Annotated in this window: 82 protein-coding genes and 1 riboswitch (1 of these 83 cut by a window edge); of the genes, 27 read left to right on the top strand and 55 right to left on the bottom strand. The window is 45.9% G+C overall.

What is annotated here, in order from left to right:
• The 4 genes from T494_RS0106005 to T494_RS0105990 all read left to right on the top strand — a co-directional run.
• On the top strand, positions 1 to 252 hold a 252-nt coding region (locus T494_RS0106005), incomplete at its 5' end, for an IS3 family transposase (protein WP_037344113.1).
• 161 nt (positions 253 to 413) lie between these two features.
• Positions 414 to 1,592, top strand: coding sequence for an iron-containing alcohol dehydrogenase (locus T494_RS0106000; protein WP_028505516.1), 1,179 nt, complete (start codon positions 414 to 416; stop codon positions 1,590 to 1,592).
• A gap of 16 nt (positions 1,593 to 1,608) precedes the next feature.
• Complete coding sequence (locus T494_RS0105995; protein ID WP_028505515.1) at positions 1,609 to 2,352, top strand: SDR family oxidoreductase; 744 nt, start codon at positions 1,609 to 1,611, stop codon at positions 2,350 to 2,352.
• 247 nt (positions 2,353 to 2,599) lie between these two features.
• The gene (locus T494_RS0105990) at positions 2,600 to 2,956 is read left to right on the top strand and encodes a type II toxin-antitoxin system PemK/MazF family toxin (RefSeq protein WP_028505514.1); all 357 of its coding nucleotides are present in this window, start codon (positions 2,600 to 2,602) and stop codon (positions 2,954 to 2,956) included.
• A 46-nt stretch (positions 2,957 to 3,002) separates the two neighbouring features.
• Here T494_RS0105990 and T494_RS12480 read toward each other — a convergent pair whose 3' ends face one another.
• The 6 genes from T494_RS12480 to T494_RS0105960 form a co-directional block, all read right to left on the bottom strand.
• A complete protein-coding gene (locus tag T494_RS12480; protein WP_051540140.1) occupies positions 3,003 to 3,623 on the bottom strand; it encodes a hypothetical protein in 621 nt (206 codons plus the stop codon).
• Entirely contained in the window at positions 3,624 to 4,487 is an 864-nt protein-coding gene (locus T494_RS0105980; protein WP_028505513.1) for a stage 0 sporulation family protein, read from the bottom strand. It abuts the gene before it with no gap.
• Between the two features lie 42 nt (positions 4,488 to 4,529).
• Positions 4,530 to 5,531 (bottom strand): ATP-binding protein, encoded by a 1,002-nt coding sequence (locus tag T494_RS0105975; RefSeq protein WP_028505512.1) that lies wholly within the window; start codon positions 5,529 to 5,531, stop codon positions 4,530 to 4,532.
• 9 nt (positions 5,532 to 5,540) lie between these two features.
• Positions 5,541 to 5,864 carry a cyclic-di-AMP receptor gene (locus tag T494_RS0105970; protein WP_028505511.1) on the bottom strand — a complete coding sequence of 108 codons (324 nt, stop codon included), beginning with the start codon at positions 5,862 to 5,864 and terminating at the stop codon, positions 5,541 to 5,543.
• A gap of 82 nt (positions 5,865 to 5,946) precedes the next feature.
• The gene (locus tag T494_RS0105965) at positions 5,947 to 7,281 is read right to left on the bottom strand and encodes a PLP-dependent transferase (RefSeq protein WP_028505510.1); all 1,335 of its coding nucleotides are present in this window, start codon (positions 7,279 to 7,281) and stop codon (positions 5,947 to 5,949) included.
• Between the two features lie 3 nt (positions 7,282 to 7,284).
• Positions 7,285 to 7,623, bottom strand: a complete 339-nt coding sequence (locus tag T494_RS0105960; RefSeq protein ID WP_028505509.1) for a sigma factor-like helix-turn-helix DNA-binding protein — start codon at positions 7,621 to 7,623, stop codon at positions 7,285 to 7,287.
• 375 nt (positions 7,624 to 7,998) lie between these two features.
• Between T494_RS0105960 and T494_RS0105955 the strand changes: the two genes are divergently transcribed.
• The 4 genes from T494_RS0105955 (at position 7,999) to T494_RS0105940 (ending at position 13,249) form a co-directional block, all read left to right on the top strand.
• A complete protein-coding gene (locus T494_RS0105955; RefSeq protein ID WP_028505508.1) occupies positions 7,999 to 8,220 on the top strand; it encodes a DUF896 domain-containing protein in 222 nt (73 codons plus the stop codon).
• Between the two features lie 2 nt (positions 8,221 to 8,222).
• Complete coding sequence (locus tag T494_RS0105950; protein ID WP_028505507.1) at positions 8,223 to 9,212, top strand: WYL domain-containing protein; 990 nt, start codon at positions 8,223 to 8,225, stop codon at positions 9,210 to 9,212.
• A gap of 200 nt (positions 9,213 to 9,412) precedes the next feature.
• On the top strand, positions 9,413 to 12,205 hold the full coding sequence (locus T494_RS0105945) for an ATP-binding cassette domain-containing protein (protein WP_028505506.1): 2,793 nt from the start codon (positions 9,413 to 9,415) through the stop codon (positions 12,203 to 12,205).
• 204 nt (positions 12,206 to 12,409) lie between these two features.
• On the top strand, positions 12,410 to 13,249 hold the full coding sequence (locus T494_RS0105940) for an MIP/aquaporin family protein (RefSeq protein ID WP_028505505.1): 840 nt from the start codon (positions 12,410 to 12,412) through the stop codon (positions 13,247 to 13,249).
• 110 nt (positions 13,250 to 13,359) lie between these two features.
• Here the strand turns inward: T494_RS0105940 and T494_RS0105935 are convergent, their stop codons facing one another.
• The 5 genes from T494_RS0105935 to rlmD form a co-directional block, all read right to left on the bottom strand.
• Positions 13,360 to 13,920: a hypothetical protein gene (locus T494_RS0105935; protein WP_028505504.1), complete on the bottom strand. Its 561-nt coding sequence runs from the start codon at positions 13,918 to 13,920 to the stop codon at positions 13,360 to 13,362.
• A gap of 104 nt (positions 13,921 to 14,024) precedes the next feature.
• Positions 14,025 to 16,274, bottom strand: a complete 2,250-nt coding sequence (locus tag T494_RS12475) for a transglutaminase domain-containing protein (protein WP_051540138.1) — start codon at positions 16,272 to 16,274, stop codon at positions 14,025 to 14,027.
• Positions 16,275 to 16,304: 30 nt separating this feature from the next.
• A complete protein-coding gene (locus T494_RS0105925; protein WP_037344084.1) occupies positions 16,305 to 17,468 on the bottom strand; it encodes a DUF58 domain-containing protein in 1,164 nt (387 codons plus the stop codon).
• A 3-nt stretch (positions 17,469 to 17,471) separates the two neighbouring features.
• On the bottom strand, positions 17,472 to 18,410 hold the full coding sequence (locus tag T494_RS0105920) for a MoxR family ATPase (RefSeq protein ID WP_028505502.1): 939 nt from the start codon (positions 18,408 to 18,410) through the stop codon (positions 17,472 to 17,474).
• A 3-nt stretch (positions 18,411 to 18,413) separates the two neighbouring features.
• Entirely contained in the window at positions 18,414 to 19,586 is a 1,173-nt protein-coding gene (gene rlmD / locus T494_RS12470; protein ID WP_051540136.1) for a 23S rRNA (uracil(1939)-C(5))-methyltransferase RlmD, read from the bottom strand.
• 175 nt (positions 19,587 to 19,761) lie between these two features.
• Here rlmD and T494_RS0105910 point away from each other — a divergent pair, with 175 nt between their 5' ends.
• Complete coding sequence (locus tag T494_RS0105910; RefSeq protein WP_028505501.1) at positions 19,762 to 21,066, top strand: CapA family protein; 1,305 nt, start codon at positions 19,762 to 19,764, stop codon at positions 21,064 to 21,066.
• 199 nt (positions 21,067 to 21,265) lie between these two features.
• Here T494_RS0105910 and T494_RS0105905 read toward each other — a convergent pair whose 3' ends face one another.
• Positions 21,266 to 22,939 carry a GGDEF domain-containing phosphodiesterase gene (locus T494_RS0105905; protein WP_028505500.1) on the bottom strand — a complete coding sequence of 558 codons (1,674 nt, stop codon included), beginning with the start codon at positions 22,937 to 22,939 and terminating at the stop codon, positions 21,266 to 21,268.
• A 227-nt stretch (positions 22,940 to 23,166) separates the two neighbouring features.
• On the opposite strand from T494_RS0105905, the gene T494_RS12465 reads away from it, so the two are divergent.
• Together T494_RS12465 and T494_RS0105895 are read left to right on the top strand one after the other, a co-directional pair.
• On the top strand, positions 23,167 to 23,535 hold the full coding sequence (locus T494_RS12465) for a DUF3783 domain-containing protein (protein ID WP_197021130.1): 369 nt from the start codon (positions 23,167 to 23,169) through the stop codon (positions 23,533 to 23,535).
• Positions 23,528 to 24,433: an EamA family transporter gene (locus tag T494_RS0105895; protein WP_028505499.1), complete on the top strand. Its 906-nt coding sequence runs from the start codon at positions 23,528 to 23,530 to the stop codon at positions 24,431 to 24,433. The genes T494_RS12465 and T494_RS0105895 overlap by 8 nt, the downstream gene beginning before the upstream one ends.
• 36 nt (positions 24,434 to 24,469) lie before the next feature.
• Here the strand turns inward: T494_RS0105895 and T494_RS0105890 are convergent, their stop codons facing one another.
• The gene (locus T494_RS0105890) at positions 24,470 to 25,543 is read right to left on the bottom strand and encodes a type IV pilus twitching motility protein PilT (RefSeq protein ID WP_081777239.1); all 1,074 of its coding nucleotides are present in this window, start codon (positions 25,541 to 25,543) and stop codon (positions 24,470 to 24,472) included.
• Between the two features lie 38 nt (positions 25,544 to 25,581).
• Positions 25,582 to 27,255, bottom strand: a complete 1,674-nt coding sequence (locus T494_RS0105885; RefSeq protein ID WP_028505497.1) for a GspE/PulE family protein — start codon at positions 27,253 to 27,255, stop codon at positions 25,582 to 25,584.
• 113 nt (positions 27,256 to 27,368) lie between these two features.
• Between T494_RS0105885 and T494_RS0105880 the strand changes: the two genes are divergently transcribed.
• A complete protein-coding gene (locus tag T494_RS0105880; RefSeq protein ID WP_028505496.1) occupies positions 27,369 to 28,181 on the top strand; it encodes an A24 family peptidase in 813 nt (270 codons plus the stop codon).
• 136 nt (positions 28,182 to 28,317) lie between these two features.
• Here the strand turns inward: T494_RS0105880 and T494_RS0105875 are convergent, their stop codons facing one another.
• The 15 genes from T494_RS0105875 to rsmA all read right to left on the bottom strand — a co-directional run bounded on the left by T494_RS0105875 (position 28,318) and on the right by rsmA (position 51,652).
• Positions 28,318 to 30,357 carry a type II secretion system protein gene (locus tag T494_RS0105875; RefSeq protein ID WP_028505495.1) on the bottom strand — a complete coding sequence of 680 codons (2,040 nt, stop codon included), beginning with the start codon at positions 30,355 to 30,357 and terminating at the stop codon, positions 28,318 to 28,320.
• A 17-nt stretch (positions 30,358 to 30,374) separates the two neighbouring features.
• Positions 30,375 to 31,247 carry a type II secretion system protein gene (locus T494_RS0105870; RefSeq protein ID WP_028505494.1) on the bottom strand — a complete coding sequence of 291 codons (873 nt, stop codon included), beginning with the start codon at positions 31,245 to 31,247 and terminating at the stop codon, positions 30,375 to 30,377.
• Positions 31,248 to 31,264: 17 nt separating this feature from the next.
• Entirely contained in the window at positions 31,265 to 33,613 is a 2,349-nt protein-coding gene (locus T494_RS0105865; RefSeq protein ID WP_028505493.1) for a hypothetical protein, read from the bottom strand.
• Between the two features lie 102 nt (positions 33,614 to 33,715).
• Positions 33,716 to 34,522 carry a hypothetical protein gene (locus T494_RS0105860; protein WP_028505492.1) on the bottom strand — a complete coding sequence of 269 codons (807 nt, stop codon included), beginning with the start codon at positions 34,520 to 34,522 and terminating at the stop codon, positions 33,716 to 33,718.
• A 38-nt stretch (positions 34,523 to 34,560) separates the two neighbouring features.
• A complete protein-coding gene (pilM, locus tag T494_RS12460) occupies positions 34,561 to 36,114 on the bottom strand; it encodes a pilus assembly protein PilM (protein ID WP_051540134.1) in 1,554 nt (517 codons plus the stop codon).
• 50 nt (positions 36,115 to 36,164) lie between these two features.
• Positions 36,165 to 37,361, bottom strand: coding sequence for a type II secretion system F family protein (locus tag T494_RS0105850; RefSeq protein WP_028505491.1), 1,197 nt, complete (start codon positions 37,359 to 37,361; stop codon positions 36,165 to 36,167).
• 289 nt (positions 37,362 to 37,650) lie between these two features.
• Positions 37,651 to 38,319 carry a lactate utilization protein gene (locus tag T494_RS0105845; RefSeq protein WP_028505490.1) on the bottom strand — a complete coding sequence of 223 codons (669 nt, stop codon included), beginning with the start codon at positions 38,317 to 38,319 and terminating at the stop codon, positions 37,651 to 37,653.
• A gap of 15 nt (positions 38,320 to 38,334) precedes the next feature.
• Complete coding sequence (gene recG, locus T494_RS0105840) at positions 38,335 to 40,374, bottom strand: ATP-dependent DNA helicase RecG (protein WP_028505489.1); 2,040 nt, start codon at positions 40,372 to 40,374, stop codon at positions 38,335 to 38,337.
• Positions 40,375 to 40,508: 134 nt separating this feature from the next.
• Complete coding sequence (locus T494_RS0105835; protein ID WP_242836396.1) at positions 40,509 to 41,996, bottom strand: DUF1846 domain-containing protein; 1,488 nt, start codon at positions 41,994 to 41,996, stop codon at positions 40,509 to 40,511.
• A 164-nt stretch (positions 41,997 to 42,160) separates the two neighbouring features.
• A complete protein-coding gene (locus tag T494_RS0105830) occupies positions 42,161 to 43,573 on the bottom strand; it encodes a glycogen/starch synthase (protein ID WP_028505487.1) in 1,413 nt (470 codons plus the stop codon).
• A 78-nt stretch (positions 43,574 to 43,651) separates the two neighbouring features.
• The gene (gene glgD / locus T494_RS0105825) at positions 43,652 to 44,767 is read right to left on the bottom strand and encodes a glucose-1-phosphate adenylyltransferase subunit GlgD (protein WP_242836395.1); all 1,116 of its coding nucleotides are present in this window, start codon (positions 44,765 to 44,767) and stop codon (positions 43,652 to 43,654) included.
• Between the two features lie 30 nt (positions 44,768 to 44,797).
• Positions 44,798 to 46,000 (bottom strand): glucose-1-phosphate adenylyltransferase, encoded by a 1,203-nt coding sequence (locus T494_RS0105820; protein ID WP_028505485.1) that lies wholly within the window; start codon positions 45,998 to 46,000, stop codon positions 44,798 to 44,800.
• 33 nt (positions 46,001 to 46,033) lie between these two features.
• Positions 46,034 to 48,133 (bottom strand): 1,4-alpha-glucan branching protein GlgB, encoded by a 2,100-nt coding sequence (gene glgB, locus T494_RS0105815; protein WP_028505484.1) that lies wholly within the window; start codon positions 48,131 to 48,133, stop codon positions 46,034 to 46,036.
• A 219-nt stretch (positions 48,134 to 48,352) separates the two neighbouring features.
• Positions 48,353 to 50,656, bottom strand: a complete 2,304-nt coding sequence (locus T494_RS12455; protein ID WP_051540132.1) for a SpoIIE family protein phosphatase — start codon at positions 50,654 to 50,656, stop codon at positions 48,353 to 48,355.
• A gap of 135 nt (positions 50,657 to 50,791) precedes the next feature.
• Positions 50,792 to 51,652: a 16S rRNA (adenine(1518)-N(6)/adenine(1519)-N(6))-dimethyltransferase RsmA gene (gene rsmA, locus T494_RS0105805; protein WP_028505483.1), complete on the bottom strand. Its 861-nt coding sequence runs from the start codon at positions 51,650 to 51,652 to the stop codon at positions 50,792 to 50,794.
• Between the two features lie 160 nt (positions 51,653 to 51,812).
• On the opposite strand from rsmA, the gene T494_RS0105800 reads away from it, so the two are divergent.
• From T494_RS0105800 to purD, 10 genes are all read left to right on the top strand, one after another.
• The gene (locus tag T494_RS0105800; protein ID WP_028505482.1) at positions 51,813 to 52,049 is read left to right on the top strand and encodes a hypothetical protein; all 237 of its coding nucleotides are present in this window, start codon (positions 51,813 to 51,815) and stop codon (positions 52,047 to 52,049) included.
• A gap of 418 nt (positions 52,050 to 52,467) precedes the next feature.
• Positions 52,468 to 52,965, top strand: coding sequence for a 5-(carboxyamino)imidazole ribonucleotide mutase (gene purE, locus T494_RS0105795; protein WP_028505481.1), 498 nt, complete (start codon positions 52,468 to 52,470; stop codon positions 52,963 to 52,965).
• Positions 52,966 to 53,016: 51 nt separating this feature from the next.
• The gene (locus T494_RS0105790) at positions 53,017 to 54,450 is read left to right on the top strand and encodes an amidophosphoribosyltransferase (protein ID WP_028505480.1); all 1,434 of its coding nucleotides are present in this window, start codon (positions 53,017 to 53,019) and stop codon (positions 54,448 to 54,450) included.
• A 36-nt stretch (positions 54,451 to 54,486) separates the two neighbouring features.
• Entirely contained in the window at positions 54,487 to 55,533 is a 1,047-nt protein-coding gene (gene purM / locus T494_RS0105785) for a phosphoribosylformylglycinamidine cyclo-ligase (protein WP_028505479.1), read from the top strand.
• Positions 55,534 to 55,552: 19 nt separating this feature from the next.
• Positions 55,553 to 56,182, top strand: coding sequence for a phosphoribosylglycinamide formyltransferase (gene purN, locus T494_RS0105780; protein WP_028505478.1), 630 nt, complete (start codon positions 55,553 to 55,555; stop codon positions 56,180 to 56,182).
• A 75-nt stretch (positions 56,183 to 56,257) separates the two neighbouring features.
• Entirely contained in the window at positions 56,258 to 56,461 is a 204-nt protein-coding gene (locus tag T494_RS0105775; RefSeq protein ID WP_028505477.1) for a hypothetical protein, read from the top strand.
• A 19-nt stretch (positions 56,462 to 56,480) separates the two neighbouring features.
• Positions 56,481 to 57,197, top strand: a complete 717-nt coding sequence (locus tag T494_RS0105770; RefSeq protein WP_028505476.1) for an IMP cyclohydrolase — start codon at positions 56,481 to 56,483, stop codon at positions 57,195 to 57,197.
• Positions 57,198 to 57,226: 29 nt separating this feature from the next.
• Positions 57,227 to 57,652, top strand: coding sequence for a hypothetical protein (locus T494_RS0105765; protein ID WP_028505475.1), 426 nt, complete (start codon positions 57,227 to 57,229; stop codon positions 57,650 to 57,652).
• 38 nt (positions 57,653 to 57,690) lie between these two features.
• Positions 57,691 to 58,872: a phosphoribosylaminoimidazolecarboxamide formyltransferase gene (locus tag T494_RS0105760; RefSeq protein WP_028505474.1), complete on the top strand. Its 1,182-nt coding sequence runs from the start codon at positions 57,691 to 57,693 to the stop codon at positions 58,870 to 58,872.
• Positions 58,873 to 58,890: 18 nt separating this feature from the next.
• Entirely contained in the window at positions 58,891 to 60,249 is a 1,359-nt protein-coding gene (gene purD / locus T494_RS0105755) for a phosphoribosylamine--glycine ligase (RefSeq protein WP_028505473.1), read from the top strand.
• Between the two features lie 42 nt (positions 60,250 to 60,291).
• Here the strand turns inward: purD and T494_RS0105750 are convergent, their stop codons facing one another.
• A complete protein-coding gene (locus T494_RS0105750) occupies positions 60,292 to 60,897 on the bottom strand; it encodes a TetR/AcrR family transcriptional regulator (RefSeq protein ID WP_028505472.1) in 606 nt (201 codons plus the stop codon).
• 294 nt (positions 60,898 to 61,191) lie between these two features.
• Between T494_RS0105750 and T494_RS0105745 the strand changes: the two genes are divergently transcribed.
• Positions 61,192 to 63,306, top strand: coding sequence for an MMPL family transporter (locus tag T494_RS0105745; protein WP_028505471.1), 2,115 nt, complete (start codon positions 61,192 to 61,194; stop codon positions 63,304 to 63,306).
• A gap of 22 nt (positions 63,307 to 63,328) precedes the next feature.
• Complete coding sequence (locus T494_RS0105740; protein WP_028505470.1) at positions 63,329 to 65,959, top strand: hypothetical protein; 2,631 nt, start codon at positions 63,329 to 63,331, stop codon at positions 65,957 to 65,959.
• A 124-nt stretch (positions 65,960 to 66,083) separates the two neighbouring features.
• On the opposite strand, the gene ychF is transcribed toward T494_RS0105740, so the two are convergent.
• The 24 genes from ychF to queA form a co-directional block, all read right to left on the bottom strand.
• Positions 66,084 to 67,178 (bottom strand): redox-regulated ATPase YchF, encoded by a 1,095-nt coding sequence (gene ychF / locus T494_RS0105735; RefSeq protein ID WP_028505469.1) that lies wholly within the window; start codon positions 67,176 to 67,178, stop codon positions 66,084 to 66,086.
• Between the two features lie 3 nt (positions 67,179 to 67,181).
• Positions 67,182 to 67,400, bottom strand: coding sequence for a hypothetical protein (locus T494_RS12450; protein WP_037344076.1), 219 nt, complete (start codon positions 67,398 to 67,400; stop codon positions 67,182 to 67,184).
• Between the two features lie 35 nt (positions 67,401 to 67,435).
• On the bottom strand, positions 67,436 to 67,732 hold the full coding sequence (locus T494_RS0105725; protein WP_197021128.1) for a hypothetical protein: 297 nt from the start codon (positions 67,730 to 67,732) through the stop codon (positions 67,436 to 67,438).
• Positions 67,733 to 67,856: 124 nt separating this feature from the next.
• Complete coding sequence (locus T494_RS0105720; protein ID WP_028505467.1) at positions 67,857 to 70,631, bottom strand: ABC transporter permease; 2,775 nt, start codon at positions 70,629 to 70,631, stop codon at positions 67,857 to 67,859.
• Positions 70,632 to 70,654: 23 nt separating this feature from the next.
• Positions 70,655 to 71,257, bottom strand: a complete 603-nt coding sequence (locus tag T494_RS0105715) for a class I SAM-dependent methyltransferase (protein WP_028505466.1) — start codon at positions 71,255 to 71,257, stop codon at positions 70,655 to 70,657.
• Positions 71,258 to 71,270: 13 nt separating this feature from the next.
• Complete coding sequence (locus tag T494_RS0105710; RefSeq protein WP_028505465.1) at positions 71,271 to 72,464, bottom strand: PLP-dependent aminotransferase family protein; 1,194 nt, start codon at positions 72,462 to 72,464, stop codon at positions 71,271 to 71,273.
• Between the two features lie 141 nt (positions 72,465 to 72,605).
• Entirely contained in the window at positions 72,606 to 73,940 is a 1,335-nt protein-coding gene (locus T494_RS0105705) for a GDSL-type esterase/lipase family protein (protein ID WP_028505464.1), read from the bottom strand.
• Positions 73,941 to 73,978: 38 nt separating this feature from the next.
• Positions 73,979 to 74,839 carry a GDSL-type esterase/lipase family protein gene (locus T494_RS0105700; protein WP_028505463.1) on the bottom strand — a complete coding sequence of 287 codons (861 nt, stop codon included), beginning with the start codon at positions 74,837 to 74,839 and terminating at the stop codon, positions 73,979 to 73,981.
• 119 nt (positions 74,840 to 74,958) lie between these two features.
• Positions 74,959 to 76,332: a GDSL-type esterase/lipase family protein gene (locus tag T494_RS14280; protein WP_028505462.1), complete on the bottom strand. Its 1,374-nt coding sequence runs from the start codon at positions 76,330 to 76,332 to the stop codon at positions 74,959 to 74,961.
• 149 nt (positions 76,333 to 76,481) lie between these two features.
• Positions 76,482 to 77,438 carry an SGNH/GDSL hydrolase family protein gene (locus tag T494_RS0105690; protein ID WP_081777237.1) on the bottom strand — a complete coding sequence of 319 codons (957 nt, stop codon included), beginning with the start codon at positions 77,436 to 77,438 and terminating at the stop codon, positions 76,482 to 76,484.
• A gap of 14 nt (positions 77,439 to 77,452) precedes the next feature.
• On the bottom strand, positions 77,453 to 77,695 hold the full coding sequence (locus T494_RS0105685) for an RNA-binding S4 domain-containing protein (protein ID WP_028505460.1): 243 nt from the start codon (positions 77,693 to 77,695) through the stop codon (positions 77,453 to 77,455).
• A gap of 54 nt (positions 77,696 to 77,749) precedes the next feature.
• The gene (locus T494_RS0105680; protein ID WP_028505459.1) at positions 77,750 to 78,034 is read right to left on the bottom strand and encodes an HU family DNA-binding protein; all 285 of its coding nucleotides are present in this window, start codon (positions 78,032 to 78,034) and stop codon (positions 77,750 to 77,752) included.
• Positions 78,035 to 78,085: 51 nt separating this feature from the next.
• Complete coding sequence (gene mazG / locus T494_RS0105675) at positions 78,086 to 78,886, bottom strand: nucleoside triphosphate pyrophosphohydrolase (RefSeq protein ID WP_037344074.1); 801 nt, start codon at positions 78,884 to 78,886, stop codon at positions 78,086 to 78,088.
• A 97-nt stretch (positions 78,887 to 78,983) separates the two neighbouring features.
• On the bottom strand, positions 78,984 to 80,684 hold the full coding sequence (locus tag T494_RS12445) for an oligosaccharide flippase family protein (protein ID WP_051540130.1): 1,701 nt from the start codon (positions 80,682 to 80,684) through the stop codon (positions 78,984 to 78,986).
• A 109-nt stretch (positions 80,685 to 80,793) separates the two neighbouring features.
• Positions 80,794 to 82,473 carry a hypothetical protein gene (locus T494_RS0105665; RefSeq protein ID WP_028505457.1) on the bottom strand — a complete coding sequence of 560 codons (1,680 nt, stop codon included), beginning with the start codon at positions 82,471 to 82,473 and terminating at the stop codon, positions 80,794 to 80,796.
• Positions 82,474 to 82,630: 157 nt separating this feature from the next.
• A complete protein-coding gene (locus T494_RS0105660) occupies positions 82,631 to 83,437 on the bottom strand; it encodes a polysaccharide deacetylase family protein (RefSeq protein WP_028505456.1) in 807 nt (268 codons plus the stop codon).
• 121 nt (positions 83,438 to 83,558) lie between these two features.
• On the bottom strand, positions 83,559 to 83,807 hold the full coding sequence (locus T494_RS0105655) for an IreB family regulatory phosphoprotein (RefSeq protein ID WP_028505455.1): 249 nt from the start codon (positions 83,805 to 83,807) through the stop codon (positions 83,559 to 83,561).
• 152 nt (positions 83,808 to 83,959) lie between these two features.
• Positions 83,960 to 86,374: a phenylalanine--tRNA ligase subunit beta gene (gene pheT, locus T494_RS0105650; protein ID WP_028505454.1), complete on the bottom strand. Its 2,415-nt coding sequence runs from the start codon at positions 86,372 to 86,374 to the stop codon at positions 83,960 to 83,962.
• Between the two features lie 19 nt (positions 86,375 to 86,393).
• Positions 86,394 to 87,413, bottom strand: coding sequence for a phenylalanine--tRNA ligase subunit alpha (gene pheS / locus T494_RS0105645; RefSeq protein ID WP_028505453.1), 1,020 nt, complete (start codon positions 87,411 to 87,413; stop codon positions 86,394 to 86,396).
• 346 nt (positions 87,414 to 87,759) lie between these two features.
• Positions 87,760 to 88,401 carry a hypothetical protein gene (locus tag T494_RS0105640; RefSeq protein WP_028505452.1) on the bottom strand — a complete coding sequence of 214 codons (642 nt, stop codon included), beginning with the start codon at positions 88,399 to 88,401 and terminating at the stop codon, positions 87,760 to 87,762.
• Positions 88,402 to 88,422: 21 nt separating this feature from the next.
• Positions 88,423 to 90,102 carry an AMP-binding protein gene (locus tag T494_RS0105635; RefSeq protein ID WP_028505451.1) on the bottom strand — a complete coding sequence of 560 codons (1,680 nt, stop codon included), beginning with the start codon at positions 90,100 to 90,102 and terminating at the stop codon, positions 88,423 to 88,425.
• 105 nt (positions 90,103 to 90,207) lie between these two features.
• Positions 90,208 to 90,756 (bottom strand): manganese efflux pump, encoded by a 549-nt coding sequence (locus T494_RS0105630; RefSeq protein ID WP_028505450.1) that lies wholly within the window; start codon positions 90,754 to 90,756, stop codon positions 90,208 to 90,210.
• Positions 90,757 to 90,820: 64 nt separating this feature from the next.
• Positions 90,821 to 91,957: a tRNA guanosine(34) transglycosylase Tgt gene (tgt, locus tag T494_RS0105625; RefSeq protein WP_028505449.1), complete on the bottom strand. Its 1,137-nt coding sequence runs from the start codon at positions 91,955 to 91,957 to the stop codon at positions 90,821 to 90,823.
• Positions 91,958 to 91,971: 14 nt separating this feature from the next.
• Positions 91,972 to 93,018, bottom strand: a complete 1,047-nt coding sequence (gene queA / locus T494_RS0105620) for a tRNA preQ1(34) S-adenosylmethionine ribosyltransferase-isomerase QueA (protein ID WP_081777236.1) — start codon at positions 93,016 to 93,018, stop codon at positions 91,972 to 91,974.
• A 111-nt stretch (positions 93,019 to 93,129) separates the two neighbouring features.
• Positions 93,130 to 93,346, top strand: a riboswitch (Lysine riboswitch).
• Between the two features lie 167 nt (positions 93,347 to 93,513).
• On the opposite strand from queA, the gene asd reads away from it, so the two are divergent.
• From asd to dapB, 3 genes are all read left to right on the top strand, one after another.
• Positions 93,514 to 94,596 carry an aspartate-semialdehyde dehydrogenase gene (asd, locus tag T494_RS0105615; RefSeq protein ID WP_028505447.1) on the top strand — a complete coding sequence of 361 codons (1,083 nt, stop codon included), beginning with the start codon at positions 93,514 to 93,516 and terminating at the stop codon, positions 94,594 to 94,596.
• A 27-nt stretch (positions 94,597 to 94,623) separates the two neighbouring features.
• Positions 94,624 to 95,514, top strand: a complete 891-nt coding sequence (dapA, locus tag T494_RS0105610) for a 4-hydroxy-tetrahydrodipicolinate synthase (protein ID WP_028505446.1) — start codon at positions 94,624 to 94,626, stop codon at positions 95,512 to 95,514.
• A gap of 71 nt (positions 95,515 to 95,585) precedes the next feature.
• Positions 95,586 to 96,344, top strand: coding sequence for a 4-hydroxy-tetrahydrodipicolinate reductase (gene dapB, locus T494_RS0105605; protein ID WP_028505445.1), 759 nt, complete (start codon positions 95,586 to 95,588; stop codon positions 96,342 to 96,344).
• Between the two features lie 47 nt (positions 96,345 to 96,391).
• Here the strand turns inward: dapB and T494_RS0105600 are convergent, their stop codons facing one another.
• On the bottom strand, positions 96,392 to 96,447 hold the final stretch of the coding sequence (locus tag T494_RS0105600) for a flavin reductase (RefSeq protein ID WP_028505444.1). The gene runs 1,735 nt beyond the window's last position; only the last 56 of its 1,791 coding nucleotides appear in the window; its start codon lies beyond the right edge, outside the window — the gene reads right to left on this strand; it ends in the stop codon at positions 96,392 to 96,394.

Below are 96,447 nucleotides of genomic sequence, written 5' to 3'. Positions count from 1 at the left end.
CATTACCAGAAAATGCTCAAAGATAAAGGCATAAGACAGAGTATGTCACGAAAAGGCAACTGTCTTGATAATGCCTGTGCAGAAAACTTCTTCGGATTACTCAAGACAGAATTGCTGTATTTACAAGAATTCACATCAATAGAACACTTCATATCCGAGCTTCACGCTTACATAGAGTGGTACAACACAAAGCGCATCAAGCTTAAGCTTGATGGTATGTCACCTATTGAATACAAATTCGCTGCCGCATGACAAAAGCGACCAAGATCTCTCTTAGTCGCTTTGCATATTTTTTCTTTAAAAAGTTTGTCTAACTTTTTGGGGTCAGTTCAATCTCGGAATGGTCCGGTCTGTTTTTATAACCAAACGAAAAGGCGAACATTATTTTACATCTTGTTTAAGGAGGCGTATTTATGGAGAATTTTGATTTTTACAGTCCCACTCATTTTGTTTTCGGACAGGACAGGGAGAACGAATGCGGCGAGCTTGCTAAAAAGTACGGTGCAACTAAGGTCATGGTGCATTACGGCTCAGGCTCGGCAGTCAGATCCGGTCTTGTGGGCAAGGTGACAGAGTCCCTGGACAAGGCAGGCATTCCTCACACAGAGCTTGGCGGCGTTCAGCCTAACCCAAGGGATACCCTGGTTTACAAGGGAATTGAAATATGCAAAAAAGAAGGCGTTGATCTTATAATCGCTGTTGGCGGAGGTTCGGTGATCGACAGCTCAAAAGCCATTGCAGCAGGTGTTTGCTACGACGGAGATTTCTGGGATTTTTACTGCGGTAAGGCTGCAATAACCAAAGCTCTTCCCGTTGCGACCGTTCTGACCATTTCCGCAGCAGGCAGCGAAGGCTCCCCTTCTTCGGTAATCACAAAAGAGGACGGCATGGTGAAAAGAGGTACTACAAGCGATCTTATAAGACCTAAATTCTCCATTCTCGATCCAAAGCTCACCTGTACTCTGCCCGCATACCAGACTGCCTGCGGAGCAACAGACATTATGGCTCACGTTTTTGAAAGATACTTTACAAACACCCCTGAGGTGGAGATAACCGACAGACTTTGCGAAGCAGTTTTGCTCACCATGATAAAGGAAGTACCGAGAGTTATCGCTGAGCCGGACAATTATCAGGCAAGGGCTAACATCATGTGGGCAGGCACCGTTGCTCACAATGACATAGTTGGTGTGGGCAGAAGTCAGGACTGGAACAGCCATGGCATCGAACACGAGCTTTCCGGACTTTACGACTGTGCTCACGGCGCAGGTCTTGCAGTTGTAATGCCTGCGTGGATGGAATTTGTATACAAGCACAATGTTATGAGATTTGCACAGATGTCAACCAGAGTTTTCGGATGTTCAATGGATTTTGAAGATCCTGAAAGCACCGCCGTTGCAGGCATCAAGGCGTTCAGAAGCTTCCTTCACCGCATCGGTATGCCGATAAACTTTAAAGAACTGGGTGCAAAGCAGGAGGATATTCCCACGCTGGCTGACAACATGAAGATAAATGGCGTAAGAAAAGGATTTGTGGATCTGTCAAGGGATGATGTATGCAAGATCCTGACCATTGCGGCAAACGCTGAATTATAAGATCGGGAGGTATATCATGCTTAACGTTAAAAACAAATGGGTATTTATAACCGGTGCCAGCAGAGGGCTTGGCAGACTTGCAGCTGCGGAAATGGCTAAGCTCGGCTGCAACATTATCGTTCACAGCAGGACAATGCAAAGCTCACAAAAGGTATGCGATGAGCTGGCACAGTTTGGCATTCAGACAAAGACTGTTGCCTGCGAGCTTTCGGACATAGACACTGTCAAGGCTATGCTGAAAGAGATTGACTCCTTCGGTGTCGATGTGGACATAGTTCTCAACAATGCAGGACTTCAGATAGGCTACCGCACCGAGTATTTCTCCACTCCTGTTGATGATTTCATCATCAGCTTCAACATCAACACCATTGCGCCTGCGGTTATTTGCTATCACTTTATGCCCAAGATGATAGAAAAAGGCTTCGGAAGAATCGTGAACACCACAAGCGGTATCGCTCTGGAGCCTGAACAGGCAGGATATTCCGCAAGCAAGGCTGCGCTTGACAAGATAACTATTGACCTGGGACACAGGGTAAACGGTACCGACGTTTGTATCAATCTGGTGGATCCGGGTTGGTGCAGGACGGATCTCGGGGGCGAAAAAGCACCGAATTCACCTGAAAGCGCTCTCCCCGGAATCATAGTCGGTGTGCTGACCCAAGATAAGTTGTCAGGCAGGCTTTTCAGAGCTCAGGAGTTTTCCGGCATGGATCTGCAGACTGCCGTAAATGCCGCCGAACAAATACCTGCGCCATATTAAATCCGGTATATCATATGCTTGATGAATGAACGGGCAGAAACTTTTTAAAACAAGTTTTGCTGCCGTTGGCATCAGTAAGCTGAGAATATAAAGTGTAATGCTTGAGGATTAACAAGGGGGATACATCTCACATACTATAATAACAGCAAGGCAAAAAACTGTCCCGCTGTGTTTAAAACAATTACAGACGGGAATAATCATAGTGTGAAGATACTTCACAGACCACTTTAGAATGGAGTGTTTTGTTTTGACTGTTCACAGAGGTGAGATATATTATGCAGACCTGAGTCCTGTGGTCGGCTCCGAGCAGGGAGGGTTGAGACCCGTACTTATCGTTCAGAACGATGTGGGTAACCGTCACTCCCCCACGGTCATAGCCGCAGCCATAACCAGTCAGCAGGAAAAGGCAAGGCTCCCCACCCACATAAAGCTTGACAGCAAAAAATGCGGACTTGCCAAGGATTCTGTGGTTCTGCTGGAACAGATACGTACCCTTGACAAAAGGCGTTTGCGTGAAAAAATGGGGTCGCTGGACAATGGCTCCATGAGTGCGGTGGACTCTGCATTGTCCGTAAGTTTCGGGCTTGGCGGTGCAAATATATAAAACAAAAAAGCTTTGGCTGCCTTTTAAGGCGACCAAAGCTTATTTATTATTTTATCAGTTCCCGGAAAAGCTCCTGTGTTCTTTGTGTGCAGGCGGTGATATGAGCCATGCACAAAAAACCGGGTGGCTGGGTGCTTATCTTATCCTTATAGTCGTTGACCACATAATCACGATACTGCTGCACCTGCTGTACGCTGACTGTGGCAATATCCATAGGCTCTGCCTTTTCAAGCAGGCACACAGAGTTTTTAAAGCTGTCCAGCCCGATGACCATACTGTTGAACCGGAAAAGCTCCTCCCACTTCAGCTTGGTTATCTGTTCACGGCTGAGTTTGCCGTCCTTCTGAAGATATGCAAACAGGTGCGGCTGCACCGCTTCATCCCATGCGATATCGGTGGCGCAATGAAAAACATATCCCTTAAGATAGTCGGGATGTTCTTTGAACCTGTCAAGGTTTTGTTTATAAAACTCTGCCAGCTGCTTTTTCCAGATATCATAATCAACGCTTCGGATATGTGCACCGTAGCGTATCTCCTGACTTGCAAAGCCTGTGAGATTAACGCTGTCGGGAGCTATACAGCCCAGGAAAAAATCCGGCTTTGAGACTATTTCAAGCTCATCGCTCAACATATCCGCAACTACAAGATGTATGGGAAAAGACGGCATTTACTGATCCTCCAATGATTTTAAAGCTTTCATTTCGTTTCTGTCAACACGAATGACACTGTCCTTTATTACCTCCACCTCGGACTTATCAAAGGTGGTCACGGTATCGTTGTTGTCAAGCTTGACTTTAAGCTTTCCTGTAAGCAAATTGACCTCCTCGACTACTCCCCTGCCGCTGGTGGTCTTTACGATAGCACCCTGCTTGGGTGTGGTCTTCAAAAGGTCGTCGTAAGCATTCTGCTCGTATTTCAGGCAGCACATAAGTCTTCCGCAGGTGCCTGAGATCTTTGTCGGGTTAAGGGACAGACCCTGCTCCTTAGCCATTTTTATTGACACAGGCTGGAAGTCTCCGAGAAATCTTGAACAGCAGAAGGGCTGTCCGCATATGCCCAGTCCGCCCAGCATTTTCGCTTCATCTCTGACACCGATCTGGCGAAGCTCTATCCTGGTTTTGAACACGGCGGCAAGGTCCTTTACAAGTTCACGGAAATCCACTCTGTTTTCAGCGGTAAAATAAAACAGCATCTTATTGTTGTCAAAGGTACACTCAACGTCGATAAGATTCATTTTCAAGCCGTGCACAGCTATCTTATCCTGACATATCTTAAAAGCATCCTTTTCCTTTTGCTTATTATTCTCGATACGTTTCAGATCGTCCTCTGTGGCAGCTCGGATTATTGGCTTGATGGGAGATGAAAATGCAGATTCATTTATCTCCTTGTCCACCATTGCCACCTCTCCGCACTCCACTCCCCGTGCGGTTTCAACGATAACCTTATCGCCAATGGCGAGCTTATAATTCTTAGGGTCAAAGTAATATACCTTGCCCACACTTTTAAATCGTACTCCGATTATTTTAAGCATAAACTATTCCTTTCTGTTTATATATAGACCAGCCTTCAGCTGTTATTTGACGATATCCGAAAGTCTTACGGCAAAACTGTTGAGGGTAAGGGAAAGATTACAGTTGGCATCTATCCTGCCGATACAGTCAAGCACGGCATCATAAAGCTCTGCCCCCCCTGCTGCCGAGAGGATATTTCCAAGCTGCTGGGCACCTTGCTCATAGCAGCTTACATAAGCTGTAGCAGACGAAGTCCCGACATGGTACAAACAAGCATCTGCCCCTATTTCTCCAAACAGTTCAAGAGTCTGCCTTGCAGCCTGTTTCTTTCCGTCAACGGCAAAAAGCGCTTTGAGTATCTTATACTCATCAGCCGATATAACAGTATCGCAAAGCTCTCTTGCTGCATTTACGCAGCCGGCAAAGTCCTCGCTTTCGATATAGGCTTTGCACCTGCCGATATTGCCTCTGCCTGCTGCCACTGCCAGAAGTATATCTTTAACAGACAGCTGAGGATAGGCACTTTTCAGATACTCCTCGCTTTCCGCCTCGCTGACACTGCTGACTGCAAGAGGCAGTGTTCTTGAAATGATCGTGGGCAGAAATATCTCTTTACTCCTTGCTGTGAGTATGACCACAACGTGCTCGGGGGGCTCTTCGATAAGCTTCAGCAGGATATTCTGCACAGCGGTAAGAGTGTTCACCGATTTATCAAGGTCGGGTATGATATAGACCTTATATCTGCTTTCATTAGGCATTACTGCGCTGTCGGAAACGATAGGTCTTATTGACTCGTCGATTATGTAGTTCCCGTTGGCATTTGCGCTCACCTTGATAATATCCGGGTGTGTGCCGTGCATTATCATGCGGCAGGACTTACACTCTCCGCAGGGCACGCCGTCATGCCTTTGGCAAAGATAGGCGGCAGCAATATAGTTTGCAAGATGCTTTTTTCCCAGTCCCTTTTCGCCATGGATAAGGATAGACCGCTGTTCTCTGTTTTTGCAGACCATTCTCCTTATCAGTTCAAGCGGCTCACGGTTGCCGTAAAATCTAAGTTCCATTTTCCCTTATCAGACCTGCTCGAAGCGCTGTATGTCGGTAACGAAAATAGTGGCTCCTCCGACGGTAACTTCCACGGGTTCTGCAAAGGCATAGTCCCTTTCAAGGACAGCAGATGCAGGTACGGTCTGCTTTCTTTTTTTAGAAAAGCTCTTGCATATCTCCACCACATCGTCCACCTGTTCATCCTGGCAGCATATCATAAAGGTGGTATTACCCTTTGAAAGAAAGCCTCCTGTGCTGGCAAGCTTTGTAGCTCTTATACCTGCTTTGGAAAGTCCTTTGCTGACAGCATATGAATCGTCGCTGTTTACAATAGCATAAACAAGTTTCATATTATCCTCCTTAACTTATGTAAAACACTGTGATCATTGTACCACAAAAGGCGGCAAAAGTAAAGTTTTTGACGCAAAAATCTTAAAGCACATTTATCTTTTCAACTCCGCAGGCTTCAAGGAGCTTTACGGCGTTTTCGCTGACCACCTCACCGCTGACTGTTACGGGGACAGAGGGCTGGCAGCCTGTAACGGTCAATGCACAGATCCTGCCCACGGCACTATGGATATCAACGCTTTGTGAATGCGAAAAGGCTGCACGGCGCATTGAAAGTCTGCTTTCGGCAGGCAGCAACCCGGGAATCTGCTCATCAATGGGAGGTTTAACAGGTAGCGTCTTAAAGGCTGCGGCAAGCTTATCAAAATCATTTTGTGTATTGGATATACCAGCCATAAAGACTACATACTCACCGTCGCAGTATTCCGGCTCGATCCCCGTTTCACGCAGTTTATCCCCAAGCTCACAGCCGTTATATCCGCACTTTGCTGCACAGACTGTTATCTTCATTTTTTCCTGACCGCAAAGGACCCAGCCGTACCCTTCTATTTTTTCCTTACAGCTTCGGACCATAGCGGTGCTGTGCGCCAGCTTTTTGGCAAACTCCCCCGACGCAAGCATTTCACCGCACAGGTCAAGGCTTTGCAGTATAAGATACGAGGGGCTTGTTGAGCCGAACATGGACATTATACTTTTTGCATTATTCAAAAAACTATCCGGTGATTTATTAGAGAAATGCAGATACGCTCCCCCTGTATAGCATGGCAGTGTTTTATGTGCCGAATCGCAGCACATATCTGCACCCAGGGCGATGGGGTGGGTATTATCATCAAGAAAAGCCATATATGATCCGTGTGCGTTGTCAACCGCAAGAGGCACGCCTGCCCTGTGGCTTATATCAGCTATCGCTTTTATATCCGCAAGATTTCCCAGGTAATCCGGGCTTGTGATATAAAGACAGTCTATATCCTTGTCCTGTGAGAGCAGATTTTCTATTTGTACGGGTGTAATATCGCAGCAGCAAATTCCCGGTGTTGGCTCAGAGGGATACAGCCATACCACGTCCGCATCAAGAAGGATACATCCGTCGATAAAAGCCTTATGCACGTTCCTCGGAGCAGCTATCTTCAGTCTTTTATCACCGATCACGCTTTTTATTATCCCCAGCATGGTTTTTATACACTGGCTGGAGCCTTCGGTGGAAAACAGAGTCTTTGCCGTTTTGAATGAGGCAGCAGTGCGCCTTTCGCTTTCGGCAATAATACCCTGCGCCTGATAGAGATAATCCGCTCCTTTTATCTCGGTTATATCATAGGCTTCACAGCCGTGAAAAGTACAGCCTTTATGCCCCGGCATATGAAAACGCACAGTATCGCTTTGAATGTATTTTTTCACAAAATCATTTATTGGTGCAGACAACCATCATACCTCCCTGTTTCTGTCCCGGTCAAGCAGCTTTGCAAGCTCATCCGCCCTCATGGCACGCAGTATATTGTTCCTGCCTCGGGCAATAGTTCGTGAAACGGTGGACTTAGCCACACCGCAGCGATCTGCTATCTGCTCCATGGTCATGTTTTTCATATAGTACATTATTATGTATCTTCGCTGCTTTGCCGTGGCACTTTCAAATATCGCCCTGTGAAGCTCTCTGACCTTATCGGGGTATGCTCCCCTGTCCGTATCACGATCCGCAAATATATTATCACGCACATAGCGGTCTATATCTGAATAGCCTGCTGTTCTTCCCTTCATTTTAAGCATTTCCACGTCCTTAATAAAAAATTTACAATTTAAATTTCCATTTATTTTTATTATATTATACCACATCTTGTGCTTTTTTCAAGTGAAAACACAAGATAATTACGATAAGGGCGTATTAAGGGAATTTTATCGGACAGTTTGTACAAAATGCACTTGAATTTTGAGAAATTGTGTGATATAATGTCACTTGTAACCGAAAGAGGTCAATTTGTTGTACACCAAGATAAAGAGATATATATAATAAAAACGCTGTGGGGACAAAGTGATATTTTTCGGACACGTGGGTGATATTGTGTAAGTCACCCTTTTACTTTCTGTGGTGGGGATCATGGTGTGTCGTTGTGCTCACCCATTAAGAGGAGAAGTGTAAAAATTATGGAGAAGATGAAGCTTGACAGATTGTCTGAGCTTACGGCGATTTCCCGTTCAAGAGAGCTGACCGATGCCGAACAGGCTGAACGTAAAGTTCTCAGGGACGAGTATCGTCAGGGTGTGGTGGCTAATCTCACCGCACAGCTTGATAACACCGTGATACTCCGTGCCGACGGCACAAGGATCATGGTAAAGGATCTTAAGCACAGTGGGGAGGGATCATAAAGGTGGCAGGTTTATCAAGGCAGAAGCAGAAACTTCTGACCATGAAGCAGTATTTTGAACAAAAAACCGACGATGAACACTCCATTACCGGAAACAGACTTATAGAAATACTGGGACAATATGGCATCAAGGCAGAGAGAAAAACTATTTACGATGACATAAAGACCCTTTGCGACAGCGGTATGGACATCGAGATCACTAAGGACGGTCACTCCAACGCTTACTACCTTGGAGCTAGGACTTTCCAGGATGAGGAGCTTTTTGTTCTTGTAGATGCAATAGCTTCCTGCAGATTCCTGACAAAGAAAAAGTCACAGGAGCTTATCGCAAAGATCCAGGGGCTGACCAGCGAATACAAAGCTAAACAGCTCAAGCGTGATGTTTTTGTAAACAACCGTTCAAAAGCTATGAATGAGGCTGTATATTACAATCTCAACAAGGTCCAGGAAGGAATATTTGAGAAAAAGACTATCTCCTTCCAGTATTACGATTACAACTTCAACAAGAAAAAGATCCTCAAGCACGACGGCGAGGTATACACCGTATCACCTTTCGTTACCGTCTGGGAGGAGGATAATTACTACCTTGTTTGCTACTGCAACAAGCACGAAAAGATCTGCCGTTACAGAATAGACAGAATGACCAATGTCAGGGTCAACGAAGGTGAGAAGCGCCGTGAGCTTACACCGGAGGAAAAGACCGAGGTAAACAATTATCAGTCTGTTTACAGTATGTACGGCGGGAAAACCGAAAAAGTTACCCTTGAGTTTGAAAACGGACTTCTTTCCACTGTTATCGACAGATTCGGCGAAAAGATAATCTGTACTCAGAACTCAGACCACACCTTCTACATAAACGTTGAAGTTCAGATCTCCCCCACATTCTGGGGCTGGCTTTTCAAATTCGGTAAAAGAGCCAGGGTGCTTGCTCCCGAAAACGTGGTGGAACAAGCCAAACAGACCCTTGATGAGATAAGAAAGCATTATGAATAACACTTTTGAACGTTGTTATAGCTTGTGTAAAAAACAGAAAACGAGCAAAAGATAAAAAGCTTATAGGGAAAAGTCCGGTTTTGTGCCGGACTTTTTGTTTGAAGTAAAATATAAAAAATATTAAAAAGCACTTGATAAATGATACCCGAATATGTTATACTTAGTAGGCAGTTTATAATGTCAAGGAAAGGAGCGGCTTAATGCTTAGTTTAAGAAAGATATGCAAAAACTATAAGACCGGTGATACCACGGTAGAAGCACTCAAGGGCGTCAGCATGGACTTCCGTGACAGCGAGTTCGTGTCGATTCTTGGACCCTCGGGCTGCGGTAAGACCACACTTCTGAATATTATCGGCGGTCTTGACCAGTATTCATCGGGCGATCTTGTTATCAATCAGAAGTCAACAAAAGACTTTAAGGATGCTGATTGGGACTCATACAGAAATCACAGGGTGGGATTTGTTTTCCAAAGCTACAACCTTATCCCTCATCAGACGGTTCTATCCAATGTTGAGCTTGCTTTGACGCTTTCGGGTGTTTCAAAGTCCGAGCGCAGAAAAAGAGCGACCGAAGCTTTGGAGCAAGTTGGACTCGGTGACCAGCTTAACAAAAAGCCAAACCAGATGTCCGGTGGACAGATGCAGCGTGTGGCTATCGCAAGAGCTCTGGTAAATGACCCTGATATCCTTCTTGCCGACGAACCCACAGGTGCTCTTGACACACAAACCAGCCTGCAGATCATGGAGATACTGAAGAACATCTCCAAGGATAAGCTTATTATAATGGTGACCCACAACCCGGAGCTGGCAGAGACATACTCGTCAAGGATCATCAAGCTGCTGGACGGTGAGATCGTTGACGACAGCGACCCGTTCACCTGTCCTGAGCCTGAGGAGAAGGAAAAGCTGGACAAGAGGGCTGCAAAGAAAGCTGCTAAGGCTGAACGAAAGAAGCTCAAAACTTCGATGAGTTTTTTTACCGCCCTTTCCCTTTCAAAAAACAATCTTCTTACCAAAAAGGCAAGAACTTTCCTTACCTCATTTGCAGGAAGCATAGGTATTATCGGTATCGCTCTCATACTCTCTCTTTCAAACGGTGTACAGGTCTATATCGACCAGGTGCAGAGCGACACGCTTTCAAGCTATCCTCTGACTATCACAAAGACTACCACCAGCACCGAGAGCATGATGAAGCTTATGGCTGACCAGCGAAAGTCAAATGAAGTCGATCACGACAAGGATAAGGTCTATTCCCAGAACCGTATGGGCAAGCTCATAAGCACATATATGCAGGAAACAAAGGTAAACAACCTTGAAAAGTTCAAGGATTTTCTTGACAATAACAAGGAGATCGAAAAGTACATTACAAGCATTCAGTACTCCTACTCCACCAAGCCTTACATCTACAACAAGGATACATCAAAAGGCATTGAACAGGTCCACCCTTCAACCGTAGGTGAATATATGGGTCTGGGTCAGATGTTCAGTATGAGCTCGGATATGGAAGGTATGTCCGGAATGAGCAGCTCTATGTTCGGCGGACAGAACACGGATATCTTCGGTGAGATGATAGACAACAAGGAGCTTATCAAGAAACAGTATGATGTGCTGGCAGGAAAATTCCCCGAGAAATACGACGAGGTTGTGCTGGTAGTTGACAAGAACAACGAGCTGCATGACTATGTGCTGTACACCCTTGGCTGGCTGGACAAAAAGCCCTTGGAAAATATCGTTGTAAAGGTCATGTCCGGCGAAAAGGTGGATATTGACGAAGGTCAGAAGAGCTATACTTATGACGAAATGCTGGCTTTGCGCTTCAAGCTTCTTGCACCGACCGACAGATACGAAAAGCAAGGCAGCATATGGGTGGACAGATCCTCGGATGAAGAGTTTATGAAAAAAGCTCTTGATGCTGCCCCGGAGATAAAGGTCGTTGGTGTAATCAGACCTAACGAAGATGCAGCGGCGGCTTCTATAAACGGAAATATCGGATATACACACGAGCTTGCTACTTATCTTGTGGACAGAGTTCAAAACAGCCAGATCGTCAAGGAACAGCTGGCAAACAAGGATGTTGACGTTTTCACAGGACTGAAATTCGGTGACGGTACAAACAGCAAGAACAAGATCACTGAGGCGCAAAAACAGATGCTTGCACAGCAGCAGTCCGGAGCTCAGGGTGGTATGGGATTTGATATGTCGTCAATGAGCGGCGATCAGCAGTCGGGATCTCTTATGACAGAGTCTGAAAAGAAATATATGCAATCCCTTACCCAGGAGCAGATGAAGCTCTTGCAGGACATTACCAAAGAGCGTATGGAAATGTATCAGAAGGCTCAGAAAGAAGGCAATGACAACAAGTTTTCCGACTCCACATACGACAAGAATATGTCGGTACTCGGGTACGCAGAGCTGGAAAAACCAAGCTTTATCAATATCTATCCAAAGGACTTTGAATCAAAGGAAAAGATAGTTGATATCATCAAAAAATACAACGAGGATGCCAAGAGCGACGGCAGCGAAAAGGACGCTATCGAGTACACAGACTATGTGGGACTTATGATGTCGTCCATAACAGATATTATCAGCGCAATAAGCTATATTCTTATTGCATTCGTAGCCATCTCCCTGGTAGTATCTTCAATAATGATAGGTATCATAACCTACATTTCTGTTCTTGAAAGGACAAAGGAAATCGGTATCCTGCGAGCCATCGGTGCTTCAAAGAAGGATATCTCCCATGTGTTCAACGCAGAGACGGTCATTGTGGGACTGTCCGCAGGTCTGCTGGGAATAGGTATCTCCTACCTGCTGACCATACCGATAAATATGGTGATCGCAAGCGTTACGGACGTAAACATGAGGGCTTCCATACCTGTGCTTGGTGCGGTGATACTTGTGGGAATAAGTATTATACTTACCCTTATTGCAGGACTTATGCCATCCAGAGTGGCAGCTAAGAAAGACCCTGTTATCGCTTTGCGGACAGAATAGATCGACAGTTGATAGGCTCATGCAGACGGCGTGAGCCTATTGTTTTTTTACATAAACAGTGGTAGTATATTTATATACTATTCACAAAATAGTTTCAGTCCCCAAATATTTATTATAATTTATTGACAATCTGTAAAGAACGTGTTATACTTATTTTCGGGATATTTTGTCCTAAAAATGCTATATGCGGAAAGAAGAGAAAATATGAGAAAGTTCATTTCAGAATTTATTGGCACATTGGTTTTGACGACCTTCGGCTGCGGAACTGCTATGCTGGTTGGTTGTAACTCGGATAACGGCGGCGGTTATATCCTTACTGCTCTCGCTTTCGGTCTGTCCATTGTGGCAATGGCTTACTGCATCGGAAATGTTTCCGGCTGTCATATCAATCCGGCTGTTTCCATGGCATTCCTCGCAAGAGGCGAAATGAAGATCGGTGAATTCTTCGGATATGTTATCTCTCAGTGCCTTGGCGCATTCGCAGGTGCAGGCATACTTTGCGGCATCTTTGAGTTCGGTCAGGTAACAGACAGAACAGGTGCATACGGCTCTAACGGGCTTGCAGGTGTTCACGGACACGTTGTTTCCGGTCTTATAGTTGAATTCCTGCTTACATTCGTTTTTGTTCTTACGATCCTGGGCGTTACATCCAAGAGAGCTAAGCACGGTTCCTTCGGAGGACTGGTGATCGGTCTTTCCCTTACCTTCGTTCACATCTTCGGCATCGGACTTACAGGCACATCTGTAAACCCTGCAAGAAGCTTTGGTCCGGCAGTTGTTGCAGCTATCACAGGAACTTCAGGTCCTATCGGTGATTTGTGGATCTTTATAGTTGCTCCGTTCCTGGGCGCTATCTTTGCAGCTATCGTTTACACTGCAATAGAGGGAAAACAAGAGTCTGAAACTGCGGATGATGATGCTCCCGTAAAGAAGGCTGTGGCTGCTGCAAGCGCAGAGACAACAGTTGAAAAGGCTGCACCAAAGACCAATAACAATCAGAACAAGAACCGCAGCAATAACAACAAAAATAAAAAGCGCAGATGATCTGTAAAAAAACACAAAGCTCGCAGGGTAATTTCCTGCGAGTTTTTTTTGTGTCATCTCCCCGAAAGCAAGGCATAAAAAAGCCCCCGGAAAACGGGGGCTGAAATAATTTAATCTCTCTTTATTCTTCCGAAGGTGACCTCACCGGGCTTATAGTAATTTGTGATATCTGTAAAGTTAGGCATATCAGAGGAAAACTGTCCCACAGCCTCATCGTCAAATCTGCGGAACTGGGCATAAACTCTTAGTCTTCCGGAATGGTTTTTCTCTACAAAGATATATGCCTCTCCATAAGCCTCATCAACCAGATAGCGGACTATGTCACGGTAGTCCTTACTGTTAGCTATCTCATCAACGTCACTGTCAGAATAGTATCTGTCCCTTGCTTTGAAGTATTCCTTAAAAGGCTCTATTTTTGCGTTCCCATTGAGGAGCTTAAAAACGCACCTTTCAATATTTCTTGAGACATTCATCGCATAGTGCATCCTGGTATCGATTATGATAGCTGTGCTTTCTGTATACTGCGGCTCACTGACGGTAGTAGTCTGACTGATATCAGGCTCTTTTCCCTGACGAGGGTGTCTTACAAGCGAGATGCGCTTTGATCCACGTGATCTGCTGTGATCGTTATTAAGCGCAAGCAGCGATGATACAAGCTGCGTGAGTCCCATAAAAGGTTCCTCCTTCCAACAAGGGTGATAAGTAAACATAGATTACATCTTTTTTTCCTTGTTGTCAAGAGCTTTTATATTTTATTTACAATTCCGGGCTTATTTTAGGAGATTTGCACAGCTTTTACGCCCTTTTCTTTAGCAACTCGCTTACCTTTGGCAAGCAATTTCCAGTTGTGTTTATACTGCTCATACGCCATTTTAAACTCCTCTTCCGTGGGTTCTATTCCGCCGAAACAGGTCTTTTCAAACAGCTCAACTATCAAACCGATATCTCCCTTCAGCTCGGTTCTTACATATTCCTCAAGTCTGTGTGGGGTGTAGCCTTCAAAATGCCTGCTGCTTCTTACTCTGTTCATAAGCTTAATAATATGCTGATAAACAAGTATCGGCTTTTCGCTGCTGTTTTTGAAATGCAGTCTTACACGGAATACCCGTTCCTCTATACGGTCAAGCAGGATAATAAACACGATAACAAACAGCACACCTGCAAAAAGAGCTATTCTGCCAAGTATCTTTGCAACGTCGCTTATTATCCCCGCTGCGTTGCCGGAAGCAGAGGATACACGCATATATTCCGGCACAGTTGGGTCAAATGACATCCAGCCCACCGCCGGGATATAACATTCTACAAACGCATGGGCGTTGGTATCCTTGACCACAAAGACGGAATCATCGTTTGTGTCCTTTTCAAATGCGGCAAAACCCTCAACGTATCTTGCAGGCACTCCCACATATCTTGCCATAAGCACCATTGCTGTGGCGTAGCTTGTACAGGAACCTGTTTTGCTTTCAAACATAAAATAGTCTATTGATTCATCTGGTGGGATATAATCCATGTCATAGGTAAAGCCGTTGGTGGCAAAATAATTTACTATCGCCTGGGCTTTCTCATAATCGTTTTTGCAGTCCTTGGTGATATCCAGTGCGAGCTGTGCCATTCTTTCGGATATTTTATAATAATCCTTATTTGTAAAGGTATCTATTGTGCTTGTGATGGCAGCATAGTTCTGGGGGCGGATAGCTCCCTGCTTCAGCGCACGGTCAAGTATCTTGACAAATCCCTGTGTATCATATGGCTGGCTTTTTGCAAAATCCACCACAGACTGCTTCTGTGGATAATATAAATATGTCACAGAGGAATAAGTGCCGCCGGAATTATAATAGGTCTCCGAATGGGTGGTCTTATAAACCTGAGGAGAATTATTCCTGTTTGCGTCATCAATATTCAGCTCGGCGCAGACATACCTTGGGGAGAAGTTTTCCTCGTAGGAAAGGTTAATATACCGCAAATCGTTCTGAGTGTATAGATCTGCAGTGTTAAAGAAATCAAGACTTGCCTTTTGCTGAGCATCGGTCAGATCAAGCTTTGACGCAGTATCTTTCATTATATCAAAATAGGATTTTGCAGATCCGATGGGGTTTGCAGACGCACTTCCGTATGACTCCATTTCTCCGGAGATATTCCGGTCTGTGACCCACCTTTCCTTATCGTTGAAAACATCAAAGGACTGTCTGCGCAGAAGCAGCAGATCATCGGATGAATTGGTCCTGACCTTGAACAGCACCTCGCCAACGGCATTGGAGCCAAATCGGTCGGAGGACTCGTCATTAAGGCTTGAAAATGCACTGAGGTTGCTGTTTATACGCAGGTCAAAAAAGTTCCTGTTATTTTCAAGATAGGAAGTCACCTGAGGCTTTGGGACAAACATTGTGACCATGCCAACAAACGTGACGAACACCAGGCTTGCGATAACATAGGAGTAGTTGAAGACCGTGTCCTTTTTAACATCGTCCGCAGACAGCTTTCCGTGGATAACCAAAGCAAGGTACACTGTTATCATAAACACCAGGTCGATCCCGTCAATGCTCTGGGCACGCTTTCCGTAAATTATAAACGGAAGCAGAACAGCCAGCATCAGACCTGAGGCTCTGAAGCGGATAACGGAAAAGTAGTAGACGATGGAAACCAGGAAAAAGCTGAAGAATATCAGCACTGTGGCAGAGTACTCTCCTACCTGTCCTGCTTCTGCGCTGGAAACGTAAAACCAGTTCATAAACCAGACTCCGCTGCGGTCAAATCCTCTTGTCAGAAGCAGCCGGCAGACAAGTATCAGCGCACCGCCTATCACAAGGAATATAATACCTCTGACAAGCTTTATTCTTTTTATCTTCTCATAGGTAAACAACAGCAAAGACATAAACGCCAGGCTTATAAGGCTGTACATACGCACATCGGTTGTGAAATACTGTACGATTATCAGCCTCATTACCGAATAGCAAAGAGCCATGGCAAGAAAATACTTGGTGAAAAATATTTCTATCGTCTTTTTATGTTTCTTTAAAAACTGCATTTTTTCCTCCCTCGGAAAAAGGTATAAGGGTTAAATACGGATAAACTCAAACTCGTCGTTTATCTTCCAGACATTGGGACATATCTTGCCTATGCCGCTTTTTTCTGTAACTGCAAGGGAGCATCCTTTGGACAGCGAATAAGTTGAGATCTCCCCGTGCATATTTGAAAGGCAGGTACAAAAGCATATTACACGGTCATCGGCATTTTCTATTATTTCATTGCGGCTCATGACAGGGGCAGGTCTGATTGCGGCAAGTGCTTCCTGCAAGCTGACCAGTCCGCTTTCGTCTGCAACCTCAACGGTCTGCCATGTTCCGTTTTCAAAGTAGGTATAGTTGCTTTCATAGCCCATTATAAGAAGCATTGAAAGCATGGCAAGGCTTGCCTCGATTATCTTATCTGCGTTTTCATAATACGCTCTGTCGGCAGTGGGATTAACGGGATAGTCAAGGATAAAGTCCTGAGTAGCGGTAACCACCTTATCGTCAAGGCGCACCATAAGCTCGTCCTTTTTGGAGGAAAGCTTCCAGTTTACCCTTTTTAGCGGGTCGCCCACTTCATATTTTCTATGCTCATAGCCTGCGACTCCGGTAAGTCCGATCGCAGATTCGTTGGACTCCTCTTCCTCGTCGTCATTATAGGAAAAATTCTCGGAGGTTGCCTTTATGACCTCCGCCTGCATACCTGTATCACGCAGCTCAGGCATTATTCTTACCACATCCGAAAGCTTGTCCTTATCCTTAACATCGACCTCCGAAGTGACTATACCCATATAATCAAGCAGCTTTATCTCGCTTATGCCTATTGTTGCTGCGCCGCAAAGCTCAGTGGTAATAGGTATTGTTATAACGTCACCGAATCGGCGTGCGGATATGAACTTGAACTGTTTTATATGCCGGGTGGAAACGTTAGGAGTCATCACAAGGGTAAGCTGGATAAAGGAAGTTGGAAGTATTGTGGTCTTGGAAATATGTATCTCCATTTCCATCTGTTCGCCCTTGCTTGAAATGCTTGTAGATAGTGTTACCTCAACGTTTACCGTCTTTTTTGATACTATCACCAGAATAACCGAGAATATAAACGCAAGACAAAGAAGGATTATTATGAACAGTCCTCCTATGCCGCTGACATAAACACTCAACAGCACACCCAGCGCAAGGCAGACAATAAAATTAACAAGATTTTTAAACACTATTTACTCCGCCTCCACGGGACTTGTTACAGTCATGGAGATGCCCTCCAAAGCCTGCTCGTTGCTTTCAAAGGCACTCTTGCCCTTTGGTGAAAGAATTATCCTGTGGGAAAGTGTCTCGCTCATTACAGCCTTAACATCGTCGGGGACAACATAGCTTCTGCCGTTTACGTAGGCATACGCCTTTGAGGTCCTCAGAAGAGCGATACTTCCACGAGGGGAAACGCCAAGTCTTACGTACTGGCTATCTCTTGTTGCGGTAACTATATCAAGGATATATTTTCTCACAGAAGCAGCGACCTTGACTTGCTTCACTTCGTCGATAAGCTTTGAGATGTCCTGAGTGGTCATCACAGGCTCTATCTCCTTGGATCTGTTTGAGCTGTGCTCGCCGTTTTCCATTATGCGAAGCTCGTCCTCATAAGCGGGATAACCCATTGATATTTTCATGATAAATCTGTCCATCTGCGCTTCGGGCAAATGGTAGGTACCATAGGTCTCTACAGGATTCTGGGTAGCCAGTGTCATAAACGGAGTCGGAAGCACATGGGTATTACCGTCTATGGATATCTGATGCTCCTCCATGACCTCCAGCAGACTTGACTGGGATTTCGGCGAGGCTCTGTTTATCTCGTCGGCAAGCAGAAAGTTACACATTGCTGCGCCCTGCTTATACTCCAGCTCTCTTGTGACCTGGTTCACCATGGAAAAGCCAACGATGTCCGAGGGCATTACATCAGGAGTGAGCTGAATACGGTTGAATATTCCGTCAACACTTTTTGCAAGGGCAGATACAAGCTGAGTCTTACCCACGCCGGGCACGTCCTCGATAAGCACATGACCTTCGCACAGCATTGCGGTAATTATTTTGGTTATAGGCTCGGTCTTGCCCACAATTACCTTCTCGATATTTTCAATAAGCTTTGCTATCCTCTCGTCCATATATTAACTCTCCTTTGCTTTTTTTAGTAAAACAACTGTCTCTATCCCTGTAGTATGGGGGAACATATCCACGGGCTGTATAAGCTGAGCTTTATAACCAAGTTTGCGAAAAAGCTTCAGGTCCCGTTCAAGGCTTTCTATCCTGCACGAAACATACACCACCCTTTTGGGTGAAACAGCTGCCACGGCACTTATAAACTCCTGTGTGGAGCCTGCTCTTGGCGGGTCCATTATAATAACATCAAAGCTTTCGCCTCTATAGGCAAGCTCGCCCATCATCTGCGTTGCGTCGGCGCATACAAAGCTTATGTTATCCAACTTGTTAAGCCTTGCATTGGTGACGGCATCTTTCACTGCACTTTTATTGCTCTCAACGCCCACAACGCTTGCTCCCTGCTTTGCGCAGATGATACCGATAGTTCCCACTCCGCAATAGGCATCAAGCACCCTGGTACCCTGTTTTATGTCTGCGGCTGTGACCACGGTATCGTAAAGCACACGGGTCTGCACCGGGTTGACCTGGTAAAATGATGCGGGAGATATTATAAATCTGCATCCGCACAACTCGTCCGTTATCTTTCCGCTGCCGTAAAGGACGATATTTCTTTCTCCAAGTGTCAGAGGCATTCTGTCCGGGTTGATATTATGCACCACTGTGGTTATATCGGGACAAGCTTTTAAAAGTGCCCTGACAAAATTGCGCTTTGCAGGAAGTATTGGTCCCTTTGTCACCAGCACGACCATTATTTCCCCTGTGCCGTCAGCTATCCTTATAAGCGTATGGCGCAGCAAGCCTTTTCCTGTGCGTTCGTCATAGGGATTTATCCTGAAACTTGTAAAAAGCTTTTTCAAAGCACCGATTATCTCCCATGCCCGCTTATCTTCAAGGCTGCATTTATCCACAAATGTCACGCTTCTGCTTGAGGACTGGAACACTCCCGAGGCTACCCTGCCGCCGGAAAGCTTATACACAGTCTGGACCTTGTTGCGGTAATTGTAGGGTGGATCCATAGCCGCTATGCTGTGCACCTTACAAAATCCCGAAAGCATCCTGATCGCCTTATCCTGTTTCCACTGTATCTGCTTTTCGTAGGGCATATCCAGCTGGCACCCTCCGCAGCGTTTGAAACAAGGACATCTGCGGTACTGTTTTCTATTATTGTTATTATCTGTCATTTCAACCTCTGTAACACTTTATTTATCGTTTTATTATAACATTTAGTGCATAATATGTCAACAAAAAGGCGTAAATATGGTGTTTATGTTTAAAGCGTAAAAATGTGATTGATTTTTCTTCCCATATGTGGTAGAATGATTAAGGTTTTGATTATGTGAAAGGAGAAAAAGTAAAATGAAAAACATAAAGACAAAGCTTACTGCTGCGGTATGTGTTATAATTATGACTCTTTCGGCATCAGGCTGCGGGACAGACATTAATCCCGATCCGATACAGAAAAACGACACCGTTTCAAGCTCTTCCTCTGTTGCGGATTCAAAGGCAGATCCCCCGGAAAGCAAGCCGGACAGCAGCGATGCTTCAGGTCAGGACAAGGACAGCTCAGTTTCCACAGAGGAAAGCTCCTCGCAAGCTGACCCCAACAAGCCCGAACCAAGCTACAAGGTATCCTTGACCTGCGTTGGCGACAACCTTATCCACGATAATATTTATCTTGAAGCGGAAAGAAATTCGGGACAAAAGGGCAAGTATAATTTCGACCACGCTTACAAGCCTATCGAGAGCTATGTAAACGGTGACATCAACATTATCAACCAGGAAACCATTGTCACAGACGTTGTTCCTGCAAGGACTTACCCTTGCTTTGCAACACCAAAGGACAATGCCGACAAGATAAAGAGTCTTGGCTTCAACGTTGTGTCCATGTGCAACAACCACGTTTTTGACCAGGGTGAGGCTGCTCTTCAGGATTCCCTTTCCTACTGGTCAAAGCTTGGCATACTCCACTACGGTGCTTACGCAGACCAGGCTGACTGTGACAACATAAAGACCATGGAGGTCAACGGTATCAAGTTCGCATTTGTTGGTTATATGGAGCACACAAACGGAATTGACCTTCCCGACGACGCAAAGGCTGTGGTCATCAGACTAAAGGAAGAGGAAAAGGTAAAGGCTCAGGTACAAAAGGCTGATAAAATGGCTGATGTGGTGGTGGTATCCTGCCATTACGGCACAGAGATCTCAAACGAGCTTAACGACCAGCAGAAATATATCACACCCAAGCTTGTGCAGTGGGGAGCAGACCTTATCATCGGCACTCAGGCTCATGCGCTGAGCACCTGTGAATATCTGGACAAGCCCGACGGTACAAAGGCATTTGTTTACTACGGACTTGGAAACTTCCTTAACACCATGTACGATAAAAACTCGGTCATTGGTCTTATGGGCAAGCTTGATGTGGTAAAGGATAAAAACAGCGGAAAGATATCCTTTGAAAACGTCAAGGCTATCCCCCTTATCTCACACTTTGAGGCGACTGTATTCAACAGCGACTGGACAAACTGCCAGATAATCCCCTATGCAAAATACACCGACGAGATGTTTGCTAAGAACTTTGTACGTAACGACGGATTCAACCGTAACTATGTAAACTACATTCTCAACACCTATGTGCCAAAGGAATTTCTCAGCATTGAGTAACGCTGTTTAACAAGGCGTATTTAATCAAACTAACTTAGGGAGCTTCGGAAACGGAGCTCCTTTTTATTATCATCATTATAGCACAGGCAAATAAAAATTACAAATACTTATAGCAAATAGTCTGCAATACGTTTTGAGCATATCAAGGCGTAACAAAAAAACCACGGTACTATTGAAAAATACCGTGGTCTGTATTATTCTAACTGTGCAAATCTTGCTTGCATATTTCCATTGCTTTTTCAAAGCTCGAGGGTACACCAAGGAGAAATCCTTGGATAATGTCGCACCCGTATTCCTTCAGCTTGCGGTACTGCACCTGGGTCTCAACGCCCTCTGCAACTATGCTGCATTTGAGCATATGACCCATTGAGATTATCGCCGTTATAAATCCATCGTCGTTTTCATCGTTAAGGCAATCCACAAAGCTCTTGTCTATCTTTAAAATGTCTATAGGCAGAGAATGCAGATAGCTCAAAGAGGCAAAGCCTGTACCGAAGTCGTCAAGGGCAATTTTTATTCCCAGCTCTTTGAGCTTGAAAAGTACTTCGGTAGCAACCTCAAGAGATGAGATAAACAAATTCTCCGTTACCTCAACTACAAGGTTCTTTGCAGGAAATCCTGTGGCTTTAATGGCACTTTTTACTGTGCTGACAAAATTGCTGCTCAAGAGGAAGGCAACCGAAACATTCACCGAAACCAGTATATCAGGGTTTACTTCCACAGCTTCCTTCATCATCTGCATGGAACGCTCCATGACCCACTTGTCGATATAACTTATATAGTTCAGCTTTTCGGCTATGCGGATATATTCATAGGGCTGGATAAGCTCGTCATTTACGCCCTTGAAACGTATAAGTGTTTCATAGCCCTTGAGTTTTCCGCTTTTTGCATCAAACAGAGGCTGGAAAACTGTCTGGAAACGCTGTGAATTAACAGCATTCTTAACAAAATTCTCACCCTCAACATCGGCATTCATCATTTCCATCTGTGCCTGTGAGAACAGACATATCTGGTGCTTGCCTTCGCTTTTCGCTCTATACATTGCTGTGTCGGCATACCTCAGAAGCAATGAGGAATCGGTTGCGTGATCCGGGAAAAAGGAAACGCCGATACTTGCGGTTATGTAAAAATCCTTGCCGTTTATCAAAAACTTTTCCCGCAGGCAATACTGATAGCGTTCCACAAGTGCCTTGACCTCGCTGCTGTCGCTGTATCCGCTGACGATAAGGGAAAACTCATCGCCGCCAAGACGGGCAAGAAAATGCTTGTCCCCAAGGATACTGTTCCAGCGTTTAGATATCTCAACAAGCACGTTATTACCGTAGTCGTGACCCATTGTGTCGTTGATATTCTTGAAATTGTCTATATCAATAAAGGCAACGGCGAATTTCTCGCCTTTTTCAATAAATTTCTGGATAGCAAGGTTAAAAGCTCTTCGGTTTGGAAGAGATGTGAGTGAATCGGAATGAGCCATTCTGTCCAGGGCAAGCTCGTTGTCCTTTATCTTTGTAAGACCTTTATACAGGATATAGACCACAGCGATATTGACCAGCAGTATCGGCAGCGAGGGCAGCGCAGTTCCGTCCTGCTTGAGCCCCACGATAAAGAACATCCATATAAAATTTATAGTTATGGTCACTGCGGCGGCACGCCAGCCTTTTTTCCCTGCCATTACCACCATTATTATATTCACAGCCATCTGCACAATGGAAAACATACCACAAAAGCTCTGTGCAGGTATATGTAATCCTCCAAACACCACAGGCTCTTTCATTTTATTAAAAATGATGACACAGACCTGAAGAAGGATATAGATAATTACACCAATGGCTACTACTGCACTCTCATATTTTTTATTCTGGTTTTTCCCCACGCCGGATCACCACCTTAACAACAAACTGTTTTTCAATTTAATTATACCATATCGGCTTTTTGATTGCAAGTGTTTTTGATTGACAGATATGACGTAATATGATATAATCACAAGGTAAGGAAAAGGATTGGAAAAACCTGCAAATCCCTATTTAAAGGGCTTTGCAAAGTGAAGGAGAACTTAGTTTCACAATTATGAAATCAATAATTAGAACAAAACCCCAAAAGATGTTACTTACTGTTAACATACCACAGAAGCAGCAAGAACAGCTTAGCGAGATAATGTCCCGTCATGGCGGCAAAGCTTTAAGTATATCAGCGGACATGGGCGCACAAAAGCTGGGGTATCTTTTAGGATCCGGCGGATTTGAAAAAACCGATCAGCCGCCTCAGAGCATCGAAAACCCCATGGCTGTATTTTCAGGCATTGACGGCACGGAGCTTAATGCACTGCTTGGAGAAATGAGAGCCTGCGAAATACGCATCGATCTTAAAGCTATATGCACTCCCCACAACCGGAGCTGGAGCATGAAGGCACTTGAACAGGAGCTTTTGAGCGAACACCGATACATGAATGGGGGCAAAGGCAGTGAGTAAACGCAACAAGGGTATCATTCTGATCATCCTTTCAGCATTCAGCTTCTCGTTCATGTTTGCATTTGTACGGCTTGCCGGCGAGCTCCCAACCATGCAGAAAGTGTTTTTCAGAAACTTTGTGGCATTATTTTTTGCAGTTGGAGTAATGATAAAAAACAAGATCCCCTTCAGATGTCAAAACAGAAAAAACTCCGCAGTTCTGTTTGTCCGGGCATTTGCAGGATCACTTGGAATGATAGCGAATTTTTATGCAATAGATGTCCTTGTTCTTTCCGATGCGTCGATATTAAACAAGATGTCACCGTTTTTCTGTGTGATCTTCTCGTTTATCTTCCTGAAAGAAAAGCTCAAGCTTTTCAATATACTCACCATAAGCGGTGCATTCATCGGAGCTCTTTTTGTAATAAAGCCCACCTTTGCCAACGCCGAGCTTTTTGCCTCTGTTGTGGGATTTCTCGGGGGAATGGGTGCGGGACTTGCCTACACCTGCGTAAGATACCTGGGTGAAAATGGCGAAAAGGGACCGATGATAGTAGCCTATTTTTCTGGGTTTTCCTGCCTTATCACACTCCCCTGGCTTATCTTTGGCTATCACCATATGCAATGGTGGCAGGTGCTTTGTCTTATCGGTGCAGGATTTGGTGCGGCAGGGGGACAGTTTGCCATTACAGCGGCTTACTCCAACGCCCCTGCAAAGGAAATATCGGTTTTCGATTACACACAGATCATTTTCACATCTGCCCTGGGACTTTTAATGTTCGGACAGATACCTGACATATGGAGCATACTCGGTTACGGAATAATCATCTCAATGGCACTTGTTGTTTTCCTGAGAAACAACAAAAAAGAACGAAACGTTAACACTGAAGCCGAAGTTCCGGATACATTACAACAGTAAAAAAAAGCCCCGAAAACTCGGGGCTTTGATTTTTTATTAACCTCTGGTGTCTGCGATAAATCTCTTGAGATCCTGTGCGTTTGCACACTTTTCAAGGGCAACATCCATAGAGATCGTTCTGGATTTAACGAGCTTAGCAAGCTCCTGGTCCATAGTCTGCATTCCCTGTGCTTTACCTGTCTGCATAGCGGAACCGATAAGGTGGACCTTATCGTCACGGATCATAGCCTTGATAGAGTCAGTTGCATTAAGGATCTCACAGCAAGCTACACGGCTTGTGCCGTCGAACGTACGGCAAAGGGTCTGTGTACAGATACCAACGAGAACAGATGCCAGCTGAGTTCTGATCTGGTGCTGCTGGTGAGCCGGGAATACGTCGATGATACGGTCGATGGTGGACGCTGCGTCCGTTGTATGAAGGGTACTCATTACAAGGTGACCTGTTTCAGCGGCGGTAACTGCGGCTTCGATAGTTTCAAAGTCTCTCATTTCTCCTACGAGGATGATATCCGGGTCCTCACGGAGTGCTGCACGAAGGGAGAGGGAGAAGCTTGGTACGTCAGGTCCGACCTCTCTCTGGTTTACCATACATCTCTTATGAGCGTGCATATACTCGATAGGATCCTCGACTGTGATTATGTGAGCTGACTTGTGGATATTAACGTAGTCGATCATTGCTGCCAGTGTTGTTGACTTACCGGAACCGGTAGGACCTGTTACAAGCACCAGTCCTCTTGGTCTCATAACGAACTCGGCAAGTACCGGCGGCAGATTAAGGTCTGTCAGTGTAGGGATATCGTTTCTCAGCAGACGGATAGCGATAGCCGTTGAACCTCTCTGACGGTATACGTTTACACGGTGACGGAAGCCTCTGGTGGAAACGTATGTAAAGTCGGTATCAATATGGTCCTTGATCTGCTGTCTTTGTTTATCGTTACACATATCCTTGGTGATGTTCTGAATTTCGATCTCAGTCATGTCAGGGTATGAAGAAAGCTTTCTCAAGTTACCGCCCTGTCTTACGATAGGGGGGATACCCACTGTGAAGTGAAGGTCAGAGCATCCGAGAGCTCTCGCCTCATCAAGAATTTTGTTAATGTCCACTGCCATTGTCTTTTACCTCCAATTTATGTTTATTATAATTATAATTAAACAGCGTATGTTACACGGATAAGCTCCTCCATTGAGGTCCTGCCCTCCTGAACCAGCTTAGAAACGTTATCTCTAAGAAGGAGTGTTCCCTCTTCCTTGGCAAGCTCTGCGATCTCATCGGCTTTTGCTCCGCCTGTGATAAGGATCTGCATTCTTGAAGTCGCAAGAAGGATCTCATGGATAGCGGTACGTCCGTTATAACCGGTGTTATTACACTTAGGACATCCGCCTGCGTCATAAACCATAACAGAATGATCTATACCCATAAGCTTATCCTCTTCAGGGGTCGACATTCTTGGTTTTTTACATTCCGGACACAGGGTCTTGGTAAGACGCTGTGCAACGATACCGATAAGGGAAGTTGCAACCATGTAAGGCTCAACACCCATATCCACAAGTCTTGTTACAGTTGATGCTGCATCGTTTGTATGAAGTGTGGAAAGCACAAGGTGTCCTGTGATAGCCGCTCTGATAGCGATCTCGGCTGTCTCGGTATCACGCATTTCTCCGACCATTATAATATCAGGGTCCTGACGAAGGATAGAACGCAGGGCTGCACCGAAGGTCATACCCGCTTTTTCGTTTATCTGACACTGATTTATATTGGCGATCTTCTTCTCGACAGGGTCTTCGACGGTGATAACGTTAAGATTTGGCTTAGCGATCTCACCCAAAGCTGCATAAAGGGTGGTAGATTTACCGGAACCTGTAGGTCCTGTTACGAGCACCACGCCCTGCGGCACTTTAAGGCAGGATACGAATCTTTCGTAGTTATAGTCTGTCATACCAAGATCCTGGATCTTTCTGACTGAACTATCGCTGGCAAGAATACGGATAACGACCTTTTCGCCGTAAACCATAGGAAGGTTAGATACACGAAGGTCAACTACCGCTCCGTCTATGGTCTGGGACATACGTCCGTCCTGAGGGACACGCTTCTCGGCAATATTCATTCCGGAAAGGATCTTATATCTTGTTACAAGTGAAACATGAAGCGCAGGTGAAAGGGTCATAAGCTCAACAAGGTCACCGTTGATTCTTATTCTTATCTTAGTGATATCCTTGAAAGGCTCGATATGAATATCGGTTGCGTTCTGTCGGAAAGCGTTTTCAACAATAGCTGTGGCAAGCTTAACGATAGGCGCATTTTCAATTCTGTCTGCACTGAGGTCGATATCCTCAAGGTTAAGCTCCTCTTCCTTCTCCTTGGTAGCCTCATCGACCACGCTGTCAACCTGTCCTTGTGAATAAAGCCTACCGATAGCTCTGTTAAGAGCAGCCTTAGTTGCCATAACAGGTCTTACGTTACAGCCTGTGATAACTCTCAGATCTTCAAGGACATAGAAGTTACTCGGATCATTTGTTGCGACCGTAAGACGCTTGCCCATTTTTTCTACGGCAATAACGCTGTATTTTCTTGCAGATGCCTCAGGTATCTTTTTGACCACATCAGGAAGCAGCTCAACGTTATCAAGGTCAACGAACGGGATACTCAATCTTTCAGCCAGCACCTCGGCAAACTGAACGTCGGTAATAAAGCCCATTTCGACGATAACGTCACCGAACATCTTACCCTTGGATTCCTTCTGTTTGGTCAGCACTTCCTGAAGCTGAGCTTCGGTAATAAGCTTCTTTTCAACAAGATACTGTCCGACTGGTCCGTTTCTCATATTTTCTCTCCTAACTCCTCACTAATGTGTGGTAAAATATTTATAATATCTATTGTATTTTTCACATTGATGTGCTAAAATATGTTTAGTATCCTGAAAGGGGGATAAAAAACTTGGATAAACTTTCATTCTACTACATCATAATCTACATTTTCATGTTTATTTTCGGTGTATGCGTAGGCAGTTTTCTCAACGTCTGCATTTACAGACTGCCAAAAAACGAAAGCCTTATTAAGCGCAACTCACACTGTATGACCTGCGGGGAGGAGATCAAGCGCAGAGATCTTATCCCAATTATAAGCTGGTGCTTGCTTCGAGGAAAATGCCGCAGCTGCGGTGCAAAGATCTCGCCCAGGTACACAGTTGTTGAACTTCTCAACGGCGTCTTATGGCTGGTATGTGCTTTGTTCTTTGACATTGTATCCTATCCCATGTACATAGTGCTCACCTGCCTTGTACTTTCGGCACTTGTTGTAGTTTTCTTTATGGACTGGGACACACAGCTTATAAACATCTGGGTGGTAGTATTCATAGCAGTAATGGCTGTTCTTGAAATGATCCTTTGCAACGGGATCTTCGGCATCGACACAAAGTCTCATATCATCGGTACTTTTGCTGCAAGCATACCACTGCTTATTGTAGTTCTTGTTTCCCGTGAAAGAGCAATGGGCTGGGGTGACTTTTATCTTATGGCTGCCGCAGGACTTTACCTTGGAACACAAGGCATACTGGTTGCACTTGGTATTGCGCTGGTCACCGGTTCTATCGGCGGACTTGCTCAAAAGAAATTCAGCGGAAGCTCAAAATTTGCTTTTGGTCCATACCTATCTCTTGGCGTTGCAGTGTCAATATTCTTTGGTGATGTCATAGGCGACTGGTACATGAGGATCACCGGTCTGTATGAAATACTTGAGATAACCCCATAAAAAAATCGCAAACATCATCCGCTCGTCCGAAAAGGTCGGGCGGTTTATTTTTGCTCAAAAGAGCCTCTTAACAACCTGAGCTGTTAAGGGGTTCTTTTCAGCAGACAGGCGGTGAAGCCTGTCTGTGAAAACTAAATTACTTTACAGCTGTAACAGTGATAGATTTGATCTTATTAGCAGCGTTTCCGTTCAAAAGAACATTGAAGGAATAAGAGCCGTTTGGTCCGATGCTTGCATAGTTATACTGATCATCTTTTGAAATAAGAGTAATACTATTTCCGGATCCACTTTCACGACTTACTTTCCAATCATCGATCTGATTAACACTTGTGCTATTCTCAAATTCGATCACAACTCTCCAAACTTTTACGGTGCTGGAAGAATTATTGACGATGTTTATAGGCATTTTTCTTGCCCAGCCCATGTCTGAACCGGTTTCACCAACTGAGGTAGAGCTCATACTTGAGCTTCCGCCTGAGCTGCTTCCGCCGCCGCTTGGAGTGTTATCCTTGAATTTAGCTATGAATGTGCAATTTGCCTGAATTGCTGTTGTAACGTCCTTATCCTCAGCATCCTTAAGAACCCACTTGTCAAATACCTTTCCGCTTGGGATCTTTGAAGACTCCGGATTCGGAACTGAAACATTAGGAAGCACCTGACCCTTTGTTATATAGTACTCACGATCAACTGAAGTGCCATCTGTGGAGAACTTAACCAAAAGCTTTGGAGTTATCTTTGCTTCAAATTCCTTTGGACCGTCGATATTTACCTCATCATAAGGAGTGTTGGTTCCCTTGAGCACCCATACATAATCATTTTTAACAAGATCAAGATTTGCAGGTGCCGCAGGTGCTGTTGCCCTAACGATCTCGCCAGGTGCAGTTGCCTTTTGTTCAACAGTGGTCTGTGACTCACCGTTGCACCACCAAATAAGATTTACATCATTTACAGATGGTTCTTTCTTTGTATAGTGTACGGTAAATACAGTATCTGTTTCGATAGTATAAGGAACTGTAGGATCAACGTTCTCTCCCTTAGGACCAAGCCAATAAGGAGCGTTATAGCCTGATACATTTGCAGGTGTTGCAGAGATCTTATACTTTGTACCAACCTTTACCTCAACGCTTGAAGATACTTCCTGGCCTGCAAATACAGGGGAATCCTCTGCATAAACAAAGCTTACTTTACATGTAGAAATATTTCTTGGTCTCTGGAAGAAGATGTAGGTATATCTTGCAGGAGCTGATATAGATTCACCATTTTCATAGCTGGTGTAGCTCAGAGCAGTATGCGGGTTATAGAACTTCTTCTGATACTCTGTTGCATCTGATGGCAAACCGGAAACAGGGAATGCGTAATCCCACTTTGCTTGTTTTTTGCTATACAATGCCTCTGCCTGTGCAACGGCACCCTGCAGATTCATATCATAGAAAGTAAGCTTGGTAGAATCACTATTCTTTCTGGCATTGATATTCGTAAGGTTAATAACTGCTCCCTTATTCTTTACAAGGTTACCCTCGTCATCTGTGCTTGTTCCTCTGTCGAATTTCTTTTTGGTGAAAACAAATTCTCCATTTTCGTAAACAGGCTGATAAGCGGTAAGACTAACCTGAAGGGTGCTTAAATTACTATCCTTTTTGAAATCTTCATCAAGGATATTTGTTCCTACACGGATATCAAATGCAAACTTATCGTAGAAATCTGCGCCCTTGACGATATACGCATCTTCCGTATTGTTAAGATTTAAACCGTGCTGGTCAAGATTTTCGACTCTGATGATACCTCCTCTTGCCTGAAGCCTTGTGGCAGTATCATTTTTATTGGGATCATAATTCTTAAGCTGATATCCTCTTGGGTTCTGGTTGTCAATAATAAGACAATCAGTGAAAGCTACGGGGTAATCTCCTACGAGTCCCTTATCGCTAACCTTAGGGACACCTGTATAATCCTTAAGGACCAAGATATTTGTTGCATATCTCAGATTATCATCCATGTACTCAATAAGTCCTGAGCTGATGATATTTGAATCCATAGTGGACTGTGTGTCATTATGGATATCGTTTGCCGGTCTCATGAAGTTGAGTATTGCTACCATTATCGCACCGAAGATGCTGACAACGACTATAAGCTCAACAAGGGTGAAACCGTTTTTATTATTCTTTTTATTAAAATTCATACGGTATACCTCCCTTATCAGCCTTCATCAGTACCTGCGCCGCCTTCACCTGCGCCGCCTTCACCTGCGCCGCCTTCGCCGGCCTCGCCTTCTTCAGCAGCGGCTGGTGAAGATGTAGAAGCAGCACCTGATTCTGCATACTCTTCATTTGTTTTGATCTCAAGGCCCTCGCAAACGTGGATAGAAATATATCCGGTTGCTTTTCCGTCTTCTTTTTCCATATACTTATCAAGTTCACTCAGAGTAAATGTTTTCTTGACAGTTTCATCACGCCAGTCATTAAAGCTGAAGATCTGATCTGTGTACCCTCTGCAGACACCGATAATAACGGTATCCTCGTCACCGATAGGTACATTTGCCTTATCTTTGAGGGATGACTTCTTAGTTGTATAGAACTGAACGCCCTCGTCCATTCCGACGAGCAAAGCGTGCATATTAACTATACCGGAATGGTTAGTTATTTTGATCCAGTATTTTCCTGTTGAAGGATCCGGAGGATCAAGGTCTGCTATATCACTTCTGAAGAATCTGAGCTGATAATTTGTATCATTCTTATCCTTGTTACGACGCTCGGCAACATAGCCATAAGTCTTTGGTTCAAGTTTTAATGTTCCAAAATCAGCCGTCAGATTATACTCATTAGTCGATGTGGCTCCACCAGTAAGAAGCTTCTTTATGTGTGAAGTACCGGCACCATAATCCTTGCTCGTATCAAATGCTTCAGCGGCAGCAGCCTGCTCATACATTTCATTACTTCTCAGATATGTGTCCGTATTCTTCTTCTTAGCTGCAACAGCTACAGTTACGAACATTCCGGCAATAGCAGCAAGGATACACATTGAAATGATTACTTCAACAAGAGTCATACCTTTTTTATTAGTATTTTTCATGTATATCGCCTCCTGTATCAGTAATGATCATATCTGTCAAGATTGAATCCTGCGATCTCTCCGCCCTTGTTGCCCTTAGCATTTGAAAGAACGCTTGTGGAAGCAGGTTCGGTATAGAGGTAGAATACTGTGTTCTTCGAGTTAAACATACCGGCAATAAATACACCGGCACCCTGAACTGTCTTACCGTTAATATCATTGTATGGATTTCCATCTGCGTCTACGCACTTAACAGACATTCCGCTTGCACACATACCGAATGTTGTCTGCGGTCCATAATAAGATATCTGCATGAAACCGGCATTGTTGGCAACACCGTGATCGTAGAACTCACCGTTAAGACCTGTTCCGGCTTTCTTCGGAGTAGCTCCGAAGGAGAAATTCTCTCCAATAAGGAATATGATATTTGAAATTCCAGGACCGTAAATAATTTTTCCGCCCTTATTTCCGTTAAGGTCCTTATTAGCAGTCGGATTATAATAGAAATTAGAAAGAATTGCACCGCTTGCATTCTTAGGACTGCGGTCCTTATTTTTGCGGAAACTTTCGCTGAACATTCTTATATACGTCTCATAATCATATACCCACATATTACCAAACTCAAAATATGCATTATCAGGGTTAGAAAGATGAGCGTTAGATCCTGTATGCAGGTGTACGCCCTTTGCATCCTTACCGTTTGCAACGATCTTATCACCGGAATCGGATACAAAGTAGCAGTTATACTTATGCTGTTCTGTTTCTCTGCCTGTATCCTGGTCAGTATGCTTTTCAATAGGAGACAGATTTCTTACAACGATCTCCGGACCGGAGCCATCGGCAATTGATGTTCCGGCTTTGAGCATGATCATTACATCTTTATCCTTAACATCAACAAGAACAGTATTACTATTAGGATGAGCAGAGTTATTTGCAAGGTTATCGATAACACAATCCTTATCCACGTAGAAATTGAAAGCAGCCTCAGATGTATCTATGTTTGTGTTAAAGTCCTTGAACATATTAAGAGGAGTGCCTTTGTAGAAGTTAAGATACTGTGTTTTGAAGTTATCGCTGGAAGCGCCGTCAATGTTCATGAACATATCCTCAGGCATAAACTCATAAGCTTCAGCTGAGTACTCCATCTTTTCCTTAGGATCGGTTCCTCTGCCTGTCTTATCGATGACAGCATCTTTTTCCTCATAAATTTTCTTAGCTTTTATTTTACTCTTGTTTCCCTTGATTGCTCCTTTAACATGGAGGTCACCAGTAACATTTAGACCAATTGATTTATTACATTTAGTAAGATCAAGGTCGCCCTCAATAAAGCAATCTCCGTCGATATTAGCCTCAGTGTTATTACCAATCAGGAAATCACCCTTCTGACCCTCAACCGGAGGATCCTCGCTATAGCAGTATACATTACCGTAAACATGGAAATTATCTCCGCCGCAGAGTCCCTGATCGATCGTTGTGTCAAATCCATGAGTTATAATATCGATCTGATGGCCTTCTACCTTGCCGCTGTATCCAACGTCAACATTAGTACTCTTGAGAGTACCACCTACGTAAACATAGTTGAATCCATCGCTGCGAGCCATGCTTGTAGAAGCTTTGAGCTTACCGGTAAAGTCCTGAGAGATCATAACAAAAGATCCCATGGAAGACTGCTGCATATTCGGACGAAGCAAGAAGCTTGAACCTGTGGATGTTGTTTTAACATTACCCCATACATAGAGTGATCCCAGGAGATTACAGTTATTGTTCAAGGTATATGTCTTTGAAAGATTTGTGTTATCAAGAACAGCTGTATCACCGACGATACTCAGGTTATCAAGGCTCATAATGCTTTTGCCGATTTCCTCAAGGGTATTGGTGAACTTTGCAGGCTTCTTAGCAGTTTCTGTAGAAATATGAGCTGCAACTTTTTCGGTCTCATCGCCATAGGTCGTATAAGCGGTAATTACCAATTTATCAGCGTTACCATTTTCTGTTTTGATCTCAAGCTCAGTAGAACCAAGTTTGTAATCTGTGCCGTCATTTCCGTTATAGGTGACCTGCTTTTTGGTACCCTTGCCTCCATTTGCCTGAGCAAGCTGCTTGAGCGCATTGATGTTTGCGATCTGCTTAGCAACTGCAGCAGCATCACTGGCATCTGTTGGTGCAGAGGTAATATCCCTTATTTCTGCAACAAAGGATTTCAGTGTAGTGGATGCGGTAAGATAAGCCTGTTTGCGGCTGTAATTGGAGTTGGTTTTACGCCTGTTTACAGCAACATGACCGATCGTGGCTGTCATCAAGATAGACATGATGAGAAGAACCACAACAGCGGTAACAAGAACGGCACCGGACTTATTAGCGCTTCTTTTTTTCGCGTTCGGTTTCATTTTCTACCACCCTTTCATAATACTCAATACTTTTACCATTATATAGCACGATATGGCAGACCGAGTTTTTGCAGACTCAGCCTACCAATACCGATCCTATTTTTACTCCGGCTTGGAGAGCTTCTTGATGACCATAAGATTGATCTCGATCGTGCCTTCGATAGGCTGGTCATCGTATGCTTCTACTCCCTCTTTGTCAGACTTTGAAGAGCTTTCCGGCTTTGGAGCTTCACTTGAACCGTCCTTTGCCGCTTCCTCTTTAGCCTGCTTGTCAAGAACAGTCTTTCCGGTTACGTCAGATACTGAGAGACTGGAAATAACCATACTCTTAGGCATGTTCTTATAAAGGTTCTCACAGAATGTCTGAACATCACCAAACTTACCTGTGAAATCCAGGCTGATGCTGTAGCTACCGATAGGGATACCCTGGTTAGGGTCTATAACAATAACATTTCCGTTCTCTTCCTGGATCTGTTTTACTTCAGCTGCACTGGAGGTGCTTGCTGCTGAATCATTCGAGCTGTCACCAACGCCCTCATACTGATCTGCTTTCTTATCAAAGTCGCTGAATTTGATTGTAGAAACATAGTAGAACGGCTTGATGGTAGTGATGGAATACTCACCAATGCTCATTTTTGAGTTAGTTACCTTTGCCTCGTCAAGGAGATTGTCAACTGTATCAGTTGCGGTCTGAGTAGAGGTATACTCATAGAAATTCTTGCTCAGTTCCTCTGACTGTGCATAGGCATCTTCAATTCTCTTCGGAAGGTCCTTATCCTTCTCAATGCTGTCATTAAGCTTTGAAAGTTCAACCTGCTTATTATCAAGCTCTTCTCTCTTTTCGCCTAACTCCTGGAACGCAGGAACGATGAAGAAGAAGATTCCCAGCAGCCAAACAGCTGCTACCATAACTATTGAAATTAATACTCTATCTCTATGATTCAGTTTCATTTCACTTCACCCGTTCCCTTCAAATTCAATGTGAGAGTCTTAATAACAACTTTTCCTTCGTTAGGCTTAGCCTCACTGGATTCGTCTGTTGATGCCTTGGAAGAAACAGGGTTTCCGGAAGAATCGACTTCTGCACCTACGCCCTCATATCCGCTGTAAAGCACATATGCAACATACTTGGAATCCTGGAAAGCGTCACAAAGCTTCTTTACATCCTTCTGAGTATCAACTGCTACATCGGAAAGAACGATCGTACCTGTTTCCTCATCATAGTTGAAACCTGTATAAGTTGCTTTCTGCTCCTTCATGATCCTCTTGACCTCATCGAATCTTTCCTGGTTCATGAAAGGAATAGTCTCAATGTTCGTCTTTGCGCCGTCAACAAACATATTCCACTGCTCGATAAGATTGAGTTTATCGTGAAGGACCTTATTCTCAGCGATCTTCTTGTTAGCAACAACGATATCCGACTCCGTCTTTTCGATGTCGTCTTCAACTCCGCCTCTTGCGATTCCCACAAACACAACTATAAGAATTATGAGGATAGCCGAAGCACCCGCAACGATAAGACCTGTGAGCAAGGTCTGGGAAATAACTCCGCCGCCTTTACCCTGCATCTGGTCGACCTCAAGGAGGTTGATCCTCTCGGTCTGCTTATCTCTCTTATAAAGAGCACCGATAGCATTTGCATAAACGGTGAACTCAAAGTTCTCATATCCGGTGATCTGGGTAGGAACAGAAAGAACAGAAGCCTTGATATCCAGTCCGTCGAGAGCATCAACTATCTTGATGTAGTCCTCGATCCTGCCGTAGAGGATAACATTGCTCAGACCGGAACCGCCTCTTGCCTTATTGAATTGCTCCATTCTGAAGATGTTTTCGTTAAGAGCTTCCATTATGTAGTCTTCGCTCTCATAGTCATCCGGAGAGATCGGAACATATCTTGCAAACGCCATCTGTCCGTTCTCGAAAAGTGTCAGACCCAGGAAGTTCTCATCGATCTGGCAAACCAGCAGCGGCATCTTATCCAGATTTGACTTGTCAGCAAGAACGATTCTGGATATGGAGTTACATCCGATGTTAACAGATTTAAGGCTGATACCCAGAACGCTGAACAGCTTTCTGAAGCTATCAACTATTGTACTTGGGCAGGCAGTTGCCAGCACCTTAACGGCGCCCGGGTTATCTGCGCCCGCCTCACCTACAACGGTGTAGGAAATTGAGTAGTCGTCCGAAAGACCCATTTCCTGAGCCATTTGGTTCTGAACCATTGTAAGGAACTCAGAGCCTTTGCCCTTTGGAACGATAAGCTCCTTGAAAACGATGTTGCTTGATGAGAATGTTACAACGGCATCCTTATCAGCCATCATGTTGGATCTCAGGTTGGATGAGATTATCTCATTGAGTCCTGAAAGATTTATTACCTCACCGTTGAGGATCATGTCCTCGGGGATATCGATGGTGAGCGATTTTTCGATCTTGATCTTGTTGGCAACATTGTCGCCTTTAACAACATTGATTTGTCTATCTGAAATATCAAAAGACAGCATTTATTCTTTCACCTCATTATTATTATTCAGTGGCTCCCACTGTAGTTTCTTTATGAATTTTCCAGTCCTTCCAAGCTGCCGTAGAGCAACGGGAACACACCTGCGAGACAAACACCGATCGCAAGACCCATGAACACGATAAGCAGTGGTTCCATAAGTCCTACCAGTCTTGTTACAGCTGCGTCTGCCTCTTCCTCATAGTAATCGGCAGTCTTTTCAAGGATCTCGTCAAGTGCACCGGACTCTTCACCGACATAGATGATCGAGGTGAACATACCCTCAAATATTTCTGTCTTTGCAAGTGCCTGTGACATTGGCGAACCCTGTTTAACATCATCAATGACCTGGATAAACATCTTATCCACATAGGAGTTTCCGAGGATCCTTGAGGATCTCTCGAGACAGTCGATCATCGGGATACCACTTGAATAAAGAGAGGAAAGTGTTCTTGCAAATCTACCTTCATAGATCTTGACTATGAGCTTTCCTACTGCCGGCATCTTTATCTTTACATAGTCATATTTAAGTCTTACAGACTCGACTTTCAAAGCATAGATCCAGCCAAATACTATTACGAACAAAGCGATGAGCAGTACATACCATCTTGCTTTCATAAAGTCACTTATTCCGAACAGTGCCTTTGAGATCGCAGGCATCTTGGACTCTTCCATAAGTCCGGCAAATATAGGCATGATAAATGTAAACATACCGATTACCATTGCAAGACAAAGGATACCCAGGATGATAGGATATGTCATAGCGCTCTTGACCTTATTGTTCAGCTTATTGGAGTTTGCATAGTAGTCACTCAGACGCTGCATCGTAATGTCAAGGTTACCTGCTGTTTCACCGGCATCTATCATAGAGATCATAAAGTCCGGGAAGCAGCCCTTCTTCTCCTCAAGTGCAGAAGTAAAGCTTGCGCCCTTTTGCACTTCATCGTATACATCCTGCCATACTCTCTTGGGCTTTGGTTTTTCTTCTTCCTTGTAAAGAATGTCCAGAGCCTTAACGATCGTCAGACCTGATGTCATCATTGCCGCAAGCTGTCTGCAGGCAAATGCAAGCTCTTTTACTTTGAACTTGTATGCTGACTTCTTGCTTGAACCAAGTGCCTCGGAATAGCTTACGAGATACAGACCTTGTTCATAGATCTTTTCCATGACCTCCTGCGGGGTCTCGGCCTCGTATGTGCCTTTTATGGTTTTTCCCGTGGTGTCCTTGGCAACGTAGGTATAAGTTTTCATTTTTTAAGATACACCTCCACCATGTAATGCATTTGTATTATCTGCATGATAGCACAATACACACATTATGCATTTTATACATTATACCACCTTTTTCTCTTATAATCAAGGGTTTTACAAAAGCTTTCAACTCCACAGTTCGCCGAAATAACCATTCGCTTTTTATACATTTTATACAAATAAGATAGTTATAATAACAAATTATTCGTTTATCAACTTTCCACAAGTCAAAGTGCACAACAAACGAAAATATAATTGTGTATTTTTTCTAAACAAAAGAAAACTAAAATCAATAGCCGAGTGGCTGTGCCACAAGGATGACCTTATATCTGTCCTTATGTCTCTGATATGCAGACACCAGGTAGCTGCAGCACATTCTGCCGCTGCTGTAACAGCCTTTTGTGGTCTCTTTTCCGTTTGTACAGCTTATGCACTGCCCTGTTTTACCGCAGGGAGTATCCAGCTCAAGCCTTGTACCGTTAGCGGGAGCAGCCACTTTCTTAATTCTCAAAACCGCCTCATCCAGGTCGTTGACTATCTTGTTGCAGCCCACAACAAATATCACCGACTTTGGTCCGTAGGCGATGGCAGCGACTCTGTTGGAATTTCCGTCAACGTTATAAAGCTCGCCGTTGAGAGTCACGGCATTTGCAGAGGTAAGGTATGTATCGGCAAAGAAAGATCTGCGGTACAGTTTCTCCGTCTCCTCTCTGGTTTTGCATTTGGATCTGTCAAGGAAGTTATATTTTCCGCTTTTCATCAGATCCAGCACTCCGCTTTCGGAAAGGCTGACCGAGCCGCCGCAGCTTATGGTCTCCCCTTCTTTCAGAAGCTCTCCGACCTTTTCCACAGCCTCCTCACAGTTCTGAACGATATACACCTGCATATTGTTCTTTTTAAGAGCCTGTGCGGCTTTTTCCATTTTTTCCTCAACAGGGATAGTCTTTTCGATGTTCATATATTTTTGTCCTCCTTACAGATCATCGGCGTTTGCATACTCAAACAGCCGGTTTACAAGTTCTTTAAGCCCTTTGTTTTCTCCTTTTTCAAGCATCGGGTCACTTTCGATAATAAGCTCCGCAGTTTTCTGGACCTTCCTGAGTATATCAAGGTCATGGGAAACGTCTGCTATTTTCAGTTTTGGCAGACCGTGCTGCCGGTCTCCGAAAAAGTCTCCCGGTCCTCTCAGTTTCAGATCCTCCTCGGATATTTTGAAGCCGTCGGAGGTTGAGGACAGTATTTTCAGACGCTTTTTTGTGGTCTCATTCACATTGTCGGTAATAAGCACGCAGTAGGACTTATACTGTCCCCTGCCAACACGCCCACGGAGCTGGTGGAGCTGGGAAAGCCCGAATCTGTCCGCATTTTCCACAAGGATAATTGTGGCGTTGGGAACATCCACCCCTACCTCCACCACAGTGGTAGATACGAGAAGGTCAATCTTATGCTCCTTAAAATCACGCATTATCCTGTCCTTTTCCTCGTTTGGAAGTTTTCCGTGGAGAAGTCCGATGCGGTATTTATCAAAACCGTTTTCCGAAAGTTTATTTGCGTAGGACTTTACGTCCTGCAATGCCATTTCGCTTTCTTCAATAACAGGACAGACCACATATCCCTGTCTGCCCTCATCAAGCTGCTTGCTTACAAAGGCAAACGCCCGCTGCCTTAGCTTTCCTGTAACGGCATATGTCTCGATAGGCTGTCTGCCTTTAGGAAGCTCGTTAAGCACAGAGATATCAAGGTCGCCGTATATCATCATTGCAAGTGTTCTCGGTATGGGGGTAGCGCTCATGACCAGTTTATGTGGATTGCTGCCCTTTTGCGCCAGAAACGCCCTTTGCCGAACGCCGAATCGGTGCTGTTCATCGGTAATGACCAGGGCAAGGTTCTTAAACCGTGTATTTTGCTGCACAAGAGCATGAGTGCCAACCGCAACGTGGTATTCGCCGTTTTCAAGTCCCTGCTTGACAAGGGATTTTTCCTTTGTGCTCAGGGAGCCTGTGAGAAGAGCGACCTTGACACCCAGCGGTTCAAGAAAGCCTTTAAGTGTTTCATAGTGCTGATGTGCCAGCACCTCGGTGGGTGCCATAAGTGCGCTCTGACAGCCGTTTTTATAGGCAAAATACGCCACCGCTGCGGCAACGGCAGTTTTTCCCGAGCCTACATCACCCTGTACCAGTCTGTTCATGGGGAACGGCTTTTGCATATCCTCCATGCAGTCGCTGACCGCCTGCATCTGGCAATTAGTCAGCTCAAAGGGCAGGCTTTTATAAAACTCATCTATATTTTTTTCTTTCAGAACATATCCCGTCAGGCTCCGTCCCTTGCTGCGGAGCATTGCCATTGCCAGCTGCAATATCAGCAGTTCATCGAACACCAGACGTTTTTTTGCCTGTTCAAAGCAGTGTATATCCTTTGGAAAGTGGATATTTGTCACGGCATATTCCATTGCACACAGTCCCGCATCCGAGCGGATATGTGCCGGCATGGGTTCATAAATATACTTGCCGAAGCTGTCCAGGGCATTTTTCATATTGTTTCGCAGCACAGTCTGGCTCAGTCCCTCTGTAAGGCGGTAGACGGGCTGCACTTTAAACGGCGTATCTGCTCTGAAAACCAAAGGCGAGCTCATTTCCCTGCGGATAAGGTTCCCTGTTATACGTCCCACAAGGTAAAACTCACCGTCAAGTGCCAGCTGGGAAAACAGGTACTCGCTGTTGTAGATAACCACCGTCAGGTCGGAAGTGCCGTCGGTAAACACCGCCTTATAGACGGTCATACCCTTTCTTATTCTTGCAGGAGCAAGCTTTCTCACCACGGTCCCCTTTACAGCCACCGTTTCGTTCAGTGCACTGTCGGATATAGGGACGGTATCGGTAAGGTCGATATAATCCCTGGGGTAATGGCAAAGCAGGTCATAGACTGTGAAAACGCCAATTTTCTTATACATTTCCGCTCTTTTGGGACCGACCCCTTTGAGATAGGTTATCTGCTTATCAAGCTCACTGTTCACGGCACTCACCTCCCCCCCTGTTTTACTACGATAATTATACCATATTTCCCTGTGGATTTCAATAGAAAACGCCCACTTTAGCAGCAAAAAAAGGCAGAGTTTTATCTCTGCCTTCATCGCTTGGTATGCTGTTATCAATTATACTTAGGCTCACAGGTGAGGTTTACTCCCAGGCGCTTGAAAGTACGCTCGTCCACAGGAGAAAGGATAACTGTGGAATGGACCTCACAGCCGTTGAGTTTTTCAAGCTGGTCCATGGCAAGCTTTGCATTTTCGTCTGTTGCCGCACAGATAGAAAGTGCGATAAGAGCCTCGTCGGTATGTATACGGGGGTTGCGGTTGCCCAGGTGGGTAATTTTCAGATTCTGTATAGGTTCGATGACCTGGGGTGCCATAAGCAGCACATCGTCATCTATGCCGCCCAGTGCCTTCAGCGCATTGAGCAGGACTGCGGAAGCCGCACCCATAAGGTTTGTAGTCCTTCCGGTTATCATTCTGCCGTCGGGAAGCTCCATTGCGGCAGCAGGTCCACCTGTTTCCTGTTCACGGGCAAGGGCTGCGGAAGCCACTTTTCGATCGGCGGTGGAAACGCCTGCCTGCTTCATCAGCAGCTCCAGCTTATATATCTCGTCATCGGAAACAAAGCCTTTTTTCCTGCCGCACAGGGCAATATAATAACGTCTTACTATCTCGTCCTTGGCAGCCTGTGATACCACCTCGTCGTCAATTATACAGTTTCCTGCCATATTAACGCCCATATCCGTAGGAGACTTATAGGGCGACTCGCCCAATATCTTTTCAAACATTGCATTGAGCACCGGGAATATCTCCACGTCACGGTTATAATTTACCGTTGTTACGCCGTATGCGTCAAGGTGGAACGGGTCGATCATATTTACGTCGTTAAGGTCGGAGGTTGCAGCCTCATAAGCAAGGTTTACAGGGTGCCGCAGAGGCAGGTTCCATATAGGGAACGTTTCAAACTTTGCATATCCTGCTGTAATGCCCCGCTTATTCTCGTGGTAGAGCTGGGACAGGCAGGTCGCCATTTTTCCGCTTCCCGGACCCGGTGCGGTGATGACCACCAGCTTTCGCTGGGTCTGGATATAATCATTTCTGCCGTAGCCCTCATCGCTCATAATGAGCTGAAGATTCGAGGGATAGCCGCTTATTCTATAGTGGTGATACACCTTTACTCCCAGGGATTCCAGTCTTTTCTGGAAGGCATCAGCCTGTCTCTGTCCCTCGTACTGGGTGAGCACCACGGAGCTTACATACAATCCGATACCCGTAAACACGTTATATAGTCTTATTACGTCCAGATCGTAAGTAATACCCAGGTCCCCACGGACCTTATTCTTTTCAATATCTCCTGCGTTGATAACGATGACGATCTCCGCCTCGTCCTTGAGCTGTAAAAGCATCTGAAGCTTACTGTCCGGCTTAAATCCCGGAAGAACACGGGAGGCGTGGTAGTCGTCATAGAGCTTTCCGCCGAACTCCAGATAAAGCTTTCCGCCAAAGCCGGCGATCCTGTTGCGGATATGTTCCGACTGCATTTTCAGATACTTTTCGTTATCAAACCCAATTTTCCTGCTGCTCATCATATATTTCCTTCCCATTTTTCAAATTTCAAAAACAATTTTACTACACACCAAAAAGAATTTCAAGCCCTTTTTTATATTTTTTACATTATAGCTAAAAATAAATATCTATTATTTCCCGGAAATACAAAACAGCAGCCGTCAATAAAACGACTGCTGTATCAACATTTCCACATCAGATATCAGCGGATATCCTCGTAAAGGGAGATATACTGCTTTGCGGAATTTGTCCAGCTGAAATCCTGTTTCAGTGCGGTATTTACCAATGCGCCCCACTTCATCCTGTTGTCATAATACGCTCTTGCTCTTATGCAGGCGTCAAGCATATCGTGGGCGTTGTAGGACTTGAAGGTAAAGCCGTTGCCGCATTTATCACCTGCGTCGTGGATAGTATCTCTCAATCCGCCTGTTTCACGGACAATAGGGATAGTACCGTAGCGCAGAGCTATCATCTGGGCAAGACCGCAGGGTTCGCTCTGGGAAGGCATCAGGAACATATCTGCGCCTGCATAGATCCTTCTTGACAGATCAGGAACGAAACCGAGTGTAAGTCCTACTCTGTCGGGATAGCGATAGTGCATCTCGCTGAAGAAGTCCTCATATATCTTTTCACCGGAACCGAGTATAACAAACTTATAGCCTGCTCTGAGGATATCCTCAAAGACATATTTTATAAGGTCAAGTCCCTTATGGGAAACAAACCTGGTGACTATGCCGATAACAGGCTCTTTGCCTCCTGCCATTTCCATTTCGTCAAGCAGACGTTTTTTGCAGACCTGCTTACCAAGCTTATCATTAAGCGAGTAATTCTTCGGTATCGCCTTATCTGTAGAAGGGTCATATATCTGCATTGAGATACCGTTAAGTATACCGCTGAGTTTATACTGCTTATGGACAAGCTCTCTGTCCATGCCGTGGGAATACCACGGGTCAAGGATCTCCCAAGCATAACTGGGTGAAACTGTGGTAACTCTGTCGGCTGTTTCGATAGCAGCTTTCATAAAGTTCACGTCGCCGTCATAGGAAAGCAGATCGGTATGATACAGAGGTATTCCCATAATATCGTTGATAAGCTCAAGTCCGTACTGACCCTGATACTGGATATTATGGATGGTGAACACCGTCTTTATGTCCTCGTATCCCTGCTGGTAGCGATAGAAAATATCGAAATACACAGGTACAAGGGCTGTCTGCCAGTCGTTTGCATTTATGATATCGGGGCGAAAATCAATATAATGCAAAAGCTCAAGCACAGCTCTGGAGAAAAAGATAAATCTTTCCGCATCGTCATAAAAGCCGTAAAGCCCGTTTCTCTGGAAATAATACTCATTGTCAAGCAGATAATAGGTAACTCCGTTGACGACCCCTATAAAAACTCCGCAGTACTGATTTCTCCACGCAACAGGAACGGTAAAGTTGGTATAATAGCTCAGCTGATCTTTAAGCTCCTGTCTGATCTGGCTATAATAAGGGATAACCACTCTGCAGTCATGTCCCTGGGCATTTATCGCTGCGGGAAGCGAACCTGCAACATCTGCCAGTCCGCCGGAAGCCGCATAGGGAACAGCCTCACTTGCTGTATACAATATATTCATATTCAAACCCCCTTTTACTCATATTATCACAAAAGCAAGGCATTGGCTTCATACCTTGCTTTTACAATCGGATCAAAATTATACGCTTGCTCCCTTAGCTACATACATAGGATAGTTCGGAGAGCTGGATACAGCATGGTTCTCGCTGATATTAACGTTCTTATCGGTGATAAGATAGTTAAGCTCCGCATTGTTGCCAACAACTGTTCCCTGCATGAGGATACAGTTTCTGACCTTTGCACCTTTGCCCACCTTTACGCCTCTGAACAGAACAGAGTTCTCTACCTCGCCCTCGATAATGCAGCCGTCGGCAATAAGCGAAGACTTCACCTTACAGTTAAGATCGTACTTAACAGGTGCATTGTCGGAAACCTTGGTATAGATAGATCTCTTATCCATAAACAGCTTTCTTGCGTTTTCCGGGTCGATAAGATCCTGGTTTGCCTTGAAGTAGCTTCCTACGCTGTTGAGCTTGCTGAAATAGCCGTCATACTCATAGGTCATTATTTTGAGCTCACCGCATTTTGCCTGAAGGATATTTCTCTCAAAGCTTACGTTTCCTCTTGCTATTGAGTCATTTACCATATCAAGCAGGAAGTCCATAGACATAACGAACATATTAAGGCTTACTGTGCAGGTGCCGCTCAGCTCAGGCATGATAAGTGCGGAAGAAACGCTCTTATCCTCTCTTACGTTGAACACTGTGGAGGTCTTTATCTCGTCAGATGTATAAACGCCTGTATGAACCACAGCTGTGATGTCTGCACCGGTATCGATATGCTGCTGAACTATCGGCTTATAGTCGATATTTGTAACAACGTCGCAGTCGGAAAGAACCACATACTTTGCTCTTGAAGCCTTCAAAAAGCTCATTGCTCCGTACAGTGCCTCGATACGGCCTCTGTAAAGGGTACTCTCAACATTTCCGAAAGGCGGAAGGATAAACAGACCGCCCTTCTTTCTTGCAAGGTCCCATTCTCTTGCTGCACCCAGGTGATCCAGCAATGACTGATAGTTTGATTTTGTAATAACTCCGACCTCGCTGATGCCGCTGTTTACCATATTCGACACGGGAAAATCGATAAGTCTGTATCTGCCTCCGAAAAGGACTGAACCCATAGTTCTGTTCTTCGTAAGGTCTCCAAGAGTCATGTCATGCATATTGGCGAAAACAAGACCCAATACATTACCCATATTTACTTCCATTTCCATTCAGTCCTCTCTTTATATATTTTCATAGATAATGGCTTTCGGCGCTACTGTTGCACCGTCCGAAACGGTAATGTTGTGTCCCACAACAGCCACGCCCCAGGAATCCTTATCCTCTATGGTCTCAGGTCTTGCACCTATCTGTGCATTCTCACCGATAACGGTATTTTCACCAACTATGGCATACTCAACCTTTGCTCCCGCCTTTATAACGGCACCCGGCATAAGGATAGAGTCATAGATAACTGCGCCCTTTTCAACGATAACGCCCTCGGAGATCATGGAGAACTCAACAGAGCCGTCGATAATACATCCTTCGGTTATCATGGAGTTCTGGACCTCGGCATTTACGCCTATGCTCTGCGGAGGCAGAACAGGGTTTCTGGAATAGATCTTCCATGCGGGATCGTACAGATCGATAGGGATATTAGGATTGATAAGATCCATATTTGCCTCCCACAGGGAGTCGATCGTACCAACGTCCTTCCAGTAGCCGTCAAATCTGTAAGCGACCAGCTTTTCGCCTGCTGCCCTCATATCAGGGATAATATTCTTACCAAAGTCCTTGGAAGCATCCTTATCCTCCTCATTGGAAATAAGATAAGCTCTCAGCTTCTTCCATGTGAATATGTAGATACCCATAGATGCCAGGGTGGATCTTGGGTTCTTGGGCTTTTCCTCAAAGTCGATGATGTTATCATCCTCGTCGGTAATCATGATACCGAATCTGGAAGCCTCTTCCTTCGGAACGTCAAGGACTGCGATAGTTGCATCAGCCTGCTTAGTCTTATGGTAAGCCAGCATTTTATTGTAGTCCATCTTATAGATGTGGTCACCGGAAAGGATCACAACATACTCCGGATCATATCTATCCACAAAGCTTATATTCTGGTAGATAGCGTTTGCTGTGCCGGAATACCAGTCTGCGCCGGAAGCGGTCTGGTAAGGAGGCAGAACGTGAACGCCGCCGTGGATACGGTCAAGGTCCCAAGGCTGACCGTTTCCGATATACTCATTGAGTACAAAGGGCTGATACTGGGTAAGGACACCCACGGTGTCTATTCCCGAATTAACGCAGTTCGAAAGTGGAAAGTCGATTATTCTGTACTTTGCACCAAACGGAACTGCAGGTTTTGCAACTGACTGTGTCAACGCATACAAACGGCTGCCCTGTCCGCCTGCGAGAAGCATTGCCACGCATTCTTTCTTGTTGAACATATATCATTCACCCACCAATTCAATTTTTATTGTTCAGCCCTTCTTAGCTGTTTTAGTTGTTTTCTTCTCAGCGGTCTTTTTTGCCGCAGGCTTTTTTGCTGCCGTTTTCTTTTCCGCAGACTTTTTATCCTCTGCTTTGACAGCTTTGGTCTCAGCCTCCGTCTTAGCCTTAGCGGCGGTCGTTTTTGCCGCAGGCTTTTTAGCTGTCTTTTTGCCTGCTGCACGGGTCTTTTTGTCCTTTTCCTTTTCAACTGTAAAGTACATTACGCTGAATGCCGGGATATCGATACAAACAGACTGCTCAAAGCCGTGCATACCCTGCTCAACGCTCTTGACTGTACCGTTGGTAGCGGGGCTTCCGTCGTCGGTAGAGCTATTGAAAACTTCTTTGTACTTGCCCTTATAAGGAACGCCGAAGCAATAGGACTTTCTCTCAACAGGGACAAAGTTGCACACAACGATTATCTCATTTCCGTCAGCATCAAATCTGCGGAAGATGATAATGCTCTGTCTGAAGTCGTCGTTTGCTATCCAGCTGAATCCTTCCCACGAGAAATCTCTCTGCCACATTGCAGGAGTATTCTTGTAGAAGGTATTAAGGTTCTTTATGAACTTCTGATAATTCCTGTGGTTTTCGTACTCGTCCACCAGGAACCACTCAAGTCCGTTCTCGTAATCCCACTCTCTGAACTGTGCAAAATCAGAGCCCATGAATGTCAGCTTCTTGCCCGGGTGAGCCATCATATAAGCCATAAACAGCTTGCACTGGGCAAACTTGCCGTCAACGTCGCTTCCGTGCATCTTATTAACAAGGGAAGCCTTGCCGTGAACGACCTCGTCGTGAGAAATGGGAAGGATAAAGTTTTCGCTGAACGCATAGAAGAACGAGAATGTAAGCATATCATGGTGGAACGACCGGTCGATAGGGTCATACTTCATATACTTGAGCATATCGTTCATCCAGCCCATGTTCCACTTGAAGTTGAAGCCAAGTCCGCCGTCGGACACAGGCTTTGTGACCATAGGCCACGCTGTGGACTCCTCGGCTATCATAAGTGCATTGGGCACTCTTGAGAAAACTGCGGAGTTAAGGTTCTGTAAGAACTCCACTGCTTCAAGGTTATGGTTTCCGCCGTCCTTGTTTGGTGTCCATTCACCGTCACGGCGGTCATAGTCAAGATAAAGCATGGAAGCCACGGCGTCAACTCTCAGACCGTCAACATGGAACTGCTCCAGCCAATATAGTGCATTGGAAATAAGGAAGCTTCTTACCTCGGGTCTGCCATAGTCAAACACTCTTGTGCCCCATGTAAGGTGGTCTCTCTTCCTGGGATCGGAATACTCATACGATGCTCCGCCGTCCCACTCGAAAAGTCCTGCTTCGTCCCTTGGGAAGTGAGCAGGTACCCAGTCAAGGATAACTGCTATGCCTGCCTTATGGAACATCTCTATCATCTTCATAAAATCGTAAGGTGTTCCGAATCTGGATGTAGGTGCATAATAACCTATATCCTGATAGCCCCACGAACCGTCAAAAGGATGCTCTGCCAAAGGCATGAACTCAACGTGGGTATATCCCATCTCGGTAAGATAAGGAATTATCGCCTCGGCAAATTTCATGTAGGAATAATACTTGCCGTCGGTGCAGGTCTTCCAGCTGTTGAGGTGGACCTCATAGATGTTCATCGGGGTGTTGTAAACGTCTTTGGTTGCACGCTCTTTCTGCCACTTCCCGTCACCCCACGGAAAGGCATCGATATCAAATATCTTGGAGCCGGTGCTCGGAGCGACCTCCATATGAGTGCCGTAAGGATCGCACTTCAGATGTTTTTTTCCGTCGCAGCCGAATACACAATACTTATAAGTGTCAAATGTCTTCAGTCCGGGAACAAAGGTCTCCCAGATCTGAGTATCTTCGATAAGAGTCATGGGATTAGCTGATTCGTCCCAGTCATTGAAATCTCCCACAAGGGATATTCCGTGGGCATTGGCAGCCCATGCTCTAAAATAGTATCCGTCGTGTCCGTCCCTGTTACCCTTATGGCATCCGAGAAACTTGTATGCTTCATAGTTTGTGCCCGAATGGAAAAGGTAAAGAGGAAGCTCGTACTCCTGCGGTATGTTACTTGCCATTTCTGACCTCCTGCCGATTCATTTTTCGAGGATATCAAACGTACTCTCGCAAGTACATAATTCCTCAATGTATATTTTAAACCTTTTTTAAGAATAATGCAAGTATTTTAGTTAATAATTTCAGTTTAGCACATATTCGCACTACTGTATTTGTACAAAGTTCACAAAAATATTATAAATAATTTTAAATGCCCGGATCAAAAGACATATTTTATCCCTCTAAGCGCATCGGCTGACTCTGACCAGGATTATAGTTGCGTCGTCTTTGAGCTCCCCATCGCAAAGGTCGATGCAGCAGTGTCCCAGCACACGACACATCTCATCTACACCGATGCCTGTCACGGAAAGCTCGCACAGCTTTTTGGCAGCAGCCTTATCCACTCCGTCGCTGGCAAGCATGATAATATCCCCGTCAAAAAGCTTCAGGTCAACGATATCCGGTTGACAGCAAGGCAATATCCCTGCGGGAAAGGCATCGGAGGACAGTATCCTTACCCCGCCGTCACGGCACAGATAGCTGGGGGCAGCACCTGATTTGAGTATCCTTGCGCTTGCACCGCAAAGGTCAAGTCTGAGCAGGTCAAGGGTAGCGAAGGACTCCTCCCAGCCTTTGACACGAAGCATTGAATTGACCATTTTATGTGCGGTGGTCATGGATATTCCGCAGCGGATAAGCCTGGAAACAAGGCTTATGGTGAACACAGAATCCAGCCTTGCTCTTTTTCCTGTACCCATTCCGTCGGACAGCAGCACATATTTTTCCGTTGCGCTAACGTTAAAGACATCATAGCTGTCCCCCGAGCAGCCGTCCCCTCTGGAGGCACAGAACGAGCCTATCTCGGCAGCAAATACAGGCGCAGGGGTAAAGCACATTCTTGTAAGCTCCTTGCTGCGGGTTATGACCGGAAGGTCAAGGTCGCAATCGGCGGCAGCGGAAACGGCTATTGTCAGCTTTGACATATCTCCGCAGAACTGAGCAGTCAGATACACCTCCACACGCCTGCTCAGGTTTTCGTCAACAAACACGCAGGCTCTTGCGTTGGGATAGCCAAGATCGTCAAACACCCGTCTAACCTGTGCCGAGAGCGCAGCGTCTATCTGCCGCACACTGCCCACTCTTACGGAAAGGTCGTTGAGCACATCCTCCATAGACGACAACTGCTCCCCCAAAAATCCCCTCATCTCGCTTATCCTCATATTCCCTGCACGCTGAGCGACCATAGTGCGGTAGGTCTTGTTGAAGCGTCTGCTCATGTACTCGGGACGCTGGCATTCGGTAAGGTGCTTTTCAACGTCCGCAGGACTTATGCAGTTGTACTTCATACACACTCTTTCCAGCTTTCCCATGGACCATTTGAGCTGGCGAAGGTGTGCAAAGCAGGAATTACTGAAAGTGCAGTCGGCGCATATCGTCCTGATAGCTTCGTCGGAAACGTCCGTATCAAGCTCTCTGCGCTCCATTGCGGTGCTTATCTGTGAAAGCTGCTCCCTTATCTCGCCTATTGTCCGGGAGGCAAAGGACAGCCTTGAAAGCGTTGTCTGGCTGACGTGCTCCACGGGGCTTTTAAAGCCGCTTATCCTGAGGATGCTGAATCGTTCTCTTATCTTGTTGAAAACAGGCAGCGGAAGGGCAAGGAATACAAGGCTGCCCAGGAGAATATCTGCAAACATTGGCATCGTGTCCGGATTTATACCCATTGCCGCAAGGCTTACAAGAGATATAAAGATAAACACGCCTACCGTTACCACCGCCCCGAAGCTCCAGAACACTCCGCAGATAAGCCCTGATGTGGCAAGCAGCAGTGTGTTCCTTGCCAGTGCGGGGGAACAAAGCAGCACTCCGCAGGTGGTGAGAGCACCCATAACTGCGCCGCCCGTCTGGCGATAACGTCTTACTCCCAGCAGGACACAGAAGCAGCCCAGTGCCCTGCCCGGGTCGATGACCCCTGTATTAAGAGATGAAATTACCGAAATGGCAATAACATAGAGTATACCTATATACATACCGTTGAGACCGTGCAGATCAAAGCTTTCCGCAAAGCGGTAATTCTTTATCACCGTCATTGCACAGTAGACCGTACAGCCGCAAAGCAGCGCATTTATCATACGCAAAGACACAGTAAACGCATCCGTAGGCATGGAAAGGGATACGACGCAGCCAAAAAGTATCAGCACGGCACCGGTCATAAGTGAGGTGAAGGCAGCCTCGTTATGCTTGCCGAAAAACGAGAGCTTGTCCGCAGGCATGATAAAACGTATGCCTGCTATCATAAGGATAGCGCACAGCTGCACCATGCCTGAGGCAACGCTTCCCATAAGGGCATACGCAGCAACAGAGCCTGCTGCAGAGGCAAGTATGTAATCTCCCGAAAGCACCGCAGCCGCCACATTTATCTCACCCGGCAGACCCAGCACCTTGCCCAGACCGCAGACAAAGCCTGCTAGTGCGGCGATAAGCCCGTTTACCAGCTGCCGCCGCGAAGGCGCCACCTTTTCCTTTACAAACATCATCACTTTTTCCATTTTCACACATCACCTTTCGTTGTCCGAGATATTGAACATCCGTTTTTTTACAACAGTATTATTATATAGGTGATATAGAGTGAAAAATGTCGTTTTAAAAAGCAAAACCGCCACAAATGTGACGGCATTAAAATATCATATCAACTTTCTCAGGTTTTCGCTGAAATCAATCATCTGCTGCATGGAAAGCTTCTCCGGACGGACGTTTGCATCAAGCCCGGCAAGCTCTATGGCTTTTATGACCGATGCCTTATCCGCTCCCAGAGCCGATGAGACAGAGTTGCAAAGGGTTTTTCTGCGCTGGGAGAACGCCCCCCTTACCACTTTGAAAAAGAACTTCTCGTCGCTCACCCCTTCGGGGGTACTGTCCCTTAGCTCAAACTGCACCACGCAGCTGTCAACGTTGGGCTGTGGCATAAAGCTCCCTCTTGAAACATTGAATAGCACCTTTGCTGTGGCAAAATAGTTTATCGCCACGGTAACGGCACCCATTTCCCTTGTACCCATTTTGGCGCACAGCCTTGCGCCCGCCTCTTTTTGCACCATAACGGTTATGGTCTTTATTGGAAGGCGCTGCTCAAGCAAAGCCATTATCACGGGAGAGGTAATATAGTAAGGGAGGTTTGCGCACACTGCAACTTCAAGTCCCGCAAACTCGTCATTTATAAGTTTGGCAAGATCCAGCTTCATTATATCTTCATTGATTATCTTAACGTTATCATATTCCGCAAGCGTTTCCTCAAGCACGGGTATCAGCCTGGAGTCTATCTCAACAGCCACCACCTTGTCTGCACCCTTGGCAAGCTCATTTGTGAGCACACCTATACCTGTTCCTATCTCAAGTACACCGAAGCCCTTTCTTGCGTTGCCCAGCTGTGCTATTTTCGGGCAGACCGAGGGATTGACCAGAAAATTCTGTCCCAGAGCCTTTGAAAATGTAAAACCATGTCGCTCCATGACTGCTTTCACGGTACCGATATTCCACAAATTATCCAATTTGTCAACCTCCAAAATCTGATATTTGATTATAACATTTTACACCGCATTGTGTCAACACATCTTTTTTCAGGATCTGCACAAATAATCTTTATTTTCGGTGGAACAATAATCCCACTGCGGATATTTCCGTGGAAATAAAACAGAAAGGAGAACAAACATGAAAAAGATAAACCCTGTGTACTCGCCTCAGGACATACCTTTGGGGCTGTCTATGGCAATGGCACAGAACGCTCTTGCGTTTGACACCTTTGCAAAGCTTACCACGGCACAGAAGCAAAAGCTCATCAAGGACAGCTCGGTCGCCGCTTCACCTGAGGAAATGCAGCAGCTTGTGGACAATATGACTGCCGATCACAGCCTCAACAACGGTCTTGGCACAAGCAGCTTTTTGTAAAGTTTTTTCCATTTTAAATCACCATTGTGATAATTCACAATTATTTTTAAAGATGTTTGCTTAAATTTTATATGTACGGGTGTTGAAATTTACCGGCAAATATAGTACAATTATTATGTTAAAAATTGTGTTGTGCGGGGCATATGCCTCTTTGGCAGAACATGTGTGCTTGGAGGGCGCCGTTATGGTACAGGGCTGTTTGTCAACTCCATACGCTTTTAGCGGATCTTGCTTCGGCATTTACCGCCGCTTGTTTGCGCACAAATCCGCTTATGCACACACCTTGCCCACACACAGTACGTCTGTACGCAGGTACTGTATACCTGCTTGAAAACTGCAACGGTTTGTTGCAGTTTTTTGTTTTCAGCACTCACAACGCTGCGCAGACGACACAATAAAGATTAGGAGGTTGATATAATTGAAAAAAGTTGCAGTTATCATGGGCTCGGACAGCGATCTGCCGGTGGTAAAAAAGGCTATCGACGAGCTTAAAGCATACGGCGTTGAATACGAAGCTCACGTTATGAGCGCACACAGGTCCCCTGCTCTGGCAAGCGAATTTGCTGCAAAAGCCAGGGAAAACGGGTTCGGCGTGATTATCTGTGCAGCGGGAATGGCTGCTCACCTTGCGGGAGTTATTGCAGGTCACACCACACTGCCTGTTATCGGTATCCCCTGCAAGTCGGCGGCACTTGACGGAATGGACGCACTTCTTGCAACGGTTATGATGCCTTCGGGAATACCTGTTGCTACGGTGGCTATCGACGGGGCTAAAAATGCCGCTATCCTTGCGATACAGATACTTGCTCTGTCGGACGAGGTGCTTGCAACCAGGCTTGCAAAAGAAAAACAGAAAATGATCGACGGCGTAATAGCTAAGGACGCTGCTCTTCAGGATACACTAAAGAACATCTGATGATGTTATCTCGGGCAAATTCATATCAAAAAGGGTTCAGGTGATTTACTTATGGGTGGTTTTTTCGGCGCAGTTTCAGCTAATGACTGCATCCAGGACGTATTTTTCGGAACGGATTATCATACTCATCTGGGTACAAGACGAGGCGGTATGACCTCTTATTCCGCTGAGCTTGGCTTCCAGAGGAATATCCACAGCATTGAAAATTCTCCGTTTCGTACTAAATTTGAAAAAGATGTTGAAACTATGCGGGGAAAGGTCTGTGTCGGCTGTATCAGCGATACCGACCCTCAGCCTATCATGGTGCGCTCAAAGCTGGGACTTTATGCTATATGCTCGATAGGAGTCATACATAATGCTGATGCTATCGCAGGCGAGCTTCTTCACAACGGCTGTGCGAATTTTGAAGCTATGAGCAGCGGTTCGATAAACTCAGCAGATCTTATCGGTGCGCTGATCGCACAGAAAGACAATTTTGTTGACGGCATCAGATATGCACAGAGCAAGATACAGGGAACTATGTCGCTGGTCATCATGCTCAAGGATTCCGTTATCTGCGCAAGAGACAAGGCAGGCAAGCTTCCGATAATCATAGGAAAAAGATCTGACGGTTTCTGTTTCTCGTTTGAGGACTTCGCTTTCATGAAACTGGGCTATACGACCTGCCACGAGATGAAAGCAGGTGAGATACTCAAGCTGAACAAGGACGGCTATGAGATACTTGCCGAGGGTACGGACAAAATGAGTATCTGTACATTTTTATGGACTTATTACGGTTACCCCAATGCCACATACGAGGGTAGGAACGTTGAGGTCATGAGAATAAGAAACGGTATGATAATGGCGGAAAACGACATCAAAAACGGCAGGCTGCCGGATGTTGACTACGTATGCGGCGTTCCCGACTCAGGTACTCCGCATGCGATAGGCTATGCAAACCGAAGCGGCATACCGTTTGCAAGACCGTTCATCAAGTACACTCCGACCTGGCCGAGAAGCTTTATGCCCACCAACCAGTCAATGAGAAACAAGGTCGCAAAGATGAAGCTGATACCCGTTCACGACCTTATCAAAGGCAAAAAGCTGCTGTTTGTGGACGACAGCATCGTAAGAGGCACACAGATGAGAGAAACCGTTGAGTTCCTTTATGAAAACGGCGCAAAGGAAGTTCATATGCGCTCTGCCTGTCCGCCGATAATGTACGGCTGCAAATACCTGAACTTCTCACGCAGCAATTCGGAACTTGAGCTTATCGCAAGACAGATAATCGACGAGCACGAGGGCGTTGAAGGGGTCAAATATATCAGCGAGTACAGCGATTCCAACACGGAAAGAGGCAGGCTCCTCAGAGATGAGATATGCCGCAGGCTTGAACTCACATCCCTTGAATTCCAGTCACTCGAAGGCACTTTCAAGGCAGTGGAGCTTGAAGGCTGCAAGCTGTGCACCTACTGTTGGAACGGAAAAGAACATTGCGGCGAATAATAACCGCATATCACATACAACGAAAGGATAAGTTATATGAACAATAACAGCTATTCAAACAGCTACAAGGATGCAGGAGTTGACGTTACCGCAGGATACAAGGCTGTGGAACTTATGAAACAGTATGTGGCACGCACAGTTACCAAGGGCGTTGTTGACGGGATCGGCGGTTTTGGCGGCTTGTTCGAGCTTGACATCACGGACATCAAAAAGCCTGTGCTTGTTTCGGGCACCGACGGCGTAGGCACAAAGATAAAGATCGCTTTTCTGCTGGACAAGCATGACACCGTGGGTATCGACTGCGTTGCTATGTGCGTAAACGACATAATCTGCTGCGGTGCAAAGCCACAGTTTTTCCTTGACTACATAGCCTGCGGAAAGAATTACCCCGAAAAGATCGCAAAGATAGTTTCAGGTGTTGCGGAAGGCTGCGTTCAGGCAGGCTGTGCACTTATCGGCGGCGAGACCGCTGAGCATCCGGGACTTATGCCGGATGAGGATTACGACCTTGCAGGCTTCTCTGTGGGCGTTGTTGACAAGGACAAGATCATCAAGCCCGACACACAGAAAGCAGGCGACGTTATGATCGCTATCAAGTCAAGCGGTGTTCACTCAAACGGCTTCAGCCTTGTAAGAAAGGTTTTTGACGTAAACGAACAAAGCCTTGCAAAGACATATGACGAGCTTGGGGGAAAGACCCTTGGCGAGGTGCTTCTGACACCTACAAGGATATACGTAAAGGCGATCATGAGCCTGATAGACAGTGTAAATGTCAAGAGCATTTCCCACATCACAGGCGGCGGATTCTATGAGAACATTCCAAGATCCCTTCCAAAGGGACTTTCTGCAAAGATCTCAAGAAAGAACGTTCAGGTCCTGCCGATCTTCGACCTTATCGCAAAGACGGGCAATATCCCCGAGAGAGATATGTTCAACACATTCAACATGGGCGTTGGTATGACCGTTGTTGTCGACAAGGCAGATGCCGACAAGGCTGTTGAGGTGCTCAAAGCCGCAGGAGAGGAAGCTTACATTCTCGGTGAGCTTATCGAAGGCGACTACGGAGTGGTTATAACAGAATAATTTGATAAGGACCAAAGATATGAAGAATATAGTTGTGCTGGTTTCCGGCGGCGGAACGAATTTACAGGCTCTTATAGATGCCCAGGCAAGCGGCATAATAAAGGGCGGAAAGATCAGCTGCGTTATCTCCTCAAAGGAGGGTGCGTTTGCGCTTGAAAGGGCAAAAAAAGCGGATATACCCACCGTTGTGATACCAAGAAAGGAATATGCCGACAGCAAGGCTTACAGTGAGGCTATCCTTGCGGAGCTTAACAGACAGCAGGCTGACCTTGTGGTGCTTGCAGGATTTATGACCATACTTGACGAATGCGTTACAAGGGCGTACCCTTACAGGATAATAAATGTTCATCCTGCCCTTATACCAAGCTTCTGCGGCGAGGGATTCTACGGACTGAAGGTGCATGAAAAAGCACTTGAATACGGAGTCAAGGTATCGGGTGCAACGATTCATTTCGTGAATGAAAAGGCTGACGCAGGTGCGATAATACTTCAGGGAACGGTGAACGTTGAGAACGATGACACTGCTGAAACTTTGCAGCGCAGGATAATGGAAAACGTTGAGTGGAAGCTGCTGCCAAAGGCTGTTTCGCTTTTCTGCCAGGACAGGATCTTTATCAGGGACGGCAAGGCTTACGTTGCTGAAAAATGAGATCCGACAGGATATGATACGGTTAAGACCATTCAAAAAGTGGGACTGCATTAACATGAAAACGGAAAATGAAAAATGAAAAACAGACTGATCTCTATAGGACTTTTTGTTCTGACATTCGTTATATTCTGGAATCTGTTTGATTTCGGATACTGCAAGATCATAACCAGAAGCAGCTGGAGCTTTACAGTCGGAAAGAACATAATGTACCCGGCAGTTATGGGCGCTACAATAAGTCTTGTTTTGCCGATTTTCAATCGCATCGGCAAAAAGAAATAATACTTTGGAGGGAAAGAATATGAAAACTATTGATATCTACCAGGCTTTAAAGGAAAACAGTTACCCCGGAAGAGGTATAATCATCGGCAAGAGTGCTGACGGAAAGAACGCTGTCACGGCTTACTTTATCATGGGCAGAAGCGTAAACTCAAGAAACAGAGTTTTCACTGAGACTGCTGACGGCATAAAGACAGAGGCTGCCGACCCGAGCAAGCTCTCCGACCCACATCTTATCATCTACTCCCCTGTCAGAGTTCTTGGCAACAAGACTATTGTTACCAACGGCGACCAGACAGACACTATCTATGAGCTTATGGACAATCAGCAGACTTTTGAGCAGTCCCTGAGGACACGTATCTACGAGGACGACGCTCCGAACTATACTCCCCGTATTTCCGGAATAATGCACGTTGGCGGCGGTGAGTACAACTATGCGATGAATATAATCAAGTCCGCAGACGGAAACCCGGACTGCGTTGAAAGGTTTACCTTCACATACACCACTCCTCTTGCAGGCACAGGTCACTTTATCCACACCTATATGGGTGACGGAAACCCACTGCCGAGCTTTGAGGGCGAGCCGGAAAAAATAGAGATCCCAACCGACATTGATACTTTCACAAATGACCTTTGGAACGCACTTAACGAGGATAACAAGGTATCTTTGTTTGTGAGATTTATCGACATCCAGACCGGCAAGGCAACCACAAAGATAGTTAACAAGTATTCAAAGTAAACCCCTGTTTGTAATAAGGAGACCTGAAGATGGAAGAAAAACGCACTGTTCTGCGAATGGGCGACCATGAGACATGGCGTGCAGAATACGACGGTCATGAGATACTGGTCGTGAACAAGAGCAGGACACAGGTGGAGGTTGACGGCACAGTTGTTGCTGTCCAGAGCGGGAAAGTTCCTATTGCCACAAAGCTGAACCTTATCGGCACTATACCGGGTACAGACGAGCTGGTGATAGTTACCCTTAACGGAAGTATGAAAAATGAATACAGAGGCGGACGCACCGAGGTACACATCTATATAGGCAGGGAGCTTGGCTCGGCTTACGGATTTGTTGATCCACAAAGAAAATTCACCGAGGTGGACGATATCGTCCCTGCTAAAAAAAGCTCCGGGACCGGAAGGATAAAAATGATCAAAGTCAGAAAAAAGAAAGACAGATCCAAACAACAGTAGTTTAATATCATTAAAACATAAATCGGAGGTAATTGAAAATGGCAAACGAAATGCTTTTAAAGTACGGCTGCAATCCAAATCAGAAGCCGTCAAAGGTCTTTATGGAGGACGGAAAGGACTTGCCTATCACAGTTCTCAACGGCAAGCCCGGCTACATCAATCTGCTTGACGCTTTCAACGGCTGGCAGCTGGTAAAGGAGCTTAAAAAAGCTACCGGTTACTGCGCTGCAACATCATTCAAGCATGTTTCACCGGCAGGTGCTGCTATCGGCACTCCCCTTACGGACACAGAAAAGAAGATATACTTCGTTGACGACCTGGGCGAGCTTACTCCTATGGCGTGCGCTTACGCAAAGGCAAGAGGCGCAGACAGAATGTCATCCTACGGTGACTTCATCGCTCTTTCCGACGAGTGCGATGCCTGCACGGCTAATCTTATCAAGCGTGAGGTATCAGACGGCATAATCGCTCCCTCTTATACCGACGAGGCTCTTGAGATACTCAAGTCAAAGAGAAAGGGTACATACAACATTGTTAAAATAGACGAAAGCTATGTTCCCGATCCTATCGAGAGAAAGCAGGTTTACGGTGTTACTTTCGAGCAGGGCAGAAACGAACTGAAGATAGACAACGAGATGCTTGCAAACATTGTTACAGACAACAAGGACATTCCCGACGACAAGAAAACAGACCTTGTTATCTCCCTTATCACACTCAAATACACTCAGTCAAACTCTGTATGCTACGTTAAGAACGGACAGGCTATCGGTATCGGTGCAGGTCAGCAGTCAAGGATACACTGCACAAGACTTGCAGGAAACAAGGCTGACATCTGGTGGCTGAGACAGCATCCAAAGGTACTTGGCTTGCAGTTCGTTGACGACATCAGAAGACCGGACAGAGACAACACCATTGACGTTTATATTTCCGACGAGCACGACGATGTGCTGGCAGACGGCGTTTGGCAGACACTTTTCAAGGTCAAGCCCGAAGTGCTCACAGCTGAGGAAAAGAAAGAATGGATTGCTAAAAACAAGGACGTTTGCCTTGGCTCAGACGCTTTCTTCCCATTCGGTGACAATATCGAAAGAGCTAAAAAATCAGGCGTTGCTTACATTGCAGAGCCGGGCGGATCTATCAGAGACGATCATGTTATTATGACCTGCAACAAGTATAATATTGCCATGGCATTCACAGGTATCAGACTGTTCCACCATTGATCTGCGGAGGTATTTTAAATGGATATTCTTGTTGTTGGCGGCGGCGGTCGTGAACACGCAATTATAATGAAGCTTGCCCAGTCAAAAAAAGTGGACAAGCTGTACTGCACTCCGGGAAACGGCGGAATTTCAAAGTATGCACAGTGCTTTGACGTGGGCGCAACGGATATTGACGGCGTTGTGGCTCTTGCACAGAAGCTGAATGTGGATATGGTTGTGGTAGCCCCAGACGATCCGCTGGTGCTGGGAATGGTGGATGCTTTGCAGGCTAAGGGCTTCAAGACCTTCGGACCGAAAAAGGACGCAGCTATCATTGAGGGCAGCAAGGTGTTCTCTAAGCAGCTGATGAAAAAATACAATATCCCCACGGCAAAATATGAGGTCTTTGACAACAGCGAAGATGCTATCGCATATATCAGAAAGCAGAACACCTACCCTGCTGTCATAAAGGCTGACGGACTTGCTCTGGGCAAGGGAGTTATCCTTGCACAGAACGAAGACGAGGCTGTAAAGGCTGTTCACGAGATGATCGACGAGCTTAAATTCGGCAAGAGCAGTTCAACTGTAGTCATTGAGGAATATCTCACAGGTCCGGAAGTTTCCGTGCTTTCTTTCACAGACGGCAAAACTGTTGTTCCAATGATCTCCTCAATGGACCACAAGCGTGCCCTTGACGGCGACGAGGGACTTAACACCGGAGGAATGGGCACTGTGGCTCCGAATCCGTACTACACACAAAGCATTGCAGACGAGTGCATGGAAAAGATATTCCTGCCTACTATAAAGGCTATGAACGCTGAGGGACGCACATTTGAGGGTTGTCTTTATTTCGGACTTATGCTTACCCCGGACGGTCCTAAGGTTATCGAGTACAACTGCCGCTTTGGCGACCCGGAGACACAGGTGGTACTGCCTATGCTTGACGGGGATCTTTGCGAGATCTTTGAGGCGATTTACGAGCACAGGCTGTCCGAGGTAAAAATCGACTGGAAAGATGGCTTCTGCACCTGCGTTGTAATGGCAAGCGGCGGCTACCCCACAAGCTATGAAAAAGGCTTTGAGATAACCGGTCTTGACGAAAACGGACAGACAAAGGACGCCATAGTTTATCATGCCGGCACAAAGATCAAAGACGGAAAATTTACAAACAACGGCGGCAGAGTGCTGGGCGTGACCTGCACTGCACTTACCCTTCAGGGTGCTCTGGACAAGAGCTACAACGCTGTGAAAAAGATAAACTGGAAGGATGTACATTACCGCAAAGACATCGGTCAGCGTGCTTTGAAGGCACTTGACACACACGACCCCCTTGACCTGGAATACAAGCAGGATATGGAGGACTATATCGAAGAAAACGGCGTATATTTAAGACAGTAAAAGAAAACAGCTCCCACCAAATTGGTGAGAGCTATTTTTTGGTCAGTATTCTATATGGTCGTGCAAGATATGCTTTATGCTTCCGTACAGGTACGGCTTTAAAGTCTGCATATCGCAGGGTTCGGAATAAAGGATCGCCGAGTAACAGGTGGAGCTTACAAGCTCTATTATCATATAAACCATTATTTCGGGATCCTTGACCGTATTGGGGGCGTTTTCGATTATCATATTGTAAACGTCCGCAAAATCCACGTCCTTTTCGCTGGCTTTAGTGGTAAGGGCGTTCTTGAACACTCCCCAGCTGAGATTTTTGGATATAAAACTAAGGGTAGACTTATTCTCACAAAGCTGGTTTATTATATTGTCCACCACAAATATGATGTCCGACTCAAAGTCATGCTCCTTTTTCTCAACCTTCATCTGAACTATCGCTTTTCTGAACATCTGGGAGGATTTATGGGATATGAGATGATTCCTCAGATCGTACTTATCCTTGAAGTACAGATAGAATGTGCCTTTTGCAACACCTGCCTTGCTGACGATATCCGAAATGGAGGTCTTGGTCAGTCCTTTTGTGGTAAAAAGCTCAAAGGCTGTATCAAGCAGCGAGGTCTCTTTCTTCTTTTTGTTTGAGTCAAGCTTGCCCATTTTTTCATCTCCTTGAATGATATAAACGGCTCTTTTACCTGTTGTTTAAATTATAAATCCCACAAATCTCAAAGTCAAGACGTAAAAATGACCAATAGTCATTATTGTTTTTTGCCTCCAATGTACAATGTATACAAAAATATGACCAACGGTCAATTTTATTGTCCAAACATATTGACTAACGGTCATTTTTGTGGTAGACTAACATTAGGAAATCAAAACAGCGATGTGACATACAATGTATAATGTATGCAGCTATATTTATCAAAGCTGTTTTAAGGGGGTAATGAAACAATGTATAAGTTCGGAAAGGCAGTTGTCAAAGGCAGATTTGCTATACTTATAATCAGCCTGGTACTGCTTGTCCCTTCCCTTATAGGTATGCTGGGCACGAGGATAAACTACGACATCCTTTCCTATCTGCCTAAGGAACTTGACACCATGAAGGGTCAGGATATAATGCTGGATGAGTTCGGCAAGGGAGGTTTTGCATTCGTCATGATAGACGGTATGCAGGACAAGGACGTTAAGGATCTTGAAAAGAAATTTGCAAAGGTGGATCACGTTTGCGATGTAATATGGTATGATTCCATTGCAGACATCAACCTGCCGAAAGAGGTTCTCCCGAAAAAGCTCTATGACTTCTTTAATTCGGGCGATTCTACGTTGCTTGCAGTCTTCTTCGACTCCTCGTCGGCATCCGACGAAAGTCTTAAAGCTCTAAACGAGGTCAAATCCATTGCAGGAAAACAATGCTTTGTTGCCGGCATGACCGCAGCGATCAGCGACATAAAGGATCTGACCCTAAACGAGACAATGGGATATGTTATCCTTGCGGTCTGTCTCACAAGCCTGGTGCTGGCACTTACAATGGATTCGTTCCTGATACCCGTATTCTTTATGTTAAGCGTTGGAATGGCGATCCTTTACAACCTGGGGTCAAACTTCTTCATTGGAGAGATCTCGTTCATAACCCAGGCTCTTACAGCAGTTCTCCAGCTGGGCGTTACAATAGACTACTCCATATTCCTGTGGCACAGCTACAAAGAGGAGCAGGGAAACCACCCAGGAGACAACAAAGAAGCTATGGCGCAGGCAATCTCCAAGACTATCAGTTCAGTTGTAGGCAGCTCCATCACCACAGTCGCAGGATTCCTCGCACTTTGCTTTATGTCCTACAAACTGGGACTGGATATGGGTATCGTTATGGCAAAGGGTGTTGTTATCGGCGTTATCGCCTGCGTAACAGTTCTTCCTTCCATGATACTTATTTTTGACAAGGCTCTGACAAAGACAATGCACCGTGACCTTATTCCAAAGCTCGACAAGCTTTCAAGCTTTATTATCAGACACCGTGCTGTCTGCCTTACCGCATTTCTTGTGGTGCTGATCCCGGCAGTTTACGGATACACACACACCGATGTTTACTACGATCTGACAGCTACTCTTCCAAAGGATCTTGACAGTATCGTGGCAAGCACAAAGCTGGAGGAACAGTATCACATGACTTCCACACATATAATAATGTGCGACGCTGATCTTGAACCAAAGGCTATGAACAATATGCTTAACGAGATGAACAAGGTTGACGGTGTCAAGTTCTCCCTGGGTCTTAACTCTCTGCTTGGACCTAACATTCCAAAAGAGGTCATTCCCGAAAAGCTCACAGAGGTACTTAAATCAAAGAACTGGCAGATGGTGCTTGTAGGTTCTCAGTACAAGACCGCCTCAGATGAGGTGAACAAACAGATAGATAAGCTTCAGGACATAGTTTCAAAATACGACAGCAAAGCAATGGTCATCGGTGAGGCACCTTGTACAAAGGATCTTATAACAGTCACCGACAGAGACTTCAAGGTCGTCAGCGCAGTTTCAATGGTTGCTATCTTCCTTATAATCTTCTTTGTTCTCAGATCATTCTCACTGCCACTCATTCTTGTAACAGTAATTGAGTTTGCGATTTTTGTTAACATGGCAATACCATGCTACACCCACACGACGATACCGTTTATCGCATCTATCGTTATCGGTACCATTCAGCTGGGTGCAACCGTGGATTATGCTATCCTTATGTCCACAAGATACAAGCTGGAAAGAAACTCCGGCAAGGACAAAACAGAGTCTGTTACCATTGCACTTTCCACCTCTATCAAGTCGATCATAGTTTCCGCTCTTGGATTCTTTGCTGCCACATTCGGAGTAGGCGTTTACTCAAGAGTGGATATGATATCTCAGCTTTGCAGCCTCCTTTCAAGAGGCGCTATCATAAGCATGGTGACAGTAATACTGATCCTGCCTTCGATGCTTATGCTGTTTGATCCGATCATAATCCGTTCCACATTCGGAATGAAGAACGCAAGAAAAAATCATGCCGGAGTCAATGGCGTACAGCTTCCGACAGTCAAGTGAGAAACGAAAGGGGTAAGAAATCATGAAAACATATTCTAAAGTCATTGCAGGCGCACTTGCAGTAATGCTCTCAGCTGGAGCAACGGGAATGTACGCAATGGCAAATAAAAAAGAAGATAAAAAAAGCGACAGCGATGAAAGCACAACTTCATCTGCCGAAAAGAACACACATACTACCAATGCCGACGGTAAAACTTACAAAGAAGAGACCGTCTACGTTATGACCAAGGCAAACGGAAGCAAGGACAGGGTCATTGTCAGCGACTGGCTTAAAAATCCTAAGGGACTCAAGGACCTTGAAGATGTTTCAAACCTTAAAGATATTGAAAACACAAAGACCGATGAGACCTTTGATGCCAACGGAAACAAGATAACCTGGAAAACCGAGGGCGGAGATATTTACTACAAAGGCAACTATTCCGGTGATCTGCCTATCGAGATGAAAGTCACATACACTCTGGACGGTAAGGAGACAAAACCGGAGGATATGGCAGGTAAAAGCGGTAAAGTCACAATAAGATATGACTTCACAAATAAGGCAAAGCAGACAATTAACATCAACGGCAAAGATCAGCAGGTCTATGTTCCCTTCCTTATGACCACAGGTTCTATCCTTGACGGAGATATATTCTCAAACGTTGATATCAAAAACGGAAAGGTGATCTCCGACGGAAACAAACAGATATTTGTGGGAATCGCAATGCCCGGTCTGAAGGAAAGCCTTAACGTTGAGGGCTTAAAGGAAAGCCTTAAAAAGACAGATGAAAAGACTGCTGAGAAGCTTGAGGAAAAGGACGTAGAGATCCCGGAATACGTTGAGATCACAGCAGATGTCCACAACTTCGAGATGCCCACAACTCTTACTCTTGCAACCAGCAATCTTCTGTCAAATGCAGAGATAGATACCACGGAAATACTTAACGCAGTGGAAAGCAAGCTCAATGAAATGGCAAAGGGCGTTGACCAGCTTTCAGTAGGCGCAGGCAAGCTCAGCACAGGACTGAACACCCTTAACAGCTCGGTTACTCCCCTTTCCGACGGCATCGCCAAGCTGTACTTAGGTTCGGGCGAGCTTAACCAGGGACTTAAAACCGCACAGGACGGTGCTTCACAGCTGGCACAGGGCGCAGGCACTCTCAGCAGCTCCACAGATCAGCTCACAAGCGGAATAGCTGAGTTGAAAACAGGTTCAGCTACACTTTCCACTAAGCTGGGTGAGGCTTCAAGCGGAGCAAAAACTCTTGCAGGCGGCGCATCTACCCTTGCAGGCGGCTTTGCACAGCTTGACCAGAAGCTGCCCACACTTGCAAGCGGAGCTCAGCAGCTCAAAGCAGGCGCACAGCAGCTTGCAGACGGCTCATCACAGCTCAGCGCAGGTGCTTCACAGCTCAGCACGGGACTTTCTCAGGCACAGAATGGCGTTGCACAGCTCCAGGGCGGTGCACAGCAGCTCAACACAAATTTGCAGCAGCAGCTTGACAAGACCACCGACGGCACACTTGCAAACGCAACAGCAAAGCTTTCCGCAGGGGCAAAACAGGTATCCGACGGACTTACTCAGATGAACACCCAGGTAGCAAATCTCCCCACCCAGGTACAGCAGCTTGGACAGGGTGTTGACACGGCGGCAGCAAGCCTTGAAACAACTATATCCGCAAACGAGCAGGTGCTGGCAGGTCTTAAACAGCTCAACACACAGTCACCAAGCCAGAGCCTTGCAACATCTATTGCCACACTTGAACAGACTATAGCAGGTCAGAAACAGATACTTGCCGCCCTAAAAAACGGCACCGACCCAAGCAACCCTACTATTAAAGACGGTATTTCTGCACTGGAAACAGGCGCAGGCACAATAAAGACATCTGTGGGGGCACTTGCAAACGGTTCGGCACAGGTAAATACAGGCGCACAGCAGATCGATGCAGGCGCACAGAAGCTGATGAGCGAAGCACAGAAGGGTGCAGAGCAGATCTATGGCGGACTTGCACAACTTAACGGCAAGTTCAATGAGAAAAATACAGGTATACTTGACGGTTCAAAGGCTCTAAGCAGCGGACTTTCAGAGCTTAACAAGGGCGCAGGCGCACTTAACAGCGGCGTTCAGAGCGCAGCCGGCGGTATCGGCGAGCTTACCACGGGGCTGGGACAGCTTTCAAACGGTGCAAAGCAGCTCAACGGCGGTGCAGCACAGCTTTCAAGCGGACTCGTCCAGCTCCACGACGGTTCTGTAAAGCTTGATTCGGGCATAGGACAGCTTGCCGGCGGTGCAGGTCAGTTCAAGGACGGCGCAAAGCTTCTTGCTGAAAAAATGACTACCCTTTCCGAAGGACTCAAGAAACTTGCAGACGGAAGTGGCGAGCTTTACAGCGGCATTGGCACCCTCAAAGATGGCAGCACTCAGCTTACAGACGGTGTAAAACAGCTTTCCGACGGTGCAAAACAGCTTGACGATGGCTTGAAGCAATTCAAGACAGAAGCTGTGGACAAGATAATGAGGGTATATAACGATGAGATAAAAGGTCTTATGGATAAGCTCAGCGCTGTTACCAAGGCATCCGGTGCTTACAACAACTTCTCGGGAATTGCAGAAGGGACCGACGGTGAGGTCAAGTTTATTTACGAGACTGAGGGCATCACCAAGAGCAAGGATTGATATTTCTTACCCCTTTATATTTAAAATGAGACACACGTTTTTATAACGAGTGCCTCATTTTTTTATACAAAAAAGCACCCATACCGATCAGAGGTACGGGTGTTTGTTGATTATATGCGGTCTATCATACGTTAAAGCGGAACAGAACGATATCTCCGTCCTGCATAACATAGTCCTTGCCCTCAAGGCGAACAAGACCCTTTTCCTTAGCCGCTACCATATTTCCGCAAGCCATAAGGTCATCAAAGGATACCACCTCGGCTCTGATAAAGCCCTTTTCAAAGTCGGTATGTATCTTGCCTGCTGCCTGGGGAGCCTTGGTTCCCTTCTTTATGGTCCACGCACGGACCTCAGGCTCGCCTGCGGTAAGATAGGAGATAAGCCCCAGAAGGCTGTAGCCTTCCTTTATTATTCTGTTAAGCCCTGAAGTTTCAAGTCCCAGATCGTCAAGGAACATTGCCTTGTCCTCGTCATCCATATCGGAGATCTCAGCCTCTATCTGTGCGCAGATTGGGAACACGGCAGAGCCTTCGTTCTCGGCGATCTTACGAACTGTGTTGTAATTCTCATTTGAGTCTATATTATTTCTGAAATCGTCTTCGCTGAGGTTTGCTGCGTAGATAACAGGCTTTAGCGACAAAAGCGGAGTATCTGCAAGCATTGCCTTTTCCTCGTCGGTCATCTGCAAGGCTCTTGCTGCCTTGCCCTCTTCAAGGTGTGCTTTCAGCCTTTCCAGGAACTCAACAACCTCGCCCAGCGACTTGTCGCCTTTCATGGCTTTCTTTGTCCTGTCCAGCTTTCTTTCGATTATCTCAATATCCGAGAAAACCAGCTCCAGGTCAATAGTTTCAATATCCCTTGCAGGGTTCACCGAGCCGTCAACGTGGACAATATTATCGTCCTCAAAGCACCGTACAACATGGACGATAGCGTCCACCTCACGAATATCCGCAAGGAACTTGTTGCCCAGTCCCTCGCCCTTTGAAGCACCCTTTACAAGACCTGCAATGTCCACAAACTCCAGCGTTGCAGGGGTAAACTTTACAGGGTGATACATCTCAGCAAGCTTGTCCAGTCTTTCATCGGGAACGCTTACCACGCCCACGTTCTTTTCGATAGTGCAGAACGGATAGTTTGCAGACTCCGCTCCTGCATTTGTCAGCGCATTGAACAGCGTTGATTTTCCCACATTTGGCAGTCCTACCATACCAAGTTTCATAGATTACTTCTCCTCACATTCCGATTTCTTCTTATTTTTCTTTTTCTTCTTTTTGCCGTTTTTGATGACATTGTTATTGCCGATAACGATACCGTTCTTAACGGGCGAAATTATCAGTCCAATGACTACGCCGATAAGTATAAAAGCGACAGTTTTCCAGATGCAGCCGCAGCAGCACTTTTCAGTCTGCTCGTCCTCAAAATTATTCTCAAACTCGTTCATTTATATCCTTCTTTCTATAATAATTATTGGCTTTATTATTCACTGTCATAATCATCAAAATCATCATCAAAATTATCGTCGGGATAATACTTTCTGTCCAGCTCTATCATATGAGATGTATATATGACGTCATAGGTCTCGCCCTTTTGTACATAGTCGTACATATATTCACTGCATAAGAAAGTCTTTTTCTCGCCGTTTATAAGGCAGTCAATATAATAATTTGTTACATGACGGGTGGTCAGGTAACTATAATTAGTCCTGTCAAATTCATCTACACTCTTGAACAGTATCTTAGCCCGGGCTTTTGTTCCCTTTTCCTCTTCGTTCAAATTTGTCTTTCCCCATTTTGAGACACGGATTTTTACCAGAATATAAATAAGAAATGCTAACAGCAAAACGAATAATATCGGTAATAATACATCTCCTATCTCATATAACAAGTTCAAAGCACCCCTATTCTACTGATTTCATTGACTCTACCATATCTATCTTTTTGAGCTTGAAATGCAGCACGAAGTTGACTATGACCGTGAAAACCGCTGTAAACACTGCACCCAGCACATATGACCACCACACAAGGCTGTGGTTGAAAAGGACTATGTCCACCTCTGCTGTGATAACAACAAAGTGGTGAAGGACTATACCTGCCCCAAAGCCCAGAATAATGCCCAGCACGGCGGAAACTATGTTTTCACGGTAAATATATTTTGAGGTTTCCAGGTCGTAAAAGCCCAGCACCTTTATTGTGGCAATCTCCCGCACACGCTCGGTTATGTTTATATTCGCAAGGTTATAAAGCACCACAAAGGCAAGCAGACCTGCGCAGACTATAAGCAATATAACCACCGCATCAAGGCTGTCAAGGGAGGTGAGAAAGTCCTTGCCTGCCTCGCTCATAAGGGAAACACCGTAAAACTCACCGCAGTTTATGACCTCTTTTTTGAAGTCGGACTCGTTGGCGTCCTCTTTAAGGTTCACATATGCCATGTTGTATACAGGCTGTTTTTCATACAGACCTTCATACTGCTGCGGGGTGATATAAACATAATGCATGGCGTAGTTTTCCGCAATGCCCTTGACCTCAAGGGTGATCTGCTTTTCATCCTCACGGGATACGGTTATACTGTCGCCTTTTTTGATTTTCAGAAGGCTTGACATTTTCTTTGTGATTATACAGCCCTGTGTGGGTATATCAAGTCTGCCGCTTCCGTCAACAGATGACAGGTCAAGATAATCATGTATCTGCTCATATTTATCGGCGACAACAAGAGAAATATCCGCTGTTTTACCCTTATGCTCAGCCACGGCATCGTTTATCATACTCATGGTGTAGCTTCTGACCTGTGACAGGGATGACAGCTTGTCGTCCAGCTGTTTCCTGTCGTAGGTGTTTGTATTCATCACCAGCGTTGCATCGTAAAGGAGTATCTCACCGAACTGTTTGTCAACGATATCGGAAATTGAATGTTTCAGACCAAAGCCTGTAATTATCAGTGCTGTACAGCCTGCCACGCCCACAAGAGTCATAAAAAATCTCTTTTTATACCTAAGCAGATTACGCACAGTGACCTTGCTCAGAAAGCTCATCCTGCTCCAGATAAATCCTGCCCGCTCCAGAAGCACACGTCTTCCGTTCTGTGGGGCTTTGGGTCTCATAAGCTGTGAGGGCTGGCTTCTCAGCGCCTTCATACAGGAATAAAGCACCGCACCGCATATGCAGACCAGGGAGACCAGGCAGCACATAACCATATACCATGGCTTAAACGGGGTATCTATGGAAGGCATATTGTAAAGTATCTTATAGCAGCTGTAAATTATCCTGGGAAATATCTGCAGTCCTGCCGCTGTACCCAGACAGCTGCCTGCAATGGCAGCAAGCGCACCGTACACAAGGTACTTTGACGCTGTGCTGGCTGTGCCGTAGCCAAGAGCTTTATAGGTGCCTATCCTTATTCTGTGTTCGTCCACCATTCTTGTCATGGTGGTAAGGCACACAAGAAAAGCGATAAGAATAAAAAACACCGGGAAAACTTTTGAGATAGAGTCTATCTTGTTTGCATCGCCGCAGAAGGAGTTATAGTCAGAGCTTGCCTCAAAGCGGTCAAAGCCGTAAAACTCCGGTGCTTTCAGCTTTTCAAGCTGCTGTTCACCCTGCTGCACAGACTGCTGCGCCTGCTGTACCTGCTCAGTAAGAGCCTGCCTTGTGCCGTTGAGCTTTCCCTCAAGCTCCTGTAAAAGCCCTGCTGCTATTTCCCTTTGCTGCTTTACGCTTGCAAGGTCGGCATCTTTGAAAATAGAATCTGTGTTTTCTATCTGGGCTTGCTGTTGCACAAGTGTTTTATCGTAAGCCTGAAGCTGCGCCTTGTCAAAGCTCAGCAAAGCTTTCAGACTTTCTATTCTGCTTTTTGCAAACTCAATATCATGCTCTGCACGCTCACGCTGTGTCTTATAGCGTTGGTTTACGCTTTGCTTGAAAGCATCTGTCACGTCCTGTTTAAGCTCGTCTATCTTATCCCTGTACTCATCGCTGAACTGGTCCATACTGTGGACATTTTTAAAGCGCACATAACACTCTGTATAGTACCCTGACAAAAACTCACTTTCAGGAAGATAGATGTTACAAAGTATACTTCCGTTGCCTGCTTTGGTATTATCACGCTTATATCCGATATACATAGGTGAGGCGCAAATACCAACTATCTTATATTCACTGTGTTCCAGAGAGTCTGTAAGCTCCTTGCCGGGGTCGGTATCGGAAAACGCAAGAGTATTGCCTATTTTAAAGCTGTGAGGAGCAGTTATCTTTTTCTCGATAAGACACTCCCCCGGCTGGCTTGGGAATCTTCCCTCCACAAGCACGGGAATGTTCATTCTGTTGGGATTGTCCTTATCCGCTTGGCTGTATGAAATTGCTTTCAGAACATGGTTCTGCTGTTCATAGTTATAAAATATCTCCTTGGAATACCCGCCGCAGGCACCCTCCACGGTGTCCAGCTTTTTTATCGCCTCAATTTCACCCGAGCTTACACCGAAGGTAGACACAAGCTTATAGTCCATAAGCCTGTTGTCCTCAAAGTATTTATTTGCAGAGTCCACCATATCAGGCATGGTGGCTTTTATGCCTGCAAAAAATCCGCAGCCCAGAGCCACAATGGCGAATATTGAGATAAACCTTCCCGCAGAGATCTTTATCTCACGAAAGGTATCCTTGAACAGAGCTGTTTTCATATAAGGCTCCCCTCATCGAGCGTTTATTTTCTTTTGAGAACAGCCACCGCACAAGGCACTCTTCCGTCAAAAAAGTTTATCTCAACGTCCTCGTAACCCAGCTGTTCAAAATACTGCTTGTATGATTCAAGGGTGAACTGGCGTTTAAAGCCTGCTCCCGCCTTGTCCACTATCTGTGTAAAAAGGTTCTGATTTCCCTGCTCGTCCTTGTTGATATATGTGGGAATGATTATTAGTCCGCCTTTTTTGCAGACTCTGTTCATTTGTGCAACTGCTTTATCGGGATCGTCCAGCAGGTGGATCACATTCCCTGCGATCACCTTATCAAAGCTTTCATCTTTGCACTTGATATCCATGATATCCGCTTTTCGGAAAACTATGTTTTTCAGACCGAAGCAGTTGTCCTGTGTCTTTTTCAGCATACCCACCGAAAAGTCTGTTGCCACAAGCTTTTTGCAGGCAGGGGCAGCGCACCGTGTTATCATTCCCGTTCCGCAGGCAAGCTCCAGCACAGTATCCTCTTTGTCAAGATAAGAAGCCACATTCATGCTTACCTTTTTGTTCACATCGCCGTTGTAAACGTCCTCAAAAACGTCGTACACGCCTGAAACATTATCCCAGAACATTTATTTTCCTCCTTTATTCCCCGAACATATCCTTTGAGAGCTTGCCGAGATACTCACAGCCCTTGATTATCTGTTCATCGGTAGGAGTTGAGAAGTTAAGTCTGAAAGAGGAGGTCTTGTCCGACTCGTTTATCATAAATGCGTTGCCCGGGACAACAGCCACCTTATACTCGCTCACTGCCTTTTTGCAGAACGCAGGCATATCGCATCCGTCGGGAAGTGTACACCAGATAAACAATCCGCCCTGAGGCTCTTCAAAAGTGATTTTTGATGAGAAATGCTTTTTCATCTCACCTATCATAAGGTCACACTTTTTACGGTAGATATTCTGAAGCCCGGAAATGTGCTCATTCATATCCACATTGTTCATGAATTTATATGCCAGGAGCTGTGCCCAGATATTAGAGTGCACGTCAGAAACCTGCTTGCAAACCACCATTTTGCTGATTATCTCCTTAGGTGCGCTGATATAGCCCACTCTTATTCCGGGAGCAAGGATCTTTGAGAAGGTCCTTGAATACATAACGATGCCGTCTTTATCCATGCTCTTTATGGAAGGCACATTTTCTCCCCTTATACGCAGATCGCCATAAGGGTTGTCCTCCAGGATGATCGCACCGTACTTCTTTGCCAGCTCATACATAGCTTTTCTCTTTTCAAGGCTGGTAGTCCTGCCGGTAGGGTTCTGGAAATTAGGTATAACATAGATGAGTTTCACATTACCCTGTTTAAGCACATCCTCAAGCTCATCAATATCCAAGCCGTCCTTACAAAGGGTCACCCCTTTAAGGTCAACGTTGTAAGACTTAAAGGCATTAAGAGAACCGATAAACGAGGGAGCCTCTGCAACAAGTACATCTTTTTCGTTGCAAAGCACCTTGGCAGCCAGCTCGTTGGCTTGCTGTGCGCCGCTGGTAATAATAAGATCATCTCTGCCCTCAACAAACTCGCCCTTCTTTGCCAGCTCTTTTTTCAGCAGATCTCTCAGCTGAGGATAGCCCTCAGAGATAGAATACTGAAGTGCAAGTATAGGGTTCTCACTGAATATCTCCCCGGAAAGCTTTGTTAAAAGCTCTGTGGGGAAAGCCTCGGGGGCAGGGTTTCCTGCCGCAAAGGAGATTACCTCCGGGTCAACTGTAAATTTCAAGATCTCTCTTATAGCCGAAGCCTGCAAGTGAGAGACCTTTTCGGAAAACTTATAATCCATAAATTATCCGCACCTTTCATTAAAAGATTTTTTGGCATTATAAGCCAAAACAAATACACAGATAATTATACCACACATCAGGCAAATTGTAAAGTTTTTGGTCACAAAAAAGAGCACTTTTTACAGTGCTCTTTAATGATCTTATTTTCTATTTGCCTCAATATCCTCGATCTTTTTCTTCATATCGTACTGATCCAGTGTAAGGGCAAGCTTTTCCAGCAAGGTCTTATAGCAATGCCCTGCAACATGAACTCCGTCGGAAGGAGAATAGTCATTGGGGATATACACTCCGTCGGGACCCACAATGGCGTTGTACGCATCAAAGAACACCACATTGGGGTCCTTGAGCTCCTCTACCATTTTCTTGAGTGCAGTGTTGAATGTACGGATGTTCTCTATATTGGTAAACTTGCTTGCCTGGGTTATAGGTGTAATGGCTGCGGTAACGATGACGCAGTCCGGCACCTTGCTTTTGACCTTTTCAATAAGCTCCTTATACCTTTCCACATATTTATTCGCATCAATAAGGTTTACATCGTTCATACCCATTGATATATACAGAAGGCTGGGCTTGACCGCCTCGATAGCATCTACAAAGCCAAGCTCCTTGCCGGTCGGATCAAAGGTAAACAGAGATTTATCATCGTACTGCCGCAGAGCTGTGCTGCCCTTTGCGATATTATGTTCATAAGGCACATATCCGTATGCACAGAAACCGTATGCAACCGAGTCTCCTGCAATGACCACCCTGTCCTGATAGAACTTAACGTTCTCGGAGATACCGTTGGCAGGGATAGCCTTAGTAGTTGCCTGGGTAGCGGTCTGTGTCTCACCCTGTGATGAGCTGTCGTCTTTACTGCTGCTGTCATCAGCTCCCGGCAGAGCCTCACCGGTTATATTCAGCGAAACTTTCATAGATGCCACATTGCCGGAAGAATCCGAGGCAGAATATGTAACGGTGTATTTCCCGGGCTTTGCTGCCTTTGCAGCTTCCTCGCTGTAGGAAACTCTGAACTCGACCTTGCCGTCATAATTATCGTTGGCGCTTACTCCGCTTTTGAAGTCAATGGTGTCCCCTGTTCTTGCCTCGATATTTTTCACTCCACTGAACACAGGGCTTGTGGTATCAAGGTTATTGATGTTGAGCACCCAGTTTTTTTCCTTGCCTTCGGGGTCAAGCACAACAAGCTCCACTGTATTTTTTCCCAGCGCAGTAAACTTCTTTTCGGTGTCATTATCCGGATACTTGAAGGTGTACCCGTCTGTATCACCCACAAGCGCACCAAGCTTCTTTGCGGTATAAAGCTCGTTGACCTCTGTGGTGACATTAAACGAAGTAGCTGACGCATCTACAGCAGCCTGACTGCTGCTGTCGGAGCTGCTGTTTGCATCCATATCGGATATCTTGTTACAGCCCGAAAATGCAGCTATGGCAAGAACTGTCGATAGGACAGCACACAAAATCTTTTTCATCATTACCCTTTGCCCCCGAATATTTAATATTCAATAGTTTGTTACTGCTGCTGACTTTGTCTTGCGCCCTCGATAGCCTCTATCTTCTCCTGGGCTTTTGAATAATTCAGTCTTTTGGTAACGTCTACAAGGATACGGTTGTAAGCCTCTGTGTTGATATGAAGTCCGTCTCCGGAATCGTAGTCGCTGTTAAGAAACTCGTTGGCATCCTGCATTGACGAGTTCACATCGAAATAGATAACATTATCCTTGCCGTAGCTCTTTATCATCTGTCTCAGCTTTTCATTGAATACATTTATCTCCGAATTGCTAAGCTGGGGATACTCATTGTTTCTTGCGACAGGTGTTATGTTTGCCGCAACGATATAACAATCCGGCACCACCTCAAGGATACTGTCCAGCAGATCCTTGTACTGTGAGGCATATGTATCCGAGTCTATATTTCCCACATCATTCATTCCAAGGGAGATATAAAGCAGACTTGGTCTGACTTCCTTCATTGTGTCAAGCATACTCAGCTTTCTGCCTGTTGTGTCATACTCCCAACGTGAATAACCTGCGGTGGAGATACCTCCCTGGGCGATAGACTGCTCCTTGGGCAACACCTGGAACAAACTCCAGCCGGCAGCGATCGAATCTCCCGCAACGACTATGCGCTGCTTATAAAAGTCAACGTTATCTGCGCTCATCTCATTTATATCCTTAGCAGGATCGGGATAATTATCCAAAAAGCTGCTGTCGTCCTGCTTTGGAGCCTGGCTCTGACTTTCCGTTACCTTGATCTCCTGCTGTGGCGGATCAATAAATTTGATCGTCCTTCCCTTTATCTGATTACCGCATCCGGCAAGGGTGCAGACAGACAAACACACGGCAACTAAAACTGCCGCAGTTCTCTTTATCATATTCATCCTCCTCAATGATAGATACACAATATATTGTATCACTATTGTCGGCTTTTGTCAATATAGCAGAGAATAAATACAGGGAGTATGCCAAAAACATACTCCCGTTATTTATCTTATCAAAGTCTTGATCTTACGTCGTACTGATCCAGTCTTATAGCAAGGGCGTTAAGCAGCTTTGGGTACACAGTCCTGCTCAGATGGATACCGTCGCCTGCGCTGTATCCCGAGGACATATACTTACCGCCTCCGGAAACCACAGTGTAAGCGTCAAAAAGGATCGTGTTGGGGTCGCCAAGGGCAGTTACAGCCTTTATCATCGCATTGTTGCAGTTTATAATATTATTGATATTGGTAAAATTGCTTGTTGAAGCAATAGGAGTTATATTTGCTGCAACGATTATACAGCCCGGCAAACGGCTCCTTACCTCTTTGATAAAGTTCACATAGTTGTTTGCATAGGTCTGAGCGTTTGTAATGTTCACATCGTTCATACCCATTGATACATACAAAAGCTTGGGCTTAACGGTATAAATAGCGTTCATTATCCTCATCTGGGATCCGTTTACATTGAACCAGCCGTACTCCTTATAGTTTCTCATGGCAAGGCTGCCCTGAGCAAGATTATGCTCATAGGGGATAAAGCCGTAAGAACAGAAACCAAAGGCGATCGAGTCACCTGCTACAACCATTTTGTCCTGATAGAACTTTACATTGGACGAGCTTGACGCCGCAGGCTTTGGTGACGGCAGTGGTGTTATCACAGGTGTTGGTGCAGGTGCAGGTGCAGGTGCAGGAGTCGGTGAGGGTGCAGGCTTCCGGGTAGCCTGCGTTGTAACCTTCGTTGTGGTCTTTGCGGTAGTGGTGACCGCCTTTATTTCCAGCACTGCCTTTACAGCTGCGGTATTTCCTGCGCTGTCCTTTGCCTTATATGTAATATTATGCTTGCCTACCGAGCTATGGTCCTTGTCATCGGGGTCAAATTCCACGATAAAATCAATTTCCTTGTCATAATTGTCCTTAACGGTGACACCTTTTTTCAGCTCAGCAGTTTCGCCCTGGTTTATAGTAATATCCTTTACGCCCTCAAATGTGGGTGCAATATCGTCTTTCACGTTTACAATAAGAACGATAACCGACTTTATTCCGTTCATATCCTCATGGACAATGCTTATCTTTTCCTTGCCCGTCTTGTCAAACAGCTTTACGGAGCTGCCGTCCTCATAGCTTTGTTTTGAGCCACTGCTGGTGAACACAAGTCCGCAGAGCTTATCAGCAGTATACTCCTGTCCCACCTTAACGGTGACATTGTACTCGTTTACCGACACCTCAGCTGCGCTTTCGCTTTTGCTTTCAGAGCTTTCGCTGAGCTGAGAGCTTGTTTCACGGGGAAGGTCTGTATTTTCCCCCTGTGATATTTCATTTCCGCAGCCTGCAAGCTGCAAACCGAGAAGTGCTGCTGCCAGCGCAGCTGTTATCGTTTTCTTTATCATCTTTCTACCTCATTTTCTTTTGTTCTTTTCCAAGTCATTATACCATTCCTTTTTCAACAAGTCAACGTAAAAAACTGTTAAAAATAACAAAAAAATGCGAAGGATAACTGTACCCTTCGCATAATAATAATTATGTTATAATGCCCATTTCAGGCAATCTTTTCCTTCATGGAATGGCTGTCCAGGAGATTAGCCATGCTATTGAGCAAAACATCATAGGCTGCCGGCTGCAAATGCAATCCGTCTGCACCTGCATAGACGCTGTCAAGATGTTCCCCGTCGCTGCTGACCGCAGAAAAGGCATCAAAGTAGATCACTTTCTCGTCCATTGAATCGGCGATAGCTTTAAGCTGGGCATTGTGGCTCTTTACCACACTCAGCTTTACATTGGGATACTTATTCACCGCCGCTGTGGGAGTTATTGCGCCCACAAGTATAACGCTTCCCGGGCAGGCTGCTCTGAGCCTGGTGAGGAAATTTTTATAATGCTGTGCAAAGCTTGCCGAGGATATCCCCCAGTCATTCATACCCATTGATGTAAGGATAAGGGGAGCTTTGGCATTCTTGGCGCTGTCTATCTGTCCTCCGGCGGTTCTGATGGAAACGTTTATCTTGGCGGAGCTGTGCTCTACCGGGATGCGACCGTAAGCTGCATAGCCGCTTGCCACCGAGTCACCTATCACAAAAAGCTTCTGTTTATAAAATGCCAGATTCGGTGATGTGCCGCTTGCAGGCTTTGGCGGGTCTGTCTGTTTTGTAACAGTCTTTTGAGTCTGGGTGGCTTTTGTTGTAGTTTTAGACGTTGTTGTGGCAGGAGTCGTGGTGGTCGCCTCGGAAGTTACCGTGGCAGTTGAAGCTGCAGTTGTAGTTGTGGCGGAAGGAGTTGAGATAAGCTCTGCCGCCCAGCTGCCCACCGTGGTCGTTACGGAAGTTTCGCTGCTTTGACTGCTGTCACTGCGGGAGCTGTCCGGTGCGCTCACAATGACCTGCTTAAAAACGTCTGTATCGTCCTTCATTTCCTGTTCTGCGCAGCCTGCGGTGCAAGCCGCCGTTATCATAGCCGAAAGGATAAGCGATACCATTTTTTTATTCATTTTACCTTTCATCTTCCTCTTGTCTTTTATTCTATTACCTCATAGTTCTCACAAGCATTTTCTTTATTTGCCAGTTCGTTAATGGCAAGCACTCTGACCTTGAGCGGTCTGCTTCCCAGGTTCACCTCTATCACATCGCCCGTCTTTACATCATAGGAAGCTCTTGCCACCTTCTGGTTAACAAGCACCTTTCCTGCATCGCAGGCTTCATTTGCGACAGTTCTTCTCTTTATAATACGTGAAACCTTCAGATATTTATCTAATCTCATCTTTGACCTCTTTAACAAAAAAGACCTGACTAAACAAGCCAGGCCTTATCTTGATTACTTCTTTTTCTTAGCAACTGCCTCTTTAAGAGCCTTACCAGCCTTAAATGCAGGAACCTTCTTTGCAGGGATCTTAACAGGCTGCTTTGTGCTTGGGTTGATGCCCTTCTTAGCCTTTCTCTGACGAACCTCGAAAGTACCGAAGCCGATAAGTGTAACCTTGTCACCTGCTGTAAGTACGTCTGTGATAGAGCCAACTACTGTTGAAAGTGCCTTCTCAGCGTCCTTCTTTGTATAGTCGCCTTTTTCAGCAATTTTGCTAACCAATTCTGCCTTTGTCATTGTTTTCTACCTCCTATTATTATTAACGAACAGCCTTATGCTATTCATCAATTACACATTTTTAGCCCTGCGCCAGTATTCATCAAGCTCTTGCGCCGAAAGCTCCGTCATGGACTTTTCGTCTGCCGTGACACTGCTTTCCACCTTTTCAAAACGATCAAGGAACTTTTCGTTTGCCTGACTTAAAAGCTCCTCAGCGTCAAGACCAAGCTTTCTTGCAACATTTACACAGGAAAACATAAGATCGCCAAGCTCCTGCGCAGCCTTTTGCTTATCAGCCAGTACCGCTTCGGTCTCTGCGACCTCACTTTTCAGACCCTCGAAAGCGTCATACTCATTTTCAAAATCAAGGCCTGACTTTGCAGCACGCTTTCCGAGTTTCTGCGCTCTCATAAGTGCAGGGAAATTCTTTGGCACGCTTTTTAATGTATCGGTAAAGGTCTCCTGACCCTTGGTATCCATTTTTATGGAGTCCCAGTTGCGCAGGACATCGTCCACACCCTCAACGTTAACGTCACCAAAAACGTGTGGATGTCTTACTATAAGCTTGCGGCAGACATCACTTGTCACATCGCCAAGCTCAAAGTGACCCTGTTCGCTTTCAAGCACCGTATGGAACACCACCTGCAAAAGGACATCTCCAAGTTCCTCCTGCATCATCTCCGGGCTTTTGCAGTCAATAGCCTCCATGACCTCATAGGTCTCTTCAAGAAGATCTTTCTTTATGCTTTCGTGGGTCTGTACCTTATCCCAGGGACAGCCAGTCTCGCTTCTCAACACCCTTACTATCTTAACAAGGTCATTGATATCAAAAGATTTCTTTTCAACAAGTTCTTTTTTTATCTGCTCCATAACAAACTCCCGAAAACGTTTAAGCAGCGGTCAATACGCCGCCTCTCCCGTACCTCAATTATAATAACGCACTTTTCAAAAAATTTCAAGTGTTTTTTTATTTTTTTTTATAAATTCGCAACAATATTGAGGATTTCGGCATTTCGCACAAGATTGCAACTACAATTAAGTACATAATGACCGAAAAAAGCATTGATAAAAGTGTGCCAAAATGTGATTTTATGGGCATCAGACGCATTTTTTCCATTATTTCCGTAAACAGCACAGCGGTCAGAGAAGCCATTACACAGGCATATAGCGGCTTGACCAGGATACTCTTTACTGCCGGTCTCACCTTTGCGCTTTTAAAGACAGCAGCAAGGCACATAACGCATATTACCGCCTCGCAGATAAGCATTGACACGGCTGCACCGGTAAGGGCGAACCCGGGTCGTCTTATGAGCACAATGTTCCCAATTAGCTTTATTGCTCCCCCCACAAGCATTATCACCGTCACCCACGCAGATTTTTTTAGTGCATGTAGAGTTGTAAAGCAAGGAAGCGAGATCCCCATGAACACCACAGCTGCACCCAGATATACCATACAAGGGGCAGCTGCGGCTATTTCGCTGCTGCGGGCGGAAAAGAGCATTTGCAGGATATCTTTTCCGAATATCCCCAGCATTGCGCCGCAGGGAAAGACGATATAAGCGCAAAGGGAAAGCATACGGTTTATGTTTTTGCCAAGCATGGCTTTATCGCCTTTTGCTGCCGTTTCGCTTACAGCTGCCAGGGAGCTTTTGCCAAGCATTGCTGTAAGGGTTGGTGCAAGACCTGCAAGGGCAAGGGCAAGGGCTGTATACGAGCCGTAAACAAAATTGGGCAGCTGATCGGGAGGCACGCCTGCTCCGGTCAGAAACGAAAACCCGGAAGGATCGGCGGCATAAGCCTTTTCAACGCAGGGAGCGATGGTCAGCATATCTATCATGCCTGTAAGCGTTGATATCAGAGCCGAGATCCCCACAGGAAGGCTATAACTGAGCAGACGGCGGACAATGGTACCGGCAGGGTCGGTCACTTTGTCCGCACAAAGCATCTGCCGGGTTATCCCGTCGCCTCTGAAACGGCTGTACAGTATCACACAAACACAGGCGACTGCGGAGGACAGACTTGTTCCGGCGACAGCTCCTGCGGCTGCAAAGGCAGCAGAGATCTGTTCAGCCTGCTGCATATCGCTGCACGCTATCCCCAGAAACTCGCCATTTTGAGCGAAAGCATCAAGAGCAATCTTCTGTGCGGCAAAGGCAAGTCCCAATCCGAAAACCAGCCGCAGCACAGTTTCGATTATCTCCGAAACAGCTGTAGGATACATATTATGAAGACCCTCGTAATACCCTCTCAGCACAGACATTACCGAGCAGAAAAACAGTGACGGTATAAGTGCGATAAGGGCATATCCTCCGCACCTGCTCCCGGTAAGGAGCTGTGTAACAGGCAAAGCCAGGGGCAGCATCACAAGCGTAATGGCAATGCCCATGAAGGCAAAAAACATCATTGCTGTGCGTTTGACCTTGTGCAGGTTTGCGTAACGCTCGAGAGCATACTCCTCAGCTGCGATCCGTGCTATTGACGAGGGTATCCCTGCGGCAGCCACAGCCATTACCGGGGTGAACACCGAGAACGCACCTGCAAAATAGCCCATTCCCGTACCGCCCACAGACCGTGTGAGCAGCACTCTGTAAACCAGTCCCAGGACTTTTGTTATAACAACGCTTGAGAGCAGTATCAGCGAGCCTTTGATAAAACCTTGTTTTTTCAAGCCGCACCTCCGTAAACATATCTCACATCTATTTTATGATATGTCCACGGATGGTATTACAAAAAAAAGGACGGCATTCAAGCCGTCCCTTAATATTTATCATTTGATCTCAGAATTGAAACATCTCGTAATCATTTGTTTTTGCGGTCTTTACAGATGAATTTGTCTTTGGAGCAGTAGTTGTTGTACCGTTTTTGCCAAGCTTACCGAAGCTGTCAAAGATGCCGAAAACGTTGTAGCCTATAGCATCATTGAGAGAAGCCTTAAAGTTCTCGATATCGCAGGTCTTGTAATACTCCTCCATCTGGTCGATCTTGTATGTCTTCTCGGTAGGAAGGGCGATATCGGTAGCCTCTGTTTTGTTCATCTTGAACTCAACTGTAACAACGTTCTTTCCGTTGGTATCAACTGAAAGCTTGATATCCTTCTTGTCCTTCTCGCTTGTGCCTGTAAGCTTGATGCTTGCATTGCTGCTCTTGCCGCTGGAATTTGCAAAGTTGCCGTCCAGCTGGATAGTGCCGCTGAAATAATCGTCCTTAACAACTACCTTGTCAAGAGAAAGCTTACCGGATACATCTTCCTTGCCGTTGCTCTTAACGCTGAGAGTATAAACGCCGTTTACTGTGCCGTCGACCAGTTTTGAAGAGCCCTTGACGTTCAGTCCGTTTGTGCCCTTATCGTCTGATACGCTCAGATCAACTGCATTGACAGTATCCTTATTGATAAGGATAGCCTTTGCATACTCCTTGTTGTCGTATTTCAGACCGAATCCGCTTATCTCGTCGCCGTCATAATACAGCTCGAAGGAAGCGACCTTGTTCTGGTTTTCAGCAGGAACAGCTATTTCCTTTTTAAGCTCAGCCATGATGTCGGCGTAGCTCTTCTTATTGGTTGTTGTCTGCTTGCTCATTGAGTCGTCAAAGAGCTTTTTCAGATCGCTGTCGGCAGCCATCTTGTCGATCACTGCATACAGTGCATCCTGAGCCTGCTTGCCGTTTATGGAATAAATAACGCTCTTGTAATCATACTTATTACCGTCGATATCCCCGGAAACATTTGCTCCGTCCTTCTTTGCAGGCAGCTTGCTCTTGAAGGTATCCAGATAGCTCTTGAGCTTCTCCTCAAGCTTCTTGCTGTCGATCGCAGAAACATCAGGAACTCCCGGTACAAGGTCCTTCAGATCCGGAGTCTTTATCTGTGTGCCGGAATTGCCGGTACTTGGAGTCTGACCGTTGATAGTGATATTTCTTCTGTTTTGAAGCTTCTGCTGATACTCTTCAAAAATCTTTTTGATATCGGCTTCACTTGCCTGGATATATGCACTGCTCAGTTCGGGGATCCTGAAATAAGCGGTGTTATTATCCTTTGATGTGATAGTTTCCAGTGTCACCAGTGTTGTATCGTTATACTTAGCGACAATATTAGCCTGAGACTTCTGACCCTTCTGTTTTACATTGGTGCTGATCTCGATAGGCTTGATGGCCTGCTTGCCGTCGGAGTTGGTGGTTTTAAGTCCGCCCAGATTCATGCCCTCTCCGAATGTGAACTTCAGCGAAGAGTCATAAGCATAGTCCAGCTGTCCGCTGACAGCCTTCTGAACATCATCTGTAGCGGTGTTCACGCTTTTCTCCACCTGAGTCAGGGAGATCTTCATTGAGTCCATTTTCTCCTTAGGACCGGACGTCTCTCCGCTGTCCTTATTAACAAGATAATAGCCAACGCCCGAGCCGATAACGCTCACGCCCAGAACAGAAGCCAGAACCGGTGTAAGAACCTTATTTTTGATCATCTCAAATTCCTCCCACAATATTTATACAGACATAGTTACCTTACTTTACAATTCATTTATATCACTTTTACGCCCAAAAGTCAACGAAACTGGAGTGAAAACTCTGTGATAACTATGTGAAAAGCGCCCCTTGCTTTCAAAGGACGCTTTTGCAGGGTCAGTTAAATTCAAACCCCTTGGCTCTTATGCCGTCTATCACCGAGCCCAGAATCTGGGCATTGGTCTTTGAGACGCTGTGCAGAAGATATATCGCTCCCTCGTGGGCAGCTCCCACAAGCTTCTTTGCCGCCTTATGCTCCTCGGGCTGTGCCTTTGTATCCCAGTCCGCATAGGCAAAGCTCCACATTACCGTTTCATATCCGCAGTTTTTTGTCACCGTCAGCGACTGTTCCGAGAACTCACCCATAGGCGGTCGAAAAAGCTTCATCTCGTAGCCGAACTTATCCTTGATATACTTATGCATATCCATTATCTCGCTCTCGCAGGTCTTTGCGTCAAGGGTGGGCATTGAATAGTGATGCACCGAGTGATTGCCGATAATATGTCCCTCGTCTATCATTCTCTTTACCAGATCGGGATTTTTCTCTGCGTAGTCCTTCACGAGGAAGAAAACTGCCCTTATCTTTTTCTCTTTGAGAGTGTCCAGGATCTTAGCGGTGTATCCGTTCTCATATCCCTGATCGAAGGTGAGAGTTATCTTCTTATCGTCCGTATCAATGGCTTTTGCGCCCAGTTCACCATATCGTTTGTTGAAATCCAGCGCACCGGTGGTCCTGTTCTTTTCATCGGTGATAACACCCTGACCGTAGCCAAGCTTCGTCTTTGAAAGCTTTGAAAGGTCCTGCTTTTTGACCTCCACATTCACCGTTTCTGCAGAGGATTGCTCCTTGGGACTGTCAGGGGAGATCCCGATGGCGCACCCTGTAAGCGTCAATGCAGTCAGCGCCACAATTATCTTCTTCATTTTTCTTTTCTCCTTTGCAAGGTCATAATATCATCCTTCTGATGTAATTATACTATTCCCTTTTTGCAAAGAAATCCAAAGAAAAAAGGACGGTAATTTCTGCCGTCCTTTAAAAACATTTTCACTTTACCTTCAGATAGGATTTTACCAACGCCTGCAAAAGCTCGTCTCTGTCGATATGCCTTATAAGGCTTCTAGCATTATTGTAGGTCGTTATGTAGGTCGGATCCTCGGAAAGGATATAGCCTACTATCTGGTTTACAGGATTATAGCCCTTTTCCTTCAAGGCCTCATAAATGGTGGTCAGAGTTTTTCTCAGTTCCGACTCCTTTTCATCTGTAATTGAAAATTCAACTGTCTGATCGTACATAAGCTTGACCCTCCCGTCGTTTATTCTACGCTATTATTATACTCCAAGAAAATCAAATATACAAGCAGTTTTTTAAATTTTATGAAATCTGCACAAATCCAAAGGCAAAATTTTATACACAAGCGTCCTTATGCAATGGCGTTTGAGGGGTTTTATCCACGCAGTTCCGCACCCATTGCCGAAAGCTCCTTTAAAACTTTGTCCATAGCTTTGTCAGCCTGCTCGTCTGTCAGCGTGCCCTCGTGTGAGCGCATGGAAATGGAGTATGAAACGCTCTTTTTACCCTGCTCTATCTGCTCGCCCTTATAAACGTCAAACAGCGTGACCTTTTCCAGGATCGATCCTACAGCCTTTGTTATAGCCTTTTCAAGCTCAGCCACAGGGATACTGTCATCACAGACCACCGAGATATCTCTTGTTGTGGCAGGGTATTTTGGCAGGGGCTTATACTTCTTCTGGGACTGGGAATTATCCATTATCTCCGGCAGGTCAAGCTTGCCAACATATGTCCTTGCGGAAAGCCCGTAATTTTCCATTGTCTTTGGGTGCAGCTCGCCGAAGATACCTACTGCTGTGCCTGCGACCCTGACAACAGCCACTCTTCCCGGATGGAAAGCGTAGAACTCGTCATAACCGCAGTCCTTATCTGCTCTTTCAAAGCTTACATTCTTTGCGCCCACTCTGTCAAGGACATTCTCCACAATGCCCTTCATGCTGTAAAAGTCAAAAGTGCCTGCGGTATCGTAAACGCCCATTCCAAGCCTTGAAGGCTCGCTTGGGAGTATTTCGCCCTCAACGGGGATATACTCGTTTCCAAGCTCGAAAATATAGCATTTGGGATTTCTGTAATTATTGTTTCGTGCCAGCACCTCGCACACCGATGGGATAATAGTGGTTCTCATAACGCTTGTGTCCTCGCCAAGCGGGTTGGTTATGGTCACGCACTTGCGAAGGTAAGAATCTGCCGGAAGATTTATCTTATCAAAATACTTGGGCGAAATAAACGAGAAGGTCTCCGTCTCATTCATTGCGCAGGCAAACATTGCCTGCTTAACGGCTCTTTCAAACTTCTGCTTAGGTGTTCTCTGCGCCTGTGCAACGCCTCTGATTATTGTTCCGGGGATATTGTTGTAATCGTAGAGCCTTGCGACCTCCTCGGCTACATCACAGGGACGCTGGATATCAATTCTGAAGTGGGGAACGTACACCCTGCCGTCCTTTACCTCAAACTCAAGGCTTGTGAGGTAGTCTATCATCTGCTGCTGCGGGATATCCGTTCCAAGAAATTCGTTTATCCACTTGCTGTCGAACTCAACAGAATCCGGTGTATCATCGTGGTAATCCTCATCAATATGAGTGTCCAGTACCTCGCCTGCGCCCAGCTCCTCCACAAGCTGGCACGCTCTCATCAGAGCGTCGTAACAGTTGTGTGGGTCAAGACCCTTTTCATATCTTGAAGATGCGTCTGTTCTCATGCCCAGCTTCTTAGCCGTAGTCCTTACGCTTGCCCCGTCAAAGCAAGCCGACTCAAAGACAACGGTAGTGGTATCATCCATTATTCCGCTGTACTCGCCGCCCATTACGCCTGCTACGGCAACAGGCTTTTCGGCATCTGCGATAACCAGCATCTCGCTTGAAAGCTCTCTTTCCACGCCGTCAAGAGTGGTTATCTTTTCACCCTGCTGTGCGTTTCTGATGTTGATAGCATTCCCGCTGACATAGCGCAGGTCAAAAGCGTGCATGGGGTGACCGTACTCAAGCATTACATAGTTTGTAATGTCCACGAAATTATTGATAGGACGAACTCCGCTTGCACGCAGCCTTTCTCTCATCCATCTTGGGGACTGACCTATCTTTACGTTTTTCACCACCGCAGCCATATACCTGGGGCAGAGCTTTGAGTTGTGTATCTTAACGCTGATAATATCGTTAATGTCACCCTTTACGCCTTTATACTCCGGTTTCTTCAGCTTGAACTCCTTGCCGAAGGTAGCGGCAGTCTCTCTTGCAAGACCTGTTACCGACATACAGTCAGGGCGGTTTGAGGTTATCTCAAACTCCACAGTTGTATCGTTGAAGCCGATAGCCTCTCTGATGTCCTTGCCGATAGTCTTATCGCAGTCATCGCCAAGAATAAAAATTCCGTCCTCGATAGCGTAAGGGAAATCATGGACCGTAAGACCAAGCTCTGCAAGTGAGCACAGCATACCGTTTGATGCCTCACCACGGAGCTTGCCTTTGGTTATCTTAACCACCTTGCCCTCATGGAGTACAGTAGACTTATGCTTTGCAACGGGCACAAAATCGTCCTTCTTTACATTCTGCGCACCTGTGACTATCTGTGTGAGTTCTCCCTCTCCAACGTCCACCTGACAGATGAACATATGGTCGGAATCCGGGTGACGGACGATCTCTTTGACCTGTCCCACAACAACGTTTGAAAGGTAATCTCCCTCTGTCTCAAAGCACTCAACTTTTGAGCCTGAAAGGGTGATACCGCTTACAAATTCCTTTATCGGCATATCGCAGTCCACATAGTCTGCAAGCCATCTCATTGAAAGATCCATCTATACTTTACCTCCCTTATCAGAACTGCTCTAAGAATCTCATGTCGTTTTCATAAAGCAGACGCATATCGTTGATGTTATATCTGCCCATGGTTATTCTTTCAAGACCGATACCGAAAGCAAATCCGCTGTAAACGTTCGGGTCGATACCGCATCCCTCAAGCACCTTGGGGTGTACCATTCCTGCGCCGAGAAGCTCTACCCAGCCCTCCTGCTTGCACATGGAGCAGCCCTCTCCGTGACAGTTGAAGCACATCATGTCAACCTCTGCTGAAGGCTCGGTATATGGGAAATGGTGAGGTCTGAGCCTTATCTTTGCCTCGTCGCCGTAAAGACGCTTCATAAGAAGCTCCAGCGTGCCTTTAAGGTCGCCCATGGTAACTCCCTTGTCTATAACAAGTCCCTCTATCTGGTGGAAAAGCGGCGAATGTGTTGCGTCAACAGCATCTGAGCGGTAAACACGTCCCGGTGAGATTATTCTGATAGGCGGTTTCATCTTTTCCATTGTCCTTATCTGGACAGAGGAAGTCTGTGTTCTCAGAAGCACGCTGTCGCTGATATAGAATGTATCCTGTGTATCTCTTGCAGGGTGATGAGGGGGCATATTGAGCGCCTCAAAGCAGTAGTGGTCGGTCTCCACCTCCGGACCTTCAACGATCTCAAATCCCATGCCCAGGAATACCTCCTCAACGTCTGCCAGCACGGCATCCAGAGGATGAGGTCTGCCTATTGCGGGAGCTTTGCCGGGCAGTGTAACGTCAAGAGTCTCGTTTTTGAGTCTGACCTGCTCGGCGGCAGATTTAAGCTCGCTGACCCTTGCGCTCAAGGCAGTTTCAATATCCGCCCTGACCTTATTTGCCAGCTGACCCATGGCAGGTCTTTCCTCGGCGGAAAGCTTGCCCATCTGTTTCAGTATACCTGTTATCTCGCCTTTTTTGCCCAGGTACTTCACCCTGAACTCTTCAAGCACCTTTGCGTCGCTTATCTCCTTAAGCTCCGCTTTTGCACGCTCTTCAATGCTTCTGAGCTGTTCCTTCATTGCTTTTTACCTCCCGATAATAATAAAAGGTCCCGTCCTCAAAAAAGGACAAGACCTTAAAAAGTCATTGTTATACCACCTGTTTTGACGGGAGCCGACACTCCCCTGCCGTTAACGCCGGCTGCACGTTTTTGCTTACTTTACCTTTCGGCAAAACCACTCGCAAGTGAACTTCGGTATGCTTTGAAATAAGCCCGTTGCAGAAAACGGCAAAGCCGCTCGGACCCTCTCTGAAATCCATAAGGCACACTTACTCTCTTGGTCAATGTGTTTAAGATGTTATATTACTTGATTATGATATCACAACGCTCCTGTTTTTTCAAGCGTTTAACGAAAAGTTTACATTTTACAGTCCGTGCTTACCCAGGCTGTCCCACTTTTTATCATCATCGGTATAATAATCATCATCGTCGTCCTCAATAACGTTATACTCCTTATGGGGATATTTTATCTGCTCATAAAAGTCGTTTACCAGAGTAAGCTTTGCCTTGGTGTCGGCAAACTTCAGCGTCAGGGTGTTATTCTTTATTTCATGATCCTGTTTATCCCCGCCGTTTTCATCAGCCGTCCAGACTTTTGCGCTATGGTCTTTCGCAAGCTGCACCACAAGGTTCCCATTGGGATCCTGAAAGCTTTTTTCAAAGTCTTTATACAGCACATCAAAGCAGAGATACCGCTTTGAAAAGCCTACCCTCTGGGAGTGTTCCAGGTGGTCGTCGTATATCCTTGAATAGACCTTTGCATCAAAGCTCATCATACCGTAGCGGTAAAGCAGCAGTCCCACGGCTGCATTTGCCGCAGCTATCAGTATAAGCACCAGCTTTACAAGCATTATGTCCACAAAAAACGACAGAGCGATTATGGTCACGGCGATAGCCATATTTCTTATCATGCCTCGCCTTATCTTTTTGTGCTGCTCAATGTCGTGGATAGCTTTTGCCTGCCTCGCACCGTGTGAAAGCTTGGGAGGGTATTCATAGACAAGCATAAACTCACCCCGCTTTGCTGTTTACTTATCTTTTTTCTGCTTATTTTTCTTCTTGTCGTTTTCTCTTATCTCAACACGCCTTATCTTGCCGCTGAATGTTTTTGGCAGCTCATCTACAAATTCCACGATACGTGGATATTTGTAAGGCGCAGTGGATTTCTTAACATAATTCTGAAGCTCCTTTTTAAGCTCCTCGGAAGGCTCGTATCCCTGTGTAAGGACGATAGTAGCCTTGACCACCTTTCCTCTTATGGGGTCTGCGGCTGCGGTTATGGCACATTCAAGCACGCTGGGATGCTCCATAAGTATCGACTCTATCTCAAAGGGTCCGATGCGGTAACCGGAGGCTTTGATAAGGTCGTCCGTTCTGCCCACATACCAGAAATATCCGTCCTCGTCACGGTAAGCGGTATCGCCTGTATGGTAAACGCCGCCCTTCCATGCACGGAAGGTAAGCTCTGCACTTCTGTAATACTCCTTGAAGATCGCAGGGTGTTTGCAGTATTCCTCACGCAGCACTATCTCTCCCGTTTCTCCCACGCCCACCGGTTTCAGATCCTTGTTCACAAGGTCAACATGGTACAGAGGAGAAGGCTTGCCCATTGAACCGGGCTTTGGCTTCATACCGTAGCTATTGCAAAGCACAACGGTAGTTTCCGTCTGTCCGAAAGCCTCCATAAGGTCAAGACCGGTAAACTGTTTCCACTTGTTGAAAACCTCCGGGTTGAGTGCTTCGCCTGCAACGCAGGAATACTTCAGACTTGAAAGGTCGAACTTTTCAATGCCTGCTTTAATGAAAAACCTGTACATTGTGGGCGGTGCGCAGAAGGAGGTGATGTGGTGATCCTGTATCACCTTCAGCACATTTTCCGGTACGAACCTGTCAAAATCGTAAACGAACACAGTAGCTCCGCAGGTAAGCTGACCGAACATCTTGCCCCATGCGCACTTGCCCCAGCCGCTTTCAGAAACGGTAAGGTGAACGGTGCCGTCGGAAACATGGTGCCAATGCTTGGCGGTAAAGATATGGGCAGCGCTGTATGAATGTGCGTGCAGCACCATTTTGGGATAGCCTGTGGTGCCGCTGCTGAAATAAGCGATCATCGGGTCATCGCTCTTGTTGGGTATCCTTTCCATGGTGCATGGATATTTTTCTATCTCGGATAAAAGGTCTGTCCAGCCCTGCTTGCTGCCGTGGGTAATGAATTTTTCCTTCATCCACTTGTACTCCTCAAGAGCTTGGTCCACGTGCTCGGTAACATTATCCTCGCCTGTGGTGATAATATACTTTACCCTTGCAAGGTCAAAGCGGTAGATATAGTCCTTTTTCATCAGCTGGCAGGTGGCAGGTATAAGCACTGCGCCCAGTCTTATAAGGGCATAGGCAACTATCCAGAACTCATAGTGCCTTTTAAGCACCACCATTACAGCATCGCCTTTTTCCACTCCGTGGTCACGGAGCATATTGGCAGCTTTAATACTTTGCTCGGAAAGATCCCTGAAAGTGAATATGCGCTCCTCGCCGTTCTCGCCCAGCCAATGCAGAGCGACCCTGTCGGGCTCCTCCCCGGCAATGGCATCTATAACGTCGTATGCAAAATTATAGTTGTCCGGCAGAGCAAGGTCGAATTTACAAACAATGCCGTTTTCGTCATAGGCTTCGTCCACAAATCTCTTATAAAAATCGTTCATATTACTCATTTTTTTCAATCCTTCCGCATTCATTTAACGGCAGCATAAAGTTATAATTCAGTATAAACTTTTACAATGAAATTAGCATTGATTTATTATTACTCATTTGTTAACTTAGCCTATAATACCAAGCTTCTGGGCAGGTATTTTCAGAGCAAGGATTATAAGTACTGTTCCTCCGAAGTATCTTGCATACTGTCCAAGATGTTTTCCGGCTCTTGAACCTGCAGCGAAACCCACGGTACAGAGCATAAGTGTGACTGCTGCGATGACTGCTCCCACCATAACAATATCCGTTCCCAGAGCTGAAAGGCTGACCCCCACGGACAATGCGTCAAGAGAGGTGGCAAAGGCACTGAAAAACACTGCCGCCGCAGACAGCTCCTGTGCACTCTGGTCACTGTCGAAAAACATCTTTATCCCTGACAGCGCAAGCAGCACAAACGCCACATAGCTGCCGAACGAGCTTATCTTTTCCGCAAAGACCGAGCCGGCGCTGTAACCGATACAGGTCAGTGCGCCCTGGAAAAGCCCATAGCACAGCCCGCATACCAAAGCTGTGAGCAGCCGCCTTTTCACCTTGCACATTCCGTTTGTGACAGAAATGGCAAAGCAGTCCATTGAAAGCCCTACACCCAGAAAGACAGTTTCTAAAAAGCCCATTTTGAGACCTCCGCATAAAAAATGTGCAAGCACCTAATAGATACTTACACAAATTTTACGTGATTTATTCGCATTTTGAAGAAAGCAGGGTGCTGTACCTTGCTCTGAACTGTTCAAACGTACCTTCGTCAAGAGCTTGTCTTATCTTTTCGGTAAGGGTGTTGTAAAAATACAGATTGTGCATAACAGCCAGCCTGCCTCCAAGCTGTTCGTCGGCTTTGAAAAGGTGGCGAACATAGGCTCTTGAGTGATTCTTACAGGTCGGGCAATCACACTCGGGGTCAATCGGGCGGTCATCAAGCTCGTAGCATTTGTTGGTGATGTGCATTATGCCGCTCCATGTGAAAAGTGTGCCATGACGGGCATTTCTGCTTGGCATTACGCAATCGAAAAAGTCAATTCCTCTTGCCACAGCCTCGATTATATTGCTTGGTGTGCCCACGCCCATAAGATAGCGAGGCTTATCCTTTGGCATAAATGGCTCCACCTGCTCAATAACGTGGTACATGACCTCTGTGGGCTCACCTACGGCAAGTCCGCCGATAGCGTATCCGTCAAGGTCAAGTTCACGTATAGCTTTCATGTGCTCTATCCTCAGGTCGTCATAGGTACAGCCCTGATTGATGCCGAAAAGCATCTGGTGCTTATTTATCGTGCTGTCAAGGAAATTTAGCCTTTTCATTTCAGCCCGGCAGCGTCTGAGCCAGCGTGTGGTCCTTTCACAGGACGCCTTTGAATAGCTGTACTCCGCAGGGTTTTCAACACACTCGTCAAAAGCCATTGCGATAGTCGATGCAAGGTGGGACTGTATCTGCATACTTTCCTCGGGTCCCATGAATATCTTTCTGCCGTCAACGTGGGAGTTGAAGAAAACCCCCTCTTCCTTTATCCTGCGCAGCTTCGCAAGTGAGAACACCTGAAATCCCCCGCTGTCGGTGAGGATAGGCTTGTCCCAGTTCATGAACCTGTGCAGACCGCCCAGCTTATATATGACCTCGTCGCCGGGACGGACGTGGAGGTGATAGGTGTTGCAAAGCTCCACCTGCGTTTTAAGCTGATCTTTAAGGTCTATGGAAGACACGCCGCCCTTTATTGCAGCAGCCGTTCCCACGTTCATAAACACGGGAGTCTGTATGGTGCCGTGGACAGTTTTGAATTCGCCCCGTCTTGCAGCACCTTCCTGTTTGAGTAATGTAAACATAATATACCTCGTTATCAGATTATCATCATGCTGTCGCCAAAGGAAAAGAATCTGTACCTTTCCTCAACGGCAGTCTTATATGCATCCATGGTCTTTTCATACCCGAGAAACGCCGAAACCAGCATTATAAGTGTACTTTCCGGCAGGTGGAAATTTGTTATCAGACCGTCCATGACCTTGAACTCATAGCCCGGGTAAATAAAGATGCTTGTCCAGCCGTCGTCGGCAACTATCTTTCCGTCATGGAATGCGGCAACGCTCTCTATCGTCCTGCATGAGGTGGTGCCCACGGCGATAACACGTCCGCCGTTTTTCTTTGTATCGTTTATCATCTGTGCGGTTTTCTCGCTGAGCTCGTAATGCTCCCGGTGCATCTTGTGGTCAAGCACCTTGTCCTCTTTAACAGGACGGAATGTTCCCAGTCCCACATGAAGCGTTACAAAGGCGATATTTATCCCCTGCGTTTGCAGGTCCTCAAGCTGCTGCTTTGTAAAATGAAGTCCTGCGGTAGGGGCTGCGGAAGAGCCAAGCTCGTTGGAATATACGGTCTGGTAGCGCTCTTTATCCTTGAGTTTTTCGGTTATGTAAGGCGGAAGCGGCATCTGTCCGATCTGATCCAGTGCGGCAAAAAAATTATCCTCGCACTCAAAGCGTGCCACCCTGTTGCCGTCCTCAAGGACTTCGGTTATCTCTGCTTTAAGGATACCTCCACCGAACGAAAAGCGTGTGCCGACCTTGGCTTTCTTTCCCGGGCGGCAGAGTATCTCCCAGACCATATTCTCACGCTGCTCGACAAGCAGGAACTCGATGAACGAGCCTGTGTCCTCCCTCTCACCGTAGATGCGGGCAGGCAGCACTCTGGAATCGTTGAGCACCAGCAGGTCACCTTTTTTCAGATAACGGCATAGATTATAGAAATGGTCGTGGGTTATCTCGCCCGTTAGCCTGTCAACTTTTAGAAGCCGTGAGGAATTTCTCGGCTCAAGGGGCGTTTGCGCAATAAGCTCCTGTGGAAGATCATAGGCAAAATCGGAGCGTCTCATATTGTTTAAGTCTAACATTTTTATCTCTCCAAAGACTTCAATTTTTCATTAAATATATAAAATGGCGGTTTTTTTCAAAAACCTTGCTCAATCTATTGACATCTGCGGCATTTTCTGATATTATATTACACAACAGATAGAGGTGCGGTTGAGATGAGTACCGCTGCTGTCCCGGGGGTGCCTTTTTATTACATTGGCTGCTCCTGAGTCAAAACGATGTTCCCGACATCGTGCAGCAGTGTGAAAGGTGATACCGCCGAAGCGGATCGTGGGAACGTCCAGCTGGCTGTTTGGTCTAACAGATCACCGGTTGTCATCATAATTATGATGGAGTGCTATCGACATAAAACATTATGTCAACATTCTTATTATACTGTATGATGTGCCGGTTTTCAACCGGTTTTTTTATTATTTGGTCAATTTTATGCTTTTGCGCAAATAGGGCAAGTCGGACCGCCGCATTTTTGGCGATTATGTCACCCCATTGTGCAAAACAGAAAGGAAGTTTTTATTATGAAAAAGTATAAGGTCGGTATCATCGGTGCAACGGGTATGGTAGGACAGAGATTCTGTCTTATCCTCGACAAGCACCCGTGGTTTGAAATAGTTTGTCTTGCCGCTTCTCCAAGAAGCGCAGGAAAGACCTTCAAAGAGGCTGTGAGCGGAAAGTGGAAGCTTGCCGATCCAATGCCTGAAGATCTTGAGGATATGATCGTTCTCAACGCAACAGACGATGTGGAAAAGATCGCCTCTATGGTAGATTTCTGCTTCTGTGCGGTAGATATGAAAAAGGATGAGATCAGAGCACTTGAGGAAAGATATGCAAAGGCTGAGTGCCCTATCGTTTCAAACAACTCGGCTCACAGATTTACTCCCGATGTACCAATGGTTATCCCTGAGATCAACCCTCAGCACGTAGATATCATCCCTGCACAGAGAAAGCGTCTTGGCACTAAGAAGGGCTTTATCGCTGTCAAGTCCAACTGCTCGCTGCAGTCCTATGTTCCTGCACTTGCTCCGCTTATGGAGAAATACAAGGTAACAAAGGCTCTTGCCTGCACATATCAGGCAATTTCGGGCGCAGGCAGAACTTTCGAGACGTTCCCTGAGATCCTTGACAACGTTATCCCTTATATCGGCGGCGAGGAGGAGAAATCCGAGAAGGAGCCAATGAAGATCTGGGGTCACATTGAGGGCGATGAGATCGTTAACGCAACAGAGCCTGCTATCACGGCTCAGTGTCTGAGAGTACCTGTTTCCGACGGTCACACGGCTGCGGTGTTCTGCTCGTTTGAAAACAAGCCTTCAAAGGAAGAGATACTGGCTGCATGGAAGAGCTTCAGCGGTGTTCCTCAGCAGCTCAAACTTCCAAGCGCACCAAAGCAGTTCCTCCACTACTTCGAGGAGGACGACAGACCACAGGCTAAGCTGGACAGAAATCTTGAAGGCGGCATGGCTGTTTCCATAGGCAGACTGCGTGAGGATACCCTGTTTGATTACAAGTTTGTTTGCCTGTCCCACAACACACTCAGAGGTGCTGCCGGCGGTGCAGTGCTTCTTGCAGAGCTTCTTGCGGCAAAGGGCTATTTTGACTGATAATGACTTTTGAAAGGAGTCACTCATATGAAAAACACTATTTTTACAGGTGCAGGTGTTGCTATTGCAACCCCAATGTACGCTGACGGCTCTATCAACTATGACAAGCTGGGAGAGCTTATAGATTTCAACATTGACAACGGCACTGATGCTATCATTATCTGCGGGACCACAGGCGAAAGCTCAACAATGACAGATGAGGAGCATATCGAGTGCATCAAGTTCGCTGTTGAAAAGGTAAACCACAGGATACCGGTTATCGCAGGTACAGGCTCAAATCACACGGACTATGCTATCCACCTCACACAAGAGGCAGAGGCTCTGGGTGCAGACGCTGTGCTGCTGGTAACACCTTACTACAACAAGACCTCGCAGAGAGGACTTATCCAGCACTACACTGCTATCGCAAATTCCACAAAGCTGCCGTGTATCCTTTACAATGTTCCTTCAAGAACAGGCGTGAACATTCTGCCTGAGACAGTTGCTAAGCTGGCTGAGGTGGAGAATATCGTGGCTGTTAAGGAAGCAAGCGGCAACATCAGTCAGATCGCTAAGGTCGCTGCACTGTGCGGCGACAAGATCGACATCTATTCCGGAAACGATGACCAGATAGTACCTATCATGGCTCTTGGCGGCGTGGGTGTTATCTCGGTGCTTTCCAACTGTATGCCGTTTGAAACTCACGAGATCGCTTCCCTTTGCCTTGAGAACAAGTACCCTGAGGCAAGAGAAAAGGCAGGCAGACTGCTTGAGTTCACAAATATGCTTTTCTGCGACGTTAACCCGATACCTGTTAAGGAGGCTCTCAATCTGATGGGCTTTGAGGTGGGCGAGTGCAGACTGCCCCTTGTGAAAATGGAACAGGAGAAGATCGACAAGCTTAAAGCAAGCATGGAAAAGATAGGTCTTATCAAGTAAAAATTCCCGCAAAACGGGCGGAGCACGTTTCCGTCCGTTTTTTTGCAAATAAAATACAAAGGACTGATAATATGATAAACATTGCCATTTGCGGAGCAAGCGGAAAAATGGGGCACTATATTGCCGATGTTATCGCATCAAGAGAGGATTGCACAACTGTCTGCGGTATCGACAAGTTCGGTGAGAAATATTCGGATTTTGAGATCGTAAGATCGCCTGCTGAGATGACACAAAAGCCGGACGTGATAATCGACTTTTCAAATCCTGCCAGCCTTGACAGTCTGCTTGACTACTGCACAATGAACTCTGTTGCTTTGGTCATCGGCACAACAGGCTATTCAAAGGAAGAGATCGAGAAGATAAACAAGGCTGCCCAGCAGATCCCTGTTTTCTTTACCTTCAATATGTCCCTTGGCATCAACCTGCTCACCGACCTTGCAAAGAGGGCTGCGGCTATACTTGGCGACCAGTTTGATATTGAGATCGTGGAGCAGCACCACAACCAAAAGATAGACGCTCCCAGCGGTACGGCAATAATGCTTGCAAATGCCATAAACGAGGAGCTTGACAACAAATATACATATGTTTACGACCGCCACTCGGTAAGGGCAAAGCGCACCAGGACCGAAATCGGTATGCACGCTGTAAGGGGCGGCACTATCGTTGGTACTCACGAGATAATCTTTGCAGGTCGTGACGAGGTCATAACCCTTAAACATGAGGCACACTCAAAGCAAGTGTTTGCCGTAGGTTCGGTAAACGCAGCCTGCTTCCTTGCGGGAAAGCCTGCTGGAATGTACACCATGAACGAGCTGATAAAAGAGATGTAAAAATTAAAGCACCGTCAAGAGGCGGTGCTTTTTTTATGTGTCAGGTGTTAAACTATCTTTTCAAAATCGGCTGCGCCGTGTTTGCACAGAGGACAGATATAAT

It is taken from the genome of Ruminococcus sp. FC2018 (genome assembly GCF_000621805.1).
In the GTDB taxonomy this organism is placed as follows: domain Bacteria; phylum Bacillota; class Clostridia; order Oscillospirales; family Ruminococcaceae; genus Hominimerdicola.
The sequence above is the reverse complement of the archived record's forward strand: the minus strand, read 5'-3'. Positions and strand labels throughout refer to the sequence as shown.

Coding starts and splice junctions, on each gene's coding strand:
- T494_RS0105945 (WP_028505506.1), top strand. CDS start 9,413: ATGCTTAGTTTAAGAAAGATATGCAAAAACTATAAGACCGGTGATACC.
- T494_RS0105835 (WP_242836396.1), bottom strand. CDS start 41,996: ATGGGAAGGAAATATATGATGAGCAGCAGGAAAATTGGGTTTGATAAC.
- T494_RS0105630 (WP_028505450.1), bottom strand. CDS start 90,756: ATGGGCTTTTTAGAAACTGTCTTTCTGGGTGTAGGGCTTTCAATGGAC.
- T494_RS0105890 (WP_081777239.1), bottom strand. CDS start 25,543: ATGGCAGTGGACATTAACAAAATTCTTGATGAGGCGAGAGCTCTCGGA.
- ychF (WP_028505469.1), bottom strand. CDS start 67,178: ATGAAACTTGGTATGGTAGGACTGCCAAATGTGGGAAAATCAACGCTG.
- T494_RS0105975 (WP_028505512.1), bottom strand. CDS start 5,531: ATGGAACTTAGATTTTACGGCAACCGTGAGCCGCTTGAACTGATAAGG.
- T494_RS0105680 (WP_028505459.1), bottom strand. CDS start 78,034: ATGACAAAGGCAGAATTGGTTAGCAAAATTGCTGAAAAAGGCGACTAT.
- T494_RS0105715 (WP_028505466.1), bottom strand. CDS start 71,257: ATGTTCTGGGATAATGTTTCAGGCGTGTACGACGTTTTTGAGGACGTT.
- glgD (WP_242836395.1), bottom strand. CDS start 44,767: ATGGGTAATGTATTGGGTCTTGTTTTCGCCAATATGCATGACATGACT.
- T494_RS12450 (WP_037344076.1), bottom strand. CDS start 67,400: ATGAACGAGTTTGAGAATAATTTTGAGGACGAGCAGACTGAAAAGTGC.
- T494_RS12480 (WP_051540140.1), bottom strand. CDS start 3,623: ATGCCGTCTTTTCCCATACATCTTGTAGTTGCGGATATGTTGAGCGAT.
- purM (WP_028505479.1), top strand. CDS start 54,487: ATGAACAATAACAGCTATTCAAACAGCTACAAGGATGCAGGAGTTGAC.
- glgB (WP_028505484.1), bottom strand. CDS start 48,133: ATGGCAAGTAACATACCGCAGGAGTACGAGCTTCCTCTTTACCTTTTC.
- T494_RS0105770 (WP_028505476.1), top strand. CDS start 56,481: ATGAAAACTATTGATATCTACCAGGCTTTAAAGGAAAACAGTTACCCC.
- T494_RS0105775 (WP_028505477.1), top strand. CDS start 56,258: ATGAAAAACAGACTGATCTCTATAGGACTTTTTGTTCTGACATTCGTT.
- T494_RS0105655 (WP_028505455.1), bottom strand. CDS start 83,807: ATGTACGATCAGACAGTTGAATTTTCAATTACAGATGAAAAGGAGTCG.
- T494_RS0105760 (WP_028505474.1), top strand. CDS start 57,691: ATGGCAAACGAAATGCTTTTAAAGTACGGCTGCAATCCAAATCAGAAG.
- T494_RS0105800 (WP_028505482.1), top strand. CDS start 51,813: ATGAAAAAGATAAACCCTGTGTACTCGCCTCAGGACATACCTTTGGGG.
- T494_RS0105740 (WP_028505470.1), top strand. CDS start 63,329: ATGAAAACATATTCTAAAGTCATTGCAGGCGCACTTGCAGTAATGCTC.
- T494_RS0105935 (WP_028505504.1), bottom strand. CDS start 13,920: ATGGGACTCACGCAGCTTGTATCATCGCTGCTTGCGCTTAATAACGAT.
- pheS (WP_028505453.1), bottom strand. CDS start 87,413: ATGAAGGAACAGCTCAGAAGCATTGAAGAGCGTGCAAAAGCGGAGCTT.
- T494_RS0105940 (WP_028505505.1), top strand. CDS start 12,410: ATGAGAAAGTTCATTTCAGAATTTATTGGCACATTGGTTTTGACGACC.
- purD (WP_028505473.1), top strand. CDS start 58,891: ATGGATATTCTTGTTGTTGGCGGCGGCGGTCGTGAACACGCAATTATA.
- T494_RS0105955 (WP_028505508.1), top strand. CDS start 7,999: ATGGAGAAGATGAAGCTTGACAGATTGTCTGAGCTTACGGCGATTTCC.
- T494_RS14280 (WP_028505462.1), bottom strand. CDS start 76,332: ATGATAAAGAAAACGATAACAGCTGCGCTGGCAGCAGCACTTCTCGGT.
- T494_RS0105875 (WP_028505495.1), bottom strand. CDS start 30,357: ATGAATTTTAATAAAAAGAATAATAAAAACGGTTTCACCCTTGTTGAG.
- dapB (WP_028505445.1), top strand. CDS start 95,586: ATGATAAACATTGCCATTTGCGGAGCAAGCGGAAAAATGGGGCACTAT.
- T494_RS0105685 (WP_028505460.1), bottom strand. CDS start 77,695: ATGAGATTAGATAAATATCTGAAGGTTTCACGTATTATAAAGAGAAGA.
- T494_RS0105860 (WP_028505492.1), bottom strand. CDS start 34,522: ATGGTAGCAGCTGTTTGGCTGCTGGGAATCTTCTTCTTCATCGTTCCT.
- dapA (WP_028505446.1), top strand. CDS start 94,624: ATGAAAAACACTATTTTTACAGGTGCAGGTGTTGCTATTGCAACCCCA.
- rlmD (WP_051540136.1), bottom strand. CDS start 19,586: ATGACAGATAATAACAATAATAGAAAACAGTACCGCAGATGTCCTTGT.
- T494_RS0105995 (WP_028505515.1), top strand. CDS start 1,609: ATGCTTAACGTTAAAAACAAATGGGTATTTATAACCGGTGCCAGCAGA.
- mazG (WP_037344074.1), bottom strand. CDS start 78,886: ATGGAGCAGATAAAAAAAGAACTTGTTGAAAAGAAATCTTTTGATATC.
- T494_RS12455 (WP_051540132.1), bottom strand. CDS start 50,656: ATGGAAAAAGTGATGATGTTTGTAAAGGAAAAGGTGGCGCCTTCGCGG.
- T494_RS0105980 (WP_028505513.1), bottom strand. CDS start 4,487: ATGCTTAAAATAATCGGAGTACGATTTAAAAGTGTGGGCAAGGTATAT.
- pilM (WP_051540134.1), bottom strand. CDS start 36,114: ATGCTGTCTTTTGATATTTCAGATAGACAAATCAATGTTGTTAAAGGC.
- T494_RS0105790 (WP_028505480.1), top strand. CDS start 53,017: ATGGGTGGTTTTTTCGGCGCAGTTTCAGCTAATGACTGCATCCAGGAC.
- T494_RS0105850 (WP_028505491.1), bottom strand. CDS start 37,361: ATGAAAACTTATACCTACGTTGCCAAGGACACCACGGGAAAAACCATA.
- T494_RS0105830 (WP_028505487.1), bottom strand. CDS start 43,573: ATGAATATATTGTATACAGCAAGTGAGGCTGTTCCCTATGCGGCTTCC.
- T494_RS0105700 (WP_028505463.1), bottom strand. CDS start 74,839: ATGATAAAGAGAACTGCGGCAGTTTTAGTTGCCGTGTGTTTGTCTGTC.
- purN (WP_028505478.1), top strand. CDS start 55,553: ATGAAGAATATAGTTGTGCTGGTTTCCGGCGGCGGAACGAATTTACAG.
- queA (WP_081777236.1), bottom strand. CDS start 93,018: ATGTTAGACTTAAACAATATGAGACGCTCCGATTTTGCCTATGATCTT.
- T494_RS0105665 (WP_028505457.1), bottom strand. CDS start 82,473: ATGATCAAAAATAAGGTTCTTACACCGGTTCTGGCTTCTGTTCTGGGC.
- T494_RS0105885 (WP_028505497.1), bottom strand. CDS start 27,255: ATGAGAAACGGACCAGTCGGACAGTATCTTGTTGAAAAGAAGCTTATT.
- asd (WP_028505447.1), top strand. CDS start 93,514: ATGAAAAAGTATAAGGTCGGTATCATCGGTGCAACGGGTATGGTAGGA.
- T494_RS0105635 (WP_028505451.1), bottom strand. CDS start 90,102: ATGAGTAATATGAACGATTTTTATAAGAGATTTGTGGACGAAGCCTAT.
- T494_RS0105690 (WP_081777237.1), bottom strand. CDS start 77,438: ATGAAAGGTAAAATGAATAAAAAAATGGTATCGCTTATCCTTTCGGCT.
- T494_RS12475 (WP_051540138.1), bottom strand. CDS start 16,274: ATGCAGTTTTTAAAGAAACATAAAAAGACGATAGAAATATTTTTCACC.
- T494_RS0105750 (WP_028505472.1), bottom strand. CDS start 60,897: ATGGGCAAGCTTGACTCAAACAAAAAGAAGAAAGAGACCTCGCTGCTT.
- T494_RS0105865 (WP_028505493.1), bottom strand. CDS start 33,613: ATGAAACCGAACGCGAAAAAAAGAAGCGCTAATAAGTCCGGTGCCGTT.
- T494_RS0105705 (WP_028505464.1), bottom strand. CDS start 73,940: ATGATGAAAAAGATTTTGTGTGCTGTCCTATCGACAGTTCTTGCCATA.
- pheT (WP_028505454.1), bottom strand. CDS start 86,374: ATGGATCTTTCAATGAGATGGCTTGCAGACTATGTGGACTGCGATATG.
- T494_RS0105910 (WP_028505501.1), top strand. CDS start 19,762: ATGAAAAACATAAAGACAAAGCTTACTGCTGCGGTATGTGTTATAATT.
- tgt (WP_028505449.1), bottom strand. CDS start 91,957: ATGTTTACATTACTCAAACAGGAAGGTGCTGCAAGACGGGGCGAATTC.
- T494_RS0105765 (WP_028505475.1), top strand. CDS start 57,227: ATGGAAGAAAAACGCACTGTTCTGCGAATGGGCGACCATGAGACATGG.
- T494_RS0105960 (WP_028505509.1), bottom strand. CDS start 7,623: ATGCTTAAAATGAAGGGAAGAACAGCAGGCTATTCAGATATAGACCGC.
- T494_RS0105820 (WP_028505485.1), bottom strand. CDS start 46,000: ATGTTCAACAAGAAAGAATGCGTGGCAATGCTTCTCGCAGGCGGACAG.
- T494_RS0105710 (WP_028505465.1), bottom strand. CDS start 72,464: ATGGATTATAAGTTTTCCGAAAAGGTCTCTCACTTGCAGGCTTCGGCT.
- T494_RS0106000 (WP_028505516.1), top strand. CDS start 414: ATGGAGAATTTTGATTTTTACAGTCCCACTCATTTTGTTTTCGGACAG.
- T494_RS0105970 (WP_028505511.1), bottom strand. CDS start 5,864: ATGAAACTTGTTTATGCTATTGTAAACAGCGACGATTCATATGCTGTC.
- T494_RS0105920 (WP_028505502.1), bottom strand. CDS start 18,410: ATGGACGAGAGGATAGCAAAGCTTATTGAAAATATCGAGAAGGTAATT.
- T494_RS0105640 (WP_028505452.1), bottom strand. CDS start 88,401: ATGCTTGTCTATGAATACCCTCCCAAGCTTTCACACGGTGCGAGGCAG.
- T494_RS0105870 (WP_028505494.1), bottom strand. CDS start 31,247: ATGAAAAATACTAATAAAAAAGGTATGACTCTTGTTGAAGTAATCATT.
- T494_RS12465 (WP_197021130.1), top strand. CDS start 23,167: ATGTTACTTACTGTTAACATACCACAGAAGCAGCAAGAACAGCTTAGC.
- T494_RS0105720 (WP_028505467.1), bottom strand. CDS start 70,631: ATGAAAACAGCTCTGTTCAAGGATACCTTTCGTGAGATAAAGATCTCT.
- T494_RS0105660 (WP_028505456.1), bottom strand. CDS start 83,437: ATGAAGAAGATAATTGTGGCGCTGACTGCATTGACGCTTACAGGGTGC.
- T494_RS0105845 (WP_028505490.1), bottom strand. CDS start 38,319: ATGAACATCGAAAAGACTATCCCTGTTGAGGAAAAAATGGAAAAAGCC.
- T494_RS0105745 (WP_028505471.1), top strand. CDS start 61,192: ATGTATAAGTTCGGAAAGGCAGTTGTCAAAGGCAGATTTGCTATACTT.